The sequence below is a fragment of the Duganella sp. sic0402 genome (assembly GCF_019219065.1).
Classification (GTDB): Bacteria; Pseudomonadota; Gammaproteobacteria; order Burkholderiales; family Burkholderiaceae_D; genus Rugamonas.
This window is the reverse complement of record NZ_JAHUWK010000003.1, coordinates 1-115343: the sequence shown is the minus strand read 5'-3', so window position 1 is coordinate 115343 and position 115343 is coordinate 1. Positions and strand designations below refer to the sequence as shown.

Below are 115343 nucleotides of genomic sequence, written 5' to 3'. Positions count from 1 at the left end.
GCATCTTCACCAAGGGCGCCGACGTGGGCGCCGACCTGGTTGGCAAGGTGGAAGCCGGCATTCCGGAAGATGATCCGCGTAACCCTGCGGTGATTGCTGACAACGTTGGCGATAACGTCGGCGATTGCGCCGGCATGGCCGCCGACCTGTTTGAAACTTACGTGGTGACGCTGATCGCCACCATGCTGCTGGGTGCGTTGCTGATGGGCGCCGCCGGCACCACGGCGGTGGTGTATCCCTTGCTGCTGGGCGCGGTGTCGATCATCGCATCCATCATCGGCTGCTCGATGGTCAAGGCCAAGCCGGGCAAGAAAATCATGTCGGCGCTGTACACCGGGCTGTGGTGGGCGGCCGGGCTGTCGCTGATCGGCTTCGTGGCGGTGACCTGGCAGCTGTGGCCGGATGAGACGATGCGCATGCGCATGATAGGCTGCACCGTGGTCGGCATCGTGCTGACCGGGCTGATGGTCTACATCACCGAATACTACACCGGCACCGACTTCCCTCCGGTTAAGCATATTGCCGAGGCGTCGACCACCGGTCACGGCACCAACATCATTGCCGGCCTGGGCGTCTCAATGAAGGCCACCGCCTGGCCGGTGCTGGCGGTGTGCGCGGCAATCCTGGTGTCCTACCAGCTGGGGCAGCTGTACGGCGTAGCGATTGCCGCCACCTCGATGCTGTCGATGGCCGGCATTGTGGTGGCGCTGGACGCCTACGGCCCGATTACCGACAACGCCGGCGGCATCGCCGAAATGTCCGGCATGCCGGATTCGGTGCGCGCGATTACCGATCCGCTGGATGCGGTGGGCAATACCACCAAGGCAGTCACCAAGGGCTATGCGATCGGCTCGGCCGGGCTGGCGGCGCTGGTGCTGTTTGCCGACTACACGCACGCGCTGGAGTCGGCAGGCCGCGCGATTACCTTCGATTTGTCGAATCCGATGGTGATCGTCGGCCTGATCATCGGCGGCCTGATTCCCTATCTGTTCGGCGCCATGGCGATGGAAGCAGTGGGGCGCGCGGCTGGTGCGGTGGTGGTGGAGGTACGCCGCCAGTTCCGCGATATCAAGGGCATCATGGAAGGCACCGGCAAGCCGGAATACGACAAGGCGGTGGATATGCTGACCGCGTCGGCGATCAAGGAAATGATCGTGCCGTCGCTGCTGCCGGTGGTGGTGCCGATAGTGGTCGGCATGCTGCTGGGACCGGCCGCGCTGGGCGGCATGCTGATGGGCACCATCATCACCGGGCTGTTCGTGGCGATCTCGATGACCACCGGCGGCGGCGCCTGGGACAACGCCAAGAAATACATCGAAGACGGCCATCACGGCGGCAAAGGTTCGGAAGCGCACAAAGCGGCCGTGACCGGCGATACGGTCGGCGACCCTTACAAGGATACGGCCGGGCCGGCGGTGAATCCGCTGATCAAGATCATCAACATCGTGGCGCTGCTGCTGGTGCCGCTGCTGCCGGCGTCGGGCTGGCTGGCGGTGTCGGCGCCGCCTGTGCATCCGCCTGCCATCGTCGCACCTGCTGACGCGCCGCCACCGCCGCCGCTACAGCAGCAGTAACTAAATGTATCCGTGGCTTCCCTCCTATCGTGCACCTGCTAATAATGGAGAAAGGAGGCAAGACCATGAACATCATCAAACCAGCCGCGCTGACTGCCGCATTTCTGATTGGCATGCTGGTCTGCGAAGCGGCGTGGGCGCAGGCGCCGGATGCGCTGGCCGCTGAGCAGGCCAAGGCCACTGAGGCTTCTGCGGCCACAGAGGCCGCCTACCTCAAATTGCCATTCTGCACGATGAATGCCGAAGGTACAGGCCTGGCTGTCGAGCCGTGCCGCAAAGCGCCCGCGCAGGTGCCGATGCCGCGCCGGCCGGTGCCGCAGATCATGCAGCCGATGCCGCAGGTAAAGCGTGCACCGCAGGCGGCGATGCCGGGCATGCAGCCATCGCCTTCATTGCAGAGTCTGACCAACCCGCCGCACGCACCGGTACCGGTCACCAGTTGCGACGTGGCCGGCTGCTACGGCGCCAACGGCGTGCGCTACAACAATATGGGCGGCGGCGTGGTCGGCCCGAACGGCAAGGTTTGCAACCGCTCGGGCGCCACCATCCAGTGCTAGGCCAACCCGCTTAGAAGCGTGCGGTCAGGCCGGCGAACATGCGCCGGCCGGGCACATAATAATCGACCAGGCCATCGGCGCTAGGTCCCTTCTTGAACAGGTTTTCCACGCCACCCCGTACAGTCCAGCTCGGCGTTACCTTGTACGACAGCACCGCATCGACGATGGTGTAGGCGCGGTTGGACAGCGGGCCGGCGTCCAGTTCCTTGCCGGTGTACTGTGCCGACACCTCAGCGAATAGCTGATCGCTCACCTGCCAGCCCAGCGCCGAGTACCATGACAGGCGCGGCGCGGACAGCAGGTTGGCGCCGGTGGTCAGGTTCCTGGCCTCGCGCATATAGGTGAAATTGTTGCGCCAATTCAGGTTCTGCGTGAGTGGCACAGTAGCGCTTGCTTCAAGGCCGCTGGTGCGGGCCTTCTGGATATTGGTCAGGCGGGTCCACCATAATTTCTGGAAGAAGCCCAGCGGCGCGTAGTCGATCTTGTTCTTGAAGTCGTTATGGAAATACGTGAGGCCGAGATCCCAGCCCTGATGCGCATAGGCCAGCCCCAGTTCGGCGGCGGTGCTGGTTTCCGGTTTCAGGTCCGGGTTGCCGGCCATGTAGCAGCCGCCGCGCACATAGCCCAGCGGCGCCAGGCTGGTGCAGCCCCGGCCGCCCGAGTTGGTGGCCGAGGCCGGCGAGTTCTCTTTCAGGCTCGGCGCGCGGAAGCCTTGTGACACGCCGCCTTTGATCGTCCAGGCCGGTAATGGGTGATACACCAGGTACAACCGAGGACTGTAGTGGTTGCCAAACTTGCTGTGGTGGTCGAGACGCAAGCCTGCCGTGGCGCTGAGATTGTCCGTCAGGAACAACTGGTCTTCGGCGAACAGTGCCGAGGTGGTGCCGGACAATGTCGAGCCTTCGACCTTGTTGCCCAGGTAGTCGGTGGGCACGGTGCCGATGGTGTCGGTATTGGTCAGCTCCTGGTCCTTCCATTGCGCGCCCACAACCAGCAGCTGCTCGACACCCCAGCCCAGACGCTTTTCCAGCGTGGCGTCCAGCGTGGTGTCCTTGGAGCGCGCCACCGTGTTGGCCACGCGGTTGTCGAAATCATTGTGATACAGATTGAGCTTGGCGGTGCCGATCTCGAAGCGGCCTTCGTAGCCGAGGCTGGCGCTTTTGCGTATCAGCTTGCTGGCGCCCCAGGCGTAGAACAGCGGATCGCCGTCCGGGTCCAGCGTGGACGAATCGCTGGCTTCCTGGCGGCCGTAGCTGGCGTCTAGCGTCAGGCTCTGGCGGTTGCCGAGTTTCCAGCTGAGCTGACCGGTGGCGGTCTGGTTGCGTTCGCCGCCGATGCCGCCGGCGTTACCGCGCACCTGTTCATCGGGATTCTGTTTGGTCTGGCTCAGGCCGAAGCGCATGCCGACCGTGTCGCTGAGCGGGCCGGCGATATTGAAGCCGAGCTGGTGCGCGTCGCCACGGCCGCTGTCCTGTGGACGGGTGGTATTGGCGGTGGCCGAGCCATTCCATTTGCCTGGCACCCTGCGGGTGATGATGTTGATCACGCCGCCCATGGCGTCGGAGCCGTACAGCGAGGACATAGGGCCGCGCACCACCTCGATGCGTTCGATCATCTCGGGCGAGATCCAGTTCAGGTCCTGGCGGCCCAGGTCGGGGCGGTAGGCGGTGTCGGCCGAGCTGCCGACGCGCTTGCCGTCGACCAGGATCAGTGTGTATTTGTCGGGCAGGCCGCGCAGCTTGATTTTGGATTCTTCGCCGACCGGGCTGGTGCCGCCGGTCACGCCGGGAATGCGGCGCAGCAGCGTGTTCAAATCGTAGACGGGCTGGCGCTCGATTTCTTCGCGGGTGATGACGCTGACGCTGGCGGGTGCATCCTTGATATCGATGGCGGCGCCGGAGGCGGTGACCACCACGGTGGGCAGGGCGGCGTCATTGGGCGCATCGCTGGCCCAGGCTTGGTGAACAGACAGTGCCAGCAATGTGGCGACAACAGGACGACAGGTAGACATAGGGCTTTTCCAGAGTGGTGTTGCCTGGCTGCCTGCCGGGTGCTAGGTGGTTCATAAAATGCGGTCGCTTGCCGCAATGAGAATGAAAATCATTTCGATTATAAACCTTCATTGGCAAAAAATAAAGTGCTTACGCGATAAGGGGCTCGCACAGGATCGGGAAGTTGACCGAATTGGCGATGTAGCACTTCTCGTGCGCCGTGTGATGCAGTTGCAGCGCCAGTTCGCGGTCGCCGGTCACGATGGTGACGCGTGGGCGCAGCACGATACGCTCGAAACGCTCATCCAGCATCGTGCCTTCCGCAGCATCCTCGTAGGCGGTGACGGCAATGCCGGCATCGGCGCACAGGTGCAGATACCACAGCTTGTGGCAGGCCGAGGCGGATGCTAACAGTAATTCCTCCGGATTCCAGCGCGCGGCGTCACCACGGAAGGCCGGGTCAGATGAGCCTGGTATCGCCGGCTTGCCTGGCGCGCTGATGACGTGATCGCGCTCATATTCGCGATAACCCGAGGTGCCGCTGCCCCGGTTGCCGGTCCACTGCACATTGAGCTGGTAATGGTGCTTCATACATCCTCCTTGCCGCAAAGTGTATCCCTATTTGGTATTCTGGTATACCATTTGCTGCATGAGTACATCAGAAAGCATCGCCGCTTCGTTGCGCGGCTTGATTGCCAGCGGCGAATTGCCGGATGGCGCCCGCCTGGTTGAGCGTGACTTGGCCGACCGCTACGCGGTCAGCCGGATTCCGCTGCGCGAGGCCATACAGAAACTGGCGGCGGAAGGGCTGGTCGAGCAGTTCAAGAATCGCGGCGCCGTGGTGCGCACGCTGTCTGACGCCGACATTGATGAAATTTATGCGCTGCGCATGCTGCTGGAAGGCGATGCCATCCATCGCGCCGTACAGCACATGGATGGCGAGACACTGGCCCGCGCCGAACTGGTCCACCGCCTGCTGGGGGAAGCCGCCACGCGCGAAAAGCAGGGCGAGCTCAATCGCGAATTCCATGCCTTGCTGTATGCGCCGTGTGGCAACAGCCGCCAGCTTAAAACCATCAGCGAACTACGCGCCCAGGTCGAACGCTACGAACGTCTGCAAGCCACGCTGCTGGCCGATACTCCCGCCTTCCAGCATGAGCACGCCGGGATACTGCAAGCCTGTATCGCCGGCGACGCCGAGCGTGCGCGCACCATGACCATCGAGCACCTGGCCAGCGCCATGCGGCTTGTAAAAAATGCACAGCGCCTCCATGTGCCTTCCCAATAACTATCTATCTCAGGGGGAAAACATGCTCGCACCGAAAGCGCCACGCTCAGTTCACGATCATCGTCCGGTTGCGGTCCAGGTGGTCAAGCAGCAAAAGTCCGGTGCTGTCGATAAGCATGTGCTGATCGTTGACGAGCCCCGCAAGCCGCAGCAGCCGCCGAAGGCAAAGTAGCGGGATTCTGCGCTACAATGCTGACGTTTACGTAAACGTCAAATAAAAACAGGAGACAGGCATGCAGATTCAGGACAGCGTATTCATCATCACCGGCGGCGCGTCGGGACTGGGTGCGGCGACCGCGCGGATGGTGGCCGGGCAGGGCGGCAAGGTGGTGGTGGCCGATGTGCAGGTGGAGGCCGGCCAGGCGCTGGCCGCCGAGCTCAAAGGCGTGTTCGTCAGGTGCGACGTGACCTCGGAAGCGGATGGACAGGCCGTCGTGGCGGCCGCGCTGGCGCAGGGCACGCTGCGCGGCATCGTCAATTGCGCCGGCATCGCACCGGCCGCCAAGACCGTCGGCAAGGACGGTCCGCACGCGCTGGAGCTGTTCCAGAAAGTGGTGATGATCAACCTGGTCGGCACCTTCAATATGGCCCGCCTGGCGGCCGACGCGATGAGTAAAAACGCACCGCTGCCAACCGGCGAGCGCGGCGTCATCATCAACACCGCCTCGGTGGCGGCGTTTGACGGCCAGATCGGCCAGGCCGCCTATGCGTCGTCGAAAGCCGCCGTCGCCGGCCTGACCTTGCCGATGGCGCGCGACCTGTCGCGCAACGGCATCCGCGTGATGACCATCGCGCCCGGCATCTTCGAGACCCCCATGTTGATGGGCATGCCGCAGGAAGTGCAGGACGCGCTCGGCGCGATGGTGCCGTTCCCGCCGCGCCTGGGCAAACCGGATGAATACGCGTTGCTGGCTAAAGCCATCATCGAGAACCCGATGCTGAACGGTGAAACCATCCGCCTCGACGGCGCGATCCGCATGCAACCGAAGTAGGCCTGCTGGCGGCCTGTATAATCGCCGCCATGAATCCTACTACCACCGGTTATCTGTGGCTGGTGCTGGCCTCCGTCGCCAGCGCCGCCGCCACCTTTTTAATCAAGATGTCCAGCCACGCCGGCGCCGGCATCACCCTGGAGCGGCTGCTGTGGCTGGGCGGCGCCGGTGGCGCGTATGGCCTCGGCTTTATTTGCTACGCCTTCGCGCTGGAACGGCTGGCCATCAGCCTGGCTTATCCCTTCATGACTGCGATTACCATCGTCATGGTGACCCTGGTTGGCACCCTGGTGCTGCAGGAGAGCCTGACGCCGCTGAAAATGTTCGGCCTGTTGCTGATCGGCGCTGGCGCCTTTGTGGTGGCGCGCTAAAACGATATACACGATTTCGTGTACGATGCCAGATGATTTGTTTGGGAGAGTACATGAATCGTTTGAAGACCCTGGCGCTGAGTATCGCCATCATCGGCGCGGCTTATTTGTCGCCTCAGGCGCCAGCTTATGCGCAACGCGCCACGCCGGATCACGCACCGGAAATCGCCACCGGCTACGCTGAGAAAGCCGGAAAATCCTCGCAAAAATTCATGGTGGCTGCGGCCAATCCGCTGGCCACGCAAGCCGGTTATCAAATCCTGAAGCAGGGCGGCGCCGCCATTGACGCGGCCATCGCGGTGCAGATGGTGCTGACGCTGGTGGAGCCGCAATCGTCCGGCATCGGCGGCGGCTCGTTCCTGATGTACTCCGACGGCAAACACGTGCAATCCTATGACGGCCGCGAAACCGCGCCCGCCGCTGCGGACGAACACCTGTTCCAGGACGCGAACGGCAAGCCGGTATCGCGCGAAGTAGGCGTGGTGGGCGGCCGCTCGACCGGCGCGCCCGGCGTGCTGCGCATGCTGGAGCTGGCGCACAAGCAGCATGGCAAGCTGCCGTGGAAAGCCTTGTTCCAGCCAGCGATCCAGCTGGCGCAGAACGGCTTTGCCGTGAGCCCGCGCCTGAACGCGCTGATCTCCTACGATAAATTCCTGGCGCGCGATCCGGTCGCCCGCGCCTACTTCTATGACGCCGACGGCAAGCCGCGCGCAGTCGGCTACATCCTGAAGAATCCTGATCTGGCGCAGACCTTGCGCGAAATCGCCGAAGGCGGCGCCGACGCTTTCTACAAAGGCCGCATCGCCAAAGACATCGCCGCCAAGGTGGCCTCGCATCCGAGCAATCCGGGCAAGCTGACTGCCGCCGATATCGCCGGCTACCAGGCCAAGGAACGTGCGCCGATCTGTAGCGACTACAAGCAGTGGACTGTGTGCGGTGCGCCGCCGCCATCTTCCGGCGGCATCGCCATCGCGCAAATGCTGGGTATTCTGGAGAACAAGGACATCAGCCCGTACAAGCCGGTGAATGGCCAACTGACAGCCGAGGGCATCCATCTGTTCACCGAAGCGGGTCGGCTGGCGTATGCCGACCGCAATCGCTATGTGGCTGATACCGACTTCGTGCCTCTGCCTGGCAAAGGCGTCAGCGCCATGCTGGACAAGGGCTACCTGAAACAGCGCGCAGCACTGATCGGCGACAAGTCAATGGGCCGCGCCAACTACGGCACGCCGGATACCATGCAAGTCGCCTGGGGCACCGACACCGCCATCGACAAGCCGTCCACCTCGCACCTGGTGGCGGTGGACGCCTTCGGCGGCGGCCTGTCGATGACCACGTCCGTCGAAGACGCGTTCGGCGCGCGCCAGATGGTCGATGGCTTCATGCTGAACAACCAGCTGACTGACTTCTCCTTCGACTCGCAGGACGAAAACGGCCCGATCGCCAACCGCGTCCAGCCGGGCAAGCGTCCGCGCAGCGCGATGTCGCCGACGCTGGTGTTCGACAAGGGCACCCACAAGCTGGTGCTGGCCACCGGCTCGCCGGGCGGCTCGGCCATCATCAACTACGTCGCCAAGGTGCTGGTCGGTACGCTGGACTGGAACCTGGACGTGCAGCAGGCGATCAGCCTGCCGAATATCGGCAGCCGCAACGGCCCGACCGAACTGGAAGCGGGCCGCGTCAGCCGCGCGGTGGTGGCGGAACTGAAGGCGCGCGGCCACGATATCCGCGAATACGATCAGAACTCAGGTTTGCAAGGCATCCAGCGCCGCAACATCAACGGCAAGCAGGAATGGTTCGGCGGTGCCGATCCGCGCCGGGAAGGCGTGGTTTTAGGGGAGTAAACCTCCCCAAACGGCGTAGACCCTGCTAACCTTGCAAGATGGGACTACAAAAGAAAACAGGCTTGATCCTGACCGGCGGCGGCGCGCGTGCCGCCTACCAGGTTGGCGTGCTGCAGGCGATATCGGAGATCTTGTGGGAGGAGGGCTGGCCGCCGGCCCGCAATCCCTTCGACATCATCTGCGGCACCTCCGCCGGCGCAATCAACGCCACCGCGCTGGCCTGCCGCGCCGACAACTTCGGCGAGGGGGTGCAGAAACTGCTCGACGTGTGGCAGAACATCGAGGTGGAACAGGTCTACCGCGCCGATTCGCTGGGCGTGATCCGCTCCGGCGCGCGCTGGCTGTCGCTGCTGTCGTTCGGCTGGCTGCTGCGCAAGTGGCGCGCCACACCGCCCGCATCGCTGCTGGATAACACGCCGCTGGTCGGCCTGCTGCACCGCATGCTGGACCTGCCGCGCCTGGACAGCGTGCTGTCCGAAGGCTTGCTGCACGCGCTGGCCGTCACCGCCTCGTCCTACACTGGCGGCAATCACCTGACCTTTTACCAGACCGCCGCCGACATCGCGCCATGGGTGCGCATGCAGCGGGTGGCTTTGCAGGACCAGATCGGCGTCGAGCATCTGCTGGCGTCGTCGGCGATTCCTTTCATCTTTCCAGCCACACCGCTGTACATGGGAGGGCACCGTGAATATTGCGGCGATGGCTCGATGCGCCAGCTGGCGCCGATCTCGCCGGCGATCCACCTCGGCGCCAGCAAGGTGCTGGTGGTCGGCGCCGGACGCCTGACCGAACCTGCGCGCAGTGCCGCCGAGAAGAACACGGCCCGCTATCCGAGCCTGGCGCAGATCGCCGGCCATGCGCTGTCGTCGATTTTCCTTGACGGCCTGGCGGTCGATATCGAGCGGCTGGAACGCATCAACAAGACTTTGTCCATGCTGCCGTCGGAGCTGCTGGAGCAAACTCCGCTCAAGCCGGTGCAGCTGCTGGTGATCGCGCCGTCCGAACGCCTGGACGATATCGCGACACGTCACATCGCCAGCCTGCCGGCGCCGATCCGCACCATGCTGTCCGGCATAGGCGCGACCGAAGCGCGCGGCGCCGCGCTGGCCTCCTACCTGCTGTTTGAATCCAGCTACACCTGTGAGCTGATCCGTCTCGGCCAGCGCGACACCTTCGCCCGAAAAAGCGATGTGCTGGCCTTCTTTGAATCCTGATGCATGCGCTGGTCTAACTATCTCCGCCGACTGCTGCTGCCGGTTCTGTTGCTGTGGCTTGCCACTGCCAGCGCCGGCGCGCCGCCGCGCACGCTGCGCTTCGAGCAGCTTAGCGTGGAGCATGGATTGGCGCAGGAAACCGTGCTGGCCATCGCGCAGGACAAGCAGGGCTTCATCTGGCTCGGCACGCAGGCTGGCCTGACCCGCTTCGACGGCTACCGCACCATCACCTACAAAAGCGCCGTCTCCGATCCGCGCAGCCTGGTGGACAACTGGGTTCGCGTGCTGCACCTTGACCCGGCCGGCCAGCTGTGGATAGGCACCGACGGCGGCCTGGATCGCTACGATTCGGCCAGCAAGACCTTCATCCATTTCCTGCCGGGAGAGTCGGCGCAGCGCGGCAACGGCAACCGCCATGTGCGCGCGATTACTGACGATGGCCTGGGCGGACTGTGGGTGGCCACCGCCGATGGCCTGCATCACTTCAATCCGGCCAGCAAACGCTTCACCAGCTGGCACCACGATCCGGCCGATGCGGGCAGTCTGGGCAACGACCATGTGAACGCACTGGCGCGCGACGCCGCCGGCCGCTTGTGGGTGGGCACCGCCGCCGGTCTGGACATGCTGCCGCCGGGCGGCACGCGCTTCCAGCACTACAGCGTAGACGCCAGCGGCGACAGCAAATTCAACTCGGTGGTGGCGCTGCAGGTGGACAGTACGCAGGCGCTGTGGGTGGGCACGCAGGGCGGGCTGGAACAATGGCGCCTGAGCGATGGAGAGCCGCAGCGCCGCCGCATCGGCGCGCGCGAGGGATTGCAGCCCGGCGTCAGCATCACCTCGCTGTACGAGGACGCGGAGGCCAATCTGTGGGCCGGCTCGCTGGCCGATGGCCTGTTCCGCTGGCTGCCGGCGCAGGGCCGGCTGGTGCAGTACCGGCACCAGGTCAGCGATGCGCATAGCGTGGCGGACAACCAGATATCGGCGCTGTTCCGCGACCGCGTGGGCACCTTCTGGGTCGGCACCTGGAACGATGGCGTGAGCCGGGTCGACATGGGCAGCGGCGGCTTTGCGCGCATCGTGCGCCAGGCCGACCAGCCCAACGCGCTGTCGGACAACAAGGTGCGCGCGATTGTCGCCGACGGCCACGGCAAGCTGTGGCTGGGCAGCAGCGGCGGCTTGAACCTGTACGATCCGGTCACGGGCGCCAGCAAGGTGTGGCGGCACGATCCGCATCAGCCCAACAGCATCAATGACGACCAGGTCACCTCGCTGTGGCGCGAGAAGAGCGGTAATCTGTGGATAGGCGGACCGGCCGGCATCAATCACCTGAATCTGGCCAGCGGGGCGATCCGCTCGCTGTCCTTTGTGCGCGGCGATCCGGCCAGCGACACCATCCGCAATATCGTGCAGGACCGCAGCGGCATCCTGTGGATCGCATCGCGCGGCGGGCTGCACCGGGTCGATCCGCAAACGCTGGAAACACGCACCTTCCGCCACAATCCGGCCGACAGCAGCAGCCTGTCCGATAACGTGGTGCGGCCGATACTGGAGGACCGCAAAGGGCAGCTGTGGATCGGCACCTTCAACGGCCTTGATCTGCTGGACCGCAAGAGCGGCCAGTTCCGCCACTTCCGCCGCGATCCGGCCGACCCTTACAGCCTCAGTCACGACGAGGTGCATTATCTGTACGAGGATGCGCGCGGCGCCGTCTGGGTCGGCACGGCGGCTGGCTTGAACAAGATGGAGGTGGCGGCAGACGGCAGCGTGCGTTTCCGCCGCTATCTGCGCAAGGACGGCATCGCCGATGATGCGATTGCGTCCATCCTGCCAGACGATGCCGGCAATCTGTGGCTGAGCACCAATAGCGGCCTGTCGCGGTTGAATGTCGATACGGGACTGGTACGCAACTACAGCGGCGCCGACGGCACCATCGAAGGCGCTTATTTCGACGGTGCGGCGCTGCGCACGCCGGATGGCACGCTGTACTTCGGCGGTTTTAACGGCATCACCGCGTTCTCGCCGGCCGAGGTGCGCGAGAACAGCGTGGCGCCGACAGTGGCGATCACCGACTTCCAGATTTTTAACAAATCGCTCAAGCCGGGGCAGGGCGACCATCCAGATGTGCTGAAAACCGCGATCGAACATACGTCCGCGCTGACGCTGCTGGAAGCGGATTCGGTGTTCTCGCTGGAGTTTGCGGCGCTGCACTACGCGGCGCCGCAGCGCAACCGATTCGCCTACCAGTTGCAGGGCTTTGACGAAGACTGGGTGGTGACCGACTCCACCAAGCGCTTTGCGACCTACACCAATCTGGATTCCGGCAAATACGTATTCCGCGTGAAGGCCTCCAACAAGGACGGCATCTGGAACGACAACGCCGCCACCCTGGAAATCACCATCCTGCCGCCGTTCTGGAAGACCTGGTGGTTCCGCACGCTGCTGGCGCTGCTGGCGCTGGGCGGCGCGTACGCTGCCTATCATGCACGGGTGCGCAGCCTGCGCCATCAGCAACTGCGGCTGGAGCAGCTGGTCGGTTCGCGCACCGCCGAAGTCGAATACAAGAACCAGCAGCTGCAACAGCAGAAGCATGAGCTGGAGCGACGCCGTTTGGAAGCGGAGGCACAGCGCGCCGAGGCTGAACAGCGCCGCCTCGATACCGAGCGGCAAAAGGAAGAAGTGGAACAGGCGCACCGCAATATCTCAGTGCTGAGCGAGCTGGGACGCGAGATGAGCGCCTCGCTGGACATCGAAGCCACCATGCAGACGCTGTACAGCCACGTCAACCACCTGATGAACGCGCAAATCTTCGGCATCGGTTTCGTGCGCGAAGAGGCGGGTGTGATTGAATTCCCGTTTGCCATTGAAGGCGGGGTGCGCTCGCTGCCCTACCAGCGCCGGCTGGACCAGCCGAATCAACTGGCCGTGTGGTGCCTGACGCATCGCAAGCCTATCCTGATCAATGATTTTGAGCGCGAGTACCGTGAGTACATGGACGACTCCGGGCTAGAGTCGCTGGCGCCGTGCCTGCGGGTGGATGGCTTGCCGCCGACGCCCGCACGTTCGATGATGTACGCGCCGCTGATCACCGGAGACAAGGTGATCGGCCTGCTCAGCGTGCATAGCCGCGAGCGCAACAGCTATCAGCGCATCCACATGGACATGCTGCAAACGCTGGCCTCGCATGCCGCCACCGGCCTGGAAAACGCGCGCGCCTACCAGGAACTGGAAGAGACACTGCAAACCTTGCGCCAGACGCGCGACCAGCTGCGCTACGCCAAGAAGAAGGCGGAAGACGCGACACGCCAGAAATCCGAGTTCCTGGCCAATATGAGCCACGAAATGCGCACGCCGCTGGCCGGCGTGATCGGCATGCTCGGCTTCGCGTTGCGCGACCTGCAGGTCGGCGCCGGCACGCGCGAGCAAATTCTGCGGGCGCAAGCCAATGCGCAGTCGCTGCTGTCCATCATTAACGACCTGCTGGATTTCTCCAAGATCGAGGCGGGCAAGCTGTCGATCGAGAACATCGACTTTTCGCTGTCGTCGGCGGTGGAGAATGTGGTCAGCCTGTTCGAGGAACAGGCGGCCGCGCACAGCGTCGGTTTCAGCCTGGAGTTTGGCGATGGGCTGCCGCAGTTTGTGGTCGGCGATCCAACCCGCTTGCGCCAGGTGCTGGTCAACCTGGTTGGCAACGCCTTCAAGTTTACTCAACAGGGCATGGTGAAGATGCTGGTGCAGCGGGTGCCTGACGAGGATGCCGACAACCGCATCCGTTTCAGCGTGTCCGACACTGGCATCGGCATCGAGGCCGATGCGATCCCGCGCCTGTTCCAGCAGTTCGAGCAGGCCGACGCATCGACCACCCGCCGCTACGGCGGCACAGGCCTGGGGCTGGCGATCTGCCGCCAGCTGGTCGACCTGATGGGGGGCGAGATCAGTGCCGTCAGCACGCCGGGCAAGGGAAGCACCTTTGTGTTTGAGCTGCCGCTGCCGAACGGCGTGCCGCCGCCGGTGGTGCCGCATGTGCCGCGCGAGCCGCACAGCCATCAACTGAAGGTGCTGTGTGCGGAAGACTTCCCGACCAACCAGATCATCATCCGCATGATGCTGGAAGACCTGGGCCACAAGGTGGACATCGCCGCCAACGGCGCGCTGGCGGTCAAAGCCTGTTCGCTGACGCGCTATGACCTGATCCTGATGGACGGCCGCATGCCGGAAATGGACGGCGCCAGCGCCACGCGGCTGATTCGTTCCGGCGGACCGGATGAAGCGCCGGTGCGCGACCAGGAACTGATGATCATCGCACTGACTGCCAACGCCAGCGAAGAGGACCGCAGCCGTTACCTGGCCTCCGGCATGGATGACTTCCTGACCAAGCCTATCGATGAGGACAAGCTGCACTTCCAGTTGAGCCGTGCGATTGAGCGGCAGTTGCAGCGTGGCTTCCAGCTGCCGCGCATGCAGCCGCGCCGCAACCCGGCGGCTGGCACGCCGGAGCTGGATTCCATGTTCGGCGTGCCGCCGGCGGCGCTGGAAACCTCGCGTCTGGCCCAGCACAGCGGCACTAGCGATCTGAAAGCGCGCCTGCGCACCGCCTTCAACCAGGACGCGCCGCTGCGGCTGGCGGAGCTGGAGCAGGCGCTGGCCGAACGTGACAGCGAAGTGGCCAGCCGGCTGCTACACGGCATGAAGGGCAGCGCCGGCTATTTGGGCGAGCAGGAGTTGCAGGTGCTGTGCGGCGACCTGGAACTGGAGGCTGACCATGGCAACTGGGCGCAGATCACATCGGCCATGGCGCAGCTGCGCCGCCTGCTAGACCAGGCCAGCGCCGCTAGCAGGCAGTAAGCCACCATCTTTATCGTGTCCAGGACGTTGCAAGCTTCGATTATTGATGTAATATCATCACAACACGACACAGGGAGCTACATGAAAGTTCTGGTAGTGGACGATGATGTCGTCTCACGCATGGTGCTGATGCACCTGATCGACAGCTGCGGCAGTTTTGAGATCGTCGAAGCGGAAGATGGCGCGGACGCATGGCAGCAGCTGGAGGACGGGCTGCGGCCGGCGATCTGCTTCTGCGACCTGCGCATGCCGCGCCTGTCGGGCATGGAGCTGCTGCAGCGGGTGAAGGCGCACGCGGAACTCAGCGGCATGCCGTTCGTGCTGGTTACCTCGGCCAACGACAAGGACACCTTGCACGAGGCCACCGAGTCCGGCGCCACTGGCTATATCGTCAAGCCGTTCCAGGCGGAGCAGGTGCGCGTCCACCTGTCGGGGTTTCTCGACCAGGCGGCGCATGGCTACGACCATCAGGCCGAGGACCCGGCTGACACGCAGCGCCGCCTCGGCATCAACGGCGAGCGCCTGCTGGTCTACCTGAGCGGTTTTCAGAATCAGCTGAGCGCCGCCGCCACAGAACTGGCGTCGCTGCTGGCCAAAGGAGAGCAGCAGGATGCGCAGGCGCGCATCGAGCGCCTGCATGCCGGCTGCGTCACGCTGGGCCTGCACGGCGCGGCGGCCGCGCTGAAAAGCTTTGCGCCAGGCCAGCTCTCCAATGATGTGGTGCAGTCGGTGCTGACCGACGTGCTGCGCGCCGTGACCCATCAGGCCGGGCTGGTGCGCCAGGAAGCCGGCTGACCAAACCAAGAACCACTTGATGTTGAGATAGTTTAAGTTTAAAGTATCTGCGCTGCCGTGGATGCCCGTCGACTTTCAACCTCAAGGCGATCATGAACCAATCTCTCACAACCAGCGCCTACACCGACCATTTCGCCCGCGCGCATTTGCCGCCGCGTGAACTATGGCCCGAGCTTTGCTTTGGACTCCCGGAGCTGCAATACCCGGCGCGCCTGAACTGCGTGGCCATGCTGCTGGACGGCTGTGCGCCGGAGCGCGTGGCGCTGCGCGGCGCGCAGCAGGAGTGGAGTTACGCCCAGTTGCAGCAGCGGATCAATCGCATCGCCCATGTGCTGCGCGATTCGATGCGGCTGGAAGCGGGCAACCGCGTGCTGCTGCGCGGCGCGAATAGTCCGATGATGGCGGCCTGCATCCTGGCGGTGATCAAGGCCGGACTGATCGCCGTGCCGACCATGCCGCTGCTGCGCGCACGCGAGCTGGGCGCCGTTGCCGGCAAGGCGCAGGTCAACGCGGTGCTGTGCGCCGACAACCTGCGCGATGAAATGGAGGCGGCCGAACAGCCGGCTGGCGCGCGCGCCAATACGCTGTGGTTCAGCGAACTGGAAGCGGCGCTGGACGCGCAGCCGGCGGAGTTTGAGGCGGTCGATACGGCGGCGGACGATGTTTGCCTGATCAGTTTCACTTCCGGCACTACCGGCATCCCCAAAGGCACCATGCATTTCCATCGTGATGTGATGGCGATCTGCGACTGCTTCCCGCGCTCGGTGCTGGAGTCGCAGCGCAGCGATGTGTTCATCGGCACGCCGCCGCTGGCCTTTACCTTTGGCCTGGGCGGCTTGCTGCTATTCCCCTTGCGCGTGGGCGCGACCGCCGTGCTGCTGGAAAAGCTGACGCCTGAGACGCTGCTGAAAGCCATCGAGACGCATCGCGCCAGCGTGTGCTTTACCGCGCCGACCTTCTATCGCCAGATGGCGGCGCTGGCCGCGCAATTCGACCTCTCCAGCTTGCAGAAGACGGTGTCGGCCGGCGAGGTGCTGCCGGTGGCCACGCGCGAAAGCTGGCGCCAGGCCAGCGGCTTGCAGATGATCGACGGCATAGGCGCGACCGAGCTGCTGCACATTTTCATTTCCGCCGCCGGCGACCAGGTACGGCCCGGTGCCACCGGCAAGCCGGTGCCCGGCTATCAGGCCTGTATTCTGGATTTCCAGGGCAGGCCAGTGGGGCCGGGCGTGATCGGGCGGCTGGCCGTCAAAGGCCCGACCGGCTGCCGCTACCTGGCCGACGAACGCCAGCGCGAGTATGTGCTGGATGGCTGGAACCTGACCGGCGACGCCTACGAGATGGACGCGGATGGCTACTTCTACTACCGTTCGCGCACCGACGATATGATTATCTCGGCCGGCTACAACATCGCCGGGCCGGAGGTCGAAGACGTGCTGCTGCGCCATCCGGCAGTGGCGGAGTGCGGCGTGATCGGCAAGGCGGACGAGGAGCGCGGACAGATCGTGGAGGCGCATGTGGTGCTGCGCGGCGGTCACCATGCGTCGGAGGAACTGGTGGCGCAGTTGCAGGAATTCGTCAAGGAGCAGATCGCGCCATACAAGTATCCGCGCTCGATCAAATTCCTGAACGCCTTGCCGCGTACTGAAACCGGCAAGCTGCAACGCTTCAAACTGCGCACGGAATGATATGAAGATAATTTGCATAGGCGGCGGCCCGGCGGGCCTGTACTTCGCGCTGCTGATGAAGAAGCAGAACCCGTCCCATCAGATCATGGTGGTGGAGCGCAATCGCCCCTACGATACGTTTGGCTGGGGCGTGGTGTTTTCCGATCAGACGCTGGGCAATCTGATGGAGGCGGACGCGCCGACCGCGCAAGCCATCGAGGCGTCCTTCAACCACTGGGATGACATCGATGTCTTCTTCAGGGGCCAGAAGGTGACATCCGGCGGCCATGGTTTCTGCGGTATAGGACGCAAGCATTTGCTCAACATCCTGCAGCACCGTTGCGAGGAACTGGGCGTGCAACTGGTGTTTGAAACCGAGGCGACTGAGGAACAGCACGACGACGCCGACCTGGTGATCGCTGCCGATGGCCTGAACAGCCGCCTGCGCACGCGCTATGCGGACAGCTACCAGCCGCAGATCGAACAGCGCCATTGCCGCTTCGTGTGGCTGGGCACGCACAAGAAGTTTGACGCCTTCACCTTTGCATTCAAACAGACGGAGCACGGCTGGTTCCAGGCCCACATCTACCAGTACGACGCCGGCACGTCCACCTTCATCGTCGAGACGCCGGAGCATGTATGGCGCGCGGCGGGCCTGGAGGCGATGAGCCAGGAAGAATCGATCGCCTTCTGCGAGCAGCTGTTTGCCGACCAGCTGGATGGCCACAAGCTGATGTCCAACGCGTCGCACCTGCGCGGCGCGGCCATGTGGATCAAGTTCCCGCGCATCGTCTGCGAACGCTGGGTGCATTGGAACGGTGCGGTGCCGGTGGTGCTGATGGGCGACGCCGCCCACACGGCGCATTACTCGATCGGCTCCGGCACCAAGCTGGCCCTGGAAGACGCGATCGAACTGGCGCGCTGCTTCGCGCGCGAGCCAGACCTGGCCGCCGCGCTGGATGGGTATCAGGCCGCGCGCTCGGTTGAGGTATTGAAGCTGCAAAACGCCGCGCGCAATTCGATGGAGTGGTTCGAGAACGTCGAGCGCTATACCGCCATGGAAGCGCCGCAGTTCGCATATTCCATGCTGACGCGCAGCCAGCGCCTGTCGCACGAAAACCTGCGCCTGCGTGATCCCGGCTACGTGGCTGATTACGAACGCTGGTTCGCCGGTGGCGCCAGCACGCCGCCGATGTTTACACCCTATACCGTGCGCGGCCTGACGCTGAAGAACCGCATCGTGGTATCACCGATGGCGCAGTACAGTGCCGTGGATGGCACGGTAGGCGACTATCACCTGGCCCATCTGGGCGCGCGCGCGCTGGGTGGCGCGGCGCTGGTACTGGCCGAAATGACCTGCGTGTCAGCCGACGCGCGCATCACGCCATTCTGTCCCGGCCTGTACGCGCCGGAGCACACGGTGGCCTGGAAGCGCATAGTCGATTTTGTGCACCAGCATAGTGACGCTGCCATAGGCGTCCAGCTGGGCCACGCCGGCGCCAAAGGCTCGACACGGGCGATGTGGGACGGCATCGACCAGCCGCTGGACAGCGGCAACTGGCCGCTGATATCGGCGTCCGCACAGCAGTACCTGGCCGGCGTGTCGCAATCCGCGCACCCGATGACAGCGGCGGAAATGGCGCGCGTGCAAGCCGACTTCGTGCACGCCACGCTGGCCGCCAACGACGCCGGCTTCGACTGGCTGGAGCTGCATTGCGCACACGGCTATCTGCTGTCGTCCTTTATTTCGCCGCTGACCAATCAGCGCGGCGACGAGTATGGCGGCAGCCTGGAAAACCGCTGCCGCTATCCGCTGCGCGTGTTCGCGGCGATGCGCGCGGCGTGGCCGTCGCACAAGCCGATGAGCGTGCGCATCTCCGCGCACGACTGGGTGGAAGGCGGTATTACGCCGGATGACGCGGTGCGGATCGCGCGTCTGTTCAAGGCGGCCGGCGCGGACATGATCGACTGCTCGTCGGGGCAGGTCAGCAAACAGGAAAAGCCGGTCTATGGCCGCATGTTCCAGACGCCGTTCGCGGACCGTGTCCGCAACGAGGCCGGGATCGGCGCCATCGCGGTCGGTTCGATCTACGAGGCGGACCACGCCAACAGCATTATTGCCGCCGGCCGCGCCGATTTGTGCGCGGTGGGACGTCCACACCTGGCCAATCCAGCCTGGACACTGACCGAAGCGGCGCGTATTGGTTACAAGGCTATCGCCTGGCCCAGGCAGTACCTGGCGGGCAAACAACAACTGGAAAGAAATCATGGAAGATGAAGAACAGCTGGACCTGGCCAGCCGATTAACGCAAGACCATCACCAGTCGCTGAAGCTGTGGCTGCGGATGTTGTCGTGCACGGTCAAGATCGAGAACGAGATCCGCAGCCGGCTGCGCGCCACCTTTGGCATCACGCTGCCGCGCTTCGATCTGATGGCGCAGCTGGAGCGCCATCCGCAAGGGCTGCGCATGGGGGAGCTGTCCAAGCGCATGATGGTCACCGGCGGCAATATCACCGGCATCACCGATCAGCTGGAGCAGGAAAAGCTGGTGGTGCGCGTGCCCGATCCGAAAGACGGCCGCGCCTACAGCGTCAAGCTGACCGCCGCCGGCCGCAAGGCCTTTGCCACCATGGCGGCAGTACATGAAGGCTGGATCGCCGAGCTGCTGCAGGATGTATCCGGCGACGACAAGGCACAGCTGATTGCCCTGCTGTCGGACATGAAGCACAAGTTGAGGACGGAACCATGAGATACCTTCCAGGCGAGCCGCAGCAATTGCCCGGCAACCGTACATCGCTGGCCGGCTATCAGGCCAGCCACTTCCTGTTTGAGGCCAGCGACGGCGTCGCCACGCTGACCTTGAATCGCCCCGAGCGTAAAAATCCGCTGACGTTTGAATCGTATGCCGAGCTGCGCGATCTGTTCCGCGCGCTGGCTTACGCGGACGACATCAAGGCGGTGGTGCTGGCCGGCGCGGGCGATAATTTCTGTTCTGGCGGCGACGTGCATGACATCATCGGACCGCTGACCAGGCTGGATATGCCCGGCATGCTGGCGTTCACGCGCATGACCGGCGACCTGGTAAAAGCCATGCGCCACTGCCCGCAGCCGATCATCGCGGCAGTGGACGGCGTGTGTGCCGGTGCTGGCGCGATGCTGGCACTGGCCTCGGATATCCGGCTGGGCACGGCCCGCAGCAAGACCGCCTTCCTGTTCACGCGCGTGGGCTTGGCCGGCGCCGACATGGGCGCCTGTTCGCTGCTGCCACGCGTGATCGGCCAGGGTCGCGCGGCGGAGCTGCTGTACACCGGGCGCTCGATGTCCGGTGACGAGGCAGAGCGCTGGGGCTTCTTCAATAGCGTACAAACAGCGGAAGCGCTGCTGGACGCTGCGCGCGCCTTTGCGCAAGGGCTGGCCGACGGCCCAGGCTTCGCGCATGGCATGACCAAGAAAATGCTGCAGCAGGAATGGAATATGGGCGTGGACGAAGCTATCGAAGCCGAGGCGCAGGCTCAGGCGATCTGCATGGCGACCAATGATTTTCACCGTGCCTATCATGCTTTCGTAGCCAAGCAAAAACCGCAATTTGAAGGCGACTGATGAGCGACAAGAATTATCTGGCGTGGCCATTCTTTGAAGCGCGCCACGCGGCGCTGGAGCAGGCGCTGGACGCGTGGGCCGCGCAGCATGTCAGCGGCGCGCACGCTGACGATGTGGATGCAGCGTGCCGGCAGCTAGTACGCCAGCTGGGCGACGCGGGCTGGCTGCGGCATGCGATCGCCGGCACGCAGTACGGCGGCGCGGGCGACAGCATCGATACCCGCGCCATCTGCCTGATACGCGAAACACTGGCGCGGCATAACGGCCTGGCCGATTTCGCGTTTGCGATGCAGGGCCTGGGCTCCGGCGCGATCAGCCTGTTCGGCAGCGAGGCCAACCGCGCCGCCTACCTGCCGCGCGTGGCGCGTGGCGATGCGATTGCGGCGTTTGCGCTGTCCGAGCCGCAAGCTGGCTCGGATGTCGCCGCCATGCAGTGTGCGGCACTGCGCGACGGCGACGACTACCTGCTGAATGGCGAGAAGACATGGATCTCCAACGGCGGCATCGCAGACTTCTACGTGGTGTTCGCACGCACCGGCGAGCAGCCCGGCGCGCGCGGCATCAGTGCCTTCATCGTCGACGCCGGCACGCCGGGCTTGCGGATCGCTGAGCGCATCAATGTGATCGCCCCGCATCCGCTGGCGCGCCTGGAGTTCAGCGACTGCCGGGTGCCGGCAAGCCAGCGGCTGGGCGAAGCGGGGCAGGGCTTCAAGGTGGCGATGGCGACGCTGGATGTGTTCCGTACGTCGGTGGCGGCAGCCGCGCTGGGCTTCGCGCGCCGCGCGCTGGATGAGGCGCTGGCGCGCGCCACGCAGCGGCAGATGTTTGGCCAGGTGCTGGCCGACTTCCAGCTGACGCAGGCCAGGCTGGCCCAGATGGCGACCGGCATTGACACGTCCGCATTGCTGACCTACCGCGCAGCGTGGCAGCGCGATCAGGGCGGCAAAGTAACCAAGGAAGCGGCGATGGCCAAGCTGCACGCCACTGAAACCGCGCAGCAGGTGATCGACGCGGCCTTGCAGATGTTCGGCGGCCTGGGCGTGGTCAGTGGACAGGTCGTGGAAAGCCTGTACCGCGAGATCCGCGCGCTGCGTATCTATGAAGGTGCGACCGAGGTCCAGCAACTGATCATCGCGCGCGAGCTGCTGAAGGAGACATGATGGAGATATTGCAACCGCCAGGCTGGGCGCGTCCGCGCGGCTATGCCAACGGCGTGGCCGCCAGCGGCCGGATGGTGTTCGTCAGCGGCATGATAGGCTGGGACGGACAGGGCGTATTCCACACCGACGACTTTGCCAGCCAGGTGCGGCAGGCGCTGCGCAATATCGTCGAGGTGCTGGCCGAAGCCGGCGCGCGTCCCGAGCACATCGTGCGCATGACCTGGTATGTGCTGGATAAAGATGAATACGTGGCGGCCTACAAGGAAGTCGGCGCCGCTTACCGCGAGATCATCGGCGCCCATTATCCGGCCATGACGGCGGTGCAGGTGGCGGCGCTGGTCGAGGATCGCGCAAGAGTAGAAATTGAGGTGACGGCAGTCGTCCCATAAAAAAACGGCGACCTGCCGGTCGCCGTCGCTTGCCGCCGCTTTAGGCTGCGGCCATGAAGCCCAGATTACGGGTGCTGAAATTGCCGATATTCGGGAAGACGGTACCCAGCTGATTATCGGGAACGCCGAACCAGCTGGCCAGTGTCGCGCCATATTGGTCCACCGACGTGGTTGGCAGCAGCGCACCGGAACCGATATCCAGGTCGTGGTTGATGCCGGTCACAGGGTAGGCGCCGTACATATTCTGGCCATTCACTGCGCCACCGAAGACAAAGTGGTGCGAGCCCCAGCCGTGGTCAGTACCGTCGCCATTGGTCACGAAGGTACGGCCGAAATCAGAGGCGGTGAACAGCGTGACCTGCTTGCGCATATCGGTGCCCATCAGGGTCGCCATGACGCTATCGAAATAGGCCACCGCGTGGTCCAGACGCGCCATCAGATCAGCCTGTTGCAGCTTTTGACCATCATGCGTATCAAAACCGCCCAGGTTGACATAGAACACCTGGCGCTTGACACCCAGTGCGCCACGGCCGGCGATGATACGCGCCACGGTTTGCAGCTGGAGCGCGAGCTGATTGGTGGTGGCCGCACCGGTACGCTGGCTGATATAGGGCGTAGGCGCTGGCACGCCGCCGGCACCGGATGGCGCCATCGCCGCCGACAGCGCTGCCTGGGAGTCGATGGCGCGGCTGTTAATCTTGCCGGCTTCGTTCTGGAACTTGCTGGAACCCTGGGCGGTAAGGACTGAGCGCAAAGGATTGGACGCAGCAGGAGCGCCAAACAGCGAGGTGTTCAGATTGGTCATCGGGGGCAGGCCCGAGGTGCTGATCTGGAATTGGCGGATTTGTTTGCCGGTCAAGAACACCGCGTTGCCACCGGCGGAGATGCAGGTGAAGGTAGCGCTGCTGTTGGAGGAAGCAAGCAAGTCGCCCATGCGGCCGCCCCAGCCCAGGCCGCCGCCTTCCGGTGCGTTCGACTGCCATACCGCTTGCTGGTCGTTGTGCGAGAACAGCTTCGGTGGCAGCGCAACGCTGTTGGCCAGGTACTGTGCTTTGGTGGTCGGCTGAATCAGCGTGCCGACGTTGGCGATGATGGCGGCGCGGCCGCTGTCAAACAGGCCTTTTACCGAACCCAGCTTAGGGTGCAGCGCAAAGGTACGGCCGCCTTGTGGGGTTTTCAAGGTAATGGGCAAAACGCCGCCGCTGGCGCCCACACCAGGCAGTGCGATCGAGACGGCGTCGCCGGTGGAGCGCAGGCGGTTATATTCGTTCCACGAAGCGCTATCGGTTGCCAGAACGGTGTTGAAGCCATCGTTGCCGCCAGCCATGTACAAGCAAATCAGTGCCTTGTAGTCATTGGCGTTTTGTGCGGCTGCCGTGCCTAGCGCTGCCAGGTTGAGCGCAAACGGCGTGGTGGCGGTGCCGGCAGCTGCCAGCATGGATTGCAGGAAATTGCGTCGGGAGAATTGATGCTTGCTCATGATCTAGTCCTTATTTCTGTACGATGTATTCAGGCGATACCATCGCCAGGTAGACAGCCATGTTGACGCGATAATTCTTGAACTTGGCAACCAGATCGGCATTGCTGCTTGTCGGGGTTGGTTGCACGATCGAATTCAGCGCGGTCAGCATTTGGCTGCGCAAGGTGGCCGACATCGAACCATTCAGCAACAGCAGATTGACACGTTCCACCAGTTGTTCCGGGGTGGCGACCAGTGCCAGTTCGTTGGCGTAGTTCGGCTTGATGTCAAAGCCGGTGCCAACACCATATGCTACTGCGTTTTGCATATAGTTGACGTAACCGATCGAGGTTGGTTCGGACATGATCTGCATTTCTGGCGCAACTTCGCCGGCTTCGGAGATCGCCGTGTTCGGCGGCGTGTAGCCAGGACGGAAGAAGTTGAAGACCGACGGCGAACGCATGGGCGCCTGGCCGAGGCCGTTGATAGGATCATCCAGCGCGGTCAACAAATAACGGCCCGAGGTCGAGGTCACGTTGAATGCGCGCATCCAGTTAGCGATACGGACGAATGGCTCACGTACTTTCTCGGTGGCGGCACCGCTGCTGCCTTGTGCTTCCGGGTCCAGCAGCACAGCGCGGATCAGGGCTTTCATATCGCCGCGTACGCCTGCGCCGTTATTGTTAAAGGCTGCCGCAACACGGCTGATGTAGGCTGGGCTTGGATTACTGGTGACCAGACGCTGGATCAGCTGTTTGCCGATGAACGGACCGACGTTCGGATGGTTGAACAAGGTGTCCAGTGCCACTTTCAAATCCGCCTCGCCAGTGGTCGCGCCGGAGATGGTGACGCCGAGGAATTTACGCTCGCTGGTCGAGTGGAATGCAGGGTAGTTCTGCATCGGAGTGACTTCCCAGGCCGCATCTTTAATCGTGCCCATGAAGCGGTTGCCGTTTTTGTCCGGGCCAGAGAAGCTCCAGCCGGTGAAGACTTTGGACAGGCCGACGATATCATCATGGGTGTACGTATCGACAGGCTTGCCGTTGACCAGTTGCTGGCTGCCATCCTGATTCAGCTTGTACAGGCCGATGGTCATCAATTGCATGACCTCACGGGCGAAGTTCTCGTCAGGCAGACGGGTCGCCGATTCCTTCTGATTGCGCAGGTGCGACATATACACACCCATCATCGGGTGCAGGGCAACCGATTGCAGCAGGGTCCGGAAGTTGCCGAAGGCATTGTTCGCCAGCATATCGTAGTAGCTGCCCACACCGCGCAGACGTTCGGCGATGTTGGGATCGTCCATGGAAATGACGAAGATTTCCGACAATGCCAGGGTCAGGCGCTGACGCAGCTGGTCATTGCCGGTAACCGCTTGTTTCCAGAACATTTCGTGGAACTGGGATTGGCTCAGCACGCCGCCGGCGGCGACATGCTGATCCATATAGGCCAGATAGGAGCCTGGTACTTTGCCGAACTGATCTGTGATCCAGATGGCAGGACCGCTGGCGACCATATTTTTGATGGTGGCTTCGGTTGGGCCGAAGGTTGCTTGCGCCAGGAAGCGCGAAGCAGCATACGGCGTCATGGCTGCGGTGGCAGTGGTGCCTCCCATGACTTGGCGCACGGCGCTGCTGACCAGCGGGCTGCCTTCATCGCTGGAGACGGTGCCACCCAACAGTTGATTCGATTGATTGCTTACGCTAGCACCATTTTCGGTGCTCCCGCCGCCGCATGCGGAAAGGACTGCGAACGAGGTTGCGGCAAGCATCGTTCGGATAGTAGCGGAATTCATTACGGTGTTCCTTGTCTGGTGAGTCGGTGAATGAATTGTATCTGTACGGAAATTAATTGCCGTACGGAATTCAAATTTATTTGCTCATCATTTAGTCAACGTTTACTCCTGAATATTTTTTTTGACGAAAATGGGCGAAGTTAGGCATGATTTAGCCGAACTTTCAAAAGTGAAAACTTAGATGATTTATGGTAAATGTCAGATTTAGACAACGGAAAATTTACCAAAAGACATACTTCTCGCATTCAGGAAAACTATTTTAAGCTAGAGAATTACGCGAAGATGACGGCGGAATGGATGGAATTGAGGTTTTTATACGGGAGTTGTCAAAACCTTTCGGACTCGGCAGGAAGCCGAGATTTTAACCCGAAATTTAACAATGTTGCTTTGAAACGTGCGATGTGCAGGGGCAAACGGCAGGGCGGAGATTTTGAAAGCGGAGGGAAGGTGGTGTCACCAACAGGAATCGAACCTGTATCTAGGTCTTAGGAGGACCCTATTCTATCCATTGAACTATGGTGACACACCGGTGCGATATGACAGGACCAGCGTCCTGTCCGCAGCGAGCGGCCATGATATAGGCTTTTAAGCGGGAAAGGAAGGCTGGGGCTTGCTCATCCTTTAATAAGAAATGCGGTCTGGGGCCTTGCTGCCGGTACAATACGCGCTTCATTCACCCATCTCTGTCGCCCTCTGCGGCGGCGGATTTTCCCTCTACTACCATGGCAGTCATCTCTCTCTCCTCTGCGCAACTGGCATTCGGCCACGTTGCCTTGCTTGATCATGCGGAATTTTCCCTGGAAACAGGTGAACGCGTCGGCCTGATCGGGCGCAATGGCACCGGCAAATCCTCTCTGCTGAAGATTATTTCCGGGCGTATCAAGCTGGACGACGGCCTGCTGGTCATGCAGCAAAACCTGAAAATCGTCTACGTCGAGCAGGAGCCGGTATTCGAACCGCAGATGTCGGTGCACGACGCGGTCGCCTCGGGACTGGGGGAGTTGCCCCTGCTGCTGAAGGAATATGAAGACCTGACCGGCCAGTTCGGCCAGGGCGACGACGACGCCGTGATGGCGCGCATGCACGATATCCAGGTAATGCTGGACGCCGCCGACGCATGGAATCTGTCGAACAAGGTGGAAACCGTGCTCGACAAGCTGAATCTGCCGGGCAGCCTGCTGATGCAGGAGTTGTCGGGCGGTATGCAAAAACGCGTGGCGCTGGCGCGTGCGCTAGTGGCGGCACCGGACGTGCTGCTGCTGGATGAACCGACCAACCATCTGGACTTCACCTCTATCATGTGGCTGGAAGGACTGTTGCGAGACTTTAAGGGCAGCGTGCTGTTTATTACCCACGATCGTTCCTTCCTGGACAACGTCGCCACCCGCATCATTGAGCTGGACCGTGGCCGTCTGCTGTCCTTCCCCGGCAATTTCACTACCTACCAGGCGCGCAAGGCCGAGTTGCTGGAAAACGAAGAGGTGGAGAACGCCAAATTCGACAAGGTGCTGGCGCAGGAAGAAATCTGGATACGCAAGGGCGTCAAGGCGCGCCGGGTGCGCGACGAGGGCCGCGTGCGCCGCCTGGAAGCGTTGCGCCTGCAGCGCGCCGCGCGCCGCGACCAGCAGGGCCAGGTGCGGCTGGAAGTATCGGCCGGCGAGCGTTCCGGCAAGATCGTCGCGGAACTGGAGAATGTCAGCAAGACCTATGGCGAGCGCAGCATCGTCAAGCAGTTCACCGGCACCATTTTGCGCGGCGACAAGGTTGGCCTGATCGGCGCCAATGGTGCCGGCAAGACCACGCTGCTGAAAATGATACTGGGCGAGCTGGCGCCGGATAGCGGCGTCGCCAAGCTGGGCACCAAGCTGCAAGTGGCGTACTTTGACCAGATGCGCACCCAGCTGAACGAAGACGCCAGCCTGCTGGACACCATTGCCCCAGGCAGCGACTGGGTCGAGATCAACGGCCAGCGCAAGCACGCGATGAGTTATCTGAGCGACTTCCTGTTTGCGCCGGAGCGCGCCCGTTCGCCGGTCAAGACGCTATCGGGTGGCGAGCGCAACCGTTTGCTGCTGGCGCGCCTGTTTGCCAAGCCGGCCAACTGCCTGGTGTTGGATGAACCGACCAATGACCTTGATATCGATACGCTGGAACTGCTGGAAGAGTTGTTGGAAGACTACACCGGCACCGTGTTCCTGGTCAGCCACGACCGTACCTTCCTGGATAACGTGGTGACGCAGGTGATCGTGGCCGAAGGCGAGGGCGAGTGGCGTGAATATGTCGGCGGTTATAGCGACTGGGAGCGGGTGCGCGCGACGGCGGCAAGCACGGTTGCCAAGGCCGGCGCCAAGCTGGCGACACCTCCTGCTGCGTTGCAGCAGAATACGCCTGGCAAGCCCAAAAAGCTCAGCTACAAAGAACAGCGTGAGCTTGAGGAATTGCCCAAGCTGATCGCGCTGCTGGAGGATGAGCAGGCGGTGCTGGCAGGGCAGCTGGCGGATCCGGATTTCTACAAGAAAACCCCGGCCGAAGCCAAGCGCATCCATGCGCGTGTGGCCGAGATCGAGGACGAGTTGCTTGCCGCGCTCGAGAAATGGGAAGAAATCGAGGCGCGATCGAAAAATTAAACGCGAAGGATAAGCACATGGGGGGATTTAAACGGGCAGCATGGGTCAGGGTGCTGCCGTTTGCTTGCTACATGCTGTTTATCGTGATCGCCGATGTGCTGGAGCGGTTCGGCGTGGACGCCGCTGAACTGCGCTGGCTCTATGTGGTTAAAGTAGGTTGCGTGGCGCTGCTGCTGTGGACTTTCCGCAAGGAATATATTGAACTCGCGCAGCCACGCTTGCACCTGCGCACGATTGCGTGCGCTGTGTTTTTTGGCATTGTGGTATTTTTGTTATGGATAGTGCTGGACGCGCCGTGGATGACGATGGGCGAGTCCGCAGGTTTTGACCCGACGGCTGGCGGAAAAATGGATTATCCGCTGGCGCTGGTGCGGATTGCCGGGGCGGCGCTGGTGGTGCCGCTGATGGAGGAGTTGTTCTGGCGCTCTTTTTTAACGCGCTGGCTAACTGATCCGGATTTTTTGGCAGTGCGTCCGGATCGTGTAAGAATTGCTACAACTGTTGTTGCGGTGCTACTATTTGGGGTTGAGCACAATTTGTGGTTCGCTGGCGTGGTGGCGGGGAGTGTGTATAGCTATTTATATTGGCGTGAGCGTAATCTTTGGCCGCCGATTCTGGCGCATGCGGTCACTAACGGACTTCTGGGCATCTGGGTGCTGGCAACGGCCAACTGGCGTTACTGGTAGCGGTTTTTCGGGTAACACCTATATTTAAAAAAGACAAAAATAATGTGCTTTCATTTGCGATCTTTTTCAGGCGGTATTTGCCGCCGTGCGCCGCAGCCATCCGGACTGGTGGCCTGGGTACTGGTCACCGGCGCTGTGCTGGCGCCGTCGGCCCACGCTGAACTCAGCGATACGATCAAGCCTTTTGTGGCGATCGGCTACACCCATGACGATAATTTGCTGCGTCTGGAGGATGGACAGCAGCTGGACGGCGGCCGGGCCGACAATATCCGTCAGGCCCAAGCCGGCCTTAGCTTCAAGTGGCCGCTGGGGCGCCAGGAATTCACCGGGTCGGCCAAGGCCAGCCGGGTCAGCTTTGACCATTTCAGCCAGCTGGATTACACCGGCCAGGATTATCAGGGCGCCTGGAACTGGGTGGTGGGCAACCACCTGAGCGGCCACCTGGGCGGCAGCTATTCGCAGACGATTGCGCCGTTTTCCGATTTTCACAGCAATCAGCGCAATCTGAAGACGCAAAAGCGCGGCTACTACGATATATTCTGGCGCTTCCATCCAAGCTGGCAGGTGCATGCCGGCTATAACCAGGACAAATTCGATTACGACCTGGAATCACAGCGCTTCAATACCCGCACCGAAAAAGCCACTGACGCCGGCTTCGACTATCTGGCCTCGACCGGTAGCACCGTTGGCCTGGTCGCGCGGCGCCTGACCGGCGACTATCCGTTTGCGCTCACCCAGGGCCAGTTCGCCCAGGAATCCGGCTATACGCAGGACGAGTTAAAGCTCAAGGTGCTGTGGAATATCAGTGAGGTGTCCCAGCTGCAATTCCTTGGTGGCCGCGTCAAGCGCAAGCATGACCTGAGCGCCTCGCATGATTCCAGTGGCACCAATGCGCGGCTTACCGCGCAATGGAGTCCGCGCGCACGCCTGCGCCTGTCCGCCGCCGCCTGGCGCGAATTTACCGCGGTCGAGTCCAGCGTGCTGAACTATGCACTGGGCAAGGGCGGCAGCGTGGTGGCCAGCTGGGCATGGTCGGCCAAGGTCCGTCTTGAAGCGCAAGCCCGGCAGGAAAAGCGCGACTTCAACGGCCAGATCGCCAATGTCCTGCCCATCAATTATGACGACACCACGCGTAGCGCCAGCGCCAGCATCACTTATGCGCCAACCGAGCGCTCCCAGTTGAGCGTGCAGTATGCGCACGAAAAGCGTGATCCCAGCAACCGCCTGTTCAGCAGCGGTTATCGCGCGAACAGCGTGGCGTTCAATGCCAGTATCCAGTTTTAAGCAGCAGCCATGAATATTAGCGACCTCCCGGTAGTCTCCTTCTTCCAGCGCGTGCTGGACCCTTTGATCATCATGGCCAGCCTGTACCTGAGCGCGGCGATAGCCGGCGCGCCGTTCAACGGCTATATGCTGATCCTGATGGTGCTGGCGTTCTACGTCTCCACGTCGATTTATTCGCGGCTGGACCCGTATCGCAACTGGCGCCGCGGCCACCTGCTGGCCTATGCGCGCGACGTGCTGGTGGGCTGGATGGCGGTGATCGGCATCCTGTGGCTGCTGGGCGAGTGCAGCGGCCTGGACACGCTGTATGACATGCATGCGGTGACGCTGTGGGCGGTGCTCACACCGTTCCTGTTGCTGGTGAATTACACCGCCACCTGGGGCAATGGCAATGGCAATGGCGATGATGAGCGGCGCACCGCCATCGTCATCGGCGCCAATGACCTGAGCATGAAGTTCGTCGAGCGCATCGAAAATCAGGCTGGCCACCTGTTGCAGGTCAACGGTTTCTTTGATGATCGCACCGAGGACCGTCGTCCCGACAGCATGCGTCATCCGATGCTGGGCAGGATGAGCGAGGTCGCGCAATACGTGCGCGCCAATAACGTCAAGATGATTTATATTAGCCAGCCGATTTCAGCTCAGCCGCGGATACGCAAGCTGATCGACGAGTTGCAGGACACCACGGCATCGGTTTATTTCCTGCCAGATATTTACGTCTTCGATCTGATGCAGGCGCGCTTTGACAGCGTGGCAGGGATGCCGGTGATCGCGATTTGCGAGACGCCGTTCACTGGGGTGAACAGCATGGTCAAGCGCATCAGCGACATCGTGCTGGCCACCGTGATCCAGATCCTGCTGCTGCCGATCATGCTGGTGATCGCGCTGATGGTGAAGCTGAGCTCGAAGGGCCCGGTAATTTTCCGCCAGCGCCGCTATGGCCTGTATGGCGAGGAAATCATCGTCTACAAGTTCCGCTCGATGACGGTGACCGAGGACGGCGACAAGGTGGTGCAGGCGCGCAAGGGCGATCAACGGGTCACCCCGATCGGTGCCTTCCTGCGCAAGACCTCGCTGGATGAATTGCCGCAGTTCTTCAATGTGCTGCAAGGAAGGATGAGTATCGTTGGCCCGCGTCCGCATGCTGTGGCGCACAACGAGCAGTACCGCAAGCTGATCAAGGGTTACATGCTGCGTCACAAGGTCAAGCCTGGCATTACCGGCTGGGCCCAGGTCAACGGCCTGCGTGGAGAAACCGAGACGCTGGACAAAATGGAAGCACGCGTCCAGTACGACCTTGATTATTTGCGCAGCTGGTCGCTGTGGCTGGATATCTGGATTATTTTGCGTACCGTGAAAGTCGTTTTGAAGCGCGATAACGCATTTTAGAGGGGCTCGCACCGCAGCAAATTTGGTGTCATTATTACCACCGAAGTTTATAATATTGATAGAGATAATGCTCAGCGGGAAAAACTTCTGGAGTCAGGCAGCGTAGTGCTGGCGCGGCCTGATTGGGAAGGGACAGGTTAGGCCTGTCATGTGCAACCGCCATCTATGCCACTACATTGAGTTGAAGGAACGACCTTGAAACACTTAAACAGCATGTCCCGTAAAACCTCCCGCGTAGCCTGCGCCGCATGGCTGCTGATCGCTGTCGTCGGCCTGAGCGCCTGCGGCGACAAAACCAAGAAACCTGGCCAGTCGCTGGCCAGCGTGAATGGCAACGAAATTACCGTATTGCAGCTCAATGAAGAGCTGCAGCGCGCAGGCGTGGCGCCAGCCCAGCAGGAAGCCGCCAGCAAGCAGTTGCTGGAAGCACTGATCGACCGCCAGCTGCTGCAGGAGCAGGCCGAAAAAGACAAGACCGACCGCGATCCTAAAGTGGTGCAGGCGATCGAGCGCGCCAAATCGCTGATCCTGGCCCAGGCTTATATCCAGAAGCGCATCGGCAATGTCGGCAAGCCGACCCGTGCCGAAGTGGAAGAGTACTTCCAGAAAAATCCGGGTTTCTTCACCAACCGCAAGCAATTCGACATGCGCCAGCTGGTGCTGGCCAGCCGCGATGTTGATGCGCCGCTCAAGGCGGCCATGGACAGCGCCAAGTCGCTGGAAGAAGTGGCGGCCTGGCTGGATGCACACAAGGTGCGTTACGCGCGCGCCCAGCTGACCCGCGCCACCACCGATCTGCCGCCTGAACTGTCGGGCAAGCTGCTGGCCATGCCGAAAGGGCAGCTGTTCATCATCAAGGAAGGCGAGCGCAGCCTGCTGATCACGATCGCCGACATCAAGGACACGCCGGTCACGCTGGAAGCCGCCACGCCGCAGATTGAACAGTTCCTGATCAACAAGCGCACCAAGGATGCGACCGACGCGGAAATCAAGCGTCTGCGCGGCGCCGCCAAGATCGAATACCTGAACAAGGCGGCGACGCCTGCCGCTGCTGCAGCGACTGCTTCTGCGCCTGCTGCAGCAGCACCTGCGCCTGCCGCAGCAACACCTGCGCCTGCTGCACCAGCCGCTGCCGCGTCGACGCCGTCCGAGGCGATCAACCGCGGCGTGGCCGGCATGAAATAGGCGTGATTAATTAATTTCTCAGAACAGGGCATATGATGAAACGATGGATGGGATGGGTCCTGGCCGCGCTGTGCGCAGGCTTGATGGGTAGCGCCACTGCGGCTGATGTCAAAATCGGCCCGAGCGATGTATTGAAGGTCACGGTCTATGGCAGTCCGGACCTGACCACCGAAACCCGCGTCAACGAGGCAGGCAAGATTACCTTCCCGCTGATCGGTGAAGTGGAAATCGGCAACCTGCCGACCGCAGAGGCGGAAAAGAAAATCGCCGGCATGCTGGAAAGCGGCGGCTTCGTGCGCAAGCCCCAGGTCAACATCCTGGTGACCGTGCTGCAAAGCCAGCAGGTATCGGTGCTGGGCCAGGTGAATCGCCCAGGCCGCTATCCGGTGGATGGCAAGCGCAGCGTGCTGGACCTGCTGGCGCTGGCGGGCGGCGTCAGCGCCGACGGCGGCGATACCATCGACCTGATCCGCAAAACCCCGGACGGCAAGACCGTGCGTGAAGTGGTGGATGTGGTGCAGATGGCCCGCACCGGCGACCTGAACCGTGACCTGGAGCTGAACAGCAACGACGTGATCTACGTCGAGCGCGCGCCACGCTTCTACATCTACGGCGAAGTGCAGCGTCCTGGCGTGTTCCGCCTGGAGCACAACATGACCGTGGTGCAGGCGCTGTCGGTCGGCGGAGGCCTGACCCAGCGCGGCACCGAACGCGGCGTGCGCATCAAGCGCCGTGGTCCTGACGGCAAGCTGCAAACCCTGGACGCCAAGCATGACGACCTGCTGCAGACCGACGATGTCGTGTACATCAAGGAAAGCCTGTTCTAAGCCATATTTGTCCGCCATATTTTAATGAGTCCAGAAACAAAGGCTACGCCATGAATTTTTCCCAGATCCTGTTGGTTTTGCGGGCGCGCAAAAAGATCATCCTGCTGACCCTGCTATTCACCGTCGCGGTGACCGTGGTGGTCAGCCTGCTGCTGCCGAAAAGCTATAAAGCAACCTCGTCGGTCATCCTGAACTACAAAGGTGTCGACCCGCTGACCGGCATGTCGATGCCCGGCCAGCTGCTGCCAGGCTATGTGGCGACGCAGATCGACATCATCTCCAGCAAGAACGTGGCGCTGCGCGTGGTGGATGCGCTCAAGCTGGCGCAAAGCCCGGCGATTATCGAGCAGTTCAACGACGCTGAAAACGGCGAAGGCTCGGTGCGCGACTGGCTGGCCGAACTGCTGCTGAAAAAACTGGAAATCGTGCCTGCGCGTGAAAGCAGCGTGGTCGAGATCAGCTTCACCGGCGCCGATCCGCAATTCGTGGCAGCCGTGGCCAACGCCTTTGCCGACGAATATCAGCACGCCAGCATCCAGCTGAAGGTCGATCCGATGAAGAAGGCCACCAGCTACTTCGACGCACAGTCGAAAGTGCTGCGTGATGCAGTGGAAGCGGCACAGAGCCGCCTGTCGAAATACCAGCAGGAACATGGCATCGTCAGCGTCGACAACCGCCTGGACGTGGAGTCGAACCGCCTGAACGATCTGTCGGCGCAACTGGTGGCGGCCCAGGGCCAGCTGATGGAAGCCAGCTCGCGCCAGCGCATGGCTGCCGGCGAATCGGGCGAATCGCCTGACGTGGCTGGCAATCCGCTGATCCAGAACATGAAAGTCGCGCTGAGCGCGGCGGAAACCAAGTTTGCCGAAGTCGCCCAGCGCCTCGACAAGAATCACCCGCAATACCAGAGCGCCAAGGCGGAAGTTGATCAGCTGCGCGCCGACCTGAAAGCGCAGACCAGGATCACCTCCAACACCGTGGGCAATAACGCGCAAATCCTGATGCAGCGTGAAGCGGCCATCCGCAACGCATTGGCCGAGCAAAAGGCCAAGGTGCTGGAACTGAACCGTACCCGCGACGAACTGAATGTGCTGCAAAAAGACGTGGAAAGCGCCCAGCGCGCCTTCGACGCCACCTCGATCCGCCTGTCGCAGACCCGCATCGAAGGCCAGGCCGAACAGTCGGATGTGGCCATGCTGAATCCCGCCGTGGCGCCGATCAAGCCGTATGGTCCGAAAGTGCTGCGCAACACCGCGCTGGCGATCGTACTGGGCAGCATGCTGGGCGTAGGCCTGGGCTTCCTGCTGGAACTGTTCGACCGCCGCGTGCGCTCGCAGTCCGACTTGGCCGACATGCTGGAAATTCCGGTGCTGGGTGTGATCGACTGGACCCAGTCCAAGCGCCGTCCATCGCGCTTCAGCGGCTTGTTCCTGCGCCGCAGCAACCTGAGCATTAACTCCTGAGAATCTGGAACCGTCCATGACCACCACTCCTAACATCGTTCCGCCACTTTCGTCCATTCCGCCGGTGCAGCGTAAGGCGGACTCCAGCATCGGTGGCCTGCTGCTGGCTTCCGGCAAGATCACGCCTGAAAATGCCGAGCGCGTGCTGCGCATGCAAAAAGAACTGGGCATCCGCTTCGGCGAAGCGGCCCAGCGTCTGGGCTTGATTACCGAACAGGACATCCAGCAAGTGCTGGCGCGCCAGTTTGACTATCCTTATTTGCAAGAAGGCGAAACCAAGTTTTCCAACCAGCTGGCGGCGGCTTTCCGTCCGTTCAGCCCGCAAGTGGAAACGCTGCGCGCGGTGCGCAGCCAGCTGATGCTGCGCTGGTTTGCCAACGGCCATAAATCGCTGGCCATCGTCGGCGTCAATCCGGGTGACGGCGTCAGCATGTTCGCCGCCAACCTGGCGGTCGTGTTTTCGCAGCTCGGTGAAAACACGCTGCTGGTGGACGCCAATCTGCGCCGTCCGCGCCAGAGCGAAATCTTCGACATGAATACCCGCGCCGGCCTGTCCGACGTGCTGGCCGGCCGCGCCGGCGTCGAAGCGGTCACCAAGATCGATTCCTTTGTTTCGCTGTCGGTGCTGGCCGCCGGCACGCTGCCGCCGAATCCGCAGGAACTGCTGAGCCGCGCATCGTTCGGCACGCTGAATAACACGCTGGCGCAGAATTACGACGTGGTGCTGTACGACGTGGCTGCTTACGCGACCGGCGCCGACTTGCTGTCGATCGCCGCCCGCGCTGGTGGCGTGCTGCTGGTGGCGCGCAAGAACGAAACGCTGCTGGCCGATATCAACACGATGACTGAACAACTGGCGCAAAGCGGCGCCAAGGTGGTCGGTTCGGTACTGGTTGAGTTCTAAATGGCGGAGACGGCGACCCGGCCTGCCGCAGGCATGCTCACCCCTGGAAAACGCGACGGTCTGATCGACATGTGGCCTTTGCTGTTGGGCATGGCCAGCCTGTTCGTGCCGAGCTTTTACCGCTTGTTTACCGGTGTCTGGGCGACCGAAGACCAGGCGCATGGCCCCATCATTCTGCTGCTGTCGTGCTGGCTGCTGTACCGCCAGTGGCCGGACATGGTGGCGCGCAGCGCCGGCCAGACGGGCGCGCCGATTGGCTGGGTGTCGCTGGTGCTGGGCCTGCTGGCCTACATCGTCGGCCGCTCGCAGCAGATTTACATTCTGGAAATCGGCTCCTTCATCTGCCTGCTGGTGTCGCTGGTGCTGATCCTGCGCGGCTGGGCCGCGCTGCGGGTGCAGTGGTTCCCGTTCTTCTTCATGCTGTTCATGATACCGCTCCCTGCGGAATTGGTGATCATGCTGACCATGCCGATGAAGATGGCGGTGTCGTGGGCAACTGAATGGATACTGTACGCGGTCGGCTACCCGATCGCCCGCGCCGGCGTGATCCTGCAAATCGGCCAGTACCAGCTGCTGGTGGCGAATGCCTGCGCCGGCCTGCAAACCTTGCTGACGCTGGAAGCGCTGGGCCTGTTCTACCTGAACCTGGTGCGTCATACCTCGGCCTTCCGCAACATCACGCTGGCGCTGTTCATCATTCCGATTTCATTCTCGGCCAATGTGATACGCGTGATCGTGCTGACGCTGATTACCTATTACTTCGGCGACGCGGCGGGGCAGGGCTTCCTGCACGGCTTCGCCGGCATGGTGCTGTTCATCAGCGCACTGGCGCTGATCCTGGCGCTGGACACGCTGCTGCAGTTCGTCGCCTCGCGCCTGAAGGCGCGCAAGCCTGAAGGAGTACAAGCATGAACCGCACTTTGCGACTCAGCCTGGTGGCGGGCGTGCTGATGGTGTCGTCGGCGGTGCTGGCCAAGATCATGACGCCGACCGAACGGCTGGCCAAGGTGCGCGCGCCGCTGGTGCTGGAAACCGCGATTCCGACCAGCTTCGGCGACTGGACCGAGGAAAAGGAATTGACCGCCCAGGTGATCAACCCGGAAACCGCCGACGCGCTGGCCAAAATCTATACCCAGACCTTGTCGCGCAACTATATCAACCGCAACGGCGAGCGCATCATGCTGTCGATTGCCTACGGCGAAGACCAGACCAGCGGCCTGCAGCTGCACTATCCCGAAGTCTGCTATCCGGCGCAGGGCTTTAATCTGGCTTCCGCCGTCAAGGGCACGCTGCAGACCAACCTGGGCGAGCTGCGCGTCAAGCGCCTGCAAACCTCGCTGGGCACGCGCTACGAGCCGGTCACCTATTGGACCACCATGGCTGACAAGGTCGTGCTGGGCGGCTACGACACCAAGTTTGCGCAGCTGGGCTACGGTTTCCGCGGGCAAATACCGGATGGCCTGATTTTCCGCGTATCGTCGATATCGAACGACCCGCAACAAGCATTCAAGGTACAGGAGCAATTTGTGCGGCAGATCGCGGACGCGCTGCCATTGGAGTCCCGTACCCGTTTCATCGGCACGCCGCGTTGATGCAGCTGACCACATACTAAGACCGGGACATCAATGAAGAACGTGGTATTCATGGGCGCCAGCACGCTGGTGCGCCTGGTGTTCGGCTTGCTGACCTTTACCATGTTGGCGCGTCTGCTGGGGCCGAACGAGTTTGGCTTGTTCATGTTCTGGCTGTCGATCTCGACCTTGCTGGGCATGCTGGCGAATTATGGCTTTACCGGCTATGTGCTGCGGGAAATTGGTGCGCGTCCGGAAGGCGCGCATGCGGTGATGGGCGAGGTGCTGTCGGCCAAGGTGCTGCTGTCGGTGCTGATCCTGGCGGGTACGCTGGTGAGCATGCTATGGATCGACGCTGCCGGCCGCTGGGTATTCCTGGCGCTGATGCTGGCCATCCTGGCCGATTCCATTACCGACTTCCTGAATGTCGGCTACCGGGCGACCAACCGCTTTTCGGCGGAGACCAGGATTGCGACAGTGGCGGCGGCGCTGCAGTTTGGCATTGTGGTGGCCAGCGTCTGGCCGGGACGTGGTGTGCTGGCTGCCGCCATCGGGTTCATGTTGTCGCGGCTGGCGGTCACCGCGATGACCTGGAGCAGCCAGCTCAAGTATTTCGCCGGGCTGCGTCCGGCATCGCTGGCGCAGGCAGCCAAGCGCTTGCGCGAGGCGATGGCGTATGCGGTGGATTTTGCGTTGCAAAGCCTGTTTGGCCAGATCGACAGCGTGGTGCTGAATTACTTTGTCGATCCGGTCGCGGTGGGCTTGCACCAGGCTGGCATGCGCCTGGTGCTGGGGGGCGCGCAAGCCGCCAATGTGCTGGCGAATGTGTTCATTCCGCGGCTGTCGGCAGTGCATGGCGACCACCAGCAACGCCAGAAGGAAGGCCAGCGTCTGCAACTGGCCTTCCTGGTGATGGGCATCGGTTTCGGCCTGTTCCTGACGGTGCTGGCGGAGCCGATCACGCACCTGCTGTTTGGTGCGGCGTTCAGTTCACTGGCGGCGTTGCTGCCGTGGTTTGGCCTGCTGTTTTTCGTGCGCTTCCTGGCGTCGTCGTTCGGTATCATGCTGACCTCGGCGGGATTGCAGGGATTGCGGGCCAAGGCCAATGTGTTCCATTGGCTGCTGATCCTGGGTGTGGCATGGAAGGCGGTGCCGATGTACGGCAACACCGGCTGGCTGCTTGCGCTGATATTGGGCAATCTGGCGCTGGCCCTGGTGTACTTCGGCGCCTCGGTAAGGCTGGTGCGGCCTACCGTGGTCAACGGCGGCCTGACGCTGGCCGGCGCGGCGGCCTTCCTGCCCTTTTTGCACTTGGCTTAATGACGTGTGTGACTTATGGACATGACTCAATTTAATTCTTCTACGTCAAACAGCCTGATTGATAAGATCAAGGAAAACGGTTTGTGCACTGGCTGCGGCCTGTGCGCTGCCGTGGCGCCGGTGGGCGCCATCACGATACAGCTGAACGCCTCCGGCTATCTGCGGCCGATGGTGCACCAGCCGCTGTCCGGTGAGACCGAGCAGCAGATCAAGGCCGCCTGTCCGGCGCTGGTGATCAAGCACGCGCCGCAGGTGAGCGGGCAGCATCCGCTGTGGGGGCCGCTGCAATCGGTGCGCACCGCGTATTCCAGCGACGCGGAAATCCGCCGCCAGGGCTCGTCCGGCGGCGTGATCAGCGCGCTGGCCGATTACCTGATCAGCTCCGGCAAGGTGGACTTTGTCGCCCAGGTGGCGACCAGTACCCACGATCCGCTGGCAAATGAACTGCAGATCAGCCGCAGCCGCGAGGACGTGATACGCGCGGCCGGTTCGCGCTACGCCCCCTCGGCACCGCTGCAATCGCTGCGCGCGCTGCTCGACAGCGGCCAGCGCTTCGCCTTTGTCGGCAAGCCGTGCGACGTGGCCGCGCTGCGCCAGTACGCGCGCATCAATCCGCAGGTCGACCGCCAGGTGCCCTACATGCTGTCCTTCATGTGCGCCGGCGTGCCGAGCATCAAGGGCACGCACGAGGTGATACGCAAGCTCAGCTCCAGCCCGGAAAAAGTGGTCAGCTTCCGCTACCGTGGTGATGGCTGGCCGGGCATGACCCGCGCGGTGCAGGCCGACGGGCAAGTGTTTGAAATGGATTACAACAGTTCCTGGGGCACCATCCTCAACAAGCATCTGCAATTCCGCTGCAAGATCTGCCCGGACGGCACTGGCGAGTTCGCCGACGTGGTATGCGCCGACGCCTGGTACGGCAAGGATGGCTACCCGGACTTTACCGAGCGCGACGGCCGCAGCCTGCTGCTGGCCCGCACCGCCGCTGGCGAGGCGCTGGTGCGCGAAGTCATGCAGCGCGAAGTGATAGTCGCCAGCGACCTGGCGGTGGAAGAAATCGCCAAGATGCAGCCGTATCAGGTGGACCGCAAGCGCATGGTGCTGGGGCGCGTGATCGCCACCCGCCTGGCGCGCGGGGTCGCGCCACATTATTCCCGCCTTGGACTGGTGAAGGCCTCGCTGGCCGCCAAGCCGGTGGTCTGGTTGAAGAGCGCCTGGGGTACCTGGCGCCGCGCAAAAGGAGAAGCACAATGAATGCCGTCATCGATACCCTGAACCCGCGCGCTGGCAAGACCGCTTCCGCGCCGGAAAAAATGATTACCGTCGGCCTGCTATGGCATTCGCTGTCGTCCGGTAATCTCGGCGTGGGCGCGCTGACCGAATCGAATATCGCCATCGTGCGCGGCGTGGCCGAGTCGCTGGGCCAGCGGGTGCGCTTCATCGTGCTCGGCTCGGGCAGCGAGAGCCTGCCGTCGCTGGCGGCCGAACTGGAGCAGGCCGGCCATGCGCTGGAAAACCAGCGCGTGCGGCTGTTCCGTTCCAGCTTCCGCGAGCAGGTGCGCCGCTGCGACCTGGTGATCGACATCGGCGAGGGCGACAGCTTTGCCGATATCTATGGCTTCAAGCGCTTCTTCTTCTACTGGCTCAGCAAGAACATCGTGTGCAGCCTGGGCAAGCCGCTGATCCTGGCGCCGCAGACCATCGGCCCGTTCGATGGCGCCGCTGCGCGTGTATTGGCCAAGCAGGTGATGGCCCGCTGCGCCAAGGTGTTCGCACGCGACAACCTGTCCAGCGACTACCTGAAACAGCTGGGCGTGACCAAGAACACCGGCGAAGCGATCGACGTCGCCTTCCGCCTGCCGTTCAAGGCCAAGCAGTTTGCCGACAATGGCAAGGTGCGGGTCGGCATCAATGTCTCCGGCCTGCTGTTCAACGGCGGCTACACCGGCGGCAACCAGTTCGGCCTGAGTATCGACTATCCGTCCACCATCCGCCGCCTGATCAAACATTTCCAGGCGCTGCCTGAGGTCGAGGTGCACCTGGTCGGCCACGTCATCGAACCGCATATGCCGAGCGAGGACGACTACACGCGCGGCATCGCGCTGGCGGAAGAATTCCCCGGCGTGATCGTGGCGCCGGTGTTCAGCCGGCCGAGCGAAGCCAAGTCCTATATCGCCGGCCTGGATTACTTCACCGGCGCGCGCATGCACGCCTGCATCGCCGCCTTCTCGTCTTCCGTGCCGGTGGTGCCGATGGCCTACAGCCGCAAGTTCAACGGCCTGTTCGGTACGCTGGGCTACAACAGCATCGCCGACTGCAAGGCGGACAGCGATGATGTGGTGGTGCAGAAAATCTCCGATGGCTACGTAAAACGGGACGCACTGAAACAGCAAGTGCAGGCCGGCCTGCAGCGTGTCGAGGAGCGCCTGGCGCGCTATGAAGGCAACGTCGCGCAGGTATTCAATCAGGTTATCGGGAAATAAACATGAGCGCCATGCTTCGACAATATTCGGCGGCATCGCTTTCGGCGCTGGCGGGCATCTTCACCAGGGCGAATCTGAAACGCCTGGTGTTGTTATGGCTGCCGGTGTTGCTGCTGTCCTCATTCATCGGCCTGTGCTGCGTGATGCTGCCATGGATGCTGAATGCGGCCTTGATCGGTGCGGTGGTCTATGCTGTGGTCATGCTGGCCAGCCCATGGCTTGGCCTGTTCATGTATGTGGTGGTGATTCTTTTCGCGCCCGACGTGAAGCTGGCTGACGTTGCGACAGCCGCCTCCTTGCTGGCGTTCTGTATTCACCTGCTGCGCCTGAAGAAGATCAATTACGCGCTGCCGCGCGAGGTACGCTGGCCGCTGTGGGGCTTTGCGGCGCTGGTGCTGCTGTCCTTCGTGACCGCCATCGCTTACTTCCACACGCAGATTCCGTATATTTACCGCGATGGCCGTAACTTTATTTACTGGCTCTGGCTGCCGCTGCTGGCTGTGTACTGCGGCAGCACGCCGGATGGCGTGCGCAAATTAAACCGGGTCATGCTGGCGGTGGCGATCCTGGTCTCGGTGATGGCGCTGTTTGCTGCCGTGACCGGCATCCAGCTGGCTGCCACCGGCCGTGTCGGCTCGCTGGAAACCGCCGGCGCAGCGCAGGGCGCGTTTACCCGCGTGCAAATGCCGGGCTTCCCCTTTGTGACCTGGGCGCTGGTGTGGCTGGTGGTGATGATGTTGTACCGCCGCGTGAACATGGCCGTCGGCATCTTGCTGGGTGGCTTGCTGGCGGCGGCGCTGGTGGTCAACTTTGGCCGCGCACTGTGGGTATGGACCTTGATCGGCATGCTGATCCCGGTGTTTTTCATCGGCCAGAGCCGCACCGCGAAATTGCTGGTAACGTTGGTGACGGTGGGCGCACTGGGCATTGCCGCACTGGCGATCGCCAAGCCGAGTACGCTCGATGCGATCATGGTCCGCATGATGAGTGTGAAGGACGAGGGCGGCAAGAACACCTCGTACGGCTGGCGCGAATGGGAAAACCAGGATGCTGTCGCCGCGCTCAAGCGCTCGCCGGTGATCGGCGTCGGCATGGGCGGCGAGTACCGCAACTGGATACCGATCCTGCGCGTTTTTGCCGAACACACCCGCTATATCCACGAGAGCTATCTGTATATTGCATTGAAGCTGGGCGTGTTTGGCCTGTTGCTGATGCTGATGGTGTTCTGGCGCGCCTGGCGGCATGGCCGCCGCTCGATGGCGCTGGCGGAGCAAGAAGACCGGCTGCCGCTGTTGGCCAGCTTGTGCGTGTTTCCCGCCTGGCTGGGCTTGTGCCTGACCCAGCCGGAGCTGATGCTGCACTCCAGCGTGTTCTTCATGACCTGCATTCTCACGGTGCTACTGTCGTCGTATAGAGGCCGCCTGCTGGCGACCGCTGCGCAAGCGAAGCACAAGTCCTCGTGGGGGGCGCTGGCGTGAAGGTCTATGTCGTTATCCTGAACTGGAATGGCTGCGCCGACACCATCGAGTGCCTGGAAAGCCTGCAGCATACTACCGGCGTTGAATACGTCGCGGTGGTGTGCGATAACGCCTCCAGCGATCGGTCGATGGAAAAATTCGCGCAGTGGGCCGGCGCGCGCTTTGCTCCGGATGAATGGCAGGTGCTGGATCGCGCCGCAGCGGAGCAAGCGCAGCCCGGCAATGCGCGCCTGATTCTGATCGACACCGGCGCCAACCTGGGTTTTGCCGGCGGCAACAATGTCGGCGTGCGCCTGGCGTTGCGTGATCCGGCCTGCGAGTTTGTCTGGCTGCTCAACAACGATACGGTGGTGGCGCCGGACGCGATCGCCCAGGCGGTGGCGCGCATGCAGGAAGACCCACGCATCGGCCTGTGTGGCTCGACCTTGATTTACTATCATGAACGCGACAAGGTGCAAGCGTATGGCGGCGCGGTGTATTCGCCCTTGCGCGGCAGTTCGCGCCATGTGGGGGCGTTCAGCCATCCCGATGCGGTGCCTGGCGCGCCGCAGGCCGTCGAATCCACGCTGTCCTATGTGATCGGCGCGGCGATGCTGATACGGCGCAGCTTCATGGAGCAGGTGGGCCTGATGAACGAAGACTATTTCCTGTATTTCGAGGAGGTGGACTGGGCCACCCGCGGCCGTGGCGAATTCAGCATGGGCTATGCGCCGCGCAGCCTGGTGTATCACAAGGAGGGGGCGTCGATCGGCACCTCCGCTTCGGGCGGCTCGCCGCTGTCGATGTTCTATCTGTACCGCAACCGCATACGTTTCACCAAGCGCTTTTACCTGCGCTACCTGGTGCCGGTGCTCGGATTCTGCGGCTGGGACGTGACCAAGTTTGTACTGCGCCGGCGCTGGCCGCAGGCGCGCGCGGCAGTCAAGGGCGTGCTGCAAGGCTTGTTCTCGGCTGCCTGACAAGGAGGAACCATGAAGTCATTGATGAAGCAGGCGGGATCACTGATGCTGGCCACGCTGCTGTGCGGCGGCGCCGCGCAAGCGGCCGATTACAACATCGGCGTGTACTACTTCCCCGGCTGGAAGGACAATCAGATTGGTGGCCCGTACACCCAGCCATGGGAAAAAATCAAGCCATTCGCCGAGCGCGAGCCCAAATTGGGCTGGTATCAGGAGGGCGATGTGTCCGCCATGCAGCAGCAGCTGGGCTGGATGAGCAAGTACGGCATCGACTACGTGGTGTTTGACTGGTACTGGGGCAAAGACGGCAAGACCATGATGGACAGCGCGCTGAATGCTTATCTGCGCGCGCCGGATCGCCATGGCGTGAAATTTGCGCTGATGTGGGCCAATCATACGACTTATGTGTTCAGCAAGGTGCAGCTGGAAGCCATGTTCAGATTCTGGGCCCAGCGGTATATGTTCCGCCCGGATTATGTGCAGGTGGATGGCAAGCCGGTGGTGTATATCTTCGCTGCCGAGGTGCTGAACAAGAACGCGCAGAGCATCGGCATGAGCTCCGCCGAGCTGATCGCCATGGGCGACAAGATCTTCAAAGATGAGGGCTTGCCGGGCTTGAGCATGATCGCCGGCGCCGGCGCCGGCATACCCGGCTACGACTATACGCCGAAGTCCGGCTATATCGGCCACTCGGCCTATAACTACCATATGGGACCGGGCGTCAGATTCGCCGGCGGGCGCGCCATCAGCCATGGCTATGGCGAACTGGATCAGGCGTATCGCGGCCAGTGGAACTGGCTGATGGAGCGGGCGTCGGGGATTTATGTGGTGCCGATGACTTCCGGCTGGGACAAGCGCCCGTGGGGCGGCAGCCAGGACAAGGACCACGATTTTTCGATCAGCACCGGCGAGGAGTTTGAAGCCCATCTGCGTGCAGCGCGCAGCCTGATGGACAAGGCGCCCGACAAGACGCGGAAAATGGGTGTGATCTGCTGCTGGAACGAATACGGCGAAGGCTCGTTTATCGAACCGACCAAAAAAGACGGCTTCCTGTATCTGGAAAAAATTCAGAAGGTCTTCAAGTCGGATAAATAAGATGTAATTAAACAAGGAAAGAACTCGATGAACGCAAATTTGAAACTGGTGGTGATTGCGCAAGAGTTCCCTTTCCCACCGAACCATGGCGGCCGCGCAGATATCTGGCGCCGTCTGCGCGCCTTGAAACAACTGGGCTATGCGCTGTTCCTGGTGTGCTGGTGCGAGCAGGACAGTCCGCCATCGCAGCAGGAAATCGACCAGGTGCGGCAGGTGGTTGCCGGCCTGCGCATCATCACCAAGCGCAAAGGCATGGCGGCGAATCTGCAACGGCTGCGCCGCATGCTGGCCGGTACGCCGTCGCACGCGGCGGCGCGCGCCGTGGACGCGCAGCAAACCGCGTCGCTGGTGAACGAATTGCGCCAGTTCGGCGCCACTGCCGTCATGCTGGAAAATCCTTACGGCGGTTTGCTGGCGCGCGCACTCAGCCAGACGCTGGCAGTGCCCTTGTTCTATCGCTCGCATAATATCGAGTTCCTGTATTTCGCCAGCCAGGCGGCAGCGGCCAGCCAGTTGAAGAACCGGCTGGCCTGGAGCCTGGCGTGCTGGCACCTTGAACGGTTTGAGCAGGAGCTGATCGCCACGGCAAAAATCAGCTTCGACATCTCTGCCGATGATATGGCTTTCTGGCGCGGACGCGGCATCCACAACGGCCATTGGCTGCCACCGCTGTCGGAAGCGGTATTCCAGAGCGCGGTCATCCCGGTCCCCGCTGCTGAAGCGGCACAGCTGCTGTTCCTCGGTAATCTGAACGCCCCCAATAATGTGCAAGGCGTGCGCTGGCTGATCAGCGCGGTGATGCCGCTGGTATGGGCGCAACAGCCGGATGCGCAGCTGACCATTGCCGGGTCGCGTCCGACCGAAGAAGTGATCAGGCTGTGCGGCAGCGACCCGCGCGTGCAGCTGCGCGCCAATGTGGCCGATGCGCCCGGCTTGATGGCCGCCTCCGGCGTGCTGCTCAACCCGGTGCTGTCGGGCAGCGGCGTCAACGTCAAGACGCTGGACATGCTGATGACCGAGCGGCCGATCGTCAGCACCCGGCAAGGCGTGGCGGGCCTGGTGGCCTCGTTGCAGTCGCTGTGCGTGGTGGCCGACGGCGCCGAGGCATTTGCCGCAGCGGTGCTGGCCAGCTTGCAGCAGCCGGAGATCGACGCGGCCGCCCGCCAGGCCGGACGCGCGCTGTTTTCCATTGATTCGGTGGCGGCGGCGGCGGCTGCAATGCAGGCGCAGCTGGCTGCGCCGCAAGCGCGCGCGGCCTGACAAGACAAGAAACCATGAAAAAAATCATTCTGTTTATTCACCAGGGTGCGGAGCTGTACGGCTCGGACAAAGTGCTGCTGAACCTGGCGGCGGGCTTGCGCGACACGCCATATCAGGCACTGGTCATCGTGCCATTTGACGGCCCGCTGGTGGCCGAGCTGCGGGCGGCAGGCGTGGAAACCCATATCGCCCCGGTGACCAAAGTCAGCCGTGCGCTGTTTTCCCCGCGAGGCCTGTTAAGCTTGCCGGTCAGCCTGTTTAAAGCGGTGCGCGGCATCAGCAAGGCGCTGGCGGGCCGCAAGGTGGCGGTGGTGTATTCGAATACGCTGGCGGTGCTGAGTGGCGCGGTATGGGCCAAGCTGCATCGCGCGCCGCATTTGTGGCATGTGCATGAAATTCTGATGCACCCTACGCTGATACGGCGCGGTTTCCCGCTGTTGCTGCGTTTGCTGGCCGACCGCGTCGTCTCCAACTCCAGCCTGACTACGCGCTGGCTGCTCGACGAGCAGCCAGCGCTGGCCTCGCGCACGGTGACGGTGTGGAACGGCATTGATCGCACCGAGGGCAGTGATGCCGCGCGGGTGGCGGCCTTGCGTGATGAAGTGGCCACGCCGGATGAGGTGCTGGTGGCGCTGGTGGGACGCATCAACCACTGGAAGGGGCATTTGCTGCTGGTGGAGGCAGCCGGCATGCTGTATCAGCGGGGCTATCGCCAGATGCGCTATCTGATTGTCGGCAGCATCTTCGCGCAGCAGGAGCATTTCCTGACCGGGCTGCAGGAAGCGATTGCCGCCTCGCCGGCGCGCGACCAGTTCACCTTGCGCGGCTTCACCGACTCGATCTGGGATGTGTGGGACGCCTGCGACATCGCGGTGGTGCCGTCAACCGAACCGGAACCGTTCGGCATGGTGGCGATCGAAGCGATGTGTGCCGCCAAACCGGTGATCGCGGCCGGGCATGGCGGCTTGCTGGATATTGTCGAGCATGAGGTCAGCGGCATGTTGTTTGAGCCGCGCAATAGCGCCGCCTTGGCCGATGCGCTGGCCAAGCTGGCCGATGGAGTGGAGTTGCGCAAGCAAATGGGGCAGGCTGGCAAGCTGCGGCAGCAGGCGCTGTTTTCGCTGGATAGCCAGGTCAGCAAAACCGCCGGTATTTATGCCGACATGACAGCCTGAGGCTGATAAATATCTGGACCATACTGGAACGTTTACTTAAGAAAGCACCGCGATGAGCGAACACCGCAACAGCAAAAAAAAGATCAAGATTCTGGGCACGCGCGGCATTCCTGCCAACCATGGCGGGTTTGAGACGTTTGCCGAACACCTGGCCTTATACCTGGTCAAGCAGGGATGGGAAGTGATTGTGTATTGCCAGGAAGATGAAGGCGAGGCGGTGTATGAGGACGAATGGCAGGGCGTGCATCTGGTGCATATCCCGGTCAAGCAGCAAGGGGCGCTGGGGACCATCGTGTTTGACTGGAAGGCCAATCTGCATGCTGCGAAGACCAAGGGCCTGATTCTGACGCTGGGCTATAACACGGCGGTGTTCTGCCTGTGGTTCCGCCTCAAGGGCCTGAATAATATTTTCAATATGGACGGGATTGAATGGCGCCGCCAGAAGTGGGGCGCGGTCGCCAAGACCTGGTTCTACCTGAACGAATGGGCTGGCGCCTGGCTTGGCAATCACCTGGTGGCCGACCATCCGGACATCAAGAAACACCTGACTTCGCGCGTCAACCCGCAAAAAATCACCACCATCGCCTATGGCGCCGAACCGGTGCGCGATGCTGACGCCGGCCTGCTGGCGCAGTATGGACTGGCGCCGAATGGCTATGCCATTCTGATCGCCCGCGCCGAGCCGGAGAACTCCATCCTGGAGGTGGTCAAGGCGTGGTCGCGCAAGCCGCGCGGCGTCAAGCTGGTGGTGCTGGGCAATTACGCCAAGACCCATGCGTATCAGCAGTCGGTGCTGGCTGCAGCCTCGGACGAAGTGGTGTTCCTGGGCGCCATCTATGATGCGAAGAATGTGCAGGCACTGCGTTACTTCTCGCGCTTCTATGTGCACGGCCACCAGGTTGGCGGCACCAATCCGTCGCTGGTGGAAAGCCTGGCCGCCGGCAATGCCGTGCTGGGGCATGACAATGCCTTTAACCGCTGGGTAGCGGGGCCGGAGCAGCAGTACTTCCGCGATGAGGATGATTGCGCGCAGGTGCTGGACCAGCTGCTGCCGGACGCCGCCCGCCTGGCGGACATGCGCCGCGCCGCGCTGACGCGCCATGCCGAAGCGTTTACCTGGGAAAAAATTCTGCGCGAGTATGAACTGCTGCTGGCGCCGTATGCGGAGCGTTCGGCCTGAGTCGGATTTCGCCATGAATTTGAGAAAAGAAAATCACTTCGACCTGTTGCGCTTTCTGGCGGCGACGCTGGTGCTGGTTTCGCATGCGTTTCCGCTGACCAGCGGTAGCCCCGCCAGCGAGCCGCTCGCCATCCTGACCGACCACCGCCTGACCTTGGGGCGGGTGGCGGTGTTGATCTTCTTCATCGTCAGCGGTTTTCTGATCGCTGGCAGCTGGGACAACCGCAAGGTGTTATCGCGCTTCTTATCGGCGCGGGTGCTGCGCATTTATCCAGGCCTGGCCGGTGTGCTGTTGCTGTCGGTGGTAGTCGGGGCGATGATCACCACCGATCGCGCGGCTTACTGGAGTACGGCGATACCGTATTTCTTCAAGAACCTGACCCTTTATCGCGGCCAGGACGCCATGGCCGGGGTGTTTCAGGATAACCCGATAGGCCCGGTGATCAACGGTTCGCTGTGGACCTTGTGCCATGAGTTCGTGTGTTACCTGGTGGTGGCTGCGGTGGGCATGGCCGGCAAGCTGAACAAGCCGTATGTGCTGGCGCTGTGGCTGGGCGCGCTGGCGGTGTCGTTGATCGATCCGTTCACGCACTATTTCCTGCAGCCGTTTTTCCCTTTGCTTAGCTGGTTTGCCGCAGGCATGTTGGTGTATGTCTACCGTGAGCTGGTGCTGCCGGCCTGGGTCTCCTGGGCGGCAGTGGCGGCGGCCGTGGCCTGCCTCTGGGCTGGCGTGGACCTGATGTTTATCAGCCCCTTGCTGGCTTACGCCCTGATCCGCCTGGTGTACCTGGATGGCCCGCTGACGCACTTTGCCAAATATGGCGATTTCTCGTACGGCATGTACATCTACGCCTTCCCGGTACAGCAATTCATGGCATGGCAGTTCAAGGATGGCGTATGGTGGCATAACGTGCTGCTGTCGCTGCCGCTGACGCTGCTGCTGTCGGCCCTGTCCTGGCACTGGATAGAAAAGCGCTTTATCGGCAGGAAAACCAAGGCGCGCGCCGCCGCTGTCAGTCCGGCCGCCATCATCGTCGAAAAATAAGCCGTGCGCGGCCAGGGGAGCAGGGGCATGAAAAATATGTCGGACATGAGGAACGAGAATCTGCAGATTCTCCGGTTTGTGGCGGCGGCGCTGGTGCTGGTCACGCACATTACCTTTTATCTGCACGACCGCATCAGCAGTGCGCATGCGATCTGGCATGGCGGCGAAATCGGCGTGCCGATCTTCTTTGTGATCAGCGGCTTTGTGATGTATCTGTCCGGCGCCAAGCTTGACCGCGACGCCAGTAGCGCCAAGTTTTTCCTGGCGCGCCGGGTCGCCCGCGTGTTTCCGCTGTACTGGCTGATTACCACCTTCAAGCTGGCGATTGTCATCCTGGCGCCGGCTGCCGCACTGCACAATCGCCCGGACTTGTGGCAGGCGCTGGCCTCCTACGTACTGTTCCCGACCTTGAATGCGGCCGGCGAAGTGCGGCCTTTGCACGGTGTTGGCTGGACCCTGCTGCACGAGATGCTGTTCTATTATGTGTTCTCGCTGTCGCTGCTGCTGCGCCAATCGCCGTTTATTTGCAGCGCAGTCATTATTGGCGCATTGTGGGGGGCTGGTTTCTTCCTGCCGGCGGATACGGCGCTGGCGCAAGTGCTGTTCAGTCCCTTGAACCTGCTGTTTATCGCTGGCATGGCGCTGGCCTGGCAGTACCAGCATGGCCGCCGCTTGCCGCTGCTGGCTGCGGTGTTGGCCTTGGTGATCGGCATCGCCACCATCGTCAGTCCTGAAATTGGCGAGACCCTGCATCGCATGCTGGGCGGCTTTAACGCCGGCGCGGTGCTGATTGTCGCGGCCATGCTGTCGCTGCAACTGAATGTCGTGCCAGCCTTTAAAAAGCTGCTGGTAAGATTGGGCGACAGTTCGTATTCCCTGTACCTGATCCACCCGATTGCCGCGCCGATCATTTGCGTCGGCCTGTTCAAGCTGCATGTGCAGTCGCCCTATGTGATCTTGCCGATTGCCTTTGTGGCGAGCGTGATTGCGGCCCACTTTGTCTATCTGCTGGTTGAGAATCCACTCAACAAAGCTGCATGGAAACTGCTTAAAAGAACGCTGTTCTCACAGGCGCCTACGCCTATTCTGACGGAAAAATAATCATGAAAAAACACACTTTGCTGACTACCTTGTTTGCCGCAGCGATGCTGGGCGGGTTGGCGCCGCAAGCCGCCATGGCCAGCGATTGCCGTGCCGGAGATAAATGTATCTTTGTCTTCGGTAACTCGATCACGCATCACCTGCCCAATAAAAATCTGGGCTGGTACGGTGACTGGGGCATGGCCGCCTCGGATTCCAGCCAGGATTTCGTCAGCCAGCTTGCCAAAATGATGACCGACAAGAGCGGCACGCCATGGAAAGCAGACACGATTTCCGGCGTCGACCTGGAGCAGGGGCCTGCGACGTTCAAATTGTCTGAGCGGGCGCAACAATTGGCGCAGAAGGCCGACATCGTGGTGGTGGAGCTGGGGGATAATTTCCATGACACCCCGGTGACGCCAGCGGCGGCCTTTGCGGACGCCTATGCGAAAACGCTGGCGGCCTTACGTCCTGCGAATGGCAAGCTGATGTGTGTCAGCACCTGGTGGGTGTCAGCACCGAAGAACAAGATCATTGCCGATGCGTGCCAGGCGGCGGGCGGCACTTACGTCGACATCAGCGGCTTGCAGGCGGTGGCCGCGAATATGGCCGGCAGCGAGCAGCGCATCGCCAACAAGGGCGTGGCCGCCCACCCAGGCGACAAGGGCATGCGCCAGATTGCCGAGCGCATTTTTAAGGCGGTGAAACCTTAAGTTCTGGTAGGCAAATGCTCCGGTATAAATAAGCTATTTTCGGTTTACAGTGAGATTTTCTCTCGTTCAATTACTCTAAAGGTAGCAATGCTGCGGTGCGTCGTAAAAGATGATATTTGATTATTATTGCCAGAGGATGCGAAACAACCCCAGTCAATAGTAAACTTATCTCAGGAGCAATACGATGAAGGCGATGATCTTGGCAGCAGGCAAGGGCACTCGGGTGCGTCCACTGACCTACGATTTACCGAAGCCGATGATACCGATCCTCGGCAAGCCGGTGATGGCTTACCTGATCGAACACCTGGCCAAATATGGCGTCACGGAGATCATGGTCAACGTCAGCTATTTGCACGAAAAAATCGAAGATTATTTCGGCGAAGGGCACCAGTACGGTGTGCAGATCGGCTATTCCTTCGAAGGCTATACCAATAACGCAGGCGAAGTGGTGCCCGAGCCGCTGGGCTCTGCCGGCGGCATGAAGAAAATCCAGGAGTTTGCCGGGTTTTTTGATGAGACCACGATTGTGCTCTGCGGCGACGCGCTGATCGACCTGGATATCAAGTCGGCTTTGTATGAGCACAAGCGCAAAGGGGCGCTGGCCTCGGTGGTGACCAAGGAAGTGCCTTGGGACAGTGTGTCCAGCTACGGCGTGGTGGTCAGCGACAAGAATGGCCGCATCCAGACATTCCAGGAAAAACCGAGCAAGGAACAGGCGCTGTCGAATTTTGTCAGCACCGGCATTTATATCTTTGAGCCGGAGGTGCTGGACCTGATCCCATCCGACCGTCCGTTTGATATCGGTTCCGAGCTGTTCCCGCTGATGGCCGAAAAAGGCCTGCCATTCTATGCGCAGCAGCGGCCATTCAACTGGATCGATATCGGCAGCGTCAAGGATTACTGGGAAGTCTGCCAAAGCGTGCTGATGGGCGAAGTTGCGCACCTGGACGTGCCGGGTATCCGTCTCGAAGACGATCTGTGGGTGGGGCTGAATACGTCGATCGACTGGAAGGGCACGCGCATCCAGGGGCCGGTGTATATTGGCTCCGGTTCGCGCATCGAATCCGGCGTGACCATCGTCGGGCCGACCTGGATTGGCCATGGCAGTCATATTTGCCAGGGGGCGACAGTGGTGCGCAGCGTCTTGTTTGAATATACTCGCGTGTTACCAGATGTTTCGCTTGATGAAATGATCGTGTTCAAAGACTACAGTGTCGACCGTACCGGCGATATGCGGCACTTGAGTGAATATGCAGACTGGGAGTGGAGCAATGCCCGTGACCGTCGCGCCAGGCGCCGTGCTGACAATATCATCAGTAAAGTTAATCAAGAAGAAAGAGTTCTCAAAGTCATATGAAAATCTACCCAGTCATCTTGTCCGGCGGCGCCGGCACCCGTTTATGGCCGCTGTCGCGCGCGGCGCTGCCCAAGCAGCTGCTGCCGCTGGTATCGGAGCAGACCATGCTGCAGGAAACCGCGCTGCGTCTCGCCGGCCGTGCTGGCGTAGAGGAGCCGCTGGTGGTGTGCGGTAACGAGCACCGTTTCCTGGTGGCTGAGCAGATGCGCGAAATCGGCGTTGCGCCGCTGGGTATCCTGCTGGAGCCGGTCGGCCGCAATACCGCCCCGGCAGTAGCGGTGGCGGCCAATTACCTGATCGCCCATGACCCGGAGGCGATGATGCTGGTGCTGCCGGCCGATCACGTGATCGAGAACGTTGATGCGTTCTACGCTGCCGTCGAACAGGCTGCGGCGCTGGCGCGGGACGGCAAGCTGGCCACCTTCGGCATTGTGCCGACCGGGCCGGAAACCGGCTATGGCTATATCCAGAGCGGCAAATCGGTCGGCGGCAACGGCTTTGCGGTGGACCGCTTTGTCGAGAAACCAGACCTGGAAACCGCCAAGGGCTTTGTCGCGGCGGGCAATTTCTTCTGGAATAGCGGCATGTTCCTGTTCCGCGCCGACCGTTACCTGAATGAGCTGAAAGAATTCCAGCCAGCCATGGCAGCCGCCTGCGACGCCGCCATCAAGGGCGATTACCGCGATCTGGACTTCTGTCGCTTGGACGAGGAGGCATTCGCCAGCGCGCCATCTGATTCGATCGATTACGCGGTGATGGAACATACCCGCGACGCAGTGGTAGTGCCGGCTGACATCGGCTGGAACGACGTCGGCTCATGGTCAGCGCTGCACGAAGTGCAGAAGGCCGACGCGCAGGGCAATGTGCAGCGTGGCGATGTGTACCTGGACAATGTATCCGGTTCGCTGGTGCGCGCTGAAAGCCGCATTGTGGCGGTGGTTGGCGTGAAGGATCTGGTGGTGGTCGAGACTGCCGATGCGGTGCTGGTGGCGCATAAAGATCAGGTGCAGCGCGTCAAGCAGGTGGTCGAACACCTGAAATCCAAGGACCGCACCGAGCACTTGCACCATACCCGCGTGTATCGTCCATGGGGCTGCTACGAGGGCATCGACATCGGCGACCGCTTCCAGGTCAAGCGGATTACTGTCAACCCGGGCGGCAAGCTGTCGCTGCAGATGCACCATCACCGCGCCGAGCACTGGATTGTGGTCAGCGGCACCGCCAGCGTGACGTGTGGCGACAAGGTGACCTTGCTGACGGAAAACGAATCGACCTATATTCCGATCGGCATGACCCACCGCCTGGAAAACCCGGGCAAGCTGCCGCTGCACCTGATTGAGGTACAGTCCGGTAGCTATCTGGGCGAGGACGATATTGTGCGTTTTGAGGATGTCTACCAACGCGCTTGATGTACAACAGCTCATCGCTCAAAAGGCCTGGTTTCCAGGCCTTTTTTCTTGTGCAAACACTATTTTAGTGTACAAGGTTCATGAAAGTTGCATCACGTTACTCAAATCCCAAAGAAAGTTTAATTTCTTAAAGCTTTGTTAGCCAAATTCCAATATACTTGCCTATCGGATGTTGCTTCTCCGATAAAATAGATGCCTTGCAGGTATCGTTTAACCTTCAATATAGGCATGGGATGAAAAAAAACGCACAAGCTATCATCGCAACGCTGTTGCTGGCGGGGGCTGCCTTTTCCGCAAACGCAGCCGACGCTTCGCACGCAACCAAAGTACTGACGCTGAATCCAGCCGGCGGCGCCGCTAACTACACTGCGAGTTTCGCCAGCAGCTTGGCTACCTCGACCTTCGCGGATACCTTCAGTTTCCGCGTGAGCGGCACCAGTTTGCTGGCTGCAGACGTGACGGCAACCGGTATCTCGGCGACTTCCGGCCTGGACCTGGCCGCTTTTGCCGTGTATTCCAGCAACGGAACGCTGTTGTATTCGGCCGTACAGAAATCCAACGGCGCCATTGATAACTGGAAGCTGAATACCAAAAATCTGATTTTGAGCGCAGGTAATTACTACCTGCAAGTGAACGGTACGATTAACGGTGCTGGTAGCCTTTCCGGCAATATCGCGCTGCGCGCCGTCGCTGTTCCTGAAGCCGATACCTATGCGATGCTGCTGGCCGGTCTCGGCCTGGTGGGGGCTGTCGCCCGCCGCCGCAAGCGCGCTTGATTGTCGACTTTAACTTCTTGAGATACGCATGAAAAAAATCACTTCTATCCTGCTGGGCCTGGTCCTGGCTGCCGCCACCGCGTTTGCCAGCGCAGCCGACTTCACCTACAGCGAGAACTTGCGTTTGTTGGACGGTACGGCGGGCTTCGGTCCGCTGAATGAATTTGCCGCAGGTAGCTTGGGCAAGACCTTCTCGGACACCTACTACTTCACCATCCCGGCCTTGAGCAGCGCCGTATCGAATGTGTCGGCGATCAGCTTTGACGATACCACCGGCATCGACTTCAGCCTGTTCAGCCTGTACAAAGTGGGTTCGAACGTGGCCGCCGCTACCGGCAGCCTGAATGCGGACAGCGGCCTGTGGGTCTTGTCGGGCAACAACCTGAGCAGTGGTAGCTACTACTTCAAAGTAGAGGGCACGGTGTCCACCGCCGACGCCGTGATCTACTCGGGCAATCTGACCGTCACCGCTGTGCCGGAAGCGGAAACCTACGCCATGCTGTTGGCTGGCCTGGGCCTGCTAGGTTTCGTCGCCCGCCGCCGCAAAGCCGTCGCCTGATACACGCCGCCAAGGCGGCGAACAGACCAACCCCTGCCAGATCGCCTCTTGCAGGGGTTTTCTTTTAGGGCAAGCTTGTCGCATAATGGAAAAAGGACGGCGCCGTCGTCCGCTTTGCCATGATCGGTCTCACCTTGCGCGCTCTGATAGTGTTTTGCCTTGCTGTATGGGCTTGCTGCGCCGCACAGGCGCAGATGGTGCGTCAAGCCGACGCCAGCGCGCTGCGTGCCGCCCAGCTGGCGCTGGTGATCAACGATGACGATCCGCTCAGCGTGGAAATCGGCGAGTACTACCGCAGCGCGCGCGACGTGCCGGCGCAGAACGTGGTGCATGTGCGCATCCCTAACCGGCCACGGCGGCTCAACGCCGAACAGTTCCGCCTGCTGAAAGAACAGATCGACGCAAAGCTGGAGCCGCACATCCAGGCGGTGCTGATGGTGTGGACCGCGCCTTACGCGGTGGAGTGCAATTCCATCACCTCCGCCTACACGCTGGGCCTGGACAGCGCCTTGTGCCAGAAGCCGTGCGACCCCTCCAGGCCCAGCCCATATTTCAATGCCGTCAGCGGGCTGCCATTCAAGGATCACGGCATGCGGCTGTCCATGCTGCTGCCGACCGAGTCGGTGGCGGCCGCCAAGGCGCTGATCGGGCGCGGCACGGCCAGTGGCTTCAGCATGCCCACCGCCAGCGCCTACTATCTGACCACCAGTGAAACGCCGCGCAACAGCCGCGCGCCATTCTTCCCCAAGGCTGGCCCGGTGCCGGCGCGCAAGCTGACCATCAAGCAGATCCAGGCCGACAGCATCGAAGGGCAGGGCGATATCATGATTTACCAGACCGGCATGGCGCGTGTCGCCAAGCTGGACACGCTGCGCTTCCTGCCGGGCGCGCTGGCCGACCACCTGACCTCGACCGGCGGCGACCTGCTCAGCGACGGCCAGATGAGCAGCCTGCGCTGGCTCGACGCCGGCGCCACCGCCAGCTACGGTACGGTTACCGAACCGTGCAATTACTGGCAAAAATTCCCGCAGCCGACTGTGTTGCTACGGCAATATTTGCAGGGAAATACGGCCATCGAAGCGTACTGGAAAAGCGTTGCCTGGCCGGCTCAGGGCGTGTTCATCGGCGAGCCGCTGGCGGCCCCATATCGCCGCTAATTCTGGTCACAACCCCCTCCAAAATTCCCGTCTTTTTGTAGGTTAATTCCTACGTCGCTGATCTCATGCTGCATTGCGGCAACCGCGAGCCCTGATTTCTCCTATGGCGGCTCGCATTATGTCAGTCAGTTTGCCCTGAATTTCCTAAAAGCATATGTTTTTTATACGAAATTGTTTCGTAACAAAACACCAATATGTGTCTTTTTGCCATGCTAGGATGATTTCGCGGTATCGATATCGCGGCCGTTAAGCGGCTTCCAACGACCTATCATGGAGGAATTATGGTTAAACTGAAATCTTTGATGGCGGCAGGCGCCCTGGCGACTGCAGCATTGGCTTCCGGCGTGGCAAGCGCCGCCGATGTGAGCCAGACCCAAGCGCTGTCGTTCAGCAGTGGCACCGCCTACTTTGGTCACAGCTTTGACGTGGCAACCGCAGGCGACACCTTCTCCGACAAATACACCTTCTCGGGCACTGGCGTGCTGAGCTCGATCGTGTCGGCTTTCACCAACCCGCTGCTGAGCGATGCGATCCAGATCACCAACTTCCAGGTGTTCAATTCGGCCGGCTTCTCGCTGGATGGCACCAAATGGTCGGAAGGCGCTTCTGACGTATGGACCGCTGGCAGTACCGCTTCGATCGCCAGCGATAGTTACTACGTGCTGGTAACCGGCAAGTTGCTGTCGTCGGCTGCTACCGCCTACAGCGGCAGCGTGTCGGTCAGCGCTGTGCCAGAACCAGAAACCTTCGCCATGCTGGCAGTTGGCCTGGGCATGATCGGCTTTGCAGGCCGTCGCCGCAACAAGGATGCAAAGAAGCTGTTCTAAGCAAGCAGTCGGGCGCCGCCCTTGCGGCGGCGCACCAAAGCAATCAAAGCCAGGCCGGATAACAGCAGCGCATAGCTGAAGGGCTCCGGAATGGCTGCGGCCAATCCCATCTGGCTTGGTCCGCCTAGCGGGTTTTGCAAAAGCTTTTCAGCCGGGGCGTAACCTGCCTCATCCTGGCCGAAGCGCGGCGCCGCTTCCTCTTCCAGCAGCAGCTCTCCCAGCCGCGCCAGCTGTCCCAGGTCCTGGCGATTGATGCCGTGGCCGATGTAAGCGTGCAACTGCTTATCGGCGCTGTCCAGCTCAATCTGGATATTCCGGCCCAGCCGTTCCAGCAGCGCTTGTTCCTCTTCCACGCTCAGCGTGCGGTTCAGCGCATCCAGCTCGTCCAGCGCTTTCAGTAATTTCTCCGGATCGACGCCATCATTGAGCGGTTCTTGGCTGTCGTGTTCGGCATCGGTCAGGCGGCAGCGGCCGGTATAACTATCCAGATCCAGTTTGCCGCCGCCATGCAGCACGCGTTGGGCGCGCACTGACAGGGCAGGGGCGTCACTGCCCTGCCAGGCGGTGGGGGCATGCTTTTTGTCGGCGGGAGGCGGGTTGCTGCAGTTGGCCAGGCCGGGATGGGGAGGCTTTGACTGCTGCGCCTGCCAGTCGGGCGGCGCTTCGACGGTGGGCACTGCGCTCACGCTCATGCAACACCCCATCCAGAGGGCGGCCACGGCGCCGGCTTCGGCAAAGCGTTTGAGCGTCAGCATGATTCCCACCTGCTTAATTACAATTTGGAAATTAGTTTAGCACGTTTTGCATCGTCCATCGTTGCGTGGCAGACAGGTTTTTTGGTATTGAGCCTTGCATTAACGCGCAATGCGCTTGAAATCGCGCAGGCGGAAGCCCATCGCCAGCAGGGCGCCGAAATACACTACGCAGCAGACCCCAACCACCAGCAGCAGCGCACCGAGGCGCAGCAGCGACTGGCCCTGCATGCCGATCCAATCGAACTGGCCGGCGCCGAACCAGGCGACGCCACCCATCACCATGCACGCCACCACCAGCTTGGAAAAGAACAGCGGCCAGCCTGGCTGCGGCCGATAGATACCGCGCTTGCGCAGCCCTGCGTAGAGGAAGCCGGCGTTCAGGCAGGCCGCCAGGCCGATCGACAGCGCCAGGCCGGCCACGGCCAGGTGCGGCACGAAGAAATAATTCATCACCTGGGTGGCGATCAGCACACCGATGGCGATCTTGACCGGCGTGCGGATATCCTGCTGCGCATAGAACGCCGGCGCCAGCGTCTTGACCAGAATGATGCCCAGCAGGCCGGCGGCATAGGCGGTCAGCGGCTGGGCCGACATGCGCACTGCCTCGGCGGTGAATTTGCCGGACTGGAGCAGGGTGGCGATCAGCGGTTCCGCCAGCAGCGCCATGCCGACTGCTGCCGGCATCGCCAGCAGAAAGGTCAGGCGCAGGCCCCAGTCCAGCAGCGACGAGTATTCCTCGCGGTCGCCCTGGCTATTGGCTTTGGACAGGCTGGGCAGCAGGATCGTGCCCAGCGCCACACCCAGCAGCGCGGTGGGGAATTCCATCAGGCGGTCGGCATAGGTCAGCCATGAGATGCTGCCTTCGCGCAGGCTGGAGGCGATATTGGTATTAATCAGCAGACTGATTTGCGCGGCCGAGACGGCAAATACCGCTGGCCCCATCTTCTTCAGCACGCGCCGCACGCCCGGATCGGCCAGCCCGCTGAACGGATTGAACGACAATCGCGGCAGCATGCCGATCTTGATCAGTGCGGGCACCTGAAGCGCCACCTGCAGCACGCCGCCGACAAACACAGCGATGGCCATCGCGTAAATCGGCTGTTCCAGGTGCTGTTGCAGGAACAGCGATGCGAGGATGGAGGAGATATTCAGCAGCACCGGCGTGAACGCCGGAATCTTGAACTCGTTCCAGGTGTTGAGGATGCCGCCCGCCAGCGCCACAAACGCCATGAAGGCGATATACGGGAACATCAGTCGCGTCATCCACACGCCGGCCTCGAACGCGGCCGGGTCCTTGTCCAGGCCGGGCGCAATCAGCAGCAGGAACAGCGGAGATGCGATAATGCCGACAATGCTGGCGACCAGTGTGGCCCACACCAGCGTGGTGGCCACATGATCGGCCAGCTTCTTGCTGGCAGCGTCGCCTTGCTGGTTCTTGTATTCGGCCAGAATCGGCACGAAAGCCTGCGAGAATGCGCCCTCGGCAAACAGGCGGCGCAGCAGGTTGGGAATGCGGAAGGCCACGTTGTAGGCGTCGGTGAAGGCGTCGGCGCCAAAGGCGCGCGCGATCAGGATTTCGCGCAATAGTCCCGTAATGCGGGACAACATGGTCATACTGGAAATAGCGGCTAGAGTTTTAAGCAAGTTCATGGGACGTGATTATAGTTGCTCCAGTAGGAAAATATCGCTATAATCCAAGGCTGTACAAAATTCTGTTGCGCAGACAATATTGTTTGGCAAGCAGTAGTTTGACTCACACGGTTCGCTCTGATTGCAACCTTGGACGCACCTGTTTGCCAAACAATAATGTTTGCAAACGCATCATTTACTGATTTAGGAAATTTCATGGCAAATACCGCACAAGCGCGCAAACGCGCTCGTCAAGCAGTTAAGCAAAACGCTCACAACTCGTCCCAGCGTTCGACCCTGCGCACCGCTATCAAAGCAGTACGTAAGGCCATCCAAGCTGGCGACAAAGCTGCTGCGACGACCATCTTCCAGGCATCGGTGTCGACCATCGACAGCATCGCTGACAAGAAGATCATCCACAAAAACAAGGCAGCTCGCCACAAGAGCCGTCTGGCCGCTGCTCTGAAAGCACTGGCAGCTTAATTCCGGTTCGCCGGTTTTAAAGCAAAAGCCCGCTCCGGTTCGTCCGGCGCGGGCTTTATCGTTTGCGCGCCGCGCTGCCGCGCGGCACTCCTGCCTAGCTTGCCAAGTCCGTTGGCGAAACCGCCATCCACTCTCCCGGCATCAGCGGATGCGTCGCCAGCGATACGCCGCCAATCGCCGTGCGTACCAGCCGCAGTGTCGGCAGGCCGACTGCAGCCGTCATGCGCCTCACCTGGCGGTTCTTGCCTTCCTGTAGCGTGATCGCCAGCCAGCTGGTCGGTTGATCCGCCCGCTGGCGTATCGGCGGATTGCGCGGCCACAGCCATTCCGGCTCAGCGATGCGCACCGCCTTGCACGGCTGCGTCACAAAGTCGCCCAGATTCAGCGGCGCCTGCAGCTTCTCCAGTGCGGCGGCATCGGCGGTACCTTCTACCTGCACCAGATATACCTTGGCCTCCTTGTGATCCGGATGGGCGATGGCGTGCTGCAGCTTGCCGTCGTCTGTCAGCAGCATCAAGCCCTCGCTGTCGTAGTCGAGCCGGCCGGCTGGATAGATATTCGGTATGCTGAGGTGGTCGGCCAGCGTGGCCTTGCCGTCCTGTTCGGAAAACTGGCACAGCACTTGAAAAGGTTTGTTAAATAAAATCAGAGGCATTATTGAAAACTGGAATTGGTGTAGGCTTGAAAACTTTGGCAGCGCGACCATACTCGTGCATAATGTGATCCAGTTGTCTTATATCTTATAGAAGACTAGCAATTCCCCTCGGAGAACCACGATGTATCAACATATCAAAGTACCGGCAGACGGCCAAAAAATTACCGTCAATGCGGATTTTTCCCTGAATGTACCAGATAACCCGATCATTCCCTACATCGTGGGTGACGGCGTGGGTAGCGATGTCACGCCGGTGATGCGCAAAGTGGTGGATGCGGCGGTGGCCAAGTGCTACGGCGGGCAGCGCCAGATCAAGTGGATGGAAATCTTTGCGGGCGAAAAATCGACCCAGGTCTACGGCGCGGATGTGGCGCTGCCGGAAGAAACGCTGAAGGCGGTCAAGGATTACGTGGTGTCGATCAAGGGGCCGCTGACCACGCCGGTGGGCGGCGGCATCCGTTCGCTGAATGTCGCGCTGCGCCAGCAACTCGACCTGTACGTCTGCCTGCGTCCGGTGCGCTACTTCACCGGCGTGCCGTCGCCGTTGAAAGAACCTGAAAAGACCAATATGGTGATCTTCCGCGAGAACTCGGAAGACATCTACGCCGGCATCGAATTCGCGCAAGGTTCAGAGGGCGCCAAGCGCCTGATGGACTTCCTGTTGCAGGAGCTGGGCGTCAACAAGATCCGCTTCCCTGAGACGTCCGGCCTGGGCATCAAGCCGGTGTCGGTGGAAGGCACCGAGCGGCTGATGCGCAAGGCGCTGCAATACGCGATCGACAACGACAAGCCGTCGGTGACCATTGTCCACAAGGGCAACATCATGAAGTACACCGAAGGCGGCTTCCGCGACTGGGCCTTCGCGCTGGCGCAAAAGGAATTCGGCGCCGAGCTGATCGATGGCGGGCCGTGGTGCAAGTTCAAGAATCCGAAAACCGGCCGCGACATCCTGGTCAAGGATTCGATTGCCGACGCCTTCCTGCAGCAAGTCCTGCTGCGTCCGGTGGAATACAGCGTGATCGCCACGCTCAACCTGAACGGCGACTACATTTCGGATGCGGTGGCGGCGCAAGTGGGCGGCATCGGCATCGCGCCGGGCGCCAATCTGTCGGACTCGGTGGCGATGTTTGAAGCCACGCACGGTACCGCGCCCAAATACGCCGGCAAGGACTATGTCAATCCGGGGTCGCTGATCCTGTCGGCGGAAATGATGTTGCGCCACATCGGCTGGACCGAAGCGGCCGACCTGATCATCAAATCGATGCAGCAAGCCATCGCCTCCAAGCAAGTCACCTACGACTTCGCGCGCCTGATGGAAAACGCCGTGCAAGTCTCCTGCTCCGGCTTTGGCGAAGTGATGATCGAACAGATGCAATAAAACCGGGGGGCAGTTCTGCCCCCGGAGTTTAGCGCATGCAGAGGTGCAGGGCGTCTTTCCAGTCGGGCAGGTGGCAGAAGCGCGTCATCAGCTTTTCGGACGACATCACCGAGTGCATCGGCCGTTGCGCCGCTGTGGGGTAGTCGGCGCTGCTGATGGGCAGCACCTTGCAGTGCAGCCCGGCCTCTTCGACGATGGCCTGGGTGAATTCATGCCAGGTGGTTTGTCCCTGCGCGCTCAGGTGGTAGATGCCGCTGTTTTGTACCCACCACTCGCGGCCGCCGGCGTGCGCCTGCGACAGCACTTGCGCCGTGACGTCGGCAACGGTACGGCTCCAGGTCGGCGCGCCGTGCTGGTCGGCCACCACGCGCAGTTCGTCGCGCTCTTTGGCGAGGCGTAGCATGGTCAGCAGGAAATTTTTACCGCGCATGCCGTACACCCAGCTGGTGCGGAAGATCAGGTGCGGAATGCCGGCTGCCTCGATCGCCTGTTCGCCTGCCAGCTTGCTGGCGCCGTACAGGTTGACCGGACCGACCGTATCGTCTTCCACGCGCGGCGATGATGCCACGCCGTCAAACACGTAGTCGGTGGAGTAGTGCACCAGCGCCGCACCCAGCGCCTTGGCTTCTTCGGCCATGACAGCCGGCGCCTCGGCGTTGATGCGGTAGCACAGCTCGGGCTTGCTCTCGGCTTCGTCCACCGCCGTGTAGGCGGCTGGATTGACGATCAGCTGCGGTTTGACGCTGCGGATCACGTCGCGCACCTGGTCCAGGTTGGACAGGTCCATGACGCCGCGATCCACCGCCACCACTTCGCCGATACCTTGCAGGCTGCGCGCCAGCTCGTAGCCGACCTGACCGCTACTGCCGGTCAACAAAACCTTCATGCGAATACCTCGGCGTCGGCCAGCACCGTCGCGGCCGCATCCTTGCCGGACAGCAGGGGCGCAGTGTCCAGCTCCGGCCATTGGATGCCGATCGCCGGATCGTTCCACAGGATCGAACGCTCATGCTCCGGCGCCCAGTAGTCGGTGGTCTTGTACAGGAATTCGGCAGAGTCGGAGGTGACCACGAAGCCGTGCGCGAAGCCCGGCGGTATCCACATCTGGCGCTTGTTTTCCGCCGACAGTTCGATCCCGTACCACTGGCCGAAGGTCGGCGAGTTTTTGCGGATGTCAACCGCCACATCAAACACGGTACCGGCGGTGGCGCGCACCAGCTTGCCCTGCGCTTGCTGGATCTGGTAGTGCAGGCCGCGCAGCACGCCTTTCGACGAGCGCGAGTGATTGTCCTGCACGAATTCGGCGTTGACACCAGTCAGTTCGGCAAAGCGGCGCGCATTGAAGCTCTCGAAGAAGAAACCACGGTCGTCGCCGAATACGCGCGGCTCCAGTACCAGCAAGCCTTGCAGAGGGGTTTGAATCACATTCATCGTTGTACTACCTTATCTTCCAAAATTTGCAGCAGGTATTGGCCGTACTGGTTTTTCTTCAGCGGCTCGGCCAGCTTGCGCAGCTGCTCGGGGCTGATATAGCCCTTGCGGTAGGCGATCTCTTCCGGACAAGCCACTTTCAGGCCCTGGCGTTTTTCGATGGTGGCGATGAACTGGCCCGCTTCCAGCAGCGATTCGTGGGTGCCGGTGTCCAGCCAGGCCATGCCGCGGCCCATCACTTCGACGTTCAGTTTACCCTGTTCCAGATAGACTTTGTTGACATCGGTGATCTCCAGCTCGCCGCGTGCCGACGGCTTGATGCTGGCAGCGATGTCGCACACCTTGTTATCGTAGAAGTACAGGCCGGTAACAGCGTAGTTGGACTTCGGCTGCGTCGGTTTTTCCTCGATCGACACGGCGGTGCGCTGCTCGTTGAATTCGACCACGCCATAACGCTCAGGATCGTGCACGTGGTAGGCGAACACGGTGGCGCCTTCGGTGTGCTCGGTGGCGCTGCGCAGCAGTGCATCCAGGTCGTTGCCGTAGTAGATGTTATCGCCCAGGATCAGCGCCGACGGCGAGTCGCCGACGAACTCCTTGCCGATGATGAAGGCTTGCGCCAGGCCGTCCGGCGATGGCTGCACCGCGTAGCTGATGCTGATGCCCCATTGACTGCCATCGCCCAGCAGGTCCTTGAAGCGCGGCGTGTCCTGCGGGGTCGAGATGATCAGTACCTCGCGGATGCCGGCCAGCATCAGCACCGTCAGCGGGTGGTAGATCATCGGCTTGTCGTAGATCGGCAGCAGCTGCTTGGAGACGCTCATCGTCACCGGGTAGAGGCGGGTGCCGGAGCCGCCGGCCAGGATAATGCCTTTGCGTTGGATGGGAGTGCTCATTGCTGGCCTTCACGGTTAAAGTAATTGGTCTCTACCCAGTTGGCGTAGCTGCCCGACTGCACGTCGGCCACCCAGGCCTGGTTGTCCAGATACCATTGTACGGTCTTGGCGATGCCGCTCTGGAAAGTCTCTGCCGGCTTCCAGCCCAGTTCGCGTTCGAGCTTGCGCGCGTCGATGGCGTAGCGGCGGTCGTGGCCCGGACGGTCTTTGACAAAGGTGATCTGGTCGCGGTAGCTGCCTTCGGCCTTGGGCTTCAGCTGGTCCAGCATGTCGCACAGCGTGTGTACCACATCCAGGTTGGCCATTTCGTTCCAGCCGCCGACGTTGTAGGTTTCGCCCAGGCGGCCCGCTTCCAGCACGCGGCGGATCGCGGCGGCGTGGTCGGTGACGTACAGCCAGTCGCGCACCTGCTGGCCGTCGCCGTAGATCGGCAGCGGCTTGCCGGCTTGTGCGTTGGCGATGATCAGCGGGATCAGCTTTTCAGGGAAGTGATACGGGCCGTAGTTGTTGGAGCAGTTGGTGGTCAGCACCGGCAGGCCGTAGGTGTGGTAGTAGGAGCGCACCAGGTGGTCCGAAGCTGCTTTCGATGCCGAGTACGGGCTGTTCGGCGCAAACGCGGTGGTTTCGGTGAACGGCGCGTCATCCGGGCCCAGCGTGCCATATACCTCGTCGGTCGAGACGTGCAGGAAGCGGAACGCCGCTTTTTCGTCTTCCGGCAGCGCCGACCAGTAGGCGCGCGCTGCTTCCAGCAGGCTAAAAGTGCCGTTGATATTGGTGTTGATGAATTCGCCTGGGCCGAGGATGGAACGGTCGACATGGCTTTCCGCCGCGAAGTGCACGACCGCGCGCGGTTTGTGTTCCTGGAACAACGCCAGTACTTGCGCCTGATCGCAGATATCGCCGCGCACAAAGGTATGACGCGCATCCTGCTTCAACGACGCCAGGTTGTTCAGATTGCCAGCGTAGGTCAGCTTGTCGAAGTTAACAACGGGCTCGTCCGACTGAGCCAGCCAGTCCAGTACGAAATTCGAGCCGATGAAGCCCGCACCACCTGTCACAAAAATCATTTGTCATTCCCGCATCAAAGTTGAATTAGTAGTAAAGGTGATTTTACGACAAAATAATCTTGCACTGCACAAAACGCTCAGCGGTGCGCAGGGTCGTTTTTTGTCGAAAGGACGCGGCATATTTGCAACACACGCCGCTGCGTAGGCGAAAAAAAACCTCGCGTGGCGAGGTTTTTTACATCTGCTTGCTTAAAGAATTAAGCGGACTGGATGTTGGAAGCTTGCTTGCCTTTAGGGCCTTGCGTGACTTCGAATTGAACTTTTTGACCTTCTTTGAGGGTCTTAAAACCGTTCATGTTGATTGCGGAGAAGTGAGCGAACAAATCTTCGCCGCCGTCATCTGGAGTGATGAAGCCAAAACCTTTGGAATCATTGAACCACTTAACAGTACCTGTTGCCATAAAAAGAACTTTCAAAATTAAAACGGATCACACGAGCCATAAAAGCAAGAAGCTTCTTGCCCCTCTCCTCACGCCCACTTCTTATCAACATGTACATTTCTGCACGAAGCCGATAAACGCATTGTTAGCGGACCAATTTTGAAAGTCAAGCAGATTTGTATGCATTTTGCTACTTTTCCAACGCTTGGTGATTTTGCAACTCTTGATTTTACGAAATGGGACCCTATCTGCGTCAAGTTCAGAAACCGCGTAAGATGGAAAACAATTGGATATGTGCAGCGAAATGCACATTGCATCAACCTCGAAAGCATTAGAATATAAGCGTATGGCAACCAAGCATGACAATGAAACCCTCTTGGAGCGGCAAACGCTGAAGCCGCCACCTTTGTACCAGGTGGCGTTGCTAAATGACGACTACACCCCGATGGAATTTGTGGTTGCGGTCATCCAGGAGTATTTCAATAAAGACCGTGAAACAGCCACGCAGATAATGCTCAGTGTTCACCGCTACGGCAAAGGAGTGTGTGGAGTGTTCTCTAAAGATATAGCCTGTACTAAAGTGGAGTTTGTTTTAACGCATGCGCGCAAGGCGGGGCACCCCCTGCAATGCGTGATGGAGGAAGTATGATTGCGCAGGAATTGGAAGTAAGTTTGCATATGGCGTTTGTCGAAGCCCGACAGGCGCGCCACGAATTCATCACGGTGGAGCACTTGCTGCTGGCCTTGCTGGACAACCCTTCGGCTGCCGAAGTGTTGCGTGCATGCGCCGTCAACATTGAAGATCTGCGCAAAACGCTCACCAATTTTATTGGTGACAACACCCCGACCGTGCCAGGCACGGGCGAGGTCGATACCCAGCCGACGCTAGGCTTCCAGCGCGTGATCCAGCGCGCCATCATGCACGTCCAGTCGGCTTCGAACGGCAAGAAGGAAGTGACGGGCGCGAACGTGCTGGTGGCCATCTTTGGCGAAAAAGATTCGCACGCGGTGTACTACCTGCACCAGCAGGGCGTCACCCGTCTCGACGTGGTTAACTTTATCTCGCACGGCGTGCGCAAAGACCAGCAGTCCGATACCGCCAAGGCGTCGGAAGGTGTGGAGGAGGGCGCGCCGGCCGGCGAAGGCCAGAGCAAGGAAAGCCCGCTCGACCAGTTCACCCAGAACCTCAACAAATCGGCTGCCGACGGCAAGATCGATCCGCTGATCGGCCGCGAAGAGGAAGTCGACCGGGTGATCCAGATCCTGTGCCGCCGCCGCAAGAACAACCCGCTGCTGGTGGGCGAGGCTGGCGTGGGCAAGACCGCCATCGCCGAAGGCCTGGCCTATCGCATCACCCAGGGCGACGTGCCGGAGATCCTGTCGAATGCCGTGGTGTATTCGCTGGACATGGGCGCGCTGCTGGCTGGCACCAAGTATCGCGGCGACTTCGAGCAACGCCTGAAAGCGGTGCTGAAGCAGCTCAAGGATAATCCGAACGGCATCCTGTTCATCGACGAGATCCACACCATTATCGGTGCCGGCTCGGCTTCGGGCGGCACGCTGGATGCGTCCAATCTGCTGAAACCGGCCTTGGCCAATGGCCAGCTGAAGTGCGTCGGTGCGACCACCTATACCGAGTTCCGTGGCGTGTTCGAGAAGGATCACGCGCTGAGCCGCCGTTTCCAGAAGGTTGACGTCAACGAGCCGACCGTCGAGCAGACGGTGCAGATCCTGCGCGGCCTGAAGTCGCGCTTCGAAGAGCACCATGGCGTCAAGTATTCGTCGTCGGCGCTGTCGACCGCGGCGGAACTGGCGGCACGCTTCATCAACGACCGTCACCTGCCGGACAAGGCGATCGACGTGATCGACGAAGCCGGTGCGGCGCAACGCATCCTGCCGAAGTCGAAGCAGAAGAAAACCATCGGCAAGAGCGAGATCGAGGACATCATCTCGAAGATCGCGCGTATCCCGCCGCAAACCGTCAACCAGGACGACCGCAGCAAGCTGCAAACCATCGACCGCGACCTGCGCAATGTGGTGTTCGGCCAGGACCCGGCGATCGAAGCGCTGGCCTCGGCGATCAAGATGGCACGCGCCGGCCTGGGCAAAACCGACAAGCCGATCGGCTCCTTCCTGTTCTCCGGTCCGACCGGCGTCGGCAAGACCGAGGTGGCGAAACAGCTGGCCTTCATCCTGGGCGTCGATCTGGTGCGCTTCGACATGTCGGAATACATGGAGCGTCACGCCGTGTCGCGTCTGATCGGCGCGCCGCCGGGCTACGTTGGTTTCGACCAGGGCGGCCTGCTGACCGAAGCCATCACCAAGAAACCGCACACGGTGCTGCTGCTGGATGAGATTGAAAAAGCCCATCCGGACATCTTCAACATCCTGCTGCAGGTGATGGACCATGGCACGCTGACCGACAACAACGGACGCAAGGCCGACTTCCGCAACGTGATCATCATCATGACCACCAACGCGGGCGCCGAGTCGCTGCAGAAGTCGGCTATCGGTTTCACCAACACCAAGCAGGCTGGCGACGAAATGGGCGACATCAAGCGCATGTTCACGCCGGAGTTCCGCAACCGCCTGGACGCCATCATCAGCTTCCGCGCGCTGGACGAGGAAATCATCCTGCGCGTGGTCGACAAATTCCTGATGCAGCTGGAAGAGCAGCTGCACGAGAAGAAAGTCGAAGCGGTGTTCACCGAGAAGCTGCGCACCTTCCTGGCGAAGAAAGGTTTCGATCCGCTGATGGGCGCGCGTCCGATGTCGCGCCTGATCCAGGACATGATCCGCAAGGCCCTGGCCGACGAGCTGCTGTTCGGCCGCCTGGTCACCGGCGGCAAGGTGACCGTGGATCTGGACGACAAGGACCTGGTCAAGCTGGAGTTCCCGGAACCGCCAGACGCGGCGCCGGCCCCGCCACCGGAAACCGTCGAAGTCGACTAAGCCACTCCCGCCAAGCCCGCTCACCAGCGGGCTTTTTTTCGCCTATACGCGCCGGGCAGGCTGTGCCAGAATATTCCATCTGACAACCTTTTTGATCCTGGCCCATGAACCTGTCCCGCCCGCTTGCCCTGATGCTGATGTCCGCCGGCCTGCTGTCCTCCGCACACGCTGCCGACGCCTACTACCGTTATCCCGCCATCCGTGGCGACGCCGTGGTCTTCACCGCCGAAGGCGATTTGTGGAAGACCTCCGCCCATGGCGGCCAGGCCCAGCGCCTGACCACGCACCCGTCGGCCGAAACCAGTGCCGCCATCTCGCGCGACGGCCAGTGGCTTGCCTTTTCGGCCTCCTACGAAGGCGCGCAGGAAGCCTACGTGATGCCGCTGGCGGGCGGCCTGCCCAAGCGCATCACCTTCGAGAACGGCGCCGTCACGGTGCTGGGCTGGAGTGCCCAGGGCGAGGTGCTGGTCAGCATGGCGGCTGGCAGCGGGCCGGGCCGCAGCTTCGTCATCGCCGCCGTCAAACCGAATGACCTGCAACGCCGCATCTTCCCGCTGGCCGACGCCAACGACGCCGCGCTGGACGACGACGGCAAGACGCTGTACTTCACCCGCAACGGCCTGGCGCTGACCAACGACAACGTCAAACTGTATCGCGGCGGCGCCTACGCCCAGTTGTGGCGCTACGATGTGAGCGGCAACAGCGAAGCGCTGCAGCTGCTGGCCTCCGACACCGGCAACAACAAACGGCCGATGTGGTGGCAGGGCCGCCTGTATTTCATCAGCGACCGTGGCGGCTCGGACAATCTGTGGAGCATGGCGCCGGACGGCAGCGACCCGCGCCAGCTCACCAATCACAGCGCGTGGGACGTGCGCAACGCCGCCATCGGCGACGGCCGCATTGCCTACCAGCTGGGCGCCGACCTGCGCGTGCTGGATCTGGCCGCCAGCAAGGATGAGCAGCTGTCCATTGACCTGCTGTCGGACTTCGACCAGCAGCGCACGCGCCAGATCCGTTCGCCGCTGGAGACGCTGACCAATGTGCAAATCGCCGGCAAGCTGCAACGCATCGTGCTGACCGCGCGCGGCCGCGTCAGCGTGGCCGGCACCGGTGCGCAGCGCCGCGTGGAGATCGCGATACCGCAAGGCGCGCGCGCCCGGGACGCGGTGTTCAGCCACGACGACAAAACGGTCTACGCGATCGTCGACAGCACCGGCGAGAACGAAATCTGGAAATTCGCGGCCGACGGTTCCGGCAAGGGCGAACAGCTGACCCAAGACGGCACCAATCACCGCTGGAAGGTGTATCCGTCGCCAGACGGTCGCTGGCTGGGCCACACCGACAAAAAGGGCCGCTTCTGGCTGCTGGACCTGGCCAGCAAGGCCAACACCATCATCGATGACGCGGGCAAGACCGGCGTCGGCGATTACGAAGAAATCCTGTGGTCGCCCGACAGCAGGAATCTGGCGCTGGTGCGCGCCGGCAGCACCGCGCAGCGCGAGCAGATCGGCCTGTACAACTTGGACGCGAAGCAGCTGCACTTCGTCACCAGCGACCGCTACACCTCGCGTTCGCCGGCCTTCTCGCCGGACGGGCGGTGGCTGTACTTCCTGTCGGCCCGCCATTTCACGCTGGCCAACGGCTCGCCGTGGGGCGACCGCAATATGGGCCCGGTGTTCGACAAGCGCACCGGCGTCTACGCGCTGGCGCTGCAAGCGGATAACCGCTTCCCGTTCAAGCCGGACGATGAACTGAGCAAGCCGGGCGACAAGCCGGCCGAAGGGGCGACCGAACAGGCGGCCGAGAAAGCGGCGGAAAAGGCCGCCGAAAAAGCCGTCGCCAAAACCGCCGGCAAGGCTGCCGAAACCAAGCCGGCCGGCAAAGCCCTGCCAGCCATCGTCTACGCCGGCCTGGCCGAGCGCCTGTACGAAGTGCCGCTGGCGGCGGGCAATTACCGTGGCCTGCAAATTGACGACAAGCGCCTGTACTTCATCGATGCCGACGGCGCAGACGGCAAGCCTGCGCTGAAGACACTCGCCATCGCCAGCAACGATCCGAAGCCGGAAGTGTTTGCGGCCAATGTGCGCGAATTTGACCTGTCCACCGACAAGAAGCACGTCTATTACCGCACGCTGGCCGCCAGCGGAGCGGGCGATATGCTGGTGGTGGAAGCGGGCGCCAAGGCGCCAACGGATACCAGCAAAGCCAGGGTCAAGGTGGATGACTGGACCTTCGTCTCCAATCCGCGCCTGGAATGGAAGCAGATGTTCAACGACGCCTGGCGCATGCACCGCGACTTTCTGTACGACGTGAAGATGCGCGGCGCCGACTGGCCAGCGGTGCGTACCAAGTACGCGCCGCTGGTGGAGCGCGTGACCGACCGCGCGGAGCTGGATGACCTGCTGGGCATGATGGTCAGCGAAGTCGGAGCGTTGCACTCGCAGATACGTCCTGGCGATATTCGCCGTTCCGCATCGGAAGGCACGCCGGCCGGCCTGGGCGCGCTGCTGACGCGCACTGCGGACGGCTACCGCGTTGACCACATCTACGCCAGCGAGCCAGAGCTGCCAACACAACGCGGTCCGCTCGCCCAGGCAGGCGTGGACGTGAAGCTGGGCGACATCATCACCGCCGTCAACGGCAAGCCGGTGCTGGAGGTGCGCGACATCGCCGACCTGCTGCTGAATCAGGCCGACAAACAGGTGCTGCTGCAACTGAAGCGCAAGAACGAGACGCGCCAGGTGATCGTGCTGCCGGTGAATATGCTCAAGCAGAACGCACTGCGCTATAGCGACTGGGAGCTGTCGCGCGCGCGGCAGGTGGAGGCAGTGTCGAAAGGCCGCATCGGCTATCTGCACCTGCGGGCCATGGGCGCCAACGACATCGCTTCGTTCGCGCGCGACTTCTACGCCAATGTCAATCGCGAAGGGCTGATCATCGATGTCCGCCGCAACAACGGCGGCAATATCGATAGCTGGATCATCGAGAAGCTGCTGCGCAAGGCGTGGGCTTTCTGGGCGCCGCCGGGCGTGGCGCCGTCGCCGAATATGCAGAATACCTTCCGTGGCCACCTGGTGGTGCTGGTGGATGAATACACCTACTCGGACGGCGAAACCTTTGCCGCCGGCGTCAAGGCGCTGGGATTGGGACCCTTGGTCGGCAAGCGCACTGCCGGCGCGGGCGTCTGGCTGAGCGATAACAACCGCCTCAGCGACAACGGCATGGCGCGCGTGGCGGAGATGGGCCAGTTCAACACGCAGGACGGCCAGTGGCTGATCGAAGGCGTGGGTGTGACGCCGGACGTGGTGGTGGACAATCCGCCGCGCGCCACCTATCAGGGCCAGGACCGCCAGCTGGAAGTGGCGCTGCAACTGCTGGATAAGAAAATCAAGGAGCAGCCAGTCAAGCCATACGCGCCGCAGGTGATCCCCGGCCTGAATGTCCGGAATTGAACAGCTGCCGTGCGGCGATAGCGTTCATTTCCGCACACCGTGCTGGCGCCACGCGCAGAAGTGTGCGTGGCATGGATGTTGCAGTTTGATGCGATAACTTCATGACGGCCTAATACCTATGGACTTTCGCATCGGCTGGCGCACCCTGGTCCAGCAACCTGCATACACCCTCACGGTGATACTGAGCCTGAGCATCGGCCTCGCAGCGAGCCTGCTGCTGCTTGGCTTTGTACGTTTTTCGATGAGCTACAACGCGGACATTCCGAATGTGGATCAGCTGTATGTCGTCAACCAGTATTACAACGTGGCGCCCGAGCGGCCGAAGTACGAAGCGGCGCCCTTGTTTCTGCGCGCGGTGGCGATCAACACGCCAGGCGTGAAAGACGCTACCAGCTATCTGCCCATGCGGCCGGTCGAACGGCCACTGGTGGTGCGCGCGCAGGCCGGCTTGCTGCCCTTGAACGGTCTGGTGGTGCTGCCGGGTTTTGACAGCACGCTGGGTTTGCAGGCGCTGCAGGGCAATCTGCGCGTCGCGCTGGAGCAGCCGGACAGCCTGGTGTTGTCCGAGTCCGCTGCGCTGCGCTTGTTTGGTACCACGCAGGCGCTGGGCCGCACCTTGCAGGCGGATGGCAAGACAGTCCGCGTCGGCGCCGTGGTGAGCGCGCCAGTCAATACCACGATTCCATTTGAAGCACTGTTTGGCGTGAACTCGGTGTTGACCGAGCCGGCCATCCGCAGCGAGATGCTGACGGGGGAGCAGGGCTGGATGGGCAAGCTGCTGATACGCGTGCAGCCGGGGGCGTCGCTATCCGCCATTCGCGATGCCTTGCAGCGGGTGGTGGCGCGCACGCCCAGCTTGCAGAATTTTCCTCCCGAGACCAAGGAGCGGCTGGCCGGCCGCAGCGCGCTCGATCTTGAACTGGCGCCGCTGCGCGACGCCTACTTTGATCACCGCGTGGAGACTAGCCGCCTGACACCGTCGCAGCGTGCTAATCCAGTTGTGCTGGCCGGGCTGGCGCTGATTGCGGTGGCGATACTGGCGCTGGCCGGCATCAACTACGTCAACCTGGCCACGGTGCGCGTGCTGCGCCGGCAGCGCGAAATAGCGATGCGCAAAGTGTTGGGGGCATCCGCACCCCGCGTGGCAGCGCTGTTCATCGCCGAATCGGTGCTGGTGGCGCTGCTGGCGACCGTGCTGGGCCTGCTGCTGGCGTGGCTGGTGCTGCCGGCCTTCTCGCACATGGTCAATCGCGAACTCGATGGCATGCTGCGGCCTTCCAATATCGCGGCTGCGCTGGCCTTGGGGTGCGTACTGGGTGTGCTGACCGCGCTTTATCCAAGCTGGATTGCGCTGCGCGTGCGGCCGGTGCAGGTACTCGCCGGCCGACCCGATGCGGAGTCGGTGGCCAGCACGCGCTTCCGCCGTGTGTTGACGGTGCTGCAAGCAGCAACCGCGATGTGCCTTACAGGCGTCACCATTGCCATCGCCTGGCAGACCAATTACATGATGCGCGCCGAACCGGGCTTCGACTCCGCACCGCTGCTGGTAGTCAGCCTGCCGGAGCCGGTGCGCTACAGCGACAAGGCGCGCAGCTTGATGGCGGCGCTGGCCGCACAGCCGGGCGTGGAGGGCGTCGCCGTGTCGGAAGACCCGGTCGGCAAGCTGGATCAGGCTTGGTCGCGCGAGCTGACGCGGCCGGGCGGCACGCCGGCGCTGATGGACATGAAAGGTGTGAGCGCCAATTTCTTCGAGCTGTATCGCATTGTGCCGGTGACGGGACGCTTGTTCGATTCGCACATCGATAAGGAAGATGATCCTGTGCCGGTGATCCTGAACGAGATCGCCGCGCGCGCGCTGGGGTTTGCCTCGCCACAGGCCGCGCTGGGCGAGACGGTGCTATTCACCGGTTTTGACAACAAGGTGGTGCGCAAGCGCGTGGTGGGCATCGCGCCTGAACTGCGCTTCCATTCGCTGCGTTCTCCGCCACGCGCAACCGCGTTTGAATTGTGGACGGCCGGCGTCACGCTCAGCCTGCGTGCGCGCGGCGATAGGGCGGCTGTGGAGGAGTCGGTGCGCCGCCTGTGGCCACAATACTTCCCTGAGCAGATATTGAAATTGCAGCGCGCCGACGCCATCCTCGCCGACAACTACGTCGAGGACGCGCGCATGGTGCGGGTGCTGGCGGCGGCCAGTGTGGTCGCGATGCTGATCGCCGCGTTCGGGACCTACACACTGTCCGCCAACACCGTGCAGCGGCGCGCGCGCGAGATCGTCCTGCGCAAGCTGCACGGCGCACGCCGTGTCGATATTGGCTTGCTGGTGCTGCGCGAAACCAGCATGCTGACGCTGCTGGCGGCGGTGCTGGGACTGCCGGTGGCGCTGTTACTGATCCAGCGCTATCTTGGCAACTACATCGCCCACGCGCCAATCGGCTACTGGACCTTGCTGCTGGCGCTGCTCTTGACGCTGTTGAGCACAGCGATTGCTACTACCCGGCACACCTGGAACGCCATTCGCCTGCCGCCCGCCGAAGCGCTGCGCGACGGCTGAAGCGGCGGCAGCCTGCTACAGGCTGGTCAGGGCTTTGAACTGGGCGGCACGGCGGCGCGAGACTTCCACCTGAAGCTGGTCGCGCAGCGTCAGGTCGAGGCCTCCGGCTTCGTTGGGCTCGACCTGTTCGACGAAGTCGAGATTGACGATGTGGCGGCGGTTGGCACGGAAGAAGCGTTCGGGGTCGAGCTTTTCTTCCAGCTGGTTCAGGGAGCGCAGCATCAATGGCTGTTGGTGCTCAAAGTATACGCGGGTGTAGTTGCCGTCGGATTCAAACAGGCGGATATCCTGTACCGGCACAAACCAGCAGCGCTCTCCATCCTTGATGAACAGCTTGCGCACCGCCGTCGGCGCCACGCCGCCAGAGGTGATGCGCTGATACCGCGCACGGCAGCGTTGCAAGGCCGCCGCCATACGCGTCGCCTGAATCGGTTTTTGCAAATAATCCAGCGCGTTCACCTCAAACGCCTGCAACGCATATTGGTCGAAAGCGGTGGTGAAGATCACCTCCGGCGCTTCCTCCAGCGCCGCCAGCATGTCGAAGCCGGAGCCGCCGGGCATCTGCACATCGAGGAAAATCAGGTCTGGCTTGAGTGCCGCAATCTGCTGCACGCCATCGGCCGCGTTGACCGCTTCGCCCACTATCTCCACCTCGGGATGGGCGGCCAGCAGACGGCGCAGTTCGGCGCGCGCCAGGCGTTCGTCATCAATCAGCAGTGCGCGCATTACGCGGCCTCCGGTAAGGTCAAGGTGGCGCGTACCCAGCCACTGTTTTCAGACAAATCCAGCTGCGCATTGTTACCCAGCGCCAGTGCCAGGCGTTTGCGCGTATTGCTCAGGCCTACCTTGGTGGAATTCGCAAACGGCACGATCGCACCGAGGTTGGCGATTTCGATATGCACCGTGCCGTCGTCCAGCCGCTGTGCGCGAATGCGGATCTCGCTGCCGGTGGCGCTGGTTTCAACGCCATATTTGACCGCATTTTCCACCAGCGTTTGCAGCGCCATCGGCGGAATGCGCACCTGTTCCAGCCCGATGCCGATTTCCACGCTGACGCGCATGCGCTCCTCAAAGCGGATTTTCTCGATGGCCAGGTAAGCCTGCACCGCTTCTATCTCCGCCGCCAGCGGTACCGTTTCGTGATGGCCCGATTGCAGCGCGTAGCGCATCACGCTGGCCAGCCGGTCGATCATCAGCGCGGCGGCGTCGGCGTCCTCGTAAATCAGCGCCCGTACGCTGTTCATGCTGTTGAAGAAGAAGTGCGGGTTGACCTGAGCCTGCAAGGCGCGCAGCTCGGCATCCTTGGCGGTGATTTCCAGCCGCAGTGACTCCGCCTCGGCGCGGTTGGCGCGGCGCAGCGAGAGCACTGCCATGTAGAAGATATTCCACACCAGGTAGATCGCCCACCATGACAGCAACGCTGCCGGCACCCAGCCAAAGCCACGATCCATGTGAGCCGGCTGAAAAATCACATATCCCAGATATTGTATAAAGGTATGGAAGGTTCCGAGCACCAGCACCGCAACCGCCACCAGCCGCCAGCTGGTGGGCTGACCGCTGCGTATGCGGCGCTTGATGATGCGGTGCCACACATCGGTAATCAGCACGCCGCTGGCCGCCCCCCAGGCCATGACCCACATCAGGCTTTGCACGCGCCAGGCGCCCATCAGGAAGGACATCAGCGGCAGGAAGCCCCAGCCGGACAGCTGGAAGATCCAGTACCAGTTCAGGCGCGCGATCAACGGACGTTTGTCGTTCATGGTGCTCGGTTCAGGAAATTGTCGATGCGATCATACATCCAAGCTGGATCGTCGTACATGATGAAGTGGCGGGCGGTGTCCGCCATCTCCACTTTCACGCCGGGCAGCTTGGCGTACTGCGTGGTGTAGGTCGCGGTGATGGCCGCCTTGGGCGCGTAGTCCTTGTAAGCGACCCAGGTGCCCAGCACCAGCGTTGGCGCCTTGATGCGGCTGATATCATCGCGCAGGTCGGTGGCCATTATTTCGCTGACGCTGTCGATAATGGTGTCGCGGTCTGAATGCTTGCTGCTGGCGAGGACGTGAGCGATGTCTTCCTGTTTGGTGATCATGCTGCGCAGCGCGCGCAGCTGGCCAGCCTTGAAGGCTGCTTCATCCTGCGCCTTCATCGAAGCGCGCATGATGTCCGCCTGCTGCTTAAGCTGTTCGCGGCTGATGGTCGGCAACTGCACCGCACCCAGCGCCGGCAGCGAGTCCACAATGATCAGGCTGCCCACTTGTTCAGGATGATTGGACGCCAGCTTCATGCCGAGATAACCACCGAGGCTATGGCCGATGATGACCGGGCGATCGAACTTGTTGTCCTTGATGTAGGCACTCAGTTGCTGTTCAACTGCTGGCAGTAGCGCCTCCTTGATGGCCGGCTGGCCCGCAAAACCGGCCAGCGTCAGCACATGGCACTGATGCTTGCCGCTGCCGCAGTAGTGCGCCACTGTGCCGTCCCACACGCTGCCCGAAGAGCCCAGGCCGGGGATCAGGATGATGGGCGCCCCTGTGCCGGTGACATCGACTTTAAACGCGGGATGGTCGGCGGCAGCGGCCTGGCCGAGGATCATGGTGGCGGCGAAGGCGGCGATGGTCTTGATCAGCATGGTATTCTCCGTTCGTGGTCTTGGTGAGTAAGTGAAGCCATGCTATCGCCCAGCCGGGGCGGCGGCGACGGCTACTTGATGAACGGTTTTTCCGGCCGGATGAACGGTAGCCGGGCGGACTATTCGCTGCCTTCGACCTTTAGTTTGCGCCACAGTGTGGTGCGGCTGATGCCGAGGTACTCCGCCGCCGCGTCGCGCCGGCCGCCAAAGCGGGCCAGCACGGCGGTGGCGCTTTCGGCCAGCGGCGGCGCCGCAAGTGCACCGGTGGACGGCGTCGGCTGCAAGCAGTGGCGCGCCGCCAGCTCGGGAGCGATGCTCAGAACAAAGGCCGGCGTCAGTGCCTGTAGCGGCTCGGCGGCCAGGAATAGCGCCAGCCGTTCGGTCAGATTGCGCAGCTCGCGCACATTGCCCGGCCAGCCGTAGCGCTGCAGCAGCAGGGCGCAGGCCGTCATCTCCGCATGCAGATTCGGATGCGGCCGCGCGCCCAGCGACGCCAGCGCATTCTTCAGCGACCATTCGGCCAGCGGCATCACATCGTCCGGCCGTGCGCGCAGCGGCGGCAGCGTCAATCGCAGCACCGCCAGCCGGTAGAACAAGTCGGCGCGGAAGCGGCCCTCGCGTACGCGCTGCTCCAGGTCGCAGTGGGTGGCGCTGATGATGCGCACATGGACTGGAATCGGCCGCGTGCCGCCGACGCGTACCACCTCGCGTTCTTCGAGTACCCGCAGCAGGCGCGTTTGCAGCGTCAACGGCATCTCTCCGATCTCGTCGAGAAATAGCGTGCCGTGGTTGGCTGCTTCAAACAGGCCAGCATGGCCGCCGCGCCGCGCACCGGTGAACGCGCCTTCCTCATGCCCGAACAGCTCTGACTCCAACAGCGACTCCGCAATCGCGCCGCAGTTGACCGCCACGAACGGCCGGTTCTGCCCGAGCGTCCGCGGCGCCTCTCGGTGGATGGCTTGCGCCACCAGCTCCTTGCCGCAACCGGTTTCGCCCTGTATCAGCACTGTCGCTGGCGACTTCGCGTACAGCACCACCGCCTGCCTTACCGTCTCCATCGCCGCTGAATCGCCACGCAGATCGGTGATGCCGTGTTTGGCGCGCAGCGTGTCCGTCACCACGGCGCCGCGCGCGCGGTTGCGGTTGGATTCCAGCTGCGTCAGGCGCGCCATTTCCAGCGCATCATCAAACGCGTGGCGGATCGACGCGGCGGAGTAGACGAAGACGCCGGTCAGTCCCGCTTCTTCGGCCAGATCGGTGATGCGGCCCGCACCCACAATCGCCTTGACGCCAGCCGCCTTCAAGTCGTTCACCTGCGCGCGTGCGTCTTCCTCGGTCACGTATGTGCGCTGCGCCACGTCGAAGCCGAAGGTGCCGGAGAACTCTGCCAGCTCCGCCAGCCGCTCCTGGTAGGTGATGATGCCAATGCGGTCCGACACGCGCCGCGCGCGTGCCAGCGCCTGCATCACATCGAAGCCGCTGAATTTCGCGATCACCACCGGCACCGACAGGCGGCCTTTCAGGTACGCGGCGTTGGAGCCGGCCGAGATGATGGCGTCGCAGCGCTCCGTCGCCAGGCGCTCGCGGATATGTCTGGCCGCATCCTCAAATCCCAGGTTGATCGGCTCGATGGTGGCGAGGTTGTCGTATTCCAGCGTGATGTCGCGGAACAGGTCGGACAGGCGCGATACCGACACCGTCCAGATAACCGGCTTGTCGTTGACGTCGAAGGGCAGGGGCGTGGAATGTCGCATGTTTCAATTATAGTTCAAATATGTTTCAGTGTTTCACAATGAAACGATAGCGCGAACGTAACTTGTTGATTTATATAGCTTGCTGGCGTGGCACGCCCCTTGCAATAAACAGCGCAACTTCAACGCAACACCGAAAGGTCAGAATATGAGTCAATACTCCGCAGGCGCCGCGTTCCGCAAAGCCGTTCAGGAAGAATCGCCGCTGCAAGTGGTCGGCACGATCAACGCCAATCACGCATTGCTGGCCAAGCGCGCCGGCTTCAAGGCGATCTACTTGTCCGGTGGCGGCGTGGCGGCGGGTTCGCTCGGTCTGCCGGACTTGGGCATTTCCAACCTGGACGATGTGCTGACCGACGTGCGCCGCATTACCGATGTGTGCGAGCTGCCGCTGCTGGTGGATTCAGATACCGGCTTTGGTGCGTCTGCCTTCAACGTCGCACGCACCGTCAAGTCGCTGATCAAGTTCGGCGCCGCTGCTACCCATATCGAAGACCAGGTTGGCGCCAAGCGCTGTGGCCATCGTCCGGGTAAGGAGATCGTCAGCAAGGACGAGATGGTGGACCGCATCAAGGCCGCCGTCGATGCACGTACCGACGACCAGTTTGTCATCATGGCGCGTACCGATGCGCTGGCGGTCGAAGGGCTGGACGCCGCCATCGAGCGCGCTGTTGCTTGCGTGGAGGCTGGCGCCGACATGATCTTCCCGGAGGCGATGATCACGCTGGAGATGTACAAGCAATTCGCCGCTGCCGTCAAAGTGCCGGTGCTGGCCAATATCACCGAATTCGGCTCTACGCCGCTGTTCACCGTCGATGAGCTGCGCAGCGCTGATGTCGGCCTGGTGTTGTATCCGCTGTCTGCCTTCCGCGCCATGAACAAGGCGGCGGAAAACGTCTATGGCGCGATCCGCCGCGACGGCACGCAGCAGAACGTGCTGGACACCATGCAGACCCGCGCTGAACTTTACGATCGCATCAACTATCACGATTTCGAACAGAAGCTGGACGCGCTGTTCGCCGCACAGAAGAAATAAGAGGAGACACCAGCATGACCGAAGCCACCACCTTCAAACCAAAAAAATCCGTTGCCTTGTCGGGCGTTGCGGCAGGTAACACCGCGCTGTGCTCCGTCGGCAAAACCGGCAATGACCTGCACTATCGCGGCTACGACATCCTGGACGTCGCCAACACCTGCGAGTTCGAAGAAATCGCCTACCTGCTGGTGCACGGCAAGCTGCCCGCCGAAGCGGAGCTGCGCGGCTACAAGGCCAAGCTGAAATCGCTGCGCGGCCTGCCGCAAGCCGTAAAGTCCGCACTGGAGGCACTGCCCGCCTCGGCTCACCCGATGGACGTGATGCGCACCGGTGTCTCGGTGCTGGGCTGCGTGCTGCCGGAAAAGGATGACCACAACATGCCAGGCGCGCGCGACATTGCCGACCGCCTGATGGCGTCCTTCGGCTCCATGCTGCTGTACTGGTATCACTACAGCCATAACGGCAAGCGCATCGAAGTCGAAACCGACGATGACTCCATCGGCGGCCACTTCCTGCACCTGCTGCACGGCGAAAAACCGCGCGACTCGTGGGTGCGCGCGATGCACACCTCGCTGATCCTGTACGCGGAACACGAGTTCAACGCCTCCACCTTCACCAGCCGCGTCATCGCCGGCACCGGCTCGGATATCCACTCGGCCATCACCGGCGCCATCGGCGCGCTGCGCGGTCCGAAACACGGCGGCGCCAACGAGGTCGCATTCGAAATCCAGAAACGCTACGAAAATCCGGACGAAGCGGAAGCCGATATCCGTAACCGTGTCGCCAACAAGGAAGTGGTGATCGGCTTCGGCCACCCGGTGTACACCGTCTCAGATCCGCGCAATGTGGTGATCAAGGACGTGGCGCGCCAGTTGTCCGAGGAAGCCGGTTCGACCAAGATGTATGACATCGCTGAACGGCTGGAGTCCGTCATGTGGGAAATTAAAAAGATGTTCCCGAACCTGGACTGGTTCTCCGCCGTGTCCTACCACATGATGGGTGTGCCGACCGCGATGTTCACGCCGCTGTTCGTCATCGCGCGTACGTCCGGCTGGTCGGCGCACGTCATCGAGCAGCGCATCGATAACAAAATCATCCGCCCAAGCGCCAACTATGTTGGTCCGGAAGACCTGCAATTCGTGCCGCTCAAGGACCGCAAATAATCATGAATACCGCATTTCGCAAAAACTTGCCAGGCACCCAGCTAGACTACTTCGATGCGCGCACCGCTGTCGATGCGATCCAGCCAGGCGCCTGGGCCAAACTCCCGTACACTTCGCGTGTGCTGGCGGAAAATCTGGTGCGCCGCTGCGACCCGGCCACCCTCAATGCCTCGCTGTCGCAGCTGATTGAACGCAAGCGCGATCTTGACTTCCCGTGGTTCCCGGCGCGCGTGGTGTGCCACGACATTCTCGGCCAGACTGCGCTGGTGGACCTGGCTGGCCTGCGCGACGCCATCGCGCAGCAGGGCGGCGATCCGGCGCTGGTCAATCCGGTGGTGCCGACGCAACTGGTGGTGGACCACTCGCTGGCAGTGGAATGCGGCGGCTTCGATCCGGACGCTTTCGACAAGAACCGTGCCATCGAAGAGCGCCGTAATGAGGACCGCTTCGACTTCATCAACTGGACCAAGAAGGCGTTCAGGAACGTTGACGTGATCCCGCCGGGGAACGGCATCCTGCACCAGATTAATCTGGAGCGCATGTCGCCGGTGATACAGGCCGTGGACGGCGTTGCCTTCCCGGATACGCTGGTCGGCACCGACTCGCATACGCCCATGGTGGATGCGCTGGGCGTAATCGCCATCGGTGTCGGCGGACTGGAGGCGGAGAGCGTCATGCTGGGCCGCGCATCGTGGATGCGGCTGCCGGACATCATCGGCGTGGAGCTGAGCGGCAAGCCGCAGCCTGGCATTACGGCCACCGACATCGTGCTGGCGCTGACCGAATTCTTGCGCAAGCAGAAGGTGGTGTCGTCTTATCTGGAGTTCTACGGCGAAGGCGCCGCGCACCTGACCTTGGGCGACCGCGCCACCATTTCCAATATGGCGCCGGAATACGGTTCCACCGCAGCGATGTTCTACATCGACGAGCAGACCATCAAATATCTCAAGCTGACTGGCCGCGATGACGAAACGGTCAAGCTGGTCGAGACCTACGCCAAACAGACCGGCCTGTGGGGCGATGCGCTGGTGGGCGCGGAATATGAGCGCGTGCTGACATTTGACCTGTCCACAGTGGTGCGCAACATCGCCGGTCCATCGAATCCACACAACCGCGTGGCGACCTCCGACCTGGCTGCGCGTGGGATCAGCGGCGTGGTGGAAAACGTGCCTGGCCTGATGCCGGATGGCGCCTGCATCATCGCTGCCATCACCAGCTGCACCAACACCAATAATCCGCGCAATATGATCGCGGCCGGCCTGCTGGCCCGCAACGCCAACGCGCGCGGCCTGACGCGCAAGCCGTGGGTGAAGTCGTCGCTGGCGCCAGGCTCCAAGACCGTCACGCTCTACCTCGAAGAAGCTGGTTTGATGCCCGAGCTGGAAAAGCTGGGCTTTGGCGTGGTGGCCTATGCCTGCACTTCCTGCAACGGCATGTCCGGCGCGCTCGATCCGGTGATTCAGAAAGAAGTGGTGGAGCGCGACCTGTACGCCACAGCTGTCCTGTCGGGCAACCGCAACTTCGATGGCCGCATCCACCCGTACGCCAAGCAGGCTTTCCTGGCCTCGCCGCCGCTGGTGGTGGCGTACGCGATTGCCGGCACGATCCGTTTCGATATCGAGAAAGACGTGCTGGGCCACGACGCCAATGGCCAACCGGTGACGCTGAAAGACATCTGGCCATCGGACGAAGAAATCGATGCCATTGTCGCCAGCGCGGTCAAGCCGGAGCAGTTCCGCAAGGTCTACATCCCGATGTTCACGCGCGAGGCCGATGACGGCGCCATTGTCAGCCCGCTGTACGACTGGCGTCCGCAGACCACCTATATCCGCCGTCCGCCGTACTGGGAAGGCGCGCTGGCCGGTGAGCGCACGCTGCGTGGCATGCGTCCGCTGGCGGTCCTTGGGGATAACATCACCACCGACCACCTGTCGCCATCCAACGCCATCATGATGGATTCCGCCGCTGGCGAATACCTGCACAAAATGGGCCTGCCGGAAGAGGACTTCAATTCCTACGCCACCCATCGCGGCGATCACCTGACCGCGCAACGCGCCACCTTCGCCAATCCAACCCTGAAAAACGAGATGGTGCGCGACGCCGAAGGCAAAGTGCAAGCCGGTTCGCTGGCGCGCGTTGAGCCGGAAGGCCAAGTGCTGCGCATGTGGGAAGCGATCGAAACCTATATGGAGCGCAAGCAGCCGCTGATGATTGTGGCCGGCGCCGATTACGGCCAGGGCTCGTCGCGCGACTGGGCGGCCAAGGGCGTGCGCCTCGCTGGCGTGGAAGCGATTGTGGCCGAAGGCTTTGAACGCATCCACCGCACCAATCTGGTCGGCATGGGCGTGCTGCCGCTGGAGTTCCAGCAGGGCGTGAACCGCCTCACGCTGGGCCTCGATGGCACGGAAACCTATGACGTGATTGGCGAGCGCAAGCCGCGCGCCACGCTGACGCTGGTGATCCATCGCCGTAATGGTGCACGCATGGACGTACCGGTGACCTGCCGTCTGGATACGGCGGAAGAAGTATCGATCTACGAAGCGGGCGGCGTGCTGCAACGCTTCGCGCAGGACTTCCTTGAATCCGCAAAGGCCGCATGATGGTGCACAAACCGCAAATCAAAATCCCCGCCACCTATATGCGTGGCGGCACCAGCAAGGGGGTGTTCTTCCGCCTGCAGGATCTGCCGGAGGCGGCGCAGCTGCCGGGCGCCGCGCGCGACCAGTTGCTGCTGCGCGTGATCGGCAGTCCGGATCCTTACGGCAAGCAGATCGACGGCATGGGCGGCGCCACCTCCAGCACCAGCAAAACGGTGATCCTGGCGAAGAGTACGCGCGCCGGTCATGATGTGGACTATCTGTTCGGCCAGGTGTCGATCGACAAGGCCTTCGTAGACTGGAGCGGCAACTGCGGCAACCTGTCCGCAGCGGTGGGCGCGTTTGCCATCAGCGGCGGCCTGGTTGACCCGGCCCGCGTGCCAAGCGATGGCATGGCGGTGGTGCGGGTATGGCAGGCCAATATCGGCAAAACCATCATCGCGCACATCCCGATGAACAACGGCGAGGTACAGGAAACCGGCGACTTCGAACTGGATGGTGTTACCTTTCCGGCGGCCGAAGTGCAGCTGGAGTTCATGAACCCTGCGGCGGAAGAAGAGGGCGCGGGCGGATCGATGTTCCCAACCGGGCAACTGGTTGATGACCTGGAGGTGCCCGGCGTCGGCACGCTGAAGGCGACCATGATCAATGCCGGCATCCCGACCATCTTCATCAATGCGGAAGCCATCGGCTATAGCGGAACTGAACTGCAGGACGCCATCAACGGCGACGCCAAGGCGCTGGCGATGTTTGAAACCATCCGCGCGCATGGCGCGCTGCGCATGGGGCTGATCCAGGACCTGAACGAAGCGGCCACGCGGCAGCATACGCCGAAGGTGGCCTTCGTGGCGCCGCCCAAGTCCTACGCCGCATCCAGCGGCAAGCCGGTGGCGGCGGAGGATATCGACCTGCTGGTGCGCGCGCTCTCGATGGGCAAGCTGCACCACGCCATGATGGGCACCGCAGCGGTGGCCATCGGCACGGCGGCGGCGATACCTGGCACGCTGGTCAACCTGGCGGCGGGCGGCGGCGAACGCAATGCGGTGCGCTTCGGCCATCCGTCCGGCACCTTGCGTGTCGGCGCGGAAGCCGTGCGGCAAAACGGAGAATGGAGCGTGACAAAAGCGGTAATGAGCCGCAGCGCGCGGGTACTGATGGAAGGCTGGGTGCGCATCCCCGCCTGAGTTGGCACAATATTGGAGGAGACATGAAGTACGCTGATTTTTATCAGCGCTCTATCGTCGCGCCTGAGCAATTCTGGCAGGACGAAGCTGCGCTTATCGATTGGAATACGCCGTTCACCCAGGTACTGGATTATTCCCGACCGCCGTTCGCCCGCTGGTTCATTGGCGGCAAGACCAACCTGTGCCACAACGCGGTGGACCGGTGGTGCGCCACGCAAGGCGACAAGCCTGCGCTGATCGCCATCTCCACCGAAACCAATACGGAGCGCAGCTACTCTTTCAACGAACTGCATGTGGAAGTCCAGCGCTGGGCGGCGATGATGCAATCGCTGGGGGTGCGCAAGGGCGAGCGCGTGCTGATCTACATGCCGATGATCGCCGAGGCGGCGTTTGCCATGCTGGCCTGTGCACGCATCGGCGCGGTGCATTCGGTGGTATTCGGCGGCTTTGCCGCCAATAGCCTGGCCAGCCGCATCGATGACGCCAAACCGGTGCTGATCGTCTCCGCCGATGCCGGCTCGCGCAACGGCAAGCCGATTCCTTACAAACCATTGCTGGATGAAGCCATCAATCTGTCTTCGGCTAAACCGCAGCGCGTGCTGCTGGTGGATCGCGGCCTGGCGCCGATGAACCGTGTGGATGGGCGCGACGTCGATTATGCCGCGCTGAGCGCCGCGCACCTGGCTGCGCAGGTGCCGGTCACATGGCTGGAGTCGAACCAGCCGTCCTATATTCTGTACACGTCCGGCACCACCGGCAAACCGAAAGGCGTGCAGCGCGATGTGGGCGGCTATGCGGTGGCGCTGGCAGCATCGATGCAGCATAACTTCTGCGGAAAGGCTGGCGAGACCTTCTTCGCCACCTCGGACATCGGCTGGGTAGTGGGGCACTCGTACATCGTCTATGGTCCGCTGATCGCGGGCATGGCGACCATTATGTATGAGGGACTGCCTATCTGTCCTGATCCCGGCATCTGGTGGAGCATTGTCGAAAAATACCAGGTCACGCGCATGTTCTCTGCGCCGACCGCCATCCGCGTGCTGCGCAAACAAGCGCCGGAGTTCATGCGCCGGCACGACAAGTCGTCGCTGAAGGCACTGTATCTGGCCGGCGAGCCGCTGGATGAAACGACATCAAGCTGGATCGCGGCGGAACTCGGCGTACCAATCATCGATAACTACTGGCAGACCGAAACCGGCTGGCCCATCCTGTCGATTGCGAAGGGTGTTGAAGATGTGCCGACGCGCCTCGGCAGTCCGGGCGTGGCGATGTACGGCTACAAGGTCCGGCTGATCAATGAGTCCACCGGCGAGGAATGTGGCGCCGGCGACAAGGGCGTGGTAACGATCGAGGGCCCGCTGCCTCCCGGCTGCATGCAGACGGTGTACGGCGACGACCAGCGCTTTGTCGATACCTATTGGACGCAGCACGGCGGCCGCATGCTGTATTCCACTTTCGATTGGGGTGTGCGCGATGCGGACGGCTACTACTTTATTCTCGGCCGCACCGATGATGTGATCAACGTTGCTGGCCACCGCTTGGGCACGCGCGAGATAGAAGAGTCGATCACCAGCCATCCGAATGTGTCGGAAGTGGCGGTGGTGGGTGTGGAAGACAAGATCAAGGGACAGGTTGCGGTGGCGTTTGCAATTTTGAAGGACGCCAGCGCCGGCACGCTGGAACAGGATGTGATGGCGGTCGTGGACCGGCAGCTCGGTGCGGTGGCGCGGCCGGCGCGTGTGTACTTCGTTACGCAGCTGCCCAAAACGCGCTCTGGCAAATTGCTGCGCCGCTCGATACAGGCGATCTGCGAAGGCCGCAATCCCGGCGACCTGACATCGATCGAAGATCCCGCATCGCTACAGCAAATTCAGCGTGCACTGTTGTAAGCCAGTGGTAAGGCTGATCTCCTATTCTGTGTTTAAGCTCTGATAGAAGAGCATCAATAATGGAGACACACAATGCACGACGACCTCGTACAACAACTCAAGCGCGACCCCAATTACCATAAACTGGTAAAGTCGCGCTCCCGCTTTGGCTGGATGCTGACCGCTGCGATGCTGGTGGTTTATTACGGCTACATCCTGCTGATCGCCTTCGATAAAGAATTCCTCGCCACCAAAACCGGTGACGGCGTCATGACCTGGGGCATGCCGATTGGCCTGTTCGTCATCCTCTTCACGGTGCTGATCACCGGCGTGTATGTACGCCGCGCCAACAGCCAGTACGATGAACTGACCCAAGCCATCCACGACAAGGTGAAAGCATGAGCATCTTGAAAAAACTGATGGCGCCAGCACTGCTGGCCGCATGCGGCGCAGCCCTGGCTGCCGGTGGCGATCTGGGCCAGGCCACCAAACAGGCGACCAACTGGACCGCGATCACCATGTTCGGCGTGTTCGTTGTGTTCACGCTGTACATCACCAAATGGGCGGCCGCGAAAACGCGTTCCGCTGCCGACTTCTACACCGCTGGCGGCGGCATCACCGGCTTCCAGAACGGCCTGGCGATTGCCGGCGACTTCATGTCGGCGGCTTCCTTCCTCGGTATTTCCGCGTCGGTGTTCCTGAACGGTTACGATGGCCTGATCTACGCCATCGGCTTCCTGGTCGGCTGGCCGATCATCACCTTCCTGATGGCGGAGCGCCTGCGCAATCTGGGCCGCTTCACCTTTGCCGACGTGGCAGCGTACCGCTTCAAGCAGGCGCCGATCCGCATCTTCTCGGCCTCCGGCACGCTGGTGGTGGTGGCTTTTTACCTGATCGCGCAGATGGTAGGTGCGGGCCAGCTGATCAAACTGCTGTTTGGCCTGGAATACTGGATCGCCGTGGTATTGGTTGGCACGCTGATGATGATCTATGTGCTGTTCGGCGGCATGACCGCCACTACCTGGGTGCAGATCATCAAGGCCGTGATGCTGCTGGGCGGCGCAAGCTTCATGGCGATTGCCGTGCTGGCGCAGTTCAACTTCAGCCCTGAGGCGCTGTTTGCCAAATCGGTGGAGCTGCACGCAAACAAAGAGGCCATCATGGGCCCAGGCACCTTCATCAAAGACCCTGTGTCTGCGATCTCGTTCGGCATGGCGCTGATGTTTGGCACCGCCGGCCTGCCGCACATCCTGATGCGCTTCTTCACCGTCCCAAGCGCGAAAGAAGCGCGCAAGTCGGTGTTCTGGGCTACTACCTGGATCGCTTACTTCTACGTGCTGACTTTCATCATCGGCTTCGGCGCCATTGTCCTGGTGAGCACCAATCCGGAGTTCAAGGACGCTGCTGGCAAGCTCCTGGGCGGTAATAATATGGCTGCGGTGCACCTGGCCAAAGCGGTTGGCGGCAACGTCTTCCTGGGCTTTATCTCGGCTGTGGCTTTCGCCACCATTCTGGCCGTGGTTGCGGGCCTGACGCTGTCCGGTGCTTCGGCCGTGTCTCACGACCTGTACGCCACTGTGATCGCCAAAGGCCAGGCCAGCGGTGCGAGCGAACTGCGCGTATCGAAGATCACCACCATCGCACTGGGCATTATCGCCGTGGTGCTGGGCATCGCGTTCGAGAAGCAGAACATTGCCTTCATGGTGTCGCTGGCGTTCGCGATTGCTGCGTCGGCCAACTTCCCGGTGCTGTTCATGTCGGTACTGTGGAAGGACTGCACCACGCGCGGCGCCACCATCGGCGGCTTTATCGGCCTGACGCTGGCGCTGGTGATGACGGTGCTGTCGAAGTCGGTGTGGGTGGACGTGCTGGGTCACGCGGAAGCGCTGTTCCCTTACGCTTCGCCAGCGATCTTCTCGATGCCTGCCGCCTTTGCCGGTATCTGGATCTTCTCGCTGCTGGACCGCAGCCCACGCGCACGCATCGACCGCGCTGGCTACGAAGCGCAGGAAATGCGTTCCGAAACCGGCATCGGTGCTGCAGGCGCTAGCGCACACTGATCTAAATAGCAAGGTATGACCATGACAATGCCCGGTTCGCCGGGCATTGTCGTTTTTAGGTACGCGAGACAAGCACTTTAATAGCGATTGCTGCGGAATGTGGTTTATTATCAGCCAACTATGTTGCCCAGGTATCGCGTATCTACTCATCCGGAGTTCGTTGCCGAAGCGCTGTCGCTGGTCGGCGTGCCCGCCTGCGCCTGTAGCGCGGACGGCACGGTATTCGCTGTGAACGCCGAGTTGGCGGCCTTGCTGGATGTCGATCCGTGCGGCCGGCCGGTGGGCGATCTGTTCGCGCGCCATGTACGCGCCGCCAGCCTGACCAGCCTGGAGAACGCTCAGCGCTGGGAAAGCTGCGTGGTGTGCGCCGACGGCCGCTATCTGTCGGTGCAGGCCTGGAGCAAGCCGCTGCCGGACGACGGCGTTACCATCGTCTTCCACGACATCACCGAAGTGCAGCGCGATCAGCGCGCCTTGCGTAAAACGCTGCTGGAGCAGCAGGCCATTCTGGAGAATGCGGCGGTCGGCATTTTGTTCAGCAAGGAAGGCGTCATCCAGGAGTGCAATATCCGCTGCGCCGAGATGCTGGGCTATAGCCGCCAGGAGCTGGAGGGCGCGCAGACGCTGATCGCCTATCCGGACGAAGCGGCCTACTTCAAGCTGGGACAGGACGCCGGGCCGCTGCTGGCGCAAGGCCAGTCCTTTACCGCCGAAATCCAGCTGCGCCGCAAGGATGGCGCCTTGTTCTGGGCGCGGCTGTATGGCCGCGCCGTCGATCCTCTGCACAACGCCGAAGGCACGGTGTGGATCATGGAGGACATCAACGCGCTGCGGCTGGACGACGAAAAACTACAGCGCATGCTGCTGGAGCAGAAAGCCATTCTGGACAACGCTTCGGTTGGCATCCTGTTCACCAAGTCGCAGGTCATGATGAGCTGTAATGTGCGCATGGCGGAGATGTTCGGCTATGCGCCTGGCGAGATGGAAGGGCAGCCGTCGTCGATGGTGTTCCAGTCGCCAGAGTCGTATGCGGCGTTTGGCCGCGAGGCCGCGCCGCTGCTGGGCGCCGGCCAGCCATTTGAAAAGCCGGCCTGGCAGTTCAAGCGCAAGGATGGCAGCATGTTCTGGTGCCGTGTGCGCGCCAACGCCGTGGACTTCGAACATCGCGGCGGCGGCACCATCTGGATACTGGAAGATGTGACCGAATCGCTGCAGACGCAAATGGAGGTCGAGGCGATCATGACCAATGCCTCGATGAGCATCCTGTTCACCAAGAACCGCCTCATCACCCGTTATAACCGTGGCTTTGCCGAGATGTTCCGCTACGACGAAACATCCGGCCTGGGCCTGCCGGGGAGGGCGCTGTATCCGTCGCAGCAGGCGTATGAGCAGCTTGGCGCCGAAGCCTATCCCTTCCTCTCCATTGGCCGGCCGTTCCAGACCGAGATCGAAATGCGCCGCTCCGACGATACGATCTTGTGGGCGCAGTTGATCGGCTACGTGGTCAATCCGGATGACCCGTCGCAAGGCACGATCTGGGTCATCGAAGACCGCAGCGAGCAGAAGCGCGCCGAGGAGGCATTGCGCAACGCGCTGCTGGAGAATCAGGCCATTCTGGATAGCGCGGTGCTGGGCATCTCGGTGGTGGAGAATGGCCGCAACCTGCGCTGCAACCGCAAGATGGAAGAACTCTTCGGCTACGCGCCCGGCGAAATGAACCACCTTAGCGTGCAAGCCTTCTACGCGGGCAAAGATGCGTGGGATCGCGCGCGCGCCGAGACCCAGCGCGATTTTGAGGCAGGCCGTGTCAACGTGTCCGAATATGAGCTGGTGCGCAAGGACGGCAGCACTTTCTGGGGGCGCTTGTCGGGCCGGCCATTCGATCTGGCGCAGGCGCGCGGCCGCTCGGTGTGGCTGGTGGACGATATCACCACGCGGCGCGAAGCGGCGGAAGCGGTGGCCCGCGCGCGTGATGAACTGGAACTGCGGGTGCAGGAGCGCACCGCCGAACTGGCCGGCGCCAATGCACAGCTACAGGGCGAGATCGTCGAGCGCCGTCAGGCCGAAGCGCGCGTGCATCATATGGCGTATCACGACAGCCTGACCGGCCTGCCGAATCGCGCGCTGCTGTCGGACCGGCTGGACCGTGCCATGCTGGCCGCGCAGCGCTCGGAACGCAAGCTGGCGGTGATGTTCATCGACCTTGACCGCTTCAAGACCATCAATGATTCGCTGGGCCATATGACGGGCGACCAGTTGCTGAAGGAAGTCGCCGGCCGCCTGTGCCGCGCGGTGCGCGCCAGCGACACCGTGGCGCGTCTCGGCGGCGATGAGTTCGTGGTGCTGGTGCCGGGCATCCGCACGCCTGATGAATCAAGCCAGGTGGCGGAGAAAATCATCGACGCCTTGTCGGAGTGCTTCCCGCTGGAGGGACGCAACCTGCACATCACGCCATCGATCGGCATCACCGTCTATCCGGACGATGGCGGCGATGTCGAGACGCTGATGCGCAATGCGGATGGCGCGATGTACCATGCCAAGGCCAGCGGCCGCAATAACTACCAGTTCTTCAAGGAGGCGATGAACCTGTCGGCGTCGCGCCACTTTGAATTGGAGACCAGCCTGCGCGGCGCGCTGGCAGCGAATGAGTTTGAGCTGTTCTTCCAGCCGATCATGGACATCGGCACGCGCCGCCTGCATGCGATGGAAGTACTGCTGCGCTGGCGGCGCGGCGGCACTGAGCTGATTACACCGGACCAGTTCATCCCCATCATCGAGGAAAACGGCATGATCGTGCCGATCGGCGAATGGGTGATACGCCAGGCCTGCCGGCAAAGCATGGCGTGGCAAAGCCAGGGCATGCTGCCGGTGCCGCTGGCGGTCAACCTGTCGCCGCGCCAGTTCATGCACCGCGGACTGGTGGCATCGATCCGCGACATCCTCGACGAAACCGGCATCGATCCGGCGCTGATCGAATTCGAGATCACGGAAACAGCATTGATGCAGCACGGCGAGCAGACGCTGGAAATCCTCGGGCACATCAACGCCATGGGCATTCGCCTGTCGATTGACGATTTCGGCACCGGCTATTCGTCGCTGGCTTATCTGAAGCGCTTCCCGGTCCGGAAGATCAAGATTGACCGTGCTTTCATTAAAGACCTGGAGGAGAGCGCGGAAGACCGCGCCATTGTGGCGGCGATCATCGCGCTGTCCGACAGCTTGCAGCTGTCGGTGGTGGCAGAGGGCGTCGAGACGGAAGGACAGTACGCGCTATTACAGCGTCACGGCTGCCAGTTCGCGCAAGGTTATCTGTTCTCGCAGCCGGTGCCGCATACGACGGCCCAGCTGCTGCTGCCACGCACTTAGTACATCAGGCGAAAGTAGCGATCACCGGCGTGTGGTCGGACGGCTGTTCCCATTTGCGCGGCACACGGTCGATGACGCAGGCCGTGCAGCGCTGCTTGAGCGCGTCGGACAGCAGCAGGTGGTCGATGCGCAAGCCTTTGTTCAGGCGGAAGCCGAGGCCGCGATAGTCCCACCAGCTGAAGGATTTTTCCGGCTGATCGAACATGCGGAAGGCGTCGGTCAGGCCGAGGTCCAGCAGACGCTTGAGCTGCGCGCGTTCTTCCGGCGACACATGCACCATGCCTTCCCATGCGGCCGGGTCGTGTACATCGCGGTCTTCCGGCGCGATGTTGTAGTCACCCACCACCGCCAGTTGCGGATACTGCGCCGCCTGTTCCTTGATCCAGTCGTGGAAGGCGTTCAGCCACGCCATCTTGTATTCAAATTTGTCCGCTCCCACTGCCTGGCCGTTCGGCACATAGGCGCACACCACGCGCACGCCATCGATGGTGCCGGCGATGATGCGTTGTTGCGGGTCTTCAAATTTCGGGTTGTTCTTGACGATATCGTGGATAGGCAGCCGCGAGATGATGGCCACGCCGTTATAGGTTTTCTGGCCGGTGTAAGCGACGTGATAGCCCGCAGCCTCCAGTTCTGCCAGGGGAAACTTGTCGTCAGTCAATTTTGTTTCTTGAATAGCTAGCACATCTGTTGGATTTTCTTCTAGCCACTTTATAACGTGCGGCAGTCTTACGTTCAAAGAGTTAACATTCCACGTAGCTATTTTCATATCATGCTTTCATGCGTTAGTTCTGGGTGGCTTGCATCTTACAGCATTCCGATTTAACACATATCCTTACCATCTTGTAAAGCTGAATGAAAAAACATGAAAAACCCTTCCTTAAGCGGGGTGCCAAGGCCTAAAATGTTACGTAAGGTGTGAAATGAAAAAATAATTGCCAATACTGTCTCGTTGTTGTCAGAATATAACTGGCAACCAAGACAAAGTGGGGAGATTAGAAATATACTAGGGTAAAAGGACAGGAAAACTTGTGTTTCCGTTTGGCAACCATGATGGCGAAATCTGCGTATCTTTGTGTTGAAATAGCGCAATAAATGATACTATACGGAAATTACTTACGGGTTTTTATAGTGAATTGCGCGTAGCGCATTTGCAAAGGAATAAAAAATGCGAACTGCATTTGAGGCATGGGCACAACGCGACGGTCATATTGTCCGCCGCCGTGAAGACAAGCCAGAGGAGTATCTGGTCTTCGAAACGCAACGCCGCTGGGTGATCTGGCAGGCCGCGCTGGAACACGGCAAAACCGCCGGCGCGCGCAAAACCGCTGCGCAAAAGGAAGCCGCAGCCGCTGAGAAGCGCTCCGTGCAACGTCCGCCTGCAATCAACGCGGACGAGGCGGCGGTGCGCAACCAGGTGCTGAACGAAGTGCTGGATGCTTTCTCGTCGCTGGGCGGTGAGCGCGGCATGGACGACATCCTGAAAGTCGTGCAAGGCTTGAAGAAAAAGCAGGACGAACAGGTTGAAGTGCCGGTGATTGCGAAAGCAGCGGCAGCACGCCAGAACGCCTGATGCGCAAGGCGTAAAGTGCAAGGCTTTACGCCGCTTGATTAAGCAAATAAAACCGCCATTGGGCTGGTACACTCGTCTGTATCTTTATTCCAGAGACAGACTATGTATCTCCGTCCCGCTGCTGCGGTTGCGCTGCTTGCCTCGCTGGCAGGCTGCGCGTCCCTGACTGAATCCACCGAACAAAACGTGCTGGTGCAGACCGTGCTCGATCACCGCGAGATCGCCGGGGTCGGCTGCGTGCTGTACAACGACATGGGCAAATGGTTTGTCACCACCCCGGCGCGCGTAACCCTGCGCAAGAGCGCCGGCCCGCTGCGCATTGATTGCCAGAAGCAAGGCAAGGGCTGGGCTTACGAGAAGGTGGAGTCTCGCGTGGATGGCAATCTGTGGGGAAATCTGGTGCTGACGGCTGGCCTGGGTACCATCGTCGACCGGAATACTGGGGCGGGCTATGACTATCCGTCGATACTGACGGTGGTCATGCGCCCTGCCCAGGAAAAAGAAGACGGGCCAGCGCCGGCAGCCGGCGTGACCCTGTTCTGATTAGTTTGAGCGCTTAGTTCGAACGACCAATCAGGAAGTTCGACAGCAGCGGCACCGGACGGCCGGTTGCGCCTTTCGCGCCGCCCGATTTCCACGCGGTGCCTGCGATATCCAGGTGCGCCCAGGTGTACTTGCGAGTGAAGTTTTCCAGGAAGGCCGCTGCCGTGCACGATGCGCCGCCCGGCGTGCCGATGTTGGCCAGGTCGGCGAAGTTGGACTTCAACTGCTCGTTGTACTCTTCGCCGATCGGCAGACGCCATGCGGTGTCGCTGGCGTTTTTACCGGCAGCCATGATCTCGTCGGCCAGCTTGTTGTGGGCGTCGTCATCACGTGTGAACAGGCCGCTCTTATGGTGGCCCAGCGCGACGATGCAGGCGCCGGTCAGCGTGGCGATGTCGATCACTGCGGCCGGATTGAAGCGTTCGGCGTAGGTCAGCGCGTCGCACAAGACCAGGCGGCCTTCGGCGTCGGTATTCAGGATTTCGATGGTCAGGCCATTCATCGAGGTGACGATGTCGCCCGGCTTGGTGGCGCGGCCGGATGGCATGTTCTCGCACGCAGCGATCACGCCGATCACGTTCAGCTTCAGGTTCATTTCGCCGATGGCGCGGAAGGTGCCCAGCACCGATGCCGCGCCGCCCATGTCGTACTTCATCTCGTCCATGCCCGGACCGGCTTTCAGCGAAATGCCGCCGGTGTCAAAGGTGATGCCTTTACCGACCAGCACCACCGGCGCATCCTTGGCCTTGCCGCCCATGTGCTTGAGGATGATGAATTTAGGTGGCTGCTCGCTGCCGTTGGTGACCGACAGGAAGCTGTTCATCTTCAGTGCTTCCAGCTGTTTGCGGTCCAGCACTTCCACGTCGAACTTGTAGTCCTTGCCCAATTTTTTGGCAACGTTGGCCAGGTGGGTCGGGGTGCAGACGTTGGCCGAGGTGTTGCCCAGTTCCTTGGTCAGGTCCATGCCGTTGGCGATGGCCACGGCTTGTGCCAGCGCGACCTTGGTGGCGGCGTTGCCTGGCACTGCCAGCGCGATCTTCTTGACGCCGGCGGCGGCCGGATCTTTCTTGCTCTTCTGGCTATCGGTGCGGAATACCGACTCGTGGGCGCTCTGCACCACGCAGCGGATCGCCCAATTGGCGTCACGCTCTTTCACTTCGGTCATCGGCAATGCGATAATAGCGTCGCTGGTGCCCAGGGTGGAGAATGCTTTCAAGGCCGCAGTCACGCCGCTGGCGAAGCTTTTTTCGCTGACAGCGTCGTCGCTGCCCAGACCGACCAGCAGCACGCGCTCGGCGGCGGCGCCTTTCAGGCCGCGCAGCAGCAGGGTGGCGCCGGCTTTGCCGGTAATGTCGCCGGACTTGAGCGCAGCCGTGATTTCACCAGCGCCATCCAGCGCCTTGGCGGCTTGCGACAGCTTTTTGTTTTCGAAGACCGCGACGGCGATGACGCCGGCTTTGGCCGTAGCGATGGTGTTTTTTGTGTCGAATGCTTTTATGCTAAAGTCCATTTGATTCTCCGTGTCGTGTACGTACTTAAAACTTGTGGTCCCGTATAGTCTGTATATATGGGCCAAACTACCGAATTATAATCTTCAATGATCTTTCAACGCGCCCTACGACGTGAAATGGCCAATACGGCCGGCGCCTCTTTCACGGTGCTGTTCAGTATCTGCGTGACCTGGGCCCTGATTGCAGTCCTCGGCCGGGCAGCCGGCGGCAAGGTGGCTTCCGGCGACGTGGTTGCGCTGATCGCTTTCGCAACGCTGAATTATCTGCCAACTATCATCATCCTCACCAGCTTTATTTCGGTGCTGATGGTGGTGACGCGGACCTATCGCGACTCCGAGATGGTGGTGTGGTTTGCCTCCGGCTTGTCGCTGACGCGCTGGATCGTGCCGGTGCTGACGTTCGGCCTGCCGCTGGTGATATTGACCGGCGTGCTGAGTTTCGTCGCCACGCCGTGGGCCAAGCAGAAAAGCGCGGAATATGTCGAGCGCTTTGAAAAGCGCGAAGACCTGCAGAAAGTCTCGCCGGGCCAGTTCAAGGAATCGGCGTCGGCCAATCGCATCTTCTTCGTCGAAGGCGTGGCCGGCAAGACGGCCGTGGTGCAGAACGTCTTCGTCAACACCGTTGATGATCGCGGCACCGCCGTTATCGTCGCGCGCGAGGGCGTGATCAACACCGGACCAAAGGGAGAGCGCTACCTGGTGCTGAAGAACGGCCGCCGCTACCAGGGCACGCCGGGCCAGGCGGACTTCCAGACCATGGAGTTCGAAAGCTATAGCATGCGGGTGACCAGCCAGACCCAGGATCTGGAGGAAGATAAAGATACCGACTCGATTCCCACCATGCGCCTGTTCGCCGACGACAGCAATGACGCCCGCGCCGAACTGCTGTGGCGCATATCGTCGCCGCTGACTTGCCTGGTGCTGATGCTGCTGGCGATTCCGCTGGGCTTCGTCAATCCGCGCGCCGGCAGCTCGGCCAACCTGATCATCGCCTTGCTGATCTTCTTCAGCTATAACAACTTCGTCAAGCTGCTGGAGTCCAGTGTGCGGCAAGGGAAATTCCTCTTTGCGCTGTCCTGGTGGCCGCTGCACGTCGCCGCCGCGCTGACCGTGTTCGCGCTGTTTGCCTGGCGCCTGAACCTGAATCACCGCTACCACCCGCTGGCCTTGCTGGCGGCGTATAAACGTTCGCGCAACGGCGCGGGCCAGAAAGCAGTCTCGCAATGAAAATCCTGCAACGCTATTTCGCAGTCTCGATACTGCAAGCTGTCGCCTTTGTGCTGGTGGCCTTCCTGGCGCTGCAAGCCTTTATGGACTTGACCGGCGAACTGCCGAAGATCAGCAAGAACGGCGTCGGCGCGCAATATGCCTTCTTCTACGTACTGGTGCAGCTGCCCGGCCACGTCTACGAAGTCATGCCGATTGCGGCGCTGATCGGCACCATCTACACGATGGCGCAGTTTGCGGCGACCTCGGAATTCACCATCATGCGCGCGTCCAGCATGTCGACCGGCATGGTGGCGTGGATGCTGGCCAAGGTCGGCGTGGTATTGGTGATCATTACCTTCCTGGTGGGCGAGTTGGTGGTGCCGCGCACCGCGCCGCTGGCGGAGAAATTCAAGCTGACCTCGCGCGGTACGACGATTTCGACCGAATTCCGTTCCGGCCTGTGGACCAAGGATATCGTCAAGTCGGAAGGCATGACCGGCACGGTGACCGGTTCGCGTTTCTTCAACGTCAAGGAAGTGCGTCCGGACGGCACGCTGAAGGATGTGAAGCTGTATGAGTTCGACACCAGCTTCCGCCTGCGCTCGATCACGCAGGCCAAGACCGGCACCTTCCAGGGCAATAACAAGTGGCAGCTGCAGGAGGTGACGGAAAACATCTTCACCAATCCGGAGCTGCTCAAGCCCGGCATTGAAGCCAACCTGGCCAATAACTACGCGCTGGAGTCCAGCATGATCGAAACTCGCCGCAGCGCGACCAAGGATCTGCTGTCGGAGATTACACCGCGCATCCTGTCGGTGTCGCGTTCCGATCCGGAGCGCATGTCGGCGGTGGAGCTGGCGGTGTACACCCGCCACCTGATCGAGAACAAGCAGGAAACCGAGCGCTTCAAGATCGCCTTCTGGAAGAAGCTGCTCGATCCGCTGGCGATTTTCGTGCTGATGGCGCTGGCGCTGCCGTTCGGTTATCTGCACACGCGTAGCGGCGGCGTCAGCCTGAAGATTTTTCTCGGCATCATGCTGGGCGTGAGCTTCCTGCTGGTGAACACGCTGTTTGCGCACCTTGGCTTGCTCAGCACCTGGCCGGCCTTCCTGACGGCGATTGCACCTAGCCTGCTGTTCATGTTGCTGGCGCTAGGCGCCTTATGGTGGGTGGAGCGACATTAGATGAGCAAACGTGCATTGATCCTGTTCGCGCACGGCGCCCGCTCGGCGTCGTGGGCCGCACCGTTCGAGCGGCTGCGCGATCTGACCCAGTCCCGCGAGCCTGAAGTGCGCGTGGAGCTGGCCTTTCTGGAGCTGATGTCGCCGCGCCTGCCGGACGTGGTGTCGGCGCTGGTGGCGGGCAGCATTACCGACATCACCGTGGTGCCGGTGTTCCTGGGGCAGGGCGGCCATGTGCTGCGCGATCTGCCGCTGATGCTGGACGAACTGCGTGCCGCCTATCCGCAAGCCGCCATCAAGGTGGTGGAGGCGGCCGGCGAAAATGCGGCGGTGCTGCGGGCGCTGTCCGACTACTGCGTCAGCGCCTTATCTCAGACGGCGCCACACTGACAGCGGCACATGCCCGTCCGGCCGCGCCGGCACGCGGTAGCTTAGTTCATCGCCTTTCAACGCATAGCGGCGCTCCTGCCGCGTGCCCTCCCAGTTGGCAAAGGCGGCGCTTTCGATGATGAAGGTCAGCGTGCGCGATGGCTCGTCAATGGCGAGTCTGCCGAAATGCGTGCTTGATCCTTCAACCGCAGCGCGGAACTCCTGCGCCGTGCCGCTCTTTTTGTCGCCACCGCTGAAGCGCGGCCTGCCTTGCTGGTAAATTTGCACCGTGTAGCGGCCGTCGCTGTCGATCATCATCAGACCGCTGGGCTGGACGCCGAAATCGGCTTCACGTGTGCCATCCGGCAGCAATCGGTCGGCGGCCACCAGTTCCCAGGTGCCTGCCAAAGGGAAGGGCCGGGCCGCCAGCGCGGCCTGGTGGGCGGGCACCCACATCATCAGGCAAAACAAACGGTTTAACAGTTTCATCGCATCTCCTTTCAAATAAAGACACGATAGGGGCGAACTGGCCTGAGCAAAATTAGCAAAACCTGCGCGGAATGTGTGCATAATTGCACAATGAGCCAACCAAACTGGGACGACCTGCGCTTCTTCCTTGCCCTGCACGATGCCGGCACGCTGTCCGGCGCCGCGCGCGCGGCCGGCGTCGAGCACACCACCGTGGCGCGCCGCATCGACGCGCTGGAGGACAAGCTGGGCGTCAAGCTGTTCGACCGCTTCCCGAAAGGCTGGTCGCTGACCGCGGCTGGCAAGGCGCTGGCGCCGCACGCGCGCAAGATGGAGGAAAGTCTGCACGGCCTGCTGCGCGAGGCCAGCGGCGGCGCCACGGCGCTGAGCGGCAAGGTGCGTGTGTCGGCGCCGCCGGCGGTGACCGCGTGGGTGCTGGCGCCCGGATTGCAGCCGGCGCTGCATAAGCTGCCGGGCATTGAGATTGACCTGCGTGCCGAGTTGCGCGTGACCGATCTGATGCGGCGCGAATCGGATATTGCCATCCGCTATAACCGTCCCACCTCGCCGGGATTGGCAGTGCGCAGCCTGGCGACGGTGACGTATCAGCTGTGCGCCAGCGAAGCGTACCTTGCAACGCGCGCACCGGAGCAGTGGGAATTCCTCGGCTACGACGAACTGCTACAGCACACGCCGCAGCATGAATGGTTGGAGAAGGTGCGCGGCGCACGTCGCTACTGTTTGCGCTCCAACGATCTGGGTACGCTGTATCAGGCGGCGCTGGCCGGTAGCGGTGTGGCGGTGCTGCCGGATTACTTCCCGGACGGTTCGCTGGTGCGCGTTGAGGCGCCGGTGTGCCCGGTCAAGCGCAAGCTGTGGATCGTCATGCATGAAGATGTGCGCCGTGCCGCGCCGGTGCGCGCCGTGGCCGACGAGATTATTGCGCTGATGACGGCCTGAGCGCCACCTCAGTCCCAGGCGCGTGCGGCCGAGCGGTGCGCGGTCCAGGTAAAGCCGATGCCGGCCGAGAGGCCGCTGTTTTTACGGAACAGCGGGCTTTCGCGATTGGCCGCATGGCTCAGATTATCGTAGCGGGCAAAGCCGAAGATGCGCCAGTCCGGGGACAGGCGGCGTGACAGGCTGAGGCCCAGCCGTGTCATCATCAGGCCGCCGCTGGCCTGGTACTGCGGCCGCGTCGCGGTGACATATTGCGGCGCGACTTCATAGAAATACTGGTTGAGCTTTGTATTGCCATACACGGCGCCGATATTGGCGTCGGCGGTCCACTTGCCGTCATCGGCGGCGGTTTCAAACACCAGGCGCGGCTCAAACACCAGGCCCTGACGCTCAAAGCCATTGCGCAGTTCCAGCGGTAGCCGCAACGGCAGTTCCAGGCGCGCGTGATCGGCCAATTGCACTTTCAGGCGCGGACCGAATTCCAGCAGCGAGTTCAGATCGGGCATGCCGGCGCGTGCGCCAGTGTCTTTGGAGCGCGCGGGCAGCGACAGCGCGAAGCCGATATCCAGTTCGACCCGCTCGGTGTTGATCAGCCGCGCGCCGATGCCGGAGCGGTCGGCGCGCAGGATCTTGCCGCGGTAGATCAGCATCGGCAGCACCAGCGCGCGGGTGGAGCGGTCTTCCGCGCCGGGATAGGCGGGCGTGGTGGCGGCGCCACCGAATACGCCAGCTTCCCACAGCGGCAGGCCAGGCGCAGGCGTGGCTTCCTGCGACTGCGCCACGGCAGCCAGCGTCAAACATGCGATACCGAAGCAGGCGCGGATGGTCATGGGTTTTATTTGCGGGGAATGATTTTGACTTCGTAGATTTTCGGCCACAGCTTGCCGGTGACGAACAGGCGCTTTTTCTCGGCGTCATAGGCGATGCCGTTCATGACGTTCTCGCCGTTCGGGCCTTTGCCCGCGTCGGGATAGAGTTTGCCGAAGTCGATCCAGCCGATGATCTTGCCGGTGGCCTGGTCGATGCGGGCGATGGTGTTGGTGTGCCAGATGTTGGCGAAGATTTCGCCATCCACCACTTCCAGTTCATTCAACTGATCAACAGCGATGCCGTCCGCTGTCACTTTGACGCGGCGCACTTCCAGAAAGGTCCTGGGATCGAGGAAGCGCAGCGTGGCGCTGCCGTCGCTGAGCACCAGCTCCTTGCCGGTGTGCGCCAAGCCCCAGCCTTCGCCCGGATAGGAGAACTGGCTTTTCAGCTCAAAGCTTTTCAGGTCGAAGACAAAGCCGGTCTGGCTTTGCCAGGTGATGCTGACCAGCGTGTCGCCCGAAGCGGTCAGGCCCTCGCCGAAATACTGTGGCGGGATATCCTTGCTTTGCAAGACCTTGCCGCTGGCCAGATCGACCTTGCGGATCGATGATTTGCCGTTCAAGCCGGTGCTCTCGTACAGGAAGCCGTCGCGGTACAGCAGGCCTTGCGTAAAAGCCTGTGCATCGTGAGGATAGCTGCGCACCACCTTGTAATCATAGGTAGGCACGGCCGCATAAGCGGCGGCTGGCAGCAGGGCGGAGAGAAGGAGGGCTTGAGCGTAAATCTTGTTCACTATGCAGTCACCGAATTTTGGAGTTCAACCATGGCGTCCAGCGTGCTGCCAGGAACATCCAGCTCCGCTTGCACGCAGGCGCGCGCTTCCGGCGCCTGCACCAGGTCGACGGCTTGCTGGCGCGCGATCGCCGCTGCCGCAGTATCGCCGCAGCCGTTCAGCAAGTCCAGTACCAATGCGACTTCGGTGGTGTAGTTGAAGACATCGGCCAGCAGTTCGGCCATGCCTTCGGTGGTCAGCACATTGACGCGGCTCTTGAGTTCATTCAGCTGCATTGCGGCCAGTGCCAGATGCTGTTCCGGCTGCGGCAGGTAGCGGCGCGCCAGCGCGTAGTCGCCGCAAGCCATCACCGACGGCAGGGCTTCGCGTGCATGCTGCTGCGCCCGCGCTTCCGGCATGCGCTCGAACAGATGGTAGGTATTCTGCAAGTCGCCCAGCTTGTCGTTGATGATGCGGATATCGTGGAACAAGCCAGGATCGACAGGCAGTTGCGCGGCGAGGCGGTCGCGCTCTTCGACCAGCGCGCGGCGCGCCGGAATGTATTCTTCCGCCAGCTTGGCCCAGGCGGCCAGCACGTAGGACAGGCGCAGCGAGGCTGTCTCCGGATCTTTTGCGGTGGCGTCGAACAGCGCGATGTATTCCTGCAGGGCCGGCTCAAATTCGCCGGCGGAGTGGGCGTTCCAGGCGCTTTCCAGTCGTTGAACAGTGTCCATTACTACCTCTTGTGGTCAGAATGGACATTTTAGTACGGAACAGCGGAATCTAGGCGCTGAGTTGGCTGGCTATTGTCTTGCTAATCTCGGTATCGGGATGCTGGTGCGGCCGTGCGCGCATCGCTTCGCCGATCATCACCAGCACCGGTCCATGCGGCGTGCCGAGGCCTTGCGTTAGCCCGGCGATGGTCATGCGGTGGATCTGCTGGTCGGTGCGGCTGACGTTTTCGATGACCACTGCCGGTTTGTCCGGCGCGTGGCCATGAGCCAGCAGGCGCTCAGCGGTGGCGATGGCTTCGCGGCCGCCCATGTATTGCACCAGGGTGTCGGTTTCCGGGATGGCGTCGTGGTCCGAGTGTTCCGGTGCGGTGGACGAGGTGAAGAAGGCAACGCTGCGGGCGACGCCGCGCTTGGTCAGCGGCTGTTTGGTGGCGGCCGCCGCTGCAAGCGCGGTGGTGATGCCGGGGACGACCTCTACTTCGATGCCGGCTTCTTCCAGCGTGCGCAGCTCTTCGTCGGCGCGGCCAAACATCATTGGATCGCCACCCTTGAGACGCACCACCAGCTGCGCCTTGTGCGCGTAATCGACCAGCATCTCATTGATCAGCTGCTGCGCCAGCGAGCGCTGGCCGCTGCGTTTGCCGGCCAGGACTTTTTCCGCTTGCGGACACAGTTCCAGCATCTCGGGTGTGACCAGCGCGTCGTACAGCACCACGTCGGCCTGTGCCAGCAGGCGCGCGCCGCGCAAGGTGATCAGGTCCTGCGCACCGGGGCCGGCGCCGATCAAATACACTTTCCCGAGTGCCGCCATGATTACAGGCGGATCATGCCGGCGGCGACGGTCTGGTGGGTGACTTCATCGATCAGGATGAAGGCGCCGGTCGCGCGGATGTCGCTGTAGGCGTCGGCGGCCAGCGGCTGCTGCACCGCCAGCTCGATGGTGGCGATGTCGTTCAGCTTCAGGCCTTCGGCGCCGTGGCGCTGCTGGGTGTTGATGTCCAGCAGGGACTCGATTGCTTTCACCTTGGCGGAAGTCTGCTTGGTGCCGTGCTTGATCCAGTATTTGCGGCGCACATCCAGCGGCTCGTCCGACATCCAGCATACATCCGCTTTCAGCTGCTTCAGCTGCGTGGCCGGCTGGTCGGCACTGGCCAGCAGATCGCCGCGCGAAATATCCAGGTACTCGTCCAGCAGCAGCGTGATCGATTGGCCGGCCACTGCCGACTGGTGCGAACCTTCCAGCGTGACGATGTCCTTGACGGTCGCGCTCTGGCCGGACGGCTGTACCACCAGCTTGTCGCCCACCGAGACCTTGCCGGCTTCGATACGGCCCATGTAGCCGCGGAAGTCGTTGGCTTCGTGGCCGTTGTGGCGCGCCACCAGCTGCACCGGGAAGCGGAACGGCGCGTCGTGCGACTCGTCGTACACCGACAGCGATTCCAGCAGCTCGATCAGCGTCGGGCCCTGATACCAGCCCAGCTTTTCGCTCTTCTCCACCACGTTGTCGCCGGTCAGGGCGGACAGCGGAATCGGCGTGATGTCCTTCAGGCCCAGCGAGGCGGCGAATTCACCGTATGCCTTGACGATGCGGTTATAGATATCCTGGTCGTAGTTCACCAGGTCCATCTTGTTGACCGCAACGATCACATGCTCAATTTGCAGCAGATGGGCGATGGTCGAGTGGCGCTTGGTCTGGATCAGCAGGTCCACACCGCCGTCTTCGCGCAGCTTCACTTTCGACACATCGACCAGGATGATGACCGCATCGGCGGTCGACGCGCCGGTCACCATATTACGGGTGTACTGCTCGTGGCCCGGCGTGTCGGCGATGATGAACTTGCGTTTCGGTGTGGCGAAATAGCGGTAGGCCACGTCGATGGTGATGCCTTGTTCGCGTTCGGCTTCCAGGCCATCGGTCAGCAGCGACAGGTCGACGGTGTCGCCGACAGTGCGCTTGTGCTTGGAACGCGACATGGCGTCCAGCTGGTCGGCGAAAATGCCTTTGCTGTCGAACAGCAGACGGCCGATCAGGGTGGATTTGCCGTCGTCGACGGAACCGGCGGTAATAAAGCGCAGCAGGCTTTGTTCGTGAGTATTCTGAGTCATTAGAAGTATCCTGCTTTTTTACGTTTTTCCATCGATGCTTCGGACGTCTGGTCGTCCATGCGCGTCGCGCCGCGCTCCGTCACTTGCGTGATCGCCGTTTCAGCGATGATCTGCTCCAGCGTCACCGCGTCCGAGGACACCGGGCAGGTGCAGGAGATGTCGCCGACAGTACGGAAACGCACCACCTGTTTTTCGACGGTTTCGCCTTCGCGCGGCGGCGTCAGGTCGGTCAGCGGCACCAGCAGGCCGTTGCGCGGAATGACTTCACGCTCGTGGGCGAAGTAAATCGGCGGCAGCTCCAGCTTTTCGCGGGCGATGTACTGCCACACATCCAGCTCGGTCCAGTTGGAGATCGGGAACACGCGCATGTTCTCGCCTGGATGCACGCGGGTGTTGTACAGGTCCCACAGTTCCGGGCGCTGCGATTTCGGGTCCCATTGGCCGAATTCGTCGCGGAAGGAGAAGATGCGCTCCTTGGCGCGGGCCTTCTCTTCGTCGCGGCGGGCGCCGCCGATGCAGGCGTCGAAGCCGTGTTCGGCGATGGTTTCCAGCAGCGTCACCGCTTGCGCGGCGTTGCGCGAATCGGTCTGCGGATTACGCAGGCGCACCGTGCCTTTCTTGATCGAGTCTTCGACCGAACCGACGATCAGGCGCTCGCCCAGCTCGGCCACGCGCTTGTCGCGGAAGGTGATCACTTCCGGGAAGTTGTGGCCGGTGTCGACGTGCACCAGCGGGAACGGGAATTTGCCAGGACGGAAAGCCTTCTCGGCGATGCGAAGCAGCACCACCGAGTCTTTACCACCCGAGAACAGCAGGGCAGGGTTGCTGCATTCGGCAGCGACTTCGCGCATGATGTGGATCGCTTCCGATTCCAGCGCATCGAGGTGGCGCGAGTTCACTTGCACGTTGTTTTCTACTAAAGCATTCATTTGGATTCTTTCAAGCTGCGACAGATTTAATGCGTATCAGTTTGCCGTCAACGACGTGGAGGCCGCATTCTTTCGATTCCGGGTTCTCCCACCACCAGCGACCGGCGCGGACATCTTCACCTGGCTGTATGGCTCGGGTACACGGTTCGCAGCCGATCGATGGATAACCCTGGTCATGCAGCGCGTTGTACGGCACGCCGTTCTCGCGGATGTAGTGCCAGACGTCTTCCTCGGACCAATCGGCCAGCGGATTAAATTTGGTCATGAAGTGCGCAGCATCGTCTTCCTCGACCATCAGCGAGCCACGGGTGGCGGCTTGCGCGCGGCGCTGGCCGGTGACCCAGGCCTTCTTGCCCAGCAGCGCGCGGCCCAGCGGCTCGACCTTGCGGATGCGGCAGCATTCCTTGCGCATCTCGACGCTGTCGTAGAAGGCGTTCAGACCGTTCTGCGCGACGTAGGCATCCACCGCCTCCTGCTGCGGCTTGTACACCGCGATTTCGTAGCCGTAGTGCTGCTTCACCTTGTCCAGCATGGCCAGCGTTTCCTTGTGCAGACGGCCGGTTTCCAGCGAGAAGATGCCGATGTCGTAGCCGCCTTTCAGGATCAGGTCAGTCAGCACCATGTCTTCCGCCGCCAGCGAGGAGGCGAATACCGCCGGACTAAAATCGCTGGCGATGCGGGACAGCGTGGCGCGCGTGTCCGCAATCAGCTTGCTCAGGTCACTCATTGCCGCTCCAATCAAATGCCGGCGGGAGTCGGGCGTGCGTGGCGGCGGAACAGCGGCGTCTTCTGATCGACCGAAGCCTGATAGGTTTCGGAGAAGTCGGACAGGCCTTTCAGCGCGTCGTGCACGTTACGGTCGGCGCGTACCGAGTAGGCGTCGAAGCCGACGCGCTGCATCGAGAACAGCTGGTCGCGCAGCACGTCGCCGATGGCGCGCAGTTCGCCGCTCCAGCCCAGGCGGGTGCGCAGGTTGTAGGCGATCGAGTAGCCGCGGCCATCGGTGAATTTAGGGAAGTCGATGGCGATCAGCGGGAACTGGTCGAGCAGGTCTTTCAGTGTTTCCGGGCGTTCGTCGGAGGCGAGCCAGACGGCGATTTCACCGGCAGCGGTGCGCGCCGCCAGCAGTTCGCGCTGCACCAGCCACAGACTTAGTGGCACGATGAATTTGCCGGCCGGGACGGCCACGGTGGCTGGATCGACAGCCGGTGCACCTTCCACCGGTTCGGCCAGGCGCAGCACCTGCCAATCATCTTCCACCACTTCACGGCCCTTGATAATCAAATGCTTAGACATATTCATCCTCTCCAACCAGGCGGCCGCTTTTTTCAGCGATCGGCGTGGCGTACACAAATTCCTTGAACGGTGCGACGCCAATACGCTGAACGCAGGCGGCAAACGATTCATCTTCAAAACGATCGCGCAGATAGACTTTCAGCAGGCGATCGATCACTTCCGGCATTTGCAGGGCGGAGAACGATGGGCCGATGATCTTGCCGATGGCAGCGTTGTTGCCTTGCGCGCCACCAATCGACACCTGATACCATTCGCTGCCATCCTTATCCACCCCCAGCACGCCGATGCTGCCGACGTGGTGGTGGCCGCAGGCGTTGATGCAGCCGGAGATATTCAGTTCGATCTCGCCGATGTCGTGCTGGTAGTCGAGATTGTCGAAGCGCTCCGAGATGGCGGCGGCAATCGGCAGCGACTTGGCGTTGGCCAGCGAGCAGAAGTCGCCGCCAGGGCAGCAGATCATGTCGGTCAGCAGGCCGATGTTCGGCGTTGCCAGGCCGTGCGCCTTGGCTTCCTGCCACAGTGCGAACAACTGCGATTGCTCGACGTCGGCCAGCACCACGTTCTGCTCGTGGGTGACGCGCAGTTCGCCGAAGCTGTAGCGGTCGGACAGCTCGGCCATGAAGTCCATCTGTTCGGCGGTGGCGTCGCCCGGCGGTACGCCGGTCTTCTTCAGCGACAGCACCACGGCCGCGTAGCCTGGCACCTTGTGCGGCTTGACGTTGCGGTTGACCCAGTTGGCGAACGCCTTGTTGCCAGCCTGCGCGGCGACCACGTCGGAGTCGTCCAGCGTTTTGTACGCCGGCGGCTGGAAGTAGTCGATCACGCGCTGCATCTCTTCGACGGTCAGCGTTTCAGGACCGTCTTTCAGGTCGGCCCATTCTGCTTCCACCTGGCGGGTGAATTCTTCGACGCCCACGGCTTTCAGCAGAATCTTGATACGCGCCTTGTATTTGTTGTCGCGGCGGCCGTACTGGTTGTACACGCGCATTACGGCTTCGGTGTAGGTCAGCAGGTGCTGCCATGGCAGGAATTCACGGATCACACTACCGATGATCGGCGTGCGGCCCATGCCGCCGCCGGCCATGAATTTGAAGCCGATTTCACCGGCGTCGTTACGCACCACGGTCAGGCCGATATCGTGGATGGCGATGGCCGCGCGGTCTTCCAAGGCGCCGTTGATGGCGACCTTGAATTTACGCGGCAGCGCGATGAATTCCGGGTGGAAGGTCGACCACTGGCGCAGCACTTCGGCGTACGGACGTGGATCGATGATTTCGTCAGCGGCCACACCGGCGTAGGGATCGGAGGTGGTGTTGCGGATGCAGTTGCCGGAGGTCTGGATGGCATGCATCTCCACCGACGCCAGGTCGCTCAGGATATCCGGGGTCTGCTCCAGCTCAATCCAGTTAAACTGGATGTTTTGACGGGTGGTGAAGTGGCCATAGCCACGGTCGTACTTGCGGGCAATATGGGCAAACATGCGCATTTGCTTGCTTGCGAGCAAGCCGTACGGCACGGCGATGCGCAACATATAGGCGTGGCGTTGCATGTACAGGCCGTTTTGCAGGCGCAACGGCAGGAATTCGGCTTCGGTCAGCTCATCGGACAGGCGGCGGCGTACCTGGTCGCGGTACTGGGCGATGCGTTCTCGGATGATGAGGTGGTCGTATTGGTCGTATTGATACATGAATATTCTTCCTGGATAGTCGCTGATTCCCCAAACTAGCGCTAATAGTAATAAACTTCGTCTTTATTCCATACGACTTAGTCTTTATTTGCTTATATAAGGATTGGGTATAAGCATGGACACTAATAATTTTAAGATGGGCCAAGACCTGCAATGAACCTTCATCAATTGCGCTTTGTGCGCGAAGCAGTACGCCAGAATTACAACCTGACCGATGCCGCCAAGGCGCTGTTCACCTCGCAGCCGGGCGTGTCCAAGGCCATCATCGAACTGGAAGAGGAATTGGGGGTCGACATCTTCACCCGTCACGGCAAGCGCATCCGTGGCCTCACCGAGCCGGGCCGGCTGGTGTTGCAGTCGGTGGAACTGATCATGCAGGAGATCGACAGCCTGAAACGCATCGGCAAGGAATACGCGGCGCAGGACAGCGGCAGCTTCACCATCGCCACCACCCACACCCAGGCGCGCTACACCTTGCCGAAGGTGGTGCAGGCCTTCATGGTGAAATTCCCCAAGGTGAGATTGTCTTTGTTGCAAGGTAATCCGCAGCAGATTGCCGAGATGGTGCAGCGCGACCAGGCCGACCTGTGCATCGCTACCGAGTCGATCGCCGGCGTGACCGGGCTGGTGACCTTGCCATGCTATCAATGGGAGCACGTGGTCGTGGTGCCGCCCGACCATCCGCTGCTGCGCACCAAGCAGCCGACGCTGGAAGAGATCGCGGCTTTCCCGATCATCACGTATGATGGCGCCTTTGCCGGCCGCAGCAAGATTGACCATGCGTTCTCCTTGCGCGGCCTGAAGCTGGATGTGCTGCTGGAAGCCATCGACGCCGATGTGATCAAGACGTATGTCGAGCTGGGCATGGGAATTGGTATCATAGCGGGCATGGCCTTTGACGCCGAGCGCGACAAGAACCTGCGCGCCATCCCTGTGGGCCATCTGTTCGGCATGAATGTGTCGCGGGTGGCGGTCAAGCAGGGCGCCTATCTGCGCAGCTATATCTATACCTTTATTGAACTGCTGGCGCCTACGCTCAACCGCAAGTTGATCGAACAGGCCATGAGCGGCGAAAAAGATAACTACGAACTATAAAGAAAGCATCAACATGATTACCAACCAGTTGACACAATATTACGCCGTCAACGCGGATAACTATGACCAGGTCTACGCGCAGGAAGAGCGCTTTGACGATCTGGACGATTTGCAGGAAATGGTCGCCGAGCTGTTCCAGGGCCACAAGGTGCTGGAACTGGCTTGCGGCACCGCCTACTGGACCGACCTGATCTCGGAAGTGGCCGATTCGGTACACGCCACCGATATTTTGCAGGAAATGCTGGATCTGGCTGAAACCCGTGGCCTGGACGAGGACATCGTCAGCTTCGGGCAGATGGATGCCTTCAACCTGCCGGATGGACTGGAAGGCCAGTACACCGCCGTGTTTGCGGCCGGCCTGTGGAGCCATGTGCCGCGCGAACAGCACGACAGCTTCCTCAAGCATCTGCGCGCCAAGCTGGGCAAGGACATTCTGCTGGTGCTGCTGGACGAATCTTATGTCGACGGCAATTCGACCGTGATCGCCCGCACCGATGCGGAAGGCAATACCTACCAGATCCTGACCGCCGACGACGGCCAGCGCTACGAGATCCTGAAGAACTATCTGACCGACAGCACCCAGCGCAAGCGCTTCACCAACCATGCGAAGCAATTCCGCATCGAGCGGCTGGAGTATTACTACTTGCTGAGTTGCAAACTCAAATAATTCAAAAATAAGTTCTGCCAAGCCGCCCTCGGGCGGCTTTTTTCACCCTGATGCTAAATAACAACAGATTATCGTTGTCACATTGTTGAAGTAATTGATAGGCATGATTCCCGCCGTGGATTCAACACGCAGCCTTTCTTCAACCTTAAGTAGAGAACATCAAGTGAAAAAACTTACTCTGGCAGCACTGATCATCGGCGGCTTCGCAGCACAAGCCCAAGCTCAATCGAACGTAACGATCTACGGCCTGGTCGATGCCGGTATCGTGAGCGAGCGCGGCGCTGCTGCCGGCTCCGTGACCAAACTTACCAGCGGTATCGGTGGCCAGTCGCGTCTGGGCTTCCGTGGCACGGAAGACCTGGGTAACGGCCTGTCGGCTATCTTCCAGATGGAAACCGGCTTCAAGGCAGATGATGGTTCGCTGGACAGCGCCAACACCATCTTTAACCGCCAGGCTTTCGTTGGCCTGAAAAGCAAGGACGCAGGCCAGCTGACCATCGGTAAGCAATACACCATGCTGTACAACGCACAAAGCCAGGTAGCCGATCCATTCGGCGCAGGCTATGCCGGTTCGCTTAAAAACCTGTTCCCGTCGGCTGGCGCCAACACCCGCGTAAGCAACGCCATCGTCTACGCCACCCCAGTCATGGGCGGCTTCAGCGCCGAAGCCCTGTATGCACTGGGCGAGCAAGCTGGCAGCGCTACCGCCGGCCGCCAGTTCGGCTTTGGCCTGAACTATGCGCAAGGTCCGCTGAACGCACGTCTGGTCTACAACAACAAAAACAACGACACCGCTGCTGTCGGCGCCACCCCGGCTAAAACCCAGGACACCGGCCGCAACACCATGTTCGCCGCCAACTACGACTTCAAAGTCATCAAGGCTTACTTCGCTTACAGCGCGGACAAGGGCGTGAACAGCGCGCAAATCCCGAACGGCAGCAACAACCCGCTCGGCCTGCCAGTCCTGCCTACCGCCAGTGTTGACAGCAACGACATCCTGATCGGCGCGCAAATCCCGGCCGGCAATGGTTACTTCATGACCTCGTACATCCGCAAGGACGACAAGACCGCGAAAAACCAGGACGCCAACCAGTTCGCACTGGGCTACCTGTACTCGCTGTCCAAGCGTACCGGCGCCTACGTTTCGTACGCCAAAATCAAAAACAAAAACGGCGCCGGCTACACCGTTGGTAACAACAACGAAGTCGGTAGCGGCGACAAAGCCTTCAACGTTGGTATCCGCCACGCCTTCTAAGCTGGCTTAAGCGGTTACGGCGGCGGCAGCGGCAGGCGGATCATGATCCGCGTGCCGCCGTCGCTGACGATGGCGATATCGCCATGCAGTGCCCAAACGCGCTCGCGCATCCCGATCAAGCCAAAGGACGATGCCTTGTCCATGTCCTGTTCGGCGATGCCGCAGCCGTCGTCATGGATCGTCACATACAGCGTGGCGTCCTGGCGATACAGCGATAGCGTCACCTTGCGCGCATCGGCGTGGCGGGCGATGTTGGTCATGGCCTCCTGCACAATGCGGAAGATGGCCGTGCTGTAGCTATCATCGAGTATCAAATCCTCTTCGGTTGCATCCAGCAGGCAGTCTATGCCCTGGCGCTTGACAAATCCCTGGCGCAGGCTCTCCAGCGCAAAATACAAACCACCTTCATCCAGCGCACGCGGACGCAGATTGCCGGCGATGCGGCGTAGCGAGCTGATTGCCGACATCAGCAATTCATCCATGCCAGCCTGCAATTGGCGCGCTGCGGCGCTATCGCTGTTGCCGTTGTAGCGCTGCAGCAGCGCAAGGTCGCCGCTCAGCGTCGCCAGCAGTTGGCCCAGGTCGTCGTGCAGTTCACGCGCGATGTGCTTGCGTTCTTCTTCGCGGATGGTTTGCAGCGCGGCCGACAGCTCGCGCAGCTGCGCGTACGATTGTTCCAGTTGTTCCTGGCGCGCGACCTGGCCCAGACGCCAGCACAGGCGCGCACCCACGGCCAGCGCGGACAGGATCAGCAGGGAGGAGGTATGGCGGTGCATGGCGGCTCCATGCGGCCGAGGGCCGCTGGAGTCACACTAAAGCAGAAGCAGGGAGGGGGATTTGATTTACATCTGCTTGAACAGATGCAGGAAGCTGCGGCTGACTTCCAGCTTGTCGGAGCGGCCCTTGATCATCACCAGGTGGCGGCCACGGATGTCGCGCGTTACGCCTTCGATGGCGTTGACGTTGACCAGCGTGGCGCGGTGAATCTGCCAGAACAGCGCCGGATCGAGTTCATCGGCCAGGTCGCGTACCGGCTTGCGGATCAGCGCTTCGTATTTCTCGGTCTGCACGCAGGTATATTTCTCATCGGAGCGGAAGAACAGGATTTCCTCGACCGGAATCATGCGCAGATCCTGGCCGATGCTGGCCTGTATCCATTGGAGGTGGGCAGGCTTCGGTGCGGCGATCTTCTCGCTGAGCTGCGCCAGCATGGCAGTCACGCTGGCGTTGACATCCACGGCAGCCGTGGGCTTGCTGAGGCGGGTCTTGAGACGATCCACAGTGATTTGCAGACGCTCAGGCTCAGGCGGTTTCAGCACATAATCGACCGCGCCGCGCTCAAACGCTTCAACCGCATAGGCGTCGTAGGCGGTGACGAACACGATATGGCTCTTGTTGCCGATGACGCTGGCAGCTTCCATGCCGGTCTTGCCCGGCATGCGGATATCCAGGAAGGTGAAGTCTGGCTTCAACTGGTCGACCAGCTCGATGGCTTCATCGCCATTTTTGGCTTCGCCAATAATGTCCAGCTCGGGCCAGACCTGGCCCAGGCGCATGCGCAATTGGTCGCGCATTAAACGTTCGTCATCTGCAATGATTGCTGTAGGCATCGTGTTCGGGTGTGAAGTGTAAATTATTTAATTAATTATTCAACGAATTGCGTTAATAAGCAATCATGTTGATTTTTTCGCTAACTGGTACGGCACCTCGATGGTGACGATCACGCCACTCGGGCTGTTGGCAGCGATCAGCAACTGGCCCTGGTCGCCGTGCAGCAGCTTCAAGCGCTCGCGGATATTGGTCAGGCCGAGGCCGGTGCCGTCGCTGGGCTTGGCGCCGAATCCCAGGCCGGTGTCGCTGACTATCACGCGGAGCTTGTTGTGGGCAACATCGGCTCGTACTTTCAGCAGGCCGCCTTCGGGCTTGCCTTCAAGACCGTGCTTGATGGCGTTTTCGACCATCGATTGCAGCATCATCGGCGGGAAGGCGGCGGTGCGCAGGCCGTCCGGCACATCGAATTCCACCGTCAGGCGCTCTTCCATGCGCATTTTCAGCAGATTCAGGTAAGCCTCGACCATGTCGGCTTCGCGGCCCAGATTGGTAATCAGCGCGTTGTCGCGCATTTGCGGCAACACCGCACGCAGGTATTTGATCAGGCTGCGCTGCATGGCGGAGGCACGCGGCGGATCGGTTTCGATCAGGTGCTCGACCGAGGCCAGGGTGTTGAACAGGAAGTGCGGCTCGACCTGGGCCTGCATCATCTGCATCTTGGCTTCGCTGAGCTGGCGCTGCATGGATTCGCGCTCGGCGGTGGCGTTGGCGGACTGGGTCTCGGCTTCTGCGCGCTTTTTACTGCCCATCAGCGCCTTGGTGCCGAACAGGAACAGCACCAGCAGCGTGATGAAACTCTTGAACCAGGTGGACGCCTGGCCGTGATAGCGGGCCACTTTCTGCTCGGCCGCGTCGTCCACGGCTTCTTCAATCGCGTTGGACAGCTCCTCGCCAATTTGCGGCGGCAGATCAATATGAACTTCTTCGCCCGGCAGCGAAGGCAGGGCAGGGATGGAAGCGGCCCCCGATTTGCCAGACTTGGCGGGCGCCGCCGGTGCTTCCGGTGCTTCCGGTGTTTCCGCCGCAGCGGGTGCTTCCGGCGTCTCCGGAGCCTCTGGCGCGGCGACCGGCGTTTCAGTGTCTTCGGTATTCTTGTTGCGGATCTTGCCGCGCTGGCTGAAGTGGATGCCGCTATCGTCGATGCGGATATTCGTGTCATTGCCCTTGCGCTTGCTGCCACGCGATTGCTCTATCTCTTCCTGAATCGGATTGGACGAGAATAATTCGTCCTGCAGGATGGAGCCGGCAATCAGCATCAGGATGGCAAACACCAGGAACTTCCACCACGACAACTGGGTAACCCAGGTGGCGACCACGTCAAAGCTGCGATGCAGCACGCTGCCGGCGGTCTTCAGGGTGTCTTGCACTTTAGGCGTAGGAAACATGAACGGCTTTCACTCTTAACATGATGCAAGTGTAGCGAGCCGCGCCCGGAGGCGCCATGCGATTGCGACAGTCTGCAAAAAATGGCGACCAGACGGCAAGTTGAAAGGAATCGCTTGCCAAACCTGTCAAAGCTTTGCTATAGTTCGGTCCCTCGCGAAACGACGCATACGCTGCAAAGCGAAAACGAAGTAGAAACGAGGGGTTGACGAGATAAATCAAGTGCTTCATAATCTCGCTTCTGTGCTGCTGAACACAACGCTTCAGCGGCAAGTAACACAGATCTTTAAAAATTCACAGTCGATAAATGTGGGCGTTTGATGCTGCAACAAAAAGCATTAAATGCTCAACAAAGAAATATTCAGTAGAAATACTGTCAGTATTTTGAGAAGAGCGAACCAGCCGGTTTGGTGTAAAAGCCAGGTCGGCAAAAACAGAGATTAAACTAAAGAGTTTGATCCTGGCTCAGATTGAACGCTGGCGGCATGCCTTACACATGCAAGTCGAACGGCAGCACGGAGCTTGCTCTGGTGGCGAGTGGCGAACGGGTGAGTAAT

98 protein-coding genes, 1 tRNA gene and 1 rRNA gene (1 of these 100 running past the window's edge) are annotated in these 115343 nt (G+C 61.6%); 68 read left to right on the top strand and 32 right to left on the bottom strand.

Going from position 1 to position 115343, the window contains the following annotated elements; all coding sequences use genetic code 11:
- Positions 1 to 1574: the 3' portion of a sodium-translocating pyrophosphatase gene (locus tag KW842_RS09515; RefSeq protein WP_218303860.1), read on the top strand. It extends 547 nt beyond the left edge of the window; 1574 of the gene's 2121 nt are visible here — the last part of the coding sequence; its start codon lies off the left edge, out of view; it ends in the stop codon at positions 1572 to 1574.
- A 65-nt stretch (positions 1575 to 1639) separates the two neighbouring features.
- Positions 1640 to 2131 carry a hypothetical protein gene (locus tag KW842_RS09510; protein ID WP_229223601.1) on the top strand — a complete coding sequence of 164 codons (492 nt, stop codon included), beginning with the start codon at positions 1640 to 1642 and terminating at the stop codon, positions 2129 to 2131.
- Between the two features lie 10 nt (positions 2132 to 2141).
- On the opposite strand, the gene KW842_RS09505 is transcribed toward KW842_RS09510, so the two are convergent.
- Both KW842_RS09505 and KW842_RS09500 read right to left on the bottom strand, forming a co-directional pair.
- Positions 2142 to 4142, bottom strand: coding sequence for a TonB-dependent receptor domain-containing protein (locus KW842_RS09505; protein WP_229223600.1), 2001 nt, complete (start codon positions 4140 to 4142; stop codon positions 2142 to 2144).
- A 130-nt stretch (positions 4143 to 4272) separates the two neighbouring features.
- Positions 4273 to 4713, bottom strand: a complete 441-nt coding sequence (locus KW842_RS09500; RefSeq protein WP_218303859.1) for an OsmC family protein — start codon at positions 4711 to 4713, stop codon at positions 4273 to 4275.
- A 58-nt stretch (positions 4714 to 4771) separates the two neighbouring features.
- On the opposite strand from KW842_RS09500, the gene KW842_RS09495 reads away from it, so the two are divergent.
- The 14 genes from KW842_RS09495 to KW842_RS09430 all read left to right on the top strand — a co-directional run bounded on the left by KW842_RS09495 (position 4772) and on the right by KW842_RS09430 (position 22285).
- Positions 4772 to 5410 (top strand): GntR family transcriptional regulator, encoded by a 639-nt coding sequence (locus KW842_RS09495; RefSeq protein WP_218303858.1) that lies wholly within the window; start codon positions 4772 to 4774, stop codon positions 5408 to 5410.
- 22 nt (positions 5411 to 5432) lie between these two features.
- Positions 5433 to 5582, top strand: a complete 150-nt coding sequence (locus tag KW842_RS09490) for a hypothetical protein (RefSeq protein WP_218303857.1) — start codon at positions 5433 to 5435, stop codon at positions 5580 to 5582.
- A gap of 61 nt (positions 5583 to 5643) precedes the next feature.
- Complete coding sequence (locus KW842_RS09485) at positions 5644 to 6402, top strand: 3-hydroxyacyl-CoA dehydrogenase (RefSeq protein WP_218303856.1); 759 nt, start codon at positions 5644 to 5646, stop codon at positions 6400 to 6402.
- Positions 6403 to 6431: 29 nt separating this feature from the next.
- A complete protein-coding gene (locus KW842_RS09480; RefSeq protein ID WP_218303855.1) occupies positions 6432 to 6773 on the top strand; it encodes an SMR family transporter in 342 nt (113 codons plus the stop codon).
- A gap of 53 nt (positions 6774 to 6826) precedes the next feature.
- Positions 6827 to 8617, top strand: a complete 1791-nt coding sequence (gene ggt, locus KW842_RS09475) for a gamma-glutamyltransferase (RefSeq protein WP_218303854.1) — start codon at positions 6827 to 6829, stop codon at positions 8615 to 8617.
- A gap of 38 nt (positions 8618 to 8655) precedes the next feature.
- Positions 8656 to 9831 (top strand): patatin-like phospholipase family protein, encoded by a 1176-nt coding sequence (locus tag KW842_RS09470; protein ID WP_218303853.1) that lies wholly within the window; start codon positions 8656 to 8658, stop codon positions 9829 to 9831.
- 3 nt (positions 9832 to 9834) lie between these two features.
- Positions 9835 to 14673, top strand: a complete 4839-nt coding sequence (locus KW842_RS09465; RefSeq protein ID WP_218303852.1) for a two-component regulator propeller domain-containing protein — start codon at positions 9835 to 9837, stop codon at positions 14671 to 14673.
- A gap of 81 nt (positions 14674 to 14754) precedes the next feature.
- Positions 14755 to 15468, top strand: coding sequence for a response regulator (locus KW842_RS09460; RefSeq protein WP_218303851.1), 714 nt, complete (start codon positions 14755 to 14757; stop codon positions 15466 to 15468).
- Positions 15469 to 15560: 92 nt separating this feature from the next.
- Positions 15561 to 17156, top strand: a complete 1596-nt coding sequence (locus tag KW842_RS09455) for an AMP-binding protein (protein WP_218303850.1) — start codon at positions 15561 to 15563, stop codon at positions 17154 to 17156.
- 1 nt (position 17157) lies between these two features.
- Positions 17158 to 19413, top strand: coding sequence for a bifunctional salicylyl-CoA 5-hydroxylase/oxidoreductase (locus tag KW842_RS09450; protein WP_218303849.1), 2256 nt, complete (start codon positions 17158 to 17160; stop codon positions 19411 to 19413).
- Complete coding sequence (locus KW842_RS09445) at positions 19403 to 19885, top strand: MarR family winged helix-turn-helix transcriptional regulator (protein ID WP_218303848.1); 483 nt, start codon at positions 19403 to 19405, stop codon at positions 19883 to 19885. Before KW842_RS09450 ends, KW842_RS09445 begins: the two co-directional genes overlap by 11 nt.
- A complete protein-coding gene (locus KW842_RS09440; RefSeq protein WP_218303847.1) occupies positions 19882 to 20736 on the top strand; it encodes an enoyl-CoA hydratase family protein in 855 nt (284 codons plus the stop codon). Before KW842_RS09445 ends, KW842_RS09440 begins: the two co-directional genes overlap by 4 nt.
- Positions 20736 to 21896, top strand: coding sequence for an acyl-CoA dehydrogenase family protein (locus KW842_RS09435; protein ID WP_218303846.1), 1161 nt, complete (start codon positions 20736 to 20738; stop codon positions 21894 to 21896). Before KW842_RS09440 ends, KW842_RS09435 begins: the two co-directional genes overlap by 1 nt.
- On the top strand, positions 21896 to 22285 hold the full coding sequence (locus tag KW842_RS09430; protein ID WP_218304262.1) for a RidA family protein: 390 nt from the start codon (positions 21896 to 21898) through the stop codon (positions 22283 to 22285). The genes KW842_RS09435 and KW842_RS09430 overlap by 1 nt, the downstream gene beginning before the upstream one ends.
- 40 nt (positions 22286 to 22325) lie before the next feature.
- Here the strand turns inward: KW842_RS09430 and KW842_RS09425 are convergent, their stop codons facing one another.
- From KW842_RS09425 to KW842_RS09415, 3 genes are all read right to left on the bottom strand, one after another.
- The gene (locus KW842_RS09425) at positions 22326 to 23765 is read right to left on the bottom strand and encodes a DUF1501 domain-containing protein (protein WP_218303845.1); all 1440 of its coding nucleotides are present in this window, start codon (positions 23763 to 23765) and stop codon (positions 22326 to 22328) included.
- A gap of 10 nt (positions 23766 to 23775) precedes the next feature.
- A complete protein-coding gene (locus KW842_RS09420) occupies positions 23776 to 25422 on the bottom strand; it encodes a DUF1800 family protein (RefSeq protein WP_229223599.1) in 1647 nt (548 codons plus the stop codon).
- A 565-nt stretch (positions 25423 to 25987) separates the two neighbouring features.
- A tRNA-Arg gene (locus KW842_RS09415) sits at positions 25988 to 26062 on the bottom strand.
- 199 nt (positions 26063 to 26261) lie between these two features.
- Here KW842_RS09415 and KW842_RS09410 point away from each other — a divergent pair.
- From KW842_RS09410 to KW842_RS09275, 28 genes are all read left to right on the top strand, one after another.
- Positions 26262 to 28166 (top strand): ATP-binding cassette domain-containing protein, encoded by a 1905-nt coding sequence (locus tag KW842_RS09410; RefSeq protein WP_218303843.1) that lies wholly within the window; start codon positions 26262 to 26264, stop codon positions 28164 to 28166.
- Between the two features lie 17 nt (positions 28167 to 28183).
- The gene (locus tag KW842_RS09405) at positions 28184 to 28852 is read left to right on the top strand and encodes a CAAX prenyl protease-related protein (protein ID WP_218303842.1); all 669 of its coding nucleotides are present in this window, start codon (positions 28184 to 28186) and stop codon (positions 28850 to 28852) included.
- 54 nt (positions 28853 to 28906) lie between these two features.
- Positions 28907 to 30136, top strand: coding sequence for an XrtB/PEP-CTERM-associated polysaccharide biosynthesis outer membrane protein EpsL (epsL, locus tag KW842_RS09400; protein WP_229223598.1), 1230 nt, complete (start codon positions 28907 to 28909; stop codon positions 30134 to 30136).
- A gap of 9 nt (positions 30137 to 30145) precedes the next feature.
- The gene (locus KW842_RS09395; protein ID WP_218303840.1) at positions 30146 to 31525 is read left to right on the top strand and encodes an undecaprenyl-phosphate glucose phosphotransferase; all 1380 of its coding nucleotides are present in this window, start codon (positions 30146 to 30148) and stop codon (positions 31523 to 31525) included.
- A gap of 213 nt (positions 31526 to 31738) precedes the next feature.
- Positions 31739 to 32710 carry an EpsD family peptidyl-prolyl cis-trans isomerase gene (locus KW842_RS09390; RefSeq protein WP_218303839.1) on the top strand — a complete coding sequence of 324 codons (972 nt, stop codon included), beginning with the start codon at positions 31739 to 31741 and terminating at the stop codon, positions 32708 to 32710.
- A gap of 47 nt (positions 32711 to 32757) precedes the next feature.
- Entirely contained in the window at positions 32758 to 33537 is a 780-nt protein-coding gene (gene epsE / locus KW842_RS09385) for a polysaccharide export protein EpsE (protein ID WP_229223597.1), read from the top strand.
- Positions 33538 to 33587: 50 nt separating this feature from the next.
- Positions 33588 to 35000: a chain length determinant protein EpsF gene (gene epsF, locus KW842_RS09380; protein ID WP_218303838.1), complete on the top strand. Its 1413-nt coding sequence runs from the start codon at positions 33588 to 33590 to the stop codon at positions 34998 to 35000.
- Positions 35001 to 35016: 16 nt separating this feature from the next.
- Positions 35017 to 35904, top strand: coding sequence for a chain length determinant protein tyrosine kinase EpsG (epsG, locus tag KW842_RS09375; RefSeq protein WP_218303837.1), 888 nt, complete (start codon positions 35017 to 35019; stop codon positions 35902 to 35904).
- A complete protein-coding gene (xrtB, locus tag KW842_RS09370; protein WP_229223596.1) occupies positions 35905 to 36816 on the top strand; it encodes an exosortase B in 912 nt (303 codons plus the stop codon).
- Entirely contained in the window at positions 36813 to 37496 is a 684-nt protein-coding gene (gene epsI / locus KW842_RS09365; protein WP_218303836.1) for an exosortase-associated protein EpsI, B-type, read from the top strand. Before xrtB ends, epsI begins: the two co-directional genes overlap by 4 nt.
- Positions 37497 to 37529: 33 nt before the next feature.
- A complete protein-coding gene (locus tag KW842_RS09360; protein ID WP_218303835.1) occupies positions 37530 to 38795 on the top strand; it encodes an oligosaccharide flippase family protein in 1266 nt (421 codons plus the stop codon).
- A gap of 21 nt (positions 38796 to 38816) precedes the next feature.
- Positions 38817 to 40049 (top strand): Coenzyme F420 hydrogenase/dehydrogenase, beta subunit C-terminal domain, encoded by a 1233-nt coding sequence (locus tag KW842_RS09355; protein WP_218303834.1) that lies wholly within the window; start codon positions 38817 to 38819, stop codon positions 40047 to 40049.
- Positions 40046 to 41278 carry a polysaccharide pyruvyl transferase family protein gene (locus KW842_RS09350; RefSeq protein WP_218303833.1) on the top strand — a complete coding sequence of 411 codons (1233 nt, stop codon included), beginning with the start codon at positions 40046 to 40048 and terminating at the stop codon, positions 41276 to 41278. The genes KW842_RS09355 and KW842_RS09350 overlap by 4 nt, the downstream gene beginning before the upstream one ends.
- Before the next feature lie 2 nt (positions 41279 to 41280).
- Positions 41281 to 42756, top strand: a complete 1476-nt coding sequence (locus KW842_RS09345; protein WP_218303832.1) for an O-antigen ligase family protein — start codon at positions 41281 to 41283, stop codon at positions 42754 to 42756.
- Positions 42753 to 43715 (top strand): glycosyltransferase family 2 protein, encoded by a 963-nt coding sequence (locus KW842_RS09340; RefSeq protein ID WP_218303831.1) that lies wholly within the window; start codon positions 42753 to 42755, stop codon positions 43713 to 43715. The genes KW842_RS09345 and KW842_RS09340 overlap by 4 nt, the downstream gene beginning before the upstream one ends.
- Positions 43716 to 43727: 12 nt before the next feature.
- Positions 43728 to 44810 carry a glycoside hydrolase family 99-like domain-containing protein gene (locus KW842_RS09335; protein WP_218303830.1) on the top strand — a complete coding sequence of 361 codons (1083 nt, stop codon included), beginning with the start codon at positions 43728 to 43730 and terminating at the stop codon, positions 44808 to 44810.
- A 27-nt stretch (positions 44811 to 44837) separates the two neighbouring features.
- On the top strand, positions 44838 to 46070 hold the full coding sequence (locus KW842_RS09330) for a glycosyltransferase (protein ID WP_218303829.1): 1233 nt from the start codon (positions 44838 to 44840) through the stop codon (positions 46068 to 46070).
- A 14-nt stretch (positions 46071 to 46084) separates the two neighbouring features.
- Positions 46085 to 47245 (top strand): glycosyltransferase family 4 protein, encoded by a 1161-nt coding sequence (locus tag KW842_RS09325; protein ID WP_218303828.1) that lies wholly within the window; start codon positions 46085 to 46087, stop codon positions 47243 to 47245.
- 52 nt (positions 47246 to 47297) lie between these two features.
- Positions 47298 to 48425 (top strand): DUF1972 domain-containing protein, encoded by a 1128-nt coding sequence (locus KW842_RS09320; RefSeq protein ID WP_218303827.1) that lies wholly within the window; start codon positions 47298 to 47300, stop codon positions 48423 to 48425.
- A 13-nt stretch (positions 48426 to 48438) separates the two neighbouring features.
- On the top strand, positions 48439 to 49470 hold the full coding sequence (locus KW842_RS09315; protein WP_218303826.1) for an acyltransferase: 1032 nt from the start codon (positions 48439 to 48441) through the stop codon (positions 49468 to 49470).
- Positions 49471 to 49497: 27 nt separating this feature from the next.
- Positions 49498 to 50571 carry an acyltransferase gene (locus KW842_RS09310; protein ID WP_218303825.1) on the top strand — a complete coding sequence of 358 codons (1074 nt, stop codon included), beginning with the start codon at positions 49498 to 49500 and terminating at the stop codon, positions 50569 to 50571.
- 2 nt (positions 50572 to 50573) lie between these two features.
- On the top strand, positions 50574 to 51263 hold the full coding sequence (locus KW842_RS09305; RefSeq protein WP_218303824.1) for an SGNH/GDSL hydrolase family protein: 690 nt from the start codon (positions 50574 to 50576) through the stop codon (positions 51261 to 51263).
- A 184-nt stretch (positions 51264 to 51447) separates the two neighbouring features.
- Entirely contained in the window at positions 51448 to 52620 is a 1173-nt protein-coding gene (locus KW842_RS09300) for a sugar phosphate nucleotidyltransferase (protein ID WP_218303823.1), read from the top strand.
- Positions 52617 to 54029 carry a mannose-1-phosphate guanylyltransferase/mannose-6-phosphate isomerase gene (locus KW842_RS09295; protein WP_218303822.1) on the top strand — a complete coding sequence of 471 codons (1413 nt, stop codon included), beginning with the start codon at positions 52617 to 52619 and terminating at the stop codon, positions 54027 to 54029. Before KW842_RS09300 ends, KW842_RS09295 begins: the two co-directional genes overlap by 4 nt.
- 233 nt (positions 54030 to 54262) lie before the next feature.
- A complete protein-coding gene (locus KW842_RS09290) occupies positions 54263 to 54805 on the top strand; it encodes an FxDxF family PEP-CTERM protein (RefSeq protein ID WP_218303821.1) in 543 nt (180 codons plus the stop codon).
- A gap of 28 nt (positions 54806 to 54833) precedes the next feature.
- Positions 54834 to 55364 (top strand): FxDxF family PEP-CTERM protein, encoded by a 531-nt coding sequence (locus tag KW842_RS09285; RefSeq protein ID WP_218303820.1) that lies wholly within the window; start codon positions 54834 to 54836, stop codon positions 55362 to 55364.
- A gap of 194 nt (positions 55365 to 55558) precedes the next feature.
- A complete protein-coding gene (locus KW842_RS09280) occupies positions 55559 to 56521 on the top strand; it encodes a TIGR03790 family protein (protein ID WP_218303819.1) in 963 nt (320 codons plus the stop codon).
- A gap of 281 nt (positions 56522 to 56802) precedes the next feature.
- Complete coding sequence (locus KW842_RS09275) at positions 56803 to 57348, top strand: FxDxF family PEP-CTERM protein (RefSeq protein ID WP_218303818.1); 546 nt, start codon at positions 56803 to 56805, stop codon at positions 57346 to 57348.
- Here KW842_RS09275 and KW842_RS09270 read toward each other — a convergent pair.
- Positions 57345 to 58103, bottom strand: a complete 759-nt coding sequence (locus tag KW842_RS09270; RefSeq protein WP_218303817.1) for a PEP-CTERM sorting domain-containing protein — start codon at positions 58101 to 58103, stop codon at positions 57345 to 57347. The two genes, KW842_RS09275 and KW842_RS09270, sit on opposite strands and share 4 nt — an antisense overlap.
- Before the next feature lie 99 nt (positions 58104 to 58202).
- Positions 58203 to 59753: a murein biosynthesis integral membrane protein MurJ gene (gene murJ, locus KW842_RS09265; RefSeq protein WP_218303816.1), complete on the bottom strand. Its 1551-nt coding sequence runs from the start codon at positions 59751 to 59753 to the stop codon at positions 58203 to 58205.
- Positions 59754 to 59948: 195 nt separating this feature from the next.
- On the opposite strand from murJ, the gene rpsT reads away from it, so the two are divergent.
- Positions 59949 to 60215 (top strand): 30S ribosomal protein S20, encoded by a 267-nt coding sequence (gene rpsT, locus KW842_RS09260; protein ID WP_218303815.1) that lies wholly within the window; start codon positions 59949 to 59951, stop codon positions 60213 to 60215.
- Positions 60216 to 60309: 94 nt separating this feature from the next.
- Here rpsT and KW842_RS09255 read toward each other — a convergent pair whose 3' ends face one another.
- A complete protein-coding gene (locus KW842_RS09255; protein WP_218303814.1) occupies positions 60310 to 60870 on the bottom strand; it encodes a pseudouridine synthase in 561 nt (186 codons plus the stop codon).
- Between the two features lie 121 nt (positions 60871 to 60991).
- On the opposite strand from KW842_RS09255, the gene icd reads away from it, so the two are divergent.
- Positions 60992 to 62248, top strand: coding sequence for an NADP-dependent isocitrate dehydrogenase (gene icd, locus KW842_RS09250; RefSeq protein ID WP_218303813.1), 1257 nt, complete (start codon positions 60992 to 60994; stop codon positions 62246 to 62248).
- Between the two features lie 28 nt (positions 62249 to 62276).
- Here icd and rfbD read toward each other — a convergent pair whose 3' ends face one another.
- The 5 genes from rfbD to KW842_RS09225 all read right to left on the bottom strand — a co-directional run bounded on the left by rfbD (position 62277) and on the right by KW842_RS09225 (position 66043).
- Positions 62277 to 63134 carry a dTDP-4-dehydrorhamnose reductase gene (rfbD, locus tag KW842_RS09245; RefSeq protein ID WP_218303812.1) on the bottom strand — a complete coding sequence of 286 codons (858 nt, stop codon included), beginning with the start codon at positions 63132 to 63134 and terminating at the stop codon, positions 62277 to 62279.
- On the bottom strand, positions 63131 to 63679 hold the full coding sequence (rfbC, locus tag KW842_RS09240) for a dTDP-4-dehydrorhamnose 3,5-epimerase (RefSeq protein WP_218303811.1): 549 nt from the start codon (positions 63677 to 63679) through the stop codon (positions 63131 to 63133). Before rfbC ends, rfbD begins: the two co-directional genes overlap by 4 nt.
- Positions 63676 to 64575: a glucose-1-phosphate thymidylyltransferase RfbA gene (gene rfbA / locus KW842_RS09235; protein WP_218303810.1), complete on the bottom strand. Its 900-nt coding sequence runs from the start codon at positions 64573 to 64575 to the stop codon at positions 63676 to 63678. The genes rfbC and rfbA overlap by 4 nt, the downstream gene beginning before the upstream one ends.
- Positions 64572 to 65642, bottom strand: coding sequence for a dTDP-glucose 4,6-dehydratase (gene rfbB, locus KW842_RS09230; RefSeq protein ID WP_218303809.1), 1071 nt, complete (start codon positions 65640 to 65642; stop codon positions 64572 to 64574). Before rfbB ends, rfbA begins: the two co-directional genes overlap by 4 nt.
- A 197-nt stretch (positions 65643 to 65839) precedes the next feature.
- Positions 65840 to 66043 (bottom strand): cold-shock protein, encoded by a 204-nt coding sequence (locus KW842_RS09225; protein WP_008446468.1) that lies wholly within the window; start codon positions 66041 to 66043, stop codon positions 65840 to 65842.
- Positions 66044 to 66368: 325 nt separating this feature from the next.
- Here KW842_RS09225 and clpS point away from each other — a divergent pair, with 325 nt between their 5' ends.
- The 4 genes from clpS to KW842_RS09205 all read left to right on the top strand — a co-directional run bounded on the left by clpS (position 66369) and on the right by KW842_RS09205 (position 74977).
- Positions 66369 to 66671, top strand: a complete 303-nt coding sequence (gene clpS / locus KW842_RS09220) for an ATP-dependent Clp protease adapter ClpS (RefSeq protein ID WP_090191571.1) — start codon at positions 66369 to 66371, stop codon at positions 66669 to 66671.
- On the top strand, positions 66668 to 68974 hold the full coding sequence (gene clpA, locus KW842_RS09215) for an ATP-dependent Clp protease ATP-binding subunit ClpA (protein WP_218303808.1): 2307 nt from the start codon (positions 66668 to 66670) through the stop codon (positions 68972 to 68974). The genes clpS and clpA overlap by 4 nt, the downstream gene beginning before the upstream one ends.
- 104 nt (positions 68975 to 69078) lie before the next feature.
- Complete coding sequence (locus KW842_RS09210; RefSeq protein WP_229223595.1) at positions 69079 to 72426, top strand: S41 family peptidase; 3348 nt, start codon at positions 69079 to 69081, stop codon at positions 72424 to 72426.
- Positions 72427 to 72544: 118 nt separating this feature from the next.
- Positions 72545 to 74977: an FtsX-like permease family protein gene (locus KW842_RS09205; RefSeq protein ID WP_218303807.1), complete on the top strand. Its 2433-nt coding sequence runs from the start codon at positions 72545 to 72547 to the stop codon at positions 74975 to 74977.
- 15 nt (positions 74978 to 74992) lie between these two features.
- On the opposite strand, the gene KW842_RS09200 is transcribed toward KW842_RS09205, so the two are convergent.
- The 4 genes from KW842_RS09200 to prpR all read right to left on the bottom strand — a co-directional run bounded on the left by KW842_RS09200 (position 74993) and on the right by prpR (position 79360).
- The gene (locus KW842_RS09200; protein ID WP_218303806.1) at positions 74993 to 75703 is read right to left on the bottom strand and encodes a LytTR family DNA-binding domain-containing protein; all 711 of its coding nucleotides are present in this window, start codon (positions 75701 to 75703) and stop codon (positions 74993 to 74995) included.
- Positions 75703 to 76737 (bottom strand): sensor histidine kinase, encoded by a 1035-nt coding sequence (locus tag KW842_RS09195; RefSeq protein WP_218303805.1) that lies wholly within the window; start codon positions 76735 to 76737, stop codon positions 75703 to 75705. Before KW842_RS09195 ends, KW842_RS09200 begins: the two co-directional genes overlap by 1 nt.
- Complete coding sequence (locus tag KW842_RS09190) at positions 76734 to 77606, bottom strand: alpha/beta fold hydrolase (protein ID WP_218303804.1); 873 nt, start codon at positions 77604 to 77606, stop codon at positions 76734 to 76736. Before KW842_RS09190 ends, KW842_RS09195 begins: the two co-directional genes overlap by 4 nt.
- Before the next feature lie 119 nt (positions 77607 to 77725).
- Positions 77726 to 79360 carry a propionate catabolism operon regulatory protein PrpR gene (gene prpR, locus KW842_RS09185; RefSeq protein ID WP_218303803.1) on the bottom strand — a complete coding sequence of 545 codons (1635 nt, stop codon included), beginning with the start codon at positions 79358 to 79360 and terminating at the stop codon, positions 77726 to 77728.
- A 145-nt stretch (positions 79361 to 79505) separates the two neighbouring features.
- On the opposite strand from prpR, the gene prpB reads away from it, so the two are divergent.
- The 8 genes from prpB (at position 79506) to KW842_RS09145 (ending at position 92631) form a co-directional block, all read left to right on the top strand.
- The gene (gene prpB, locus KW842_RS09180; protein ID WP_218303802.1) at positions 79506 to 80393 is read left to right on the top strand and encodes a methylisocitrate lyase; all 888 of its coding nucleotides are present in this window, start codon (positions 79506 to 79508) and stop codon (positions 80391 to 80393) included.
- Positions 80394 to 80407: 14 nt separating this feature from the next.
- Positions 80408 to 81556, top strand: a complete 1149-nt coding sequence (gene prpC / locus KW842_RS09175; protein WP_218303801.1) for a 2-methylcitrate synthase — start codon at positions 80408 to 80410, stop codon at positions 81554 to 81556.
- A 2-nt stretch (positions 81557 to 81558) separates the two neighbouring features.
- Complete coding sequence (gene acnD, locus KW842_RS09170) at positions 81559 to 84156, top strand: Fe/S-dependent 2-methylisocitrate dehydratase AcnD (RefSeq protein ID WP_218303800.1); 2598 nt, start codon at positions 81559 to 81561, stop codon at positions 84154 to 84156.
- Entirely contained in the window at positions 84156 to 85337 is a 1182-nt protein-coding gene (prpF, locus tag KW842_RS09165; protein ID WP_218304258.1) for a 2-methylaconitate cis-trans isomerase PrpF, read from the top strand. Before acnD ends, prpF begins: the two co-directional genes overlap by 1 nt.
- A gap of 23 nt (positions 85338 to 85360) precedes the next feature.
- Positions 85361 to 87226, top strand: coding sequence for a propionate--CoA ligase (locus KW842_RS09160; RefSeq protein ID WP_218303799.1), 1866 nt, complete (start codon positions 85361 to 85363; stop codon positions 87224 to 87226).
- A 72-nt stretch (positions 87227 to 87298) separates the two neighbouring features.
- On the top strand, positions 87299 to 87607 hold the full coding sequence (locus KW842_RS09155; RefSeq protein ID WP_218303798.1) for a DUF485 domain-containing protein: 309 nt from the start codon (positions 87299 to 87301) through the stop codon (positions 87605 to 87607).
- Positions 87604 to 89265, top strand: a complete 1662-nt coding sequence (locus tag KW842_RS09150; RefSeq protein ID WP_218303797.1) for a cation acetate symporter — start codon at positions 87604 to 87606, stop codon at positions 89263 to 89265. The genes KW842_RS09155 and KW842_RS09150 overlap by 4 nt, the downstream gene beginning before the upstream one ends.
- 120 nt (positions 89266 to 89385) lie before the next feature.
- The gene (locus KW842_RS09145; RefSeq protein ID WP_218303796.1) at positions 89386 to 92631 is read left to right on the top strand and encodes a bifunctional diguanylate cyclase/phosphodiesterase; all 3246 of its coding nucleotides are present in this window, start codon (positions 89386 to 89388) and stop codon (positions 92629 to 92631) included.
- Positions 92632 to 92635: 4 nt separating this feature from the next.
- Here the strand turns inward: KW842_RS09145 and xth are convergent, their stop codons facing one another.
- Positions 92636 to 93400: an exodeoxyribonuclease III gene (gene xth, locus KW842_RS09140; RefSeq protein WP_218303795.1), complete on the bottom strand. Its 765-nt coding sequence runs from the start codon at positions 93398 to 93400 to the stop codon at positions 92636 to 92638.
- Between the two features lie 399 nt (positions 93401 to 93799).
- Here xth and KW842_RS09135 point away from each other — a divergent pair, with 399 nt between their 5' ends.
- A complete protein-coding gene (locus tag KW842_RS09135) occupies positions 93800 to 94204 on the top strand; it encodes a hypothetical protein (protein ID WP_218303794.1) in 405 nt (134 codons plus the stop codon).
- 102 nt (positions 94205 to 94306) lie between these two features.
- The gene (locus tag KW842_RS09130) at positions 94307 to 94747 is read left to right on the top strand and encodes a hypothetical protein (protein WP_218303793.1); all 441 of its coding nucleotides are present in this window, start codon (positions 94307 to 94309) and stop codon (positions 94745 to 94747) included.
- 13 nt (positions 94748 to 94760) lie between these two features.
- Here KW842_RS09130 and KW842_RS09125 read toward each other — a convergent pair whose 3' ends face one another.
- Entirely contained in the window at positions 94761 to 96257 is a 1497-nt protein-coding gene (locus KW842_RS09125) for a leucyl aminopeptidase (protein WP_218303792.1), read from the bottom strand.
- 117 nt (positions 96258 to 96374) lie between these two features.
- On the opposite strand from KW842_RS09125, the gene lptF reads away from it, so the two are divergent.
- Genes lptF through KW842_RS09110 form a run of 3 tightly spaced genes read left to right on the top strand, consistent with a single transcriptional unit; the run spans position 96375 to position 99037 of the window.
- The gene (gene lptF, locus KW842_RS09120; RefSeq protein ID WP_229223594.1) at positions 96375 to 97484 is read left to right on the top strand and encodes an LPS export ABC transporter permease LptF; all 1110 of its coding nucleotides are present in this window, start codon (positions 96375 to 96377) and stop codon (positions 97482 to 97484) included.
- Positions 97481 to 98650, top strand: a complete 1170-nt coding sequence (lptG, locus tag KW842_RS09115) for an LPS export ABC transporter permease LptG (RefSeq protein WP_218303790.1) — start codon at positions 97481 to 97483, stop codon at positions 98648 to 98650. The genes lptF and lptG overlap by 4 nt, the downstream gene beginning before the upstream one ends.
- Complete coding sequence (locus KW842_RS09110; RefSeq protein ID WP_218303789.1) at positions 98651 to 99037, top strand: sirohydrochlorin chelatase; 387 nt, start codon at positions 98651 to 98653, stop codon at positions 99035 to 99037.
- Here KW842_RS09110 and KW842_RS09105 read toward each other — a convergent pair.
- Positions 99014 to 99505: a lipocalin-like domain-containing protein gene (locus KW842_RS09105; RefSeq protein ID WP_218303788.1), complete on the bottom strand. Its 492-nt coding sequence runs from the start codon at positions 99503 to 99505 to the stop codon at positions 99014 to 99016. The genes KW842_RS09110 and KW842_RS09105 overlap by 24 nt on opposite strands.
- Before the next feature lie 90 nt (positions 99506 to 99595).
- On the opposite strand from KW842_RS09105, the gene KW842_RS09100 reads away from it, so the two are divergent.
- Positions 99596 to 100444, top strand: a complete 849-nt coding sequence (locus KW842_RS09100) for a LysR family transcriptional regulator (RefSeq protein ID WP_218303787.1) — start codon at positions 99596 to 99598, stop codon at positions 100442 to 100444.
- An 8-nt stretch (positions 100445 to 100452) separates the two neighbouring features.
- Here the strand turns inward: KW842_RS09100 and KW842_RS09095 are convergent, their stop codons facing one another.
- The 9 genes from KW842_RS09095 to KW842_RS09055 are packed head-to-tail and all read right to left on the bottom strand — an operon-like array spanning position 100453 to position 108775.
- Positions 100453 to 101271 carry a MipA/OmpV family protein gene (locus tag KW842_RS09095; protein WP_218303786.1) on the bottom strand — a complete coding sequence of 273 codons (819 nt, stop codon included), beginning with the start codon at positions 101269 to 101271 and terminating at the stop codon, positions 100453 to 100455.
- A gap of 5 nt (positions 101272 to 101276) precedes the next feature.
- Positions 101277 to 102044: a glutaminyl-peptide cyclotransferase gene (locus tag KW842_RS09090; RefSeq protein WP_218303785.1), complete on the bottom strand. Its 768-nt coding sequence runs from the start codon at positions 102042 to 102044 to the stop codon at positions 101277 to 101279.
- The gene (locus KW842_RS09085; RefSeq protein WP_218303784.1) at positions 102044 to 102757 is read right to left on the bottom strand and encodes a hypothetical protein; all 714 of its coding nucleotides are present in this window, start codon (positions 102755 to 102757) and stop codon (positions 102044 to 102046) included. Before KW842_RS09085 ends, KW842_RS09090 begins: the two co-directional genes overlap by 1 nt.
- A gap of 49 nt (positions 102758 to 102806) precedes the next feature.
- Positions 102807 to 103568, bottom strand: coding sequence for a uroporphyrinogen-III C-methyltransferase (cobA, locus tag KW842_RS09080; protein ID WP_218303783.1), 762 nt, complete (start codon positions 103566 to 103568; stop codon positions 102807 to 102809).
- A gap of 2 nt (positions 103569 to 103570) precedes the next feature.
- Complete coding sequence (locus KW842_RS09075; RefSeq protein WP_218303782.1) at positions 103571 to 104863, bottom strand: sulfate adenylyltransferase subunit 1; 1293 nt, start codon at positions 104861 to 104863, stop codon at positions 103571 to 103573.
- Positions 104863 to 105792: a sulfate adenylyltransferase subunit CysD gene (gene cysD, locus KW842_RS09070; RefSeq protein WP_218303781.1), complete on the bottom strand. Its 930-nt coding sequence runs from the start codon at positions 105790 to 105792 to the stop codon at positions 104863 to 104865. Before cysD ends, KW842_RS09075 begins: the two co-directional genes overlap by 1 nt.
- A 10-nt stretch (positions 105793 to 105802) precedes the next feature.
- Positions 105803 to 106519, bottom strand: coding sequence for a phosphoadenylyl-sulfate reductase (locus KW842_RS09065; RefSeq protein ID WP_218303780.1), 717 nt, complete (start codon positions 106517 to 106519; stop codon positions 105803 to 105805).
- Positions 106520 to 106530: 11 nt separating this feature from the next.
- Positions 106531 to 107094 (bottom strand): DUF934 domain-containing protein, encoded by a 564-nt coding sequence (locus tag KW842_RS09060; RefSeq protein WP_218303779.1) that lies wholly within the window; start codon positions 107092 to 107094, stop codon positions 106531 to 106533.
- Positions 107081 to 108775, bottom strand: coding sequence for a nitrite/sulfite reductase (locus KW842_RS09055; RefSeq protein ID WP_218303778.1), 1695 nt, complete (start codon positions 108773 to 108775; stop codon positions 107081 to 107083). The genes KW842_RS09060 and KW842_RS09055 overlap by 14 nt, the downstream gene beginning before the upstream one ends.
- 153 nt (positions 108776 to 108928) lie before the next feature.
- Between KW842_RS09055 and KW842_RS09050 the strand changes: the two genes are divergently transcribed.
- The 3 genes from KW842_RS09050 (at position 108929) to KW842_RS09040 (ending at position 111792) form a co-directional block, all read left to right on the top strand.
- Positions 108929 to 109870 carry a CysB family HTH-type transcriptional regulator gene (locus KW842_RS09050; RefSeq protein ID WP_218303777.1) on the top strand — a complete coding sequence of 314 codons (942 nt, stop codon included), beginning with the start codon at positions 108929 to 108931 and terminating at the stop codon, positions 109868 to 109870.
- Between the two features lie 13 nt (positions 109871 to 109883).
- Complete coding sequence (locus KW842_RS09045; RefSeq protein ID WP_218303776.1) at positions 109884 to 110537, top strand: class I SAM-dependent methyltransferase; 654 nt, start codon at positions 109884 to 109886, stop codon at positions 110535 to 110537.
- Between the two features lie 163 nt (positions 110538 to 110700).
- Positions 110701 to 111792 (top strand): porin, encoded by a 1092-nt coding sequence (locus KW842_RS09040; protein WP_373925156.1) that lies wholly within the window; start codon positions 110701 to 110703, stop codon positions 111790 to 111792.
- 14 nt (positions 111793 to 111806) lie between these two features.
- On the opposite strand, the gene KW842_RS09035 is transcribed toward KW842_RS09040, so the two are convergent.
- The 3 genes from KW842_RS09035 to KW842_RS09025 all read right to left on the bottom strand — a co-directional run bounded on the left by KW842_RS09035 (position 111807) and on the right by KW842_RS09025 (position 114788).
- Complete coding sequence (locus KW842_RS09035; protein ID WP_307729808.1) at positions 111807 to 112568, bottom strand: ATP-binding protein; 762 nt, start codon at positions 112566 to 112568, stop codon at positions 111807 to 111809.
- A 66-nt stretch (positions 112569 to 112634) separates the two neighbouring features.
- Entirely contained in the window at positions 112635 to 113402 is a 768-nt protein-coding gene (locus KW842_RS09030) for a LytTR family DNA-binding domain-containing protein (RefSeq protein WP_218303775.1), read from the bottom strand.
- 63 nt (positions 113403 to 113465) lie between these two features.
- Positions 113466 to 114788 carry a sensor histidine kinase gene (locus KW842_RS09025; protein ID WP_218303774.1) on the bottom strand — a complete coding sequence of 441 codons (1323 nt, stop codon included), beginning with the start codon at positions 114786 to 114788 and terminating at the stop codon, positions 113466 to 113468.
- 440 nt (positions 114789 to 115228) lie between these two features.
- Here KW842_RS09025 and KW842_RS09020 point away from each other — a divergent pair.
- Positions 115229 to 115343 (top strand): 16S ribosomal RNA (locus KW842_RS09020); the annotation flags it as partial.

Bases quoted from the DNA above. Each gene is read 5' to 3' on its own strand.
- KW842_RS09325 (WP_218303828.1), top strand. From the start codon at position 46,085: ATGAAAAAAATCATTCTGTTTATTCACCAGGGTGCGGAGCTGTACGGC.
- KW842_RS09075 (WP_218303782.1), bottom strand. From the start codon at position 104,863: ATGACTCAGAATACTCACGAACAAAGCCTGCTGCGCTTTATTACCGCC.
- KW842_RS09495 (WP_218303858.1), top strand. From the start codon at position 4,772: ATGAGTACATCAGAAAGCATCGCCGCTTCGTTGCGCGGCTTGATTGCC.
- KW842_RS09290 (WP_218303821.1), top strand. From the start codon at position 54,263: ATGAAAAAAAACGCACAAGCTATCATCGCAACGCTGTTGCTGGCGGGG.
- KW842_RS09110 (WP_218303789.1), top strand. From the start codon at position 98,651: ATGAGCAAACGTGCATTGATCCTGTTCGCGCACGGCGCCCGCTCGGCG.
- rfbA (WP_218303810.1), bottom strand. From the start codon at position 64,575: ATGAGCACTCCCATCCAACGCAAAGGCATTATCCTGGCCGGCGGCTCC.
- KW842_RS09100 (WP_218303787.1), top strand. From the start codon at position 99,596: ATGAGCCAACCAAACTGGGACGACCTGCGCTTCTTCCTTGCCCTGCAC.
- KW842_RS09445 (WP_218303848.1), top strand. From the start codon at position 19,403: ATGGAAGATGAAGAACAGCTGGACCTGGCCAGCCGATTAACGCAAGAC.
- KW842_RS09055 (WP_218303778.1), bottom strand. From the start codon at position 108,775: ATGTATCAATACGACCAATACGACCACCTCATCATCCGAGAACGCATC.
- rpsT (WP_218303815.1), top strand. From the start codon at position 59,949: ATGGCAAATACCGCACAAGCGCGCAAACGCGCTCGTCAAGCAGTTAAG.
- KW842_RS09500 (WP_218303859.1), bottom strand. From the start codon at position 4,713: ATGAAGCACCATTACCAGCTCAATGTGCAGTGGACCGGCAACCGGGGC.
- KW842_RS09470 (WP_218303853.1), top strand. From the start codon at position 8,656: ATGGGACTACAAAAGAAAACAGGCTTGATCCTGACCGGCGGCGGCGCG.
- KW842_RS09425 (WP_218303845.1), bottom strand. From the start codon at position 23,765: ATGAGCAAGCATCAATTCTCCCGACGCAATTTCCTGCAATCCATGCTG.
- ggt (WP_218303854.1), top strand. From the start codon at position 6,827: ATGAATCGTTTGAAGACCCTGGCGCTGAGTATCGCCATCATCGGCGCG.
- KW842_RS09505 (WP_229223600.1), bottom strand. From the start codon at position 4,142: ATGTCTACCTGTCGTCCTGTTGTCGCCACATTGCTGGCACTGTCTGTT.
- rfbB (WP_218303809.1), bottom strand. From the start codon at position 65,642: ATGATTTTTGTGACAGGTGGTGCGGGCTTCATCGGCTCGAATTTCGTA.
- prpB (WP_218303802.1), top strand. From the start codon at position 79,506: ATGAGTCAATACTCCGCAGGCGCCGCGTTCCGCAAAGCCGTTCAGGAA.
- KW842_RS09310 (WP_218303825.1), top strand. From the start codon at position 49,498: ATGAAAAATATGTCGGACATGAGGAACGAGAATCTGCAGATTCTCCGG.
- KW842_RS09490 (WP_218303857.1), top strand. From the start codon at position 5,433: ATGCTCGCACCGAAAGCGCCACGCTCAGTTCACGATCATCGTCCGGTT.
- KW842_RS09270 (WP_218303817.1), bottom strand. From the start codon at position 58,103: ATGCTGACGCTCAAACGCTTTGCCGAAGCCGGCGCCGTGGCCGCCCTC.
- KW842_RS09085 (WP_218303784.1), bottom strand. From the start codon at position 102,757: ATGGACACTGTTCAACGACTGGAAAGCGCCTGGAACGCCCACTCCGCC.
- KW842_RS09200 (WP_218303806.1), bottom strand. From the start codon at position 75,703: ATGCGCGCACTGCTGATTGATGACGAACGCCTGGCGCGCGCCGAACTG.
- KW842_RS09030 (WP_218303775.1), bottom strand. From the start codon at position 113,402: ATGCCTACAGCAATCATTGCAGATGACGAACGTTTAATGCGCGACCAA.
- KW842_RS09450 (WP_218303849.1), top strand. From the start codon at position 17,158: ATGAAGATAATTTGCATAGGCGGCGGCCCGGCGGGCCTGTACTTCGCG.
- KW842_RS09275 (WP_218303818.1), top strand. From the start codon at position 56,803: ATGGTTAAACTGAAATCTTTGATGGCGGCAGGCGCCCTGGCGACTGCA.
- KW842_RS09045 (WP_218303776.1), top strand. From the start codon at position 109,884: ATGATTACCAACCAGTTGACACAATATTACGCCGTCAACGCGGATAAC.
- KW842_RS09105 (WP_218303788.1), bottom strand. From the start codon at position 99,505: ATGAAACTGTTAAACCGTTTGTTTTGCCTGATGATGTGGGTGCCCGCC.
- KW842_RS09145 (WP_218303796.1), top strand. From the start codon at position 89,386: ATGTTGCCCAGGTATCGCGTATCTACTCATCCGGAGTTCGTTGCCGAA.
- KW842_RS09485 (WP_218303856.1), top strand. From the start codon at position 5,644: ATGCAGATTCAGGACAGCGTATTCATCATCACCGGCGGCGCGTCGGGA.
- KW842_RS09465 (WP_218303852.1), top strand. From the start codon at position 9,835: ATGCGCTGGTCTAACTATCTCCGCCGACTGCTGCTGCCGGTTCTGTTG.
- prpF (WP_218304258.1), top strand. From the start codon at position 84,156: ATGGTGCACAAACCGCAAATCAAAATCCCCGCCACCTATATGCGTGGC.
- KW842_RS09225 (WP_008446468.1), bottom strand. From the start codon at position 66,043: ATGGCAACAGGTACTGTTAAGTGGTTCAATGATTCCAAAGGTTTTGGC.
- KW842_RS09335 (WP_218303830.1), top strand. From the start codon at position 43,728: ATGAAGTCATTGATGAAGCAGGCGGGATCACTGATGCTGGCCACGCTG.
- KW842_RS09440 (WP_218303847.1), top strand. From the start codon at position 19,882: ATGAGATACCTTCCAGGCGAGCCGCAGCAATTGCCCGGCAACCGTACA.
- KW842_RS09160 (WP_218303799.1), top strand. From the start codon at position 85,361: ATGAAGTACGCTGATTTTTATCAGCGCTCTATCGTCGCGCCTGAGCAA.
- icd (WP_218303813.1), top strand. From the start codon at position 60,992: ATGTATCAACATATCAAAGTACCGGCAGACGGCCAAAAAATTACCGTC.
- lptG (WP_218303790.1), top strand. From the start codon at position 97,481: ATGAAAATCCTGCAACGCTATTTCGCAGTCTCGATACTGCAAGCTGTC.
- KW842_RS09025 (WP_218303774.1), bottom strand. From the start codon at position 114,788: ATGTTTCCTACGCCTAAAGTGCAAGACACCCTGAAGACCGCCGGCAGC.
- KW842_RS09150 (WP_218303797.1), top strand. From the start codon at position 87,604: ATGAGCATCTTGAAAAAACTGATGGCGCCAGCACTGCTGGCCGCATGC.
- acnD (WP_218303800.1), top strand. From the start codon at position 81,559: ATGAATACCGCATTTCGCAAAAACTTGCCAGGCACCCAGCTAGACTAC.
- KW842_RS09195 (WP_218303805.1), bottom strand. From the start codon at position 76,737: ATGAACGACAAACGTCCGTTGATCGCGCGCCTGAACTGGTACTGGATC.
- KW842_RS09285 (WP_218303820.1), top strand. From the start codon at position 54,834: ATGAAAAAAATCACTTCTATCCTGCTGGGCCTGGTCCTGGCTGCCGCC.
- KW842_RS09295 (WP_218303822.1), top strand. From the start codon at position 52,617: ATGAAAATCTACCCAGTCATCTTGTCCGGCGGCGCCGGCACCCGTTTA.
- KW842_RS09455 (WP_218303850.1), top strand. From the start codon at position 15,561: ATGAACCAATCTCTCACAACCAGCGCCTACACCGACCATTTCGCCCGC.
- KW842_RS09300 (WP_218303823.1), top strand. From the start codon at position 51,448: ATGAAGGCGATGATCTTGGCAGCAGGCAAGGGCACTCGGGTGCGTCCA.
- KW842_RS09405 (WP_218303842.1), top strand. From the start codon at position 28,184: ATGGGGGGATTTAAACGGGCAGCATGGGTCAGGGTGCTGCCGTTTGCT.
- xrtB (WP_229223596.1), top strand. From the start codon at position 35,905: ATGGCGGAGACGGCGACCCGGCCTGCCGCAGGCATGCTCACCCCTGGA.
- KW842_RS09125 (WP_218303792.1), bottom strand. From the start codon at position 96,257: ATGGACTTTAGCATAAAAGCATTCGACACAAAAAACACCATCGCTACG.
- murJ (WP_218303816.1), bottom strand. From the start codon at position 59,753: ATGAACTTGCTTAAAACTCTAGCCGCTATTTCCAGTATGACCATGTTG.
- KW842_RS09390 (WP_218303839.1), top strand. From the start codon at position 31,739: ATGTCCCGTAAAACCTCCCGCGTAGCCTGCGCCGCATGGCTGCTGATC.
- KW842_RS09395 (WP_218303840.1), top strand. From the start codon at position 30,146: ATGAATATTAGCGACCTCCCGGTAGTCTCCTTCTTCCAGCGCGTGCTG.
- epsE (WP_229223597.1), top strand. From the start codon at position 32,758: ATGGGATGGGTCCTGGCCGCGCTGTGCGCAGGCTTGATGGGTAGCGCC.
- clpS (WP_090191571.1), top strand. From the start codon at position 66,369: ATGGCAACCAAGCATGACAATGAAACCCTCTTGGAGCGGCAAACGCTG.
- KW842_RS09035 (WP_307729808.1), bottom strand. From the start codon at position 112,568: ATGCACCGCCATACCTCCTCCCTGCTGATCCTGTCCGCGCTGGCCGTG.
- KW842_RS09435 (WP_218303846.1), top strand. From the start codon at position 20,736: ATGAGCGACAAGAATTATCTGGCGTGGCCATTCTTTGAAGCGCGCCAC.
- lptF (WP_229223594.1), top strand. From the start codon at position 96,375: ATGGCCAATACGGCCGGCGCCTCTTTCACGGTGCTGTTCAGTATCTGC.
- KW842_RS09095 (WP_218303786.1), bottom strand. From the start codon at position 101,271: ATGACCATCCGCGCCTGCTTCGGTATCGCATGTTTGACGCTGGCTGCC.
- KW842_RS09360 (WP_218303835.1), top strand. From the start codon at position 37,530: ATGAAGAACGTGGTATTCATGGGCGCCAGCACGCTGGTGCGCCTGGTG.
- rfbC (WP_218303811.1), bottom strand. From the start codon at position 63,679: ATGAATGTGATTCAAACCCCTCTGCAAGGCTTGCTGGTACTGGAGCCG.
- epsG (WP_218303837.1), top strand. From the start codon at position 35,017: ATGACCACCACTCCTAACATCGTTCCGCCACTTTCGTCCATTCCGCCG.
- rfbD (WP_218303812.1), bottom strand. From the start codon at position 63,134: ATGAAGGTTTTGTTGACCGGCAGTAGCGGTCAGGTCGGCTACGAGCTG.
- prpR (WP_218303803.1), bottom strand. From the start codon at position 79,360: ATGCGACATTCCACGCCCCTGCCCTTCGACGTCAACGACAAGCCGGTT.
- KW842_RS09430 (WP_218304262.1), top strand. From the start codon at position 21,896: ATGGAGATATTGCAACCGCCAGGCTGGGCGCGTCCGCGCGGCTATGCC.
- KW842_RS09190 (WP_218303804.1), bottom strand. From the start codon at position 77,606: ATGCTGATCAAGACCATCGCCGCCTTCGCCGCCACCATGATCCTCGGC.
- KW842_RS09355 (WP_218303834.1), top strand. From the start codon at position 38,817: ATGACTCAATTTAATTCTTCTACGTCAAACAGCCTGATTGATAAGATC.
- KW842_RS09255 (WP_218303814.1), bottom strand. From the start codon at position 60,870: ATGCCTCTGATTTTATTTAACAAACCTTTTCAAGTGCTGTGCCAGTTT.
- KW842_RS09060 (WP_218303779.1), bottom strand. From the start codon at position 107,094: ATGAATATGTCTAAGCATTTGATTATCAAGGGCCGTGAAGTGGTGGAA.
- clpA (WP_218303808.1), top strand. From the start codon at position 66,668: ATGATTGCGCAGGAATTGGAAGTAAGTTTGCATATGGCGTTTGTCGAA.
- prpC (WP_218303801.1), top strand. From the start codon at position 80,408: ATGACCGAAGCCACCACCTTCAAACCAAAAAAATCCGTTGCCTTGTCG.
- epsI (WP_218303836.1), top strand. From the start codon at position 36,813: ATGAACCGCACTTTGCGACTCAGCCTGGTGGCGGGCGTGCTGATGGTG.
- KW842_RS09130 (WP_218303793.1), top strand. From the start codon at position 94,307: ATGTATCTCCGTCCCGCTGCTGCGGTTGCGCTGCTTGCCTCGCTGGCA.
- KW842_RS09320 (WP_218303827.1), top strand. From the start codon at position 47,298: ATGAGCGAACACCGCAACAGCAAAAAAAAGATCAAGATTCTGGGCACG.
- KW842_RS09065 (WP_218303780.1), bottom strand. From the start codon at position 106,519: ATGAGTGACCTGAGCAAGCTGATTGCGGACACGCGCGCCACGCTGTCC.
- KW842_RS09510 (WP_229223601.1), top strand. From the start codon at position 1,640: ATGAACATCATCAAACCAGCCGCGCTGACTGCCGCATTTCTGATTGGC.
- xth (WP_218303795.1), bottom strand. From the start codon at position 93,400: ATGAAAATAGCTACGTGGAATGTTAACTCTTTGAACGTAAGACTGCCG.
- epsF (WP_218303838.1), top strand. From the start codon at position 33,588: ATGAATTTTTCCCAGATCCTGTTGGTTTTGCGGGCGCGCAAAAAGATC.
- KW842_RS09205 (WP_218303807.1), top strand. From the start codon at position 72,545: ATGGACTTTCGCATCGGCTGGCGCACCCTGGTCCAGCAACCTGCATAC.
- KW842_RS09460 (WP_218303851.1), top strand. From the start codon at position 14,755: ATGAAAGTTCTGGTAGTGGACGATGATGTCGTCTCACGCATGGTGCTG.
- cysD (WP_218303781.1), bottom strand. From the start codon at position 105,792: ATGAATGCTTTAGTAGAAAACAACGTGCAAGTGAACTCGCGCCACCTC.
- KW842_RS09280 (WP_218303819.1), top strand. From the start codon at position 55,559: ATGGTGCGTCAAGCCGACGCCAGCGCGCTGCGTGCCGCCCAGCTGGCG.
- KW842_RS09155 (WP_218303798.1), top strand. From the start codon at position 87,299: ATGCACGACGACCTCGTACAACAACTCAAGCGCGACCCCAATTACCAT.
- KW842_RS09210 (WP_229223595.1), top strand. From the start codon at position 69,079: ATGAACCTGTCCCGCCCGCTTGCCCTGATGCTGATGTCCGCCGGCCTG.
- KW842_RS09330 (WP_218303829.1), top strand. From the start codon at position 44,838: ATGAACGCAAATTTGAAACTGGTGGTGATTGCGCAAGAGTTCCCTTTC.
- cobA (WP_218303783.1), bottom strand. From the start codon at position 103,568: ATGGCGGCACTCGGGAAAGTGTATTTGATCGGCGCCGGCCCCGGTGCG.
- KW842_RS09480 (WP_218303855.1), top strand. From the start codon at position 6,432: ATGAATCCTACTACCACCGGTTATCTGTGGCTGGTGCTGGCCTCCGTC.
- KW842_RS09410 (WP_218303843.1), top strand. From the start codon at position 26,262: ATGGCAGTCATCTCTCTCTCCTCTGCGCAACTGGCATTCGGCCACGTT.
- KW842_RS09135 (WP_218303794.1), top strand. From the start codon at position 93,800: ATGCGAACTGCATTTGAGGCATGGGCACAACGCGACGGTCATATTGTC.
- KW842_RS09315 (WP_218303826.1), top strand. From the start codon at position 48,439: ATGAATTTGAGAAAAGAAAATCACTTCGACCTGTTGCGCTTTCTGGCG.
- KW842_RS09050 (WP_218303777.1), top strand. From the start codon at position 108,929: ATGAACCTTCATCAATTGCGCTTTGTGCGCGAAGCAGTACGCCAGAAT.
- KW842_RS09350 (WP_218303833.1), top strand. From the start codon at position 40,046: ATGAATGCCGTCATCGATACCCTGAACCCGCGCGCTGGCAAGACCGCT.
- KW842_RS09305 (WP_218303824.1), top strand. From the start codon at position 50,574: ATGAAAAAACACACTTTGCTGACTACCTTGTTTGCCGCAGCGATGCTG.
- KW842_RS09345 (WP_218303832.1), top strand. From the start codon at position 41,281: ATGAGCGCCATGCTTCGACAATATTCGGCGGCATCGCTTTCGGCGCTG.